Consider the following 115,343-nt stretch of genomic DNA (forward strand, 5'->3'; position numbering starts at 1 on the left):
GTGTTTAAGAGTATGGACAATGCTGATATCAGCTTTGATACCAAGGCTGGCCAAACGTACGTGATCACTGCAATTCCTTAATCGAGATCGTCATTATCGACCCCACGATTAGGGATGCTGAAGCGATTCTTTTGATATTGTTCATCACGGATCTCCAAAGGGGTGTAATGTCTTCGCGTAATAGAGAGGCAATGCACTGGTGAATACGAGTGCCGGCAGGCAAGCTTGGTTGCTCGGTGCATGAATGTGTTACTTCTGGCGATAGATTGTCAATGTGGGAGTTAGGAAGCTCTAGAGCATCCTATTTTTACGCAGGTGCAAATAATTACAATCATCCTGCGACTTGTAGTACGCCTTGTGGCTTCGACTTGAGATAGCGGCTAGGCAATCGGCAATCTTCTCTTCACATTGAACGCCAATTCACTGGCCGCGTAGACACCAGGTTCAAGGAGTCGTGGAGTCTCAAGGCCGAGTTATTGATCATCGGACTCTCGCGGTATCGCGCCGGGTGCGTGTGCAGCAGGAATTTCAAAGCTGCTCTGCGTCCTACCCCATACGAGGAAGCCATCATGGATTGATCTCACGCCGCCTTCAACGCAGCTTATGAAAGAAAGGCAACTAAGTGTTGAGTTTTGTGCTCTCATCGAGGGTATTTATGAGCGTAGAAACAATGCAGGAACTTTTAATCGATGAGCTGAAGGACCTTTATTCCGCCGAGAAGCAGATCATACCTGCCCTTCCGAAGCTGGTCAAAGCCGCCGCCTCCACCGAACTGAAAGAGGCTCATTCAAGCCACTTAGAAGAGACAAAGGGTCAGGTCGCCCGTCTGGAGCAGATTCGGGGCGATTGTCGGCAAGAAAATGACCGGTAAAACCTGTGTCGGCATGAAGGGCGTACGGATCTCCTTCATACCCGAGTGCTCTTGCTTGAGTCTCAGGGTTAATGGTCGAGACAGTCGCCAGCGACAATGAGGCGATGAGTCTGCTGCTAACTACCGATTTAGACTTGGTTCTCCTTGGCAGGACTTCAAGTCTGTTTGGAAGTCATCTTGATGAGCGTATCCGTCACAAATACCCCAAGATGCTCACATTGAAGATCCGGTCCGTTAATGAAGAGCTAAGTATCTATGCCTCTCGAACTGTGGACGCTGTGCCGCAGCATGTCATAGATGCTCTAAGACAGATGCTCAGTGAAGACTAGGGTTTAACAGCGCCTAATTTATAAGCCTGAGGATAAGCCTGTTCTTGTTGAGGATGGAGTTTCGTGCCTGTTTGCTTTGAGTTTTTTTCCTTCTTCGGTTTCGCTGGCTTGGCGGTGTGAGTCTTTTCTGCTGGCTGCGCGGTGTTCTGCGCGAAACAGGCTCCGGGTTGAGAGTATTGCGGTCGTTAAGAGCAGCCGAGCGATTAGCATTGCTGACACCCATTGGCGTAAGTGTGGTGTAAAGTCCCTTCCACTGCGCAAACGCCGCGTCCCGAGTAGAGCGCTGTACGTTCCCAGCCATCTATGGGTTAATGACGTAACGTACCTCGTACCATTCGGGGGGAACACATAAGGAAGGTCGGGCGGGTGAATTGAGTTGATGGTGCATCCAGCCCGATGTGATGCGAACGAACGATGCGGTGCGCGTTTCCTGGAGAGGTCGGTACAGCGTCTGCATTGCTCTTCATTGTCAGCCTCTTGTTGTTTTGTGGTGAGCTGTGTCGGAATACCAAACAATCCGGTCCCTAGGGCCTGCCCGAACAACAACGAGCGTCAGTAGCGTCAAGAGTCCAGTGCATATTTAATAATTCAGCTCGGCGGGTATAAGGCCTTGATCGAGAGATTTGGTTTATGCCCCGGGACATTGAGGGAAGACGTCGCGGCTCGTGAAAAAACATTGCTGTCCTTCGTGGACTTATTGGGATGACCTGGACCTTCCAAACTGAAGGAGTCGCAAGTCTAAACTTGAGGATTTTTACGAGTGTGGGATGTGAGGCCACAGACGCACATCTGCCGGGGTTGGCAGCAACAAGCGGTCTGAGAATAAACACTCACGAGTCAAAGCTATTCTGATACATAACTTCAAGCCAGTTTGACTCATAGGAAATGATATTGCTCAACTGCGAACCGCAGCGTGTGGACAATTGCATCTCTAAGCCAACCATGGCTGGCAGCGTAGAGTTAGCTAAACCGCCCAATCGTAAGGAGTTTGAGATTGCGTAAGCGGGACAGGCACGGGATCCTGTTGGTCTTGGCGTTATGAATGCAATGATGGCTTGTGATATAAAAACTTTACTATGCTGAAACCCAGCCATTATTGTTGTTGTTCTCCGTCACACTAGCGACGTTGAGAATGGCCCCTTTTCTGGTTTCGCCTCAAGCCTACTCCTCACAATTTTAAGACCTCAGGATTCTAGACAAATGTCTGGTCCTTACCGAGGCAATGTTTTTCGAAGACCTCTTGCACTTCGTGTGAGTGTTTCAATGAATCGGCGGCACGTTACTTAAAAATGGACTGTCGTTTGCGACGTCATCGCTGGTTGGGAAGCGCTTATTTGCGCATACGCCTTCGTCTCGTCCGAATGTGTTGCTCTTCATGTCGGACCAGCATAAGCGAAGCTGCATGGGAGCTTATGGGGATACAGTTGCTCATACGCCAAATCTTGACGCGTTTTCTCGGGAAAGCGTTCGTTTTACTGATGCCTATTGTGCTAATCCAGTCTGCACGCCCTCCCGCGCTTCAATGATGACCGGCTTGTACAGCCATCATCACGAGGCACAAGACAACACGCGATCGTATTCGGACAAACATAAAACACTTGCTCACCATTTCAATGCAGCCGGATACAGCACGGCACTAATCGGCAAGATGCACTGGGTGGATGCGCAGACGCACGGCTTCGAGTATCGGCTGGAATTCAACGACTGGTTCCAGTATCTAGGCCCCAAGACCGCGATCTACGCCGATGAACTTGGCCGTCCGAATTCAGGCTCCGGTCAGCCGGAGATCGATGATCTGTGGCGAGATTCAGGCGATCCCTGGAAGAGTGCTCGTCATAAGGACGAACGTGAAGGGTCTGTGCATGTCGGCAAAGTTTCGTTGCTGGATGAGAAGGATCACTTTGACTCCTTTGTTGCGCGAGAATCAATCCGCTTTCTCCATGAGCATCGGCGGGAGGATGGCCCGTTCTTTCTAGTTTCCTCGTTCCTCAAGCCACACGATCCGTTCATGCCAGCGCAACGCTTTGCCAAGATGTACAAGGCAGGGGATATGAAGCTTCCCGAGAGTTGGCATAGGGCGGATCTGGCGTCGCTTCCGCAAGAGGTTGTGCAATCTATTAAGTACAACGGTCCGACGCCCGAGGTGCGGGACGAGGCGAGGGCGAAGCAGCACATGGCTTATTACTATGCGAATCTTGCACAGATGGATGACTGCGTGGGACAGGTCCTGCAGGCCCTGCGAGAGGCTGGCCAAGATCGCGACACAATTGTTATCTACACCTCGGACCATGGAGAGATGCTTGGGGACTTGGGGTTATGGCAAAAGTTTGAATTCTACGAAGGCTCCTGTGGTGTGCCTCTGTTGATCCATGTGCCAGGAGGAGCAAGTGGTGTTGTATCGACTCCACTGAGCCATGTGTCGTTGAGTGCAACTTTGACAGATCTTTGCAATGTGCGGCAGATACAGCCGAATGACGGACAAAGCTTTGCGGCATTAGTTAGAAGCCCACAAACGCCGACTCGCATGGGGCCTGTCTTTGCGGAGTATGCGCTGAATACTCCGCGCGCCAAATATATGGTTCGACTGGGCGACTGGAAGTACACCTTCCGGGAACATGATCGCGAGGAGTTATACAACCTGAAGTTCGACCCCGCCGAGCTGCATAACGTGGCGGCGGGTCCGCGATGTCGTGAAGTAGTGAATCGCCTTAAGACTACGCTCTTTGCCTGGCACCGTCCGGCGAGTGTATAGCAGAGTTCTTGCTCCTACATGCACATCTGTACAAATGGGCTCCCACAAATTGGAGGTTAATCATGTTTTTTCGCCTGCTTCATTTTTTCCTAGTCCTTCTGTTGCTTCCGTATTTCGCTCTTGCTCAGCAGACTTCAACCATCGTTGGAATCGTCTCCGATCCCTCTGGTGCGGTTGTTCCCGAGGCTACAGTCCTGCTGGTAAATACGGCGACTGATTTTCAGCGTACAGCGATAACCAATGCGGAAGGCCAGTACACTGCAGCTTCCATTCCTTCGGGAAGCTATCGCATCGCAGTCGAGAAGAACGGCTTTCAGCGCCTTGAGCGTAGCAACGTCACTCTTGCGAGCGCGGTGACAGCGAATGTGGACCTGACGCTTGTGGTGGGAAGCAATGCGGAGACGGTCACGATCAACGAGGCTGCATCGCTGATTCAATCGCAGAGTGGTGTCGTATCGTCTCTGGTTGACAGCAAGCAGATGGTTGCCCTTCCGCTCGCCACGCGTAACTTCACGGATCTTGTTTTGCTGACTCCTGGAGCTCATACGGGGTCCGCCTCAAATCTAGCTGAAGGCGGGAGTGCGTATTCCATTCGAGGTGGCGCAAACTTCAGCGTGAACGGCTCGATTGCTGCGGCAAACTCTTATCTGATCGATGGAACGTATGACCGCAATCAGTGGCTCAATACTCTGGTTATGGTGCCGGTCGTTGATGCGATTCAGGAGTATCGCGTGATGACCAGCAACTTTAACGCAGAGTATGGGGAAGCGGCCGGAGCCATCACAACGGTTTCGACCAAGTCAGGCAGCAACTCCTTTCATGGATCGGCGTGGGAGTTTCTTCGTAACGACATCATGAACGCCAATAGTTATTTCGCAAATCAGAACGGGATTCGCAGAGCACCGTATCGCCGCAATACCTTTGGCGCTACAGTAGGTGGCCCGATTATCCGCAACCATACCTTCTTCTTTGCGGACTACCAAGGCATCCGACAGTCGGTCCCACAGACCTATACGACGACGATACCTACACTGGCACAGCGTGCAATGGTGCGCACCGGTAACTTTTCGTGCCTTGGTTCGCAGCTTTATAACCCCTATTCGACCACCACTGTAGGTGCAGCTACGACGCGCGCTCCGTTTGATGGAAACCAGATCCCAACCTCACTTCTTGATCCGGCAGCAGGGAAGCTTATCGATCTGCTGCCCACGCCTACAAACGGAAATGCAACGAACAATTACACGATTACACCTGCCCTGACCCAGAATACAAACCAGTTTGATGCGCGCGTCGACCAGAACCTGGGAGCGAGCGATCGGCTGTTCTTCAAATACTCCTTCGATCAGACTGAGCAGGTCTCGCCGGGAACGATTGCTACGGCAGCGTCCGGGTTTGCGACGCTTGGTCCTTACATCGGAACAGGGGGCAATGGAACGCGGACGCCGCTCAGGACGCAGTCCGGAACTCTTGGGTACTCGCATGTGATCTCGCCTACAACTCTATTGGACGCGCATGCCGCCATCGTTCGTTGGCGCGCAGAGGTGACTCCGCTGGGGCAGCCGTTTGCTGCGGCGACGGCTCTGGGAATTCCGGGAATCAACTACAACTCACTGGCGGGCGGATTGCCGGGCTTCACCATCTCGAACTTCTCGGCGCTCGGAGATACCTCAACCTATACAGAGAACAGCTATGTTACGACGTTTCAGTATGACGGCGATTTGATTCATACCGTAGGCAAGCACACTATTAAAGTAGGATTTCTCTTTCTGCGGCATCGTTTCAATGGATTCTCGGCGTTTCCAGTACGTGGAACATACGACTTCAATGGTCAGTTCACTCGCCAGATCGGTTCCACCAGCGCAGCGTCAGCATTGGCTGACTTTGCGTTGGGAGCAACGGATGCCGCAAACCGTAACATCCTTACGGGCGAGTTCGGAATGAGAATCTTCCAGCTTGCGCCGTATCTTCAGGACTCATGGCGCGCGACGGATCGTCTCACCCTGGAGTATGGCGCTCGCTACGAGGTCAGCGCTCCGCCGTATGAGGTAAATAATCGTTGGGCGAACTTTGATATTCCTAGTGGAACCCTGCGCGTTGCGGGCTTGAACCGAAATGGCCGTCGCTTGCGTAACTTTGATCTGAACACTTTCTCGCCTCGCTTCGGATTGGCTTATAGTCTCGAGGCGCAAAAGAAGACGGTGCTTCGCGCAGGCTTTGGCATGTCCTATGTCGATACACTCGCCGGTGGCGGTCAGTTGTACAAAAATCTGCCCTTTTATTTCGCTCAAGTGATAACGAGCGATACTGCTGGTGCTCCGGCGACGCGTTTGAGAGACGGATTCTCGACGCCGGTGCAGCCTGATCCTAACAATACGGCGGCGATCTCCACTGGGAGCCCAACGGCGTGGGATGTGAACACGCGCCAGACTGGTGTCTATCAGTACAGTCTAGGCATTCAACGCGAGATTCGTCAGGATGTCATTGCAGATGTCAGCTATGTCGGTACACGATCGCAGCATCTGCTTATCAATAGCCTCAATCTGAACCAGTCGAGGCCGGGAGCGGGTGGGCAGAATCCGCGTCGCCCTTACTACACCATCAACCCGAGCCTGGTGAACGTGGCGTACCGCACCGGCGCCGGAGATGCGTCGTATAACAGTCTCCAGATTCATGTGGAGAAGCGCACCTCGAAGGGGCTCAATTTTGGCGCCTCGTATACCTATGCCAAATATTTGTCTGATGTGGGCAATCCAAATGGCGGCGGCAACTCCGATATTCAGGATAGTCAGTGCGTTCGCTGCAATTGGGGTTCTACACCAGATGATTTCCGTCATACCTTCGTTTTCAATCACGTCTATGAGTTACCCTTCGGTAAAGACCGCAGATTCCTCGCACACGGCCCGATTGCGTATATTGTTGGACCGTGGAACTTTAGCGGCGTGTGGTCTTTACACTCCGGTTCACCCTTCACCGTCTTCTATGGATCGGTTGTCTCAAACTCGGCCGGCGGGGGCACCCAGCGTCCTAATCGGGTTGGATCGGGAAGCCTCAGCAGGGGACGTACGACGGCCCGGTATTTTGACACCTCGGCCTTCGTCGCTCCAGCAACGTACACGTTCGGTAACTCAGGCACTGGCATCCTGACGGGGCCCGGATACTTCAATGTTGACCTGACTCTCGAGCGCCACTTCGTTCTCACGGAGCGTTTCAGCGCGGATCTACGCGGCGAGACGTTCAACACATTCAACCGAGCGAACTTCAATAATCCAAATGCGACTGTTGGTACGACGACCGCTGGAGTGATCAGCAGCACGCAGTCGCCGCGCGTCATGCAGGTTGCGCTGAAGATTAATTTCTAGGAGATTTGTCGGATGAAAGATAGCTCAGGATCCAACCGTCGCAGCTTTCTGCAGGCAGGCGTGGTTGCTTCTCTGGCCGGCGGTACTCTTACACGTAGGAGCGCCGCAGGGCAGGCAAAAGATGGCAGGTACAACATAATTTATCTGCACTCGCACGATTCGGGCAGGTATCTTCGTCCGTACGGGCATAACGTTCCCACGCCTAACCTGAGCAACTTGGCGAAGCAGGGTGTGCTCTTTCGCAATATGCACACTGCGGCGCCTACTTGCTCGCCGAGCCGCGCCGCCTTCTTAACGGGGCAGTCGCCTCATGCTGCGGGCATGCTGGGACTCGCCCACCTAGGCTGGAGTCTTCATGACTATAAGCAGCACATCCTGTTCACTTTGCGGGAACACGGGTACGTTTCAGTGCTTGCAGGCGTTCAGCATATTGCGGCCGACCCGACAGTGATTGGCTACGACCAGATTCTGCCGCATGCCACGACTAGCGCCAAGGACGTAGCGCCTGCTGCCGCGAAGTTTTTGCGCAGTAAGCCGGACAAACCTTTCTTTCTCGACGTGGGTTTCTTTGAAACGCATCGCGAGTTCCCGGAGCCGGTGGACAATCCGGACTACATTCTGCCTCCTGCACCACTGCCGGACGTACCGGAGACACGGCGTGACATGGCAGGATTTCATGCCAGCGCACGCATCCTGGATAGAGGAATTGGTGAAGTGTTGGATGCTCTGGAGAGAACCGGACTGGCAGATAACACGCTCGTGATCAGCACCACGGATCACGGCATTGCCTTCCCAAATATGAAGTGCAGCCTGCGCGATGCAGGGACAGGAATCTCTCTCATTATGCGTGGCCCAGGAGTCTTTTCCAAGCCACAGGTCAATGATGCACTTCTGTCGAACATAGACGTGTTTCCTACGGTCTGTGACTATCTTGCTATCTCACATCCGACGTGGATAACTGGCAAGTCGTTTCTACCGATTGTGCAAGGAAGCCAAAAAGAGGTGAACGAGACGGTATTTGCCGAGGTCACGTACCACGCGGCCTATGAACCGAAGCGATCTGCCCGCACGGCTCGCTGGAAATATATTCGTCACTTTGATGACAGACGGAAAGTGGTACTTCCCAACTGCGATGACGGCTATAGCAAGACGTTCTGGATGAAGAACGGTTGGAAGTCACTGCCCAGCGTTTCACATGAAGAACTGTACGATTTGGTCTTCGATCCGAACGAGCAGAACAATCTTGCTGATAGCGAGCAGCAAATAGCTCAGGCTGCATTGGCGGATCTACGAAGCCAACTGGATGAGTGGATGAAACGAAGCCGAGACCCTCTGTTGAATGGTCCGGTACCACTGGTGGAGGGCGGACATATTATGCCGCAGGATGCGGATTCGCCGAAGGGACTGAGCGTTTACGTGCCACGCATATTGAAGTAAGCAAACCGAAAGATCCGTGGGGCCGCGGAGCGAGAAGTTTCGTTTCGCTAGCTGATCGATGTGCGGCCCAGACGAAGGTCCCACACGGCTCGGACCAGCCGATCAATATCTTCATGCGTGTTGTAAAGCGCGAAGGAGGCACGAACGGTGCTCTCATAGCCGAAGCGCCGGAGGATCGGTTGAGCGCAGTGGTGACCGGACCGTACAGCAATGCCATTACGGTTCAGGTGTACTCCCACCTCTTCCGTGCGGAATCCCTCAAGGATAAATGAGATCACTCCTGCTTTCTCTCTAGCAGTTCCAATGATGCGTAGACCTGGAATACGTTGCAGCTCCTTGGTAGTGCGAGTGAGCAACTCATGCTCATGACGTGCGATATTGATCATCCCTACGCGGTCGAGGTAGTCAATGGCGGCGCCTAAACCGACAGCATCAGCGATATTGCCGGTGCCCGCTTCAAAGCGCTGCGGGGGGCCATGGAAGGTCGTCTTTTCAAAGGTGACATCCTGGATCATGTTGCCGCCTCCCTGCCAGGCAGGCATCTGCTCCAGGATCTCGGGCTTTCCATAAAAGACACCAATACCAGTTGGACCGAAGACCTTATGGCCCGAGAAGACAAAGAAGTCGCAATTTAACGACTGAACATCGGTCAGCATGTGCGAAACCGACTGGGCACCGTCAAGCAGTACCGTAGCTCCGCAGCGGTGAGCGATCTCGATCATCTGAGCTGCGGGCGTGACGACGCCCAACGCATTCGACACCTGAGTGATGGAGACGAGGCGTGTCCTCGGGCATAGCAGCTTCTCGTATTCGTCGAGAAGTACCTGGCCGCTGTCATCAACGGGGGCTACGCGTAGCTTCGCTCCTGTCTCGGAACAAAGCATCTGCCATGGGACGATATTCGCGTGGTGCTCCAACCATGTGATGACAATCTCATCATCTTTGCGGATGTTGCAGCGTCCCCAGCTTCGCGCGATGAGATTGATGCCTTCTGTAGCGCCTCGCACAAAGATGATTTCGTTTGTGGAAGAGGCATTGAGGAAGCGACGAACTTTCTCTCGTGCGGACTCATAGGCATCTGTCGCGCGAGCGGCAAGTTCATGGGCAGCGCGGTGCACGTTTGAGTTCTCGTGTTCGTAAAAGTATTTCAGTCGATCGATAACACTTTGTGGCTTCTGGGTGGTGGCAGCATTGTCGAGCCACACCAGAGATCGCCCGTTAACACGTTCACGCAGAATCGGAAAGTCTCGCTTGATGGATTCAGGGTCGAAGGGATATGCGGTGAGATCCAGATTGCGCGGTACATCTTCGTCGATGCCGCGAGGCTCGAAGTGTCCGACTACACCTTCGGGCTCCAAGGGGCGCGCTACTTCAAAAAACGCAAATGAACCGCGATCAGCAACCTCTGCGATGTCAGGAAAGCGCCTGAAGTCGTCAACAAGGCCCAGATCGAATGAACCGATCTTCTGCAGTTCGCGATTTGGCGTGGCCGGCACAGAGGTGAGACTCACTGTCGAATCGGAAAAGAGCGGGCGCAGCTCATCGAGAAAGGACAAAACGACTGGCGGCGCTTGCTCGGATGCGGTGTAGAAAGGAATGTCGCTAGCTGCGGGAGACAGAGGTTGTGTCGTGGCTGCGGGCTGGTGAGCATTCAGCGGACTGACCCCGGGTATGCTAGCGGCGGGTGGGAGAACGGACTGTGGAGCAACTGCATTGTTGGCAATAGCTGAGAAATGGGGAGCGGCTGTCGTGGGCAACTGTCCGCTGATGGGAGGACGAGCCTCCTGCAAAAAGGAGAACCCGACAGGCTGATTTGGTAGTTCTTCGGGGCCCGTTGTCAACGCGCCTGGCACTGCTGACGGTGCGGCTTGATAAGGGAATGAAACAGGGGATACCTGTGCTGGACCGATACTGCCTGGCAGAGTCGGAAAGTGTTGGTCGGTCGGTAACTGAACCTCCGGCTGGAACGCTGGAGCCGTAGCTGGGAATGAGGTCGGAGGAGAGAGCTTTCCCGCGTCTACTGGCATCGACGGAACATCAAGAAACTCGGGGAGCGCCGCGAAGAGTTCATTCGCGATACGCGTAATGAACTCCGTGTCTGGTGTCCCATTTGGCAGCGTGCTGTGGCTGGATACCTCCGCAGCTTTCTCGCGCGGGTCTACAGCATTCAGTGCCAGCAGGTTCGGATCACTTGTACTCATGGTAGTTTCCTACCTCAACGTTCTCCAGGGCTGCGATGGCGTCGTCCGTGAGGACAGAGGCGGCGCAATAGAGCGATATGAGATAGGAGGCAAGGCCGCGCTTGTCTATTCCGGTAAAGCGCACAGAGAGCCCTGGGCTTTGTTCACCGGGAAGTCCGGGCTGAAATAGTCCGATCACCCCTTGCTTACGCTCGCCGGAACGGATAAGCAGGATCTGTGTCTTCTGCACCTTACCGGTGACGCGGATCTTGTCGGTTGAAACAATTGGGACGCCCCGCCAGGTGAGGAAGGGATTACCGAAGAGATTCACCGTGGGAGGAGGCACGCCACGCCGCGTACACTCGCGGCCGAAAGCGGCAATAGCACGTGGATGAGCGAGGAAGAATGAGGGCTCCTTCCAGACTTTTGTTAAAAGCTCGTCCAGGTCGTCCGGTGTAGGAGAGCCCTTTCGCGTGGAAATCTTCTGAGAGTCGGCAATGTTGTTGAGCAGGCCGTAGTCGGCGTTGTTTAAAAGCTCATTTTCCTGCCGCTCCTTTACGCCTTCAATCGTGACGCGAAGTTGTTCGCGAACCTGGTCATAGGGCTTACTGAAGAGATCACTGATCCGGGTTTGTACGTTGATCAGCGCATTGATACTGCTTAGTCGATACTCGCGGGGCTTCTCTTCATAGTCAGCGTAGGTCTCTGGAATCTCAGAGTCATCGACATGCCCGCAAAGAACATCAATCGGCTTATCTTCTACAACACGATTTCGGCGAAAGATTCCGGACTCGAGCGGCTTCCAATCCAGCAGCCGAACCAGCCATCTCGGCGTCACCGCGCCATAGATCGGGGCAGTCTTGGTTACATTGGCTAGTTGATATGCTGCCTGTTCGCCGAGAGAAGAGCGGTTCGTCGTGTCAGCCACGTGCTACTCCTTGCACAAGGTGTCTAATGCGTCCAGATTGTAGCGGAAGGGAAGTGGCCGCTGCATGAAAAGTAAACGCTTTTTCAAACCGTGGTGCCCAAACCTAGTATTTACGAACTTTACGGTCCACCCGGTCTGACCAGGCGTGAATCCCGCCTCGCAGGTTTGAGACCTTTTGGAATCCTTGTTTTTGCAGGTATTCGACCGCCTTTACTCCGCGCGGACCGTGCTTGCAAACGGCTACGATCTCTTCGTTTACACTCAACTCGGCTAGGCGTTTTGACAGTTCGGGCAGAGGGATCAGATGTCCGCCGATGTTAGAGATCTCGAATTCATATTCATCGCGAACATCCAACAGGAAAAGTTTGTCGCCAACATCAAGGCGATGTTTCAATTCTTCAGCTTGAATTTCTGGAACACTCACGTTGACTTCTCCTTTTTGCTGCAAAAACAAAACCCACCGGCCAGGTCCTCTGGCGGTGGGTCATAATCGGTTCGATTCCTAAGAAACAATCAATTTTTCAGGAATCTCGCTCAGCCAGAAGACACAGGTATGCATGCACCATACAAGTGCCACAACATACGAGATTCTGGGCGGAGCGATTCATATAGAAAGCTTACTACAACCGCACGAAAACAGCATTGGGAAACAGTCTCAGGCCTTATTCTGCGGACTTGCAGCATATCTGTCCCAGGCCACCGTGAAGGCTTGAATGCCACCAGGATTAATACAAGACACATTTGGACGCATGGGATTAGTCCTTGTTTTTTTGATGGTTTGGGGGAAATGAAAAGCGCGATTAGGAACAGGGAGGAGGAGGGAGACGGCCAGCGTGAAAGGCTCCCCCTGTCCACATTTGTGGGGGCGGCGAGGTCAGCGGCTAGCCGCCGACCTCTGGCTGAGGAGCATCCGAAGGTCGGCAAGGTGCCGCTCCTTCCACGCTCGTTGCGCATTTAGCTGTTGGACTGCGGCGTCGCGCTGTCTGGATGCTTCGCCAAGCGCCGCAACAAGGTCTTCGGCGGTGCTGGCCTTTTGGTGCTTGTCCCTTTATGCTCAGAAAGCATATCTCTAATATTTCGATCCTGATTGCATTTTCTGCACGCGCCCACTAGGTTTTCGATGGTGTTGGTGCCGCCGCGGCCGCGCGGGATAATGTGGTCGACGGTGGTCTGATCGGCGGCGGCGTTATCACAGAGAAGGGTAGGTCGGTTGCACCAGTGACACATTTTGTCTGCCTGGAGCCACAGAATCGTTCGTCGGGGAAGTTGATTTTTTGTTTGGGTTTTTCATTGGGTTCACTTTCAGTCAGGTATTGCGTCAGGTACGCACAGAAATGCCCAGTCTTGGGGACTGGGCTGAGGGGAGGTTTCCTGGCATTCTTCAACCCGCTGCGGGTGAAGGAACAAAGTTCGTTGATTTCTGCAGGACGAATCGTTGGTCACTCAAGCGATGCGTGGGTGATTGGTCTTTGTGGTGACAGCTAATACCCCTACGCGCGTTCTGCATTGCGGTGGACTCATCAGGGCGTTGATAACCAACCCTCGAAGCTATGTACCACTCTTATGGGAGAGATATTCGCGAACGAGCTGTGGTACAACTCATTCATCGATGAGAGTTCTTATTTCCGCATCATTCTCAGCGGTATCCTTGGTCTTGATCTGTATGGGAGATAGTGAGGAAATAGTGCCATCCTCTAAAACGGTATTCGTATCGACTATTTAAATGTTCCTAATCGAGACACGATCGTGAACGCTATGCTTGAGAGGGTCTGGTGAATCACAGTGCATGTAAGCGCGTTCGAAGCCTACAGGTGAGGTCATCCCGGTGCTTTTGGCTGTGTCGATGTTCGGCGCTGCAGTTCTGATGGAACGCAAGTGCCGCGGACCTGCGACCGGCGCAGAATTCTGCTTTATTGCAATCGGTTCAGCAAGGTAGTACAAATTCGAGCAGCTCGTGACCACCAGCAGAGAGGTGCCGGACAGCATTATCAAAGCATGCTGGAGTGGTGGAGTAGGGAAAAGCTGCCCCCCAGCTTTCGCTCGAATGTTTACTCATGGTTAACTTCCGAGTTGGAGACCATACGTTCAAAAACGTGAAAGTCGACGATCAGGTCCATTTGTTTGCTGGCACGTTCATTCTGCGTTACCGGTGACATTATGCGTCTGCGCGTTTTGGGGTGGGTATGGTGATCCCGGTGAGCAAACCGCCGCCTTCACGCAAAGGGTGATGGCCGCTGGTGGGTTGCCGCGCGATCTGATGGCAGCGCCTGTGGCGGGTGAACCCTTCTCCGCGATTTGGACGAACGAAATTGTGAGGACGCTGTCCGATGATGCGCATATTACAAAGCATGGCATCACTTTGTGACGCGGGATTCGGCCGGATGCGAACGCGGGAAAATGCGCCTTCTAACGGCGAAGGCTGGAAAGCCAGAGCAGAACTGGTGGTTGTTATTGACCCGGTCGCGCACACGATCTGGCCATGTGGAGCGCAGGAACGAATGGACCAAAGGTGGCGACCGTGGCGAAGAAGAAAGAGTCGATGGGTCTAGTGCCGGGAGCAAAACAGGAAGAGGACTTCCCGACGTGTCAGCCGAGCAGCTAGGGTCACAGACTATCGACAACGTGGTGGCGATTAGCGAACGGACGACGACGGCAACTCCGGCGGGGCCCATAGGGAACGACGTGCCGATCACAGATACGCACGAGGTGTGGACATCGAACGAGATGAAGTGGTGCTGCTGCAGAAGTGGATGGACCCGCGAAGCCGAATGCGGAACTGTTCAGTCCCCACCCGGCGATGGACGATCTTGATGAGCTTCGCGGCAGAGTTCCGCCGAAAAATCACTCATGGAGAACGAATTAGTACAGGGATGTCGGGCTCGTGGGGAAGTGACCGATTCAATCAGTCAAGGCAAACAACCAGCAGCTGAGATGATGAAAGCATGGCATTGAATATTCAAGAGCAGTTTGGACACATTGACATTTACGTTTTCGATCAAATTCTACGAGGGAATATCGCACCTGGAATGCGTGTTCTTGATGCTGGATGCGGATATGGGCGCAATCTGGTCCATCTACTGCGCGAAGGCTGCGAGATATTTGCACTCGACCAGGACCGCGATGGCGTAGAGCACGTACGACGGCTCTCCGCTTCGCTGGGGACCGGACTCCCAGTAGAAAATTTTCTAATTGCTTCCATTGAGCAGATCCCCTTCCCAGATGCCTTTGTCGATGTTGTGATCTGTAACTCGGTTCTTCACTTTGCTCGAGATGAGGAGCATTTCAGGACGATGCTGGCAGAATTGTGGCGAGTTCTAAGGCCTGGAGGAATGCTGTTCTGCCGCCTGGGTTCGAGGATTGGCATGGAGTTCGAGCGAGTACAGGGAGGTCGGTTTTTGGTGGGAGACGGTTCGGAGTGGTTCCTGGCAGATGAAGAAATGCTTATGGAACTCACGGAGGAGATGGACAGCGTACTTGTGGACCCATTGAAGACCACGGTCGTGCAAGACTACCGCTGCATGACGACTTGGGTTCAAAGGAAAAAGCGCTAGATGTCCCTGCTTCACTTATCAGACGCGTTTGTCAGAACTAACTGAGTCCTGTCTTCGGTGAGTCCATTGGCCTGTTCGCATCAATTGAGAATAGATGGCAACAGGTCAGTTGCCAGAGGTCGCCTTTCCGCTCTCATCCTTGGAGATGATCCAAGCGTGCGAAGCTCGATCCAACCATGCCGTTATGCAATCGCTGTCGTTTATGCAGATCTCTAGCCTTTGGGGCTCCTTCCAACCATGCAGCAGTGGCATTCGCGTGGAAGAATCTGCCTCGTTCCTCGCTTGCATGTGAAGCCGTCCTATCTGTACATCAATGCTTCGCCAGCTGTGTGGTTTGATAGTCCACGAAGGAAGTAACGTCTGAAAGACGCCCGCAACAGCAAGAACATATGCAGCAGTTCGTTCAAGAAACATCGCTTCTCCTTCCTGAAACGCATTTGAAGTCGCCTATTCGTCAACCTTGAAGATCTTGATCTTGATCAGCTTGTCCAGCGTCAGGTCATTCAGGCCTCGCGCCCGCATCCGTTCTACAAATGGCCTGTCGATATGAAAAATACTCATCTGGACCAGCTCGTGTTCCGTAGGCGTAAAGCCCAGTGATTTCGCCTCCTGCACCTTCTCTGGCGTTACCCCCACAGCCTTCATCTCCGTCAGCTTTCCCGCCCGCAGCTCCGGATATCCCGCTGCAGACATCGCACGAATGTACTCCGGCGTTACATGCAGCGCCCTCAGGCCCATCAGCTTGTTCGTCGAGAGCTCTGTCACGCCAAGTCCTTTCATCTCCTTCACCCATGCGGTCGTTACATCCAGCATCAGAAAGCCAAGCTGCTTCCTCGGCGTGATGCCATCGAATCCTATCGATGCCATCTCCTTCACGAACCCCTCGTTCGGCGTGAACTGGTACCGCCCGCTTAGCACTCCGTCGTGGATGCTGCCGTTGCACGTCAACTCGCCCGGCTCAGCGCTCATCCTCGCCGTCAGTGTCGTGCCCACCTTCTGTAGCATCTCCGAGGAGACGCTCGTCCACCGGCTCCACTCGATCGACGAGTTATTCATGTCCGAGCAGCTATCCGAACCCTTGTCGCAGTCGGTCCGCGCCAGCATCAATTGACCCTTGTCAGGCACGTCCGCGCGCTGCGACAGCATACAAAGCCCGGACAGCGTCTGCGCAAACCCCGTCGAGCATCCCAGCAAAAACACCGCGAAAGCAATAACCCTCATGTCATCTCTCCTCAAGAACGTCTGATTTGACGCAAAGATCTCCTGATGCAGTCCATGACTGCATGAAACCCATGCTTCAATAGCGAATTAGTTCAAAAGGCCAGTCATCTTCAGCTTTACGAGCTTGTCCAGATCGGTGTTATTAAAGCTGTGTGCCTTGGCCTTGTTGATGAACTCCTCATCAATGTGAAACACCGCTGCCTTACGTACCTCTTGTAGATCGGCGTTCGGAAACGTCGTCTTGATCCAGCGAACATACTCCGGCGTCACTCCCTGTGCTTTAAGCGAGACCAGGTCATGCGTCGAAAGCCCCTGAAAACCTGTCGATGCCATTCCCTTCGCATACTCCGGTGTCACGCCTACGGACCGAACGGCGATCAGCTCGTGTAAGTCTTTAGGCGCAAGCCCTCCAGCCTTCAGCTGGGCCACATATTCAGGCGTGATGCCCTGCGACTTCATCGCGACGAGATCATGTGTCGTGGGAGTTCCCATCCCCACAGCCGCCATCGCCTTCGCATACTCCGGCGTCACTCCCACAGACCGAAGAGCGATCAACTCATGCAGGTTCTCAGGAGCAAGGCCCCCCGCCTTCATCTGCGCAACGTACTCCGGCGTGATGCCCTGTGACTTCATGGCGATGAGGTCATGCATCGTCGGTGTCCCTAAACCCGTCGCCGCCATTGCCTTTCCATACTCAGGTGTTACTCCGACGGACTTCTCGGAGATCACCTCTCTGACGTTCGTGGGAGCAGCATTGGAACCCTTCAACCCGGCAACATACTCTGGAGTCACCCCAACCGATTTCAGCGCCACCAGCTCCTTCAGCGTAGGAGTTCCCAGCCCGGCCTGCACCATCGCCTTCGCATACTCCGGGGTCACCCCAACGGAGCGAAGGGAGATGATCGTATCCAGATCTTTATTGAGGTCCAGCGGATAGCCCGCGTCACGCATCTTCTGTAGATAATCCTTCCCACTCGCGTTTCCTGCGTCCTGCATCTCTTCGTCACGCGGCATAGGATGCGGCATCGGAGCTGGCATAGCAGCAGGAGCTGGCACAGCTTGGCTCACTTCTGCGCCCGCACTCTCGCTATGAGCTGCTGGAGCCGCCACCGCGGCATTGCCGCTGGCAACCGGTGCCATCGTAACTGGAGCTACCTTCTCTCCCGCAACGATGCGGGTACCAGCCGCCTCCGCCTTCAGGCCTTTCGCCACATGCGGGGCAACCGCAAGGCCCGCCACCACCAAACCCGCAGCCGCAACACGCACAACACTCATCGACCCATACTCCATTGTTCTCTCTCCCATCACTCTCCGAATTCTGTTCATCAGCGTTCCACCGTTCCCATGCAACGCAACCGCCAGTTGCAGATGCTCTGCCCTCAGCTCCTCCATCTGCAGCAGGGCCTCTGCATAAATTCCCGGATCGGCACAGGTCCGCGCCGCAATCTCGTCGCAGCAAACCTCGCGCAACTCTCGCGTCCGCCTGCTCATCCACCACACAGCAGGATGGAAGAAGAACAGACACTCAATCGCCGTCTGCAGCAAATTGCAAAAATAGTCCCACCGGCGAATGTGCGCCAGCTCATGCGCCAGCACCGCCTCCAATTGTTCCGCCGGAAGCGACATAGCCACACTCAGCGGAAGGATCACCGAGGTCCGCCATATCCCCATCGCCATCGGTGAGATCACCTCCCGCGACACCCGCAACACCACCGGCTGTACTAGGCGTAACTGCCGGACCACCTTCGCAAAGCTCAGCTGCACGGCCGGCGGCACCGCAACCTGCGCATTGCGCCGCAACGACCTCAACCGCCACCATCCACCCGCAGCCCTCAACGCCAGAAAGCAAACGCCCGCAAGCCATACACTATCGATCCAGGGCATCAGCCGGTCTGCGTGCCCTGCAATCCAAAGCTCGCTGTCAGCCATCACCGGAGCTACAAACGGAGCCTCCATTGCAATCGTCGTATGCAGACTTCCAATCTGGGATGCCACAAATGTCTGTTCACCCTGATCGAGGTGAACGACAAGCCGCTCCTGCTCGATAAACGTTGCGATCGCCGCAAGGGGCATCAGTCCCAGCATCGTCATCGCCACCCCATAGCGCACGGCAGTCGTTGCACGAAAGAGGCAGCGGTCCACCAGCGCATACAGCAGCGCGATGATCGCGCTCTGCCAGCAGAAATGCAGCAGCATCCACCCCAGTGCCACCACCTCTCCCGAATGCACCCAGTTCAGGACACTCATCGGCCAGCCCCCTGTCTCCGCCGCGCCAGCAGCTTGCGAATCTCGGCCACCTCTTCTTCGCTGGCAGGCTCCATCTCAAGTGCTCGCAAAGCCAGCTGCGCCGCACTTCCGGCAAACAACCTCCGGCTCAGATCGCGCACAAAACGCCGCTCCGTCTCGTCCTTCTCCACCGCGGCGCGATACACATGCGCGCGAGCACTCTCGTCTCGGATCACCAGCCCCTTGTCCGCCATGATCTGCATTAGCTTCAACACGCCGGTGTACACCATCGGTCGCTCGGCGCTGATCGCCTCATACACCTCGCGGACCGTAGCCGATCCGCGCTCCCAAACGACGGAAAGTATCTCCAACTCTCCTTCCGTCGGCCTGATTGTTTCTTTGGTCTTCATCATGGACGAGACAATATACGAACTATTTCGTATATGTCAACGAAAACCTTCGTACTTCTGCTAAATTACTCCTGAATTCAAGAGGGTCGTTTGGGTCGAGAAGACAGGTCTGCGCAAATGTATTCGTCCTTGCTGCCCTGTGCAGACTTCGTTGTAGCGCTTCCAAGCCGAAGGCGTCTTTTCCCGCGTGCGGAAAGGAACACCCTGCATATTGGAAATGTTAAATGATTTGAGCGTAGATCAACAAATTGCAGTAGCTGCCGGATCCCAATAAGAGATGAATCAAGAACTGCAGGATTGAACCGAGGGCGCCAGCAACATAATTGGTGCGGCGAGACAGCCCCTTACGCAGTATCGTCAGGAACGGGCTCCGACCGCCTTCTCATAGCTCAGGCCAGACGCTATGGCTGCCGTCGTCTGTGAGGAACAGGCTGCCGCCCTTCCGTCTCTGACCGCCACCCACTTCTACACCCCACTAGGTTCTGATCGATCGATCTAGGTAACACCTTCGCTCAGGATCAGAGCGGCGGCTGCACGCAAACGAGTGTTGTTACCGTTATCCGTGCAGCGAATAATTGGTATTGTTGCAATCGACTTGCGACGCAATTCCGTTTCGACGATCGGCCCGATAAGATTCCACTGAACAGCTAGGTCACCTACGACAACAATCTCTCGCGGCGCGAGTCCTGAAAGAAGTATTCGTATGCCCCTACCCAACTGGATCGCGCTGCGGGTTAAAGATTCCAAGGCATTGGCCTCCTTTTTGTCGGCACGGTCAAGCAACTGTTCAAATGTCTGCGCAGCATTTCGTCCAGTAAGTTCACGATGATAGCGGAGACTCGCTGTATTTGAGGCTAGCGTCTCCCAGCAGCCACGGTTGCCGCATGCACAAAGCTTTCCACCCTCGGTTTGAAGTTGTATGTGGCCAAATTCTCCGGCCATTCCATGATAGCCCCGCAGAATTTTTCCATTCACAAAGATACTGATTGCAATACCCTCAGAGACATTTACGATGACCAGTCCGTCGTTGGCGTCACTATTGCCTAGCCATATCTCCGCCAGTGCGCAGGCGTTCCCAACGTTATCCATTTGGACCGGCAAACCTGTTGCGGATTCGAGTTCCGCCTGAAGGTTCTCTACGGGCCACTTCAGTCGTGGGGCGAATATAGCACTGCTAGAACGGGGATTAATTCGCCCAGGAAGACAAATGCCTATTCCCACAAATGATTTTTCTTCATGCTCCGCTATAAGCGCATTGATGGAGTTGCATATAGATGCAACAGCTTTGCGCGGATGCCGAGGTGGAACGATTATCTTTTGTGTTCTGATTTTGCCGGAAAGATCGACCACGGCAGCGGTGATTCGCTCAGGATGAATATCGAGCGCAATGACGCTGCGCCGCTCATCGAGTTGAATGAGTATAGGTCGACGCCCCCTTGGGCTTTGACTAGCTGGCCCCTCAAATAACCATCCTTGGCTTATTAAGCCTTCAACAATGAGTGAGACGGTGCTTGCCTGCAAATTACTCTGACGCGCCAGGTCGGCCCGAGATATCGGCTGGGATGTGCGAACGAGATTGAAGATGAAATTCCGATTGATCTCCCTTGGCGTTCGATTTGTAGCGGGCTGCCTCTTCTCTCCGGCTCGATCTGTGGATGCATGTTTTCGCATATTAAGCATACTAACCAGCTGTTTCAATTCAAGACCTTAAAACTCATGGAGCCATGCCGCGACTTCAATGAAGTTCCGATTCCAATTCAGAATCGGGGTATTTTAGCGGGAAACTGGACGGCTTCGGTATCTCCTGACTGGGGAGGTCGGACAATTTCGATGGCACCTTATTTTCTTCTTGCCTTTTCTAGCAACTCCGAATTAAAGTGACCGGCGCTATAAGAACAACGGATTTTTTATCCTGGAGTTCTGAAGAGACCAAAGCGATTATGTCCCACGGAAGCCAGATGTCTGTTCGCAGCAGTACGATTTGGAGGCTAACGGTGAAAATTTTGCGAGGACAAGTACATCGCGCAACGTTGTTTTTGCTAATAATTACGGGGGCTTTACTTCCACAAATCGCTTTCTCGCAGCTATTGCAAGGCACACTCAATGGCACTGTTGCCGATGCTGGGCATGCATCAATTCCAGAGGCGACAGTGACGGTAGTCAACGACGCAACATCCGTCACACGTACTACAACAACGGGGGGAGGCGGAGACTTCTCCATCGTGACGTTGCAACCCGGGACTTACACCCTCACCGTATCGTCCTCAGGCTTTCAAGGCTATAAACAAACCGGCGTGGTGGTGAAGGCGAATGAGGTAGCTCATATTGACGTCGGACTTTCAGTCGGTGGCGTAACTCAGAGCATTACCGTTTCGTCACAGGCGGCAGCCCTTCAGACGGACCGTTCCGATGTGCACACTGATATAAGCGCAAATCAGCTCAGCAGTTTGCCTCTTGCGCTAGGGCGGAACTATCAGTTGGCTCTCGCCGTCGTAACCCCTGGCGTTTCACCGCCCCAAAGCAGCGGCTCGTTTAGTGCGAATCCAAGTCGCGCAGTCGGCTATTCGGTTAATGGCGTCAGCGCTGTTACCAATACAACACGCATCGACGGTACGAGTTCTACAGACTATAACGCTCCGGACAAACCGATGTATAGCCCTGCGTTAGAAGCTATCGAGAACATCAATGTAGTAACAAACTCTCCCGACGCAGAACAAGGGATAGCTGGCGGTGCAGCCGTCAATTTGACAACCAAGACCGGCACGGGGCAGTTACATGGCTCGATCTTCGAATACCATACCGATCAGCATTTGCTGGCTTATTCGTGGATCGGCAACAGCACACAACCCAAGCCAAAGTACATCAATAACCAGTTTGGCGGCACAATCGGCGGCCCTCTTAAAAAGGATAAGCTGTTTTATTTTCTGAGCTACCAGGGGACGTACGTCACTATCGGCACCACTCTCTTTGCACAAAACCCTACAGTGGCAATGAAAGCAGGAGATCTCTCGGCATCACCCACCCCTATTTATGATCCGGCAACGGGTAATCCGGATGGATCAGGTCGAACTCCTTTTCCTGGAAATAAAATCCCTGCGGCGCGTATAGACCCGGGCGTTCTATCTGTTTTGAACTTTGCTCCGTTACCTGATCCAAATACCCCAGGTACAGGAACTCTGGGGCTTGCACAGAACTACCGCAGCACAGGGAATAGCAGCTCTAAACAAGATCAGTTTGACACCAAACTGTTTTATAACGTGAACAACAAACTCAGTACTTTTGTTCGGTTCGGCCTCAATAAAGTGAGCTGGACTAATCCGCAGCAGTACGGCATGCTTGGCGGACCCGCGTATAGCCCTTCGAATACTGCCACCGGCACCGGCGTTGGGATGATTTACAGTGGCACAATTTCGGCAACGTATATCTTCACGCCTCATCTCATTGTCGATGCCAACTACGGCTATACACGCAATAACGCTGATGGAACACAGCAGTTACTCGACCAGAACCTCGGCTACACACTGCTTGGCATCCCGGGACTTCAGAGCAGCAATAAAGCTGAATGGGGACTGCCCGCGCTTGCGATTGATGGTTTCGGAGGGACGGCTGCAAATCTGCCGGAAGCGACAATCGGACCGGCCAACAACTTCCAGCCACAATTTCTTAGAAATGCCGAGAAGGAGTATGTAGGCAATCTAACCTTTGTCAAAGGCTCACATAATATTCGTGGAGGCCTTGATTTTACGCAGCAGCATGAAACCGAAATAGTGGAACAAGCCACGTTCTGCAACTTCTGCGCAGGCTCCGGCGGCTTTCAATTTTCACAGGGAACAACCCAACTTAAAGGTGGCCCTGCAGGCAACGACTACAACGCCTTTGCCTCATTCTTGCTAGGTCTCCCCTCAAATGCCGGTAAGGTCACCCTCATCCCTCCACAATATCGTGAATTTGCCCACATATTGGGAGCCTACGTACGTGATCAATGGCAGGTTAACCGAAAGCTTTCGCTCATCTTTGGAACACGTTGGACTTATTATCCTTTTGCAGATCGAGGTGATCGCGGCATGGAATATTTGGATGCAGCGTCCAATCGCATGATCATCTGCGGACTCAACGGCGTACCTAAAAACTGCGGTATTACAAAGAACAATAAGCGCTTTGAGCCGCGTGTCGGTGCCGCCTACAAAATAAACGATACGACTGTCTTGCGCGGAGGATTCGGATTGAGCACTGATCCTACAAACATCGGCGGAGTTCTAGGAAATCGGCAAAACTATCCAGACATCGTTGCATCAACTCTCACGGCACCAAATAGCTTTTCTTATGCCACGACACTTCGCATAGGACTGCCTCCAGTTGTCGCCCCCGACTATTCGTCGGGCAGCGTGGCAGTACCGAAGACAGCCGGCGTTTTCACCGTCGACAACAACACATTTGTACGCGGCTATATTGAATCGTTCAACGTAACTCTGGAGCAACAGATGAAAGGAGATTGGTTTACTTCTATTGCATATGTCGGCACACGATCGATCAATCCAATTTCAACGATTAATGCAAATTGGTCGCCTATTGGAACAGGTTCTGCTGGCCAGATACTAAACATACTCTCCGGCCGTACAGGCAGCACCAATACGATCGGTACCTTCGGAGATAGCAAGTATGACGCTCTACAGATGCGTGCGTCTCATGCCTTTGGTCGTGGGTATGGGGTAACTGCTACGTATACCTTCGCTAAGGGCATAGGTTACACCTCTCAAGTGGCCATTCCCAGCTTCTATTACTTGAATCGCGGTAATCTCTCCAGTCTTGCAAGACATACTGTGGGAGTTGCGCTAACGCTCTCGAGTCCTTTTGGAAAAAATGGCAAGTTCCTGCATGACGGAATTGGCAATATCCTCCTTCGAGGATGGCAGTTCCAGGCAATTTCTACACTACGTAGCGGCACGCCGTTCACTGTAACTGCCTCAAATACAACCTTAAATGCGATCGGGTCAAATCAATTTGCTGATTGTATAGGGCCACTGCGTAAGCTGCGGAGTGTCAATCAGTGGTACGACAAATCTGCTTTTGCCAATCCAACACCGGGACGATTCGGTACGTGCCCGACAAATAATTTGTGGGGTCCCGGCTTAATCAACGTAGACACCGGCTTGGCACGCACATTTCACCTATATGAGCGATTCAATCTGGAGGCACGGGGCCAACTGTTCAATACCTCTAACACACCTCATCATGCTAACCCGACCAGCAGCCTTACCAGCAGTGCATTCATGCAGGCCAGAGGAATAGCCAACTCCGGAAGAGATGGTATCGATCAAAGAACTGCACAATTCAGTCTAAGGCTAAGTTTCTGACATCGGGGCTGCGCTTTCGCTATTCAGCTCACATCGCTAGTTGATTTGCGTGAACTTTATTACGTAATGCACGCAATTCACCCAGATCAACAACCCGTGAGTTTCTACAAAGGGGTCTACCAATGAAGCAGAGAGATTGCTCGCAGCGAAAAACCATATCGGGCCACACACGCATCTGGATTCTGGTCGCATTCTGCGTGCTAGCGGTTCTAAATGCTCCGATCCGTCTGTTGGGGCAAGACGACAGTGTTCATACTGGAGCCGATGTTCCGCCAGTTCTGAAAATTGGAGCGCATGCTCCAGACTTCACGTTGCCCGGCGTAGATGGTAAGACCCACAGCCTGAAAGATTATTCAGCCAGTAAGGTTCTGGTTGTGATCTTCAGTTGTGATCATTGCCCAGTTGCGCAAATGTACGAGCATCGCATCAAGCAGCTGGTATCCGACTACAAAACTCGCAACGTTGCCGTAGTTGTGATCATGGGTAACGATCCGAAAGCAGTTCACTTCAGTGAAGAGGGATATACGGACGTAGGTGATTCGTTTGCGGACATGAAAATTCGCGCAGCGTACCGTAATTTCAACTACCCCTATCTTTATGACGGTGATACGCAGGCTATTGCTCTAAAGTATGGCCCAACAGCAACACCGCACGCGTTCGTCTTTGATCAGCGGCGAATTCTACAGTATGAGGGGCGACTCGATAATAACGCGCGCGAGCAGCTTGCTACAAAACATGAAGCACGTGACGCCATTGATGCTTTACTCGCGGATACTCCTGTTCACGTGCAAAGTACACCGGCTGTAGGCTGCTCGACAAAGTGGGCTTACAAGGAAAAAGGAGCAGCCAGCGAGATTGCCGCGGGCGACCAGAAACCAGTTACTGTAGAGCCCGTTTCAGTCGATGAGCTGAAAGCCCTACGTACTAATCAGGGCACAGGCAAACTCCTTCTCGTCAATTTCTGGGCAACATGGTGTGCGCCATGCATAGAAGAATTCCCGGAACTTCAGAAGATGGTACGAATGTATGCGAAACGCAAATTGGATATTGTGACGGTGAGCCTGAACAGCCCGGATGAGAAAGGCTTTGTGCTCGATTTTCTCCAGAAGCAACATGCCATCAATCGCAACCTTCAGTTCAGCGGTAACGATTCCGCAGATGCGGTGGCTGCATTTGGCCCTGACTGGAAGGGCGGATTGCCCTATACGGTTGTGATCGACACCAGCGGAAATGTTCTCTTCAAAACGCAGGGAGGGATGGATCCGTTAGCAGTAAAGCGCGCACTTCTGAAGAATCTTCCAGATGATAAATACAACGGCCAGCAAGCCTACTGGCAGAGCAGTTTCTGACCGGCCGACGGGGGCGGATCACAGCCGTGATCTGCTTCCGCATTACGTAACAGGTTTTTTATGGAAAGGAAACGAATGGGTATCTCGAATGTGGCTGCAGCAATGTCAAGATCCGCGCGAACAACCTTGACAGCCTTGCTGGTCGCCGGCGCGCTCTGTGCCAGATCTAACTCCAGCTTCGCACAAAGCACACCCCAGCGTCCCAAAATTCTTGGTCTCGCGCATATTGCTCTCTTCGCGCATGACATGGATCAATCACGTAAGTTCTACTCAGAATTTCTTGGGTTTGAAGAGGTCTACCCTCTGAAGAATCCAGACGGCTCACTTTCCATGTCCTTCTTCAAGGTCAACGATCATCAATACATCGAGCTGTCGCCTGAAAAGCAGCCAGACACTGATCGTCTGAGCCATATCTCATTCGAGACCGACAACATTGAAGCACTTCGCGCCTATCTTGCCTCCAAAGGTGTGAAGGTGCCGGATCAGGCGAAGCCGGTACGAGTAGGCAATCTTGCCTTCAATATCACCGATCCGGCGGGACATACCGTGGAGATGGTTCAGTACATGCCGGAGGGTGAAACAGAAAAAAATTACGGTAAGCATTTGGGGCCAAACCGGATCTCAACTCACATGACCCATGTCGGCATCATCGTGAGCGACTTGGAACCTGAGTACAAATTTTATACCGAGGTGCTTGGCTTCAAGGAGACATGGCGAGGAAGCTCAAATGGAACGGTGCTTTCGTGGATCAATCTGAAGGCGCCGGACAGCGATGATTATGTCGAATTAATGCTGAATAAGCCCGAGCCTGCGCCGACAAAACGCGGCACTGCGCATCACCTGTGTCTCGTAGTCCCGAATGTCAACCAGGCTGTTGCAAAGTTGAAGGCGACCTCCTACATGAAGGGCTACGGCAAGGACATCGACATTCATCTGGGTAAGAACCGTAAGCAGCAGGCTAATCTCTTCGACCCGGATGGAACGAGGACTGAAGTCATGGAGCCCACGACGCTCGATGGCAAGCCCACGCCGCCATCGAGCGCGCCGCCACCGCAGTAGCCATAAATGGTTCTTACAGGAGTGGCCGCGACCCTCGAGGGGAGTAGCGGCTCGCAGCACTTCGTGGTATCAAGCTTCCATATTGGTCAGGGAAACGGGGAAATTCCATTGCCACTCATGACAGATCGCAGACAGTTTCTTCTTCGGCCTGGGGCTGCGTTCGCGCTGCCCGGTTCTGTCGGCATGCCTTCCGCGGCTCAGGCAGTCCCGGCCAATGGGAAGACTGCGCGCCTGATGTCAGGACTTTGTGCTTTTTCATTCGGCCCGCTCTTCGCGGGTGGGGAGCTTAGCCTTGAATCCTTTTTCGACCGCGCAATTGAGCTCAAAGCTCAGGCGGTCGACATTACAACGTATTACCTTAAAAATGTCGATCGCTTGTATCTAACCCACTTACGAAACCTCGCATTTCGCAATGGAGTGCCAATCGCAGGGGCCGCATGCAAAGCCAGCTTGCTTCTTCTAGGGAGTGAAACACAGGAAAGCTCGCTCACAGAGATGAAAAAGTGGATCGATGTTGCAGAGGCGCTGGGGGCGCCTCACCTGCGTGTCTTTCCTGGAAAGGCGCCTGCCGGGGCATCGAAGGCCGAAAGCATCAACACCTTGGTTGAAGCATTTAAGCGGGCAGCAGATTATGCAGGGTCGAAGGGAATCATCCTCGGCATGGAAAATCAAAATGGTCTGGCTGACAACTCAGAGACCTGCTTGGAAATTATCGGGCGGGTAAATTCGCCATTTGCAGGTCTCACGCTGGATATCACTCACTTTGCCCGCACCGCTTCACGCGATTACTACAGTCAGATCGCTGCATGTATTCCTGTCGCGACGCAGACGCATCTTCGAAATGGGAACTTCGACGACGGAAGTCCAATCGACCTGGAACGTATCGGCCGCATCTTCGCTGAAGCGGGATACCGGGGCTATATGTCTGCGGAATATGAAAGTAGCGGGAGAAGTAGAACCCAGATTATGACGGATGTCCCCATTCTCATGGCTGAAATCCGACGCTTGTGCGCTACCTATTCCAACGTGTAAGAAAGTGAGCCAGCGATGGAAACACGCTATAGAAGAAGACAGGTTCTACAGATGTCGGCCAAAGTCATTGCAGGCTGCATGGTAGCTCGCATCGCCGGGGCGGAGGCCTCCGCCCTGAAATCTGATCACGGCTTTACCTCGCTCTTTGACGGAAAAACGCTTAATGGTTGGACGTCTAAGGCGCGCCTCGCCAACCAGCCGTCACTCGGTGTCTGGAGGGTGGAAGACAGCGCCATCGTGGGCGGCCAAGATCGTGCAGGTGTGGGTTTGTGTCTCGTATCTGATCGCACCTTCAGCGATTTCGAGTTGGAGATTGAAGCGCGGCCAGACTGGCCGGCAGAGCGAGACGCGAGCGGGCGCGTGACGCGACTGATATCAGGAAACCGCAACAACCCAATGACGCGGGGCACCTGGTGAAACCTGATTACATGGTTTCCGCCGAAGATCTGCTGAAGGTGTGGAAACTTAACGATTGGAAACCGGTTCCGCATCAGTTCTGTGGGTGCGGTACCCACGCTCACTACATGGGTTATAACGACTTGAAGGTGTCGGAGTTGGTGACGTCAAAGATGGCCGCTTCGGACTGGGATCCCAACAAAGTCGTGGATATGGTAGGACGCGCGGGTCATATCTCGCTTGAAGTGCATAACAACGCCCCCGGAGATTGGCTCGGCAATGATCGATCTCTACTGGTTACCGGGTTTCTTACATGCAAGATTTGGACTCACGCTAACTTCCATGCCGCTGCTGGTCGTCTATAACTTCTGCACGGTTGGCAGTATTGCAGGGAGGGTGGCTGCCAGCGCGCCTCATCGGGAGGGGGTGGACGGTAAATCGTGCACGGAAGACCTCAATATTGCTTTATGCCTTGCTTATCACTCCGATCACTATGATCGGGCACGCCCATTCCGTGGCCTCCGCAGCGGCTCTCATCAGTCTGGCAACAGCAGCACATCAAGCATGGTCTGCCAACCTCTTCACTCTTGTCTCCGATATGTTCCCGCGCAGGGCAGTGGCCTCGGTCGTTGGCATTGGTGCCTGTGGCGGCTCAGTATCGATGATGTTCTGTGGACTTTTCATCGGCTTCATATTTACGTTAACCCGCGGCAACTATGCGCCGGAATTTGCTCTTGCGGGGTCTGGCATACCTGGTGGCGATCGTAGCCATCCACTTACTTGTTCCACGGCTTGAAATCGTTTCGCTGGACGCCCGACTCACCAATATTAGAAATCCCATTGAGTAGAACAATTCACGAAATACACCACGTATAGAGGGGAATAATGAAATGAGTTCAAACCTAACACGTCGTAGCTTTGTCACTGCTGCTGGCGCCTTCACTGCAGCATCCGCTCTTCCAGATATGGCGTCAGGCCAACGTCTGCGGCATCTCCGCTATGGCTACGCAGCTATGACATGGGGAGACAACGAACGTCAAGCAATAGAGGATATTGCTGCGGTCGGTTATCCTGGCATCCAGTTCCGTGCCAACGCCGTGAAGGATTTCACCGTGACCGAGCTGAAAGACCTCTTGGCAAAGCACAACCTTGGGTTTGTGGCGCTTTCAAGCGGCACCATCTCATTGGAGCAACCCGAAGGTCCCCAGATCGAAGCTCACATGGTCAATGCGAAGTTTGCGAAGGCAGCCGGCGCCCAGTATCTGCAGATTCTTGACGTGCTAAAGGGCCATCCGCGCACCGCAACACCAGACGAATGCAAGCGGCTCGGCAAGATGTTGAACAACCTTGGAAAACAGACTGCAGACATCGGTCTCTTACTCGGGTATCACAATCACCTGAACACGCTGAGTGAAATGCCCGGAAATCTTGAACAGATTCTGGACAATAGCGACCCGGCGTACGTGAAGCTTGAGCTTGATACGGCGCATATCACTGCAGGAGGTGGTGATCCGGGCAAAGAGATACGGAAGTATCGTGACCGCTTACTTTTTATGCATCTCAAAGATGTCCGTCCTATTCCGCTGAAGCCGGGCGCGAATTATCCGTTTCAATTCGTCGAACTCGGCAAGGGAACTGTCGACTTCGCAGGAACATTTGCCGCATTGGATGCCATCAACTACAAGGGATGGGCCGTCGTGGAGTTGGATCGAGAACCCGACGACAGCAAGACGCCGAAGCAATCCGCGCAAATCAGTAAGGATTTTTTGGTACAGAAAATGGGCGTGAAGGTCTAGCTATGGCATTTGGTTGTAAGCAAGGAAAGTGCGACGGGAAGCGTCGCGCTTTCCTGCGTATCTGGCCCGCTGCATCTTCCGGTTAGAATTCAGCCCGGATGGTGACGGGCTGTTCCTTTCAGCAGGAATCGCACAGGCCGGTCACTACCTGCAGGGCGCGGAAACCATCCATCCCTGAGCACATGGGTTCTCGCCCTTCGTTACATGCTTGCGCGAAGTCCTGGAATTGGCGCTCGAAAGGGAAAATCGAAATCGCCATCGGGTCCGATGCTCCGGACGAGGCCTTTGACATTAGCGGTGGCGGGTCTCCAACGTCGTTTTCCACGTCCCAGGTCGTGAGCTTGTCGCCAGTGATGATGGCGGTGCCTTTGGTTCCGTGTAGCTCGAGACGTTCCGGATATCCCACAGTGACGTGGAGGCTTCTATCACTCCAATCGCCCCGTTTGCGTACCGGAACGTTCCCACCAGCGCATCTTCCGACTCAATCGAGTGCGTGGCCCCTAATCTCCATTCTCCAAAGACTCGCGCCACAGGTCCGACAAGATGGAGCAGCAGATCCACCTGATGGATCGCTTGATTGATGAGCGCGCCGCCCCCTCTCTTGCCCAGCTTCCTTTAATCGGACGGCTGTAATATTCGTCAGACCGATGCCACTTCACATATGCATCGGCCTGTCGCCTAGAGATAGATCCTTCTCAGGTTGGCGAACCGTCGGCGATCCGGAAGATAGCCCAGATTGCCTCTTCCGCGAAGTTCGGGACGGCACCAAGCTTGCGGCTCTTTCATCTAAGCATCGCTTCGCGGGACCTTACATGGTGCGCTCTCGGCGAAGACGGGTAGCAAATGCGTTGGCCGGGTTTTCTACCGTGAGTTTTCGAATAGTTGCTTCGTTGATACCATCGTTATGCAAAGCGGGCAGGAACACATCGGCCATGTAATTGAAGTCGCGAACATCTCCTCCATTTTGCTGGCCGACCCAGTACCAACCGCTGTCCTGTGAGAGGAGCAGGCGGCTGGCATGTTTCTCCGTCATGGCATGGACCAGCTTGAGGTGCGATTCGAGTGGCTGCCTGCCGATCCCGTCGAAGGAGACCCACGCGCCAAGTGCGGCCACCGCTCGGTTGATCGGCAGCCCATGGCCGTCAGAATGAGCAACGATAAAGCGGCCTGGATCGGCTCTTTCTTCGATGAAGATCTTCGTCGCTGCTAAGCCTGCCGGCCCACCTCCGGTGTGACAGGTCACAGCTAAATTGGTCCGTCGAGACGCACGCGCAGAAGCCCGCACGAGTTTTTCATCAATGGGCGAAAGCCGATCCGCGCTACCTTTGATCTCATCGATACCGATCTTGATGAAGCCAGGCTTCACCCTGGTGTCTTCAATGCCATGTACTACCTCCTCCACCCAGAGGTTAGCGAGCTGATCCGGCGTTGCGCTATAAGCGTGATTCGGCACAAATTTGTCGTCCGCACCACCGTAATAGCCGGTGTTCGTGACGATATGCAGCCCGGTTTCCTGGGCCAAATGCTTCAACACTCGCGGATCGCGTCCGATGTAGGCCGGTGTGCAGTCGACGAATCCCGTCACCCCACGTTCCTTCAACTGCATGAGCAAGGGCAGCATCCGTTTGACCACGGCTTCAACCTCCCAGCGATGTCGGTTGGTTTGCGCTACGCCGATGAAATCACACATGACGTGCTCGTGAACAAGGGTGACCCCTAGTTTGGAGGATGGGATTGGGCCAAGAACCGTCTGAACAAACATGTCCGGAGCTTGGGAGGTCGGGAGCGCATTGGCCGATGCGGCAACAGTCAACAACGCGGCGTCCCGCAGAAATGCCCGCCGCGTCAGAGCCAGGGACTGTGTCATGGTGATCTTGTGCCTCGAAGAAAGACCCTCGCATCGGACTTGTAAGCAGAAAATTGAACCGGTTCCAAATTAAAGCAGGAGCGGTCAATATCAGCAACGAGCGGCGTACGACTCCGCTCGGTATCTACGGTAAAACCTCGACGTAGGAGGAACAATACATTAAAAGAAGAGTCTCCGCTCACCCTGCTTGCACTGAAGCCGTTTACTTCGATCGAGGAGACGGCAAGTCGTCCACTTGTAAATGAGTCTGCGATGTTGGAGGAAAGGACGGTTATACCGGCTACCTAAAATAGGGCGGATCGGTAAGTAGCCCGCAGCTGGGTTTTCGAAGGCGTAACACCATTCCTACCGGATTACCGCCCAACCGGGTATTAGCTTTCGTTAAATGCCGGTTGGCCGACAACACTCTCGCGATCCCGATTTTATCCTCAATAGGTGAGGTCTGCGGCCCCCATGCGCCTTAATCCTGAGCAGCTTGCGGTTCGGTACTATTATGATGATCTATAGTATTGAAAGCTTCCGCGAATTGCCGTCGACGCGCTCGAAGAGGGCTATGACGGCCCTGCATTAAGGTCCTGACGTGCCAGAAGGTTCGAGGTCCAGAGTGATCGGAAAGCGGAGACAACAGAAATCCCGGGTCGGACCTCCAGAAAAATTCGGATAATCTCCTTTTGGGAAGGATACCGATCATGTCGCTACGCAAAGGGTTGCTGTTCGCAATGCTGTTCGCGATCGTTGCCTTGGCGGAGCCCGGAAGGGTCAACGTTTACAAGGCGGAATTTAATGTGCCGAAGCCGAATACGTTGTTGCGCGCTCCTGCGCCTGCCGCTCCTGCATTGTCTTGGTACGGCAGCTGGCCGGCAAACAAGCCAAGTCGATGGCTCAAGGCATTCCGCAGGAAAGGCGGATTGCTGCCGGCGTCACTTCTTCCAATTCAATTCAAGAGCCCCAAAGATTTGGGTACCGGAAAGGTGCTCGTCGCGAGCCGCGGCCTCGGCGACCCGCGTTTCGCGGGAACAGTAATCCTGCTAGTTCACTACGATGATAATGGCGTAGTCGGACTATTTCTCAACCAGCGCACCGATGTGCCACTTTCTCAAGTTCTTGATCTCAAGGCCGCGAAAGACCGCTCCGACCCGGTCTATATCGGGGGTCCTATGAAACCTTCGGCTGCATTTGCACTTATTCAGTCCTCGGCCAAGATCGAAAAAGCTGAGAGCATCTTCGGTGGTGTTTATTTGATCTCCGATAAAGGCCTCTTCGAAAAAACAATTTCGGCCCGGCCTGACCCTAACGTTTTTCACGTTTACCTAGGATATGCCGGATGGACGCAAGACCAATTACGGACCGAGGTGCGATTGGGCGCGTGGTTCGTTTTTCCGCCAGACACCGCCACAATATTTAATTCCGATCCGGATGCTTTGTGGTTGCAGATGATTCGGAAGACAGAGTTGCGATTGGCGAAGACTGAGCCCCTTCGTAGAAATCTCCCAGCTAGTAAAGTTGTTTTGATAAATCCCGAGGTCATTCACCAAGCCGATGGTCGACTACTCGGACAGAACCTCTTTGCAGGCCAATGTCCGGTTATTCGGCCACTTGCCGAAGACATAGATCGAGCCGAATAGCTCGATCAGTGACTCGCCTGCTCTCATCAACTGATGAATCCTGACAGTAATTCATAGGAGGTACCTTAAATGGCCTTTTTCAGGGATGGTCCGCACAAGCGGAAACGCGGCTTCCCCTTCGGGCTCAAGGGAAAGCAGGACCTACTAGTGATAGAAAGGAATGCTTCGGAATATACTTTCGAAGTGTGGATCGCGGCGAATGAAGTCGAACCGTTCGTCCAGCAACTCCACTGCAACATGTGAGTGCTGCCGGTAGGCCTCATCGAGCCAGCGCAATGTCTCTTCGTGGTTCTTCAATCCAGCGTAGATATTTGTGTATGCAGTGGGTGAAACGTACTCGCCCTTCGCACGTTTGTTCTCTAGCTTCAGTAGTTCTCTAAGTAGGTCAACGGGCAGCGCTTCGGCGGCGGCTTTCGTATAGCCGGACAATGGATACTGCTGTTTGAATTTGGCAGCGATATCCGGCTCGCCTCCAACGATATAGGCCTCCCCCAACTCCGTGGCAGCGCGCTCTAATTGACCACTTTTCTCGAGCGCCTCGGCAAGCCTGAACCGCAAGTTCGAACGGGCCGGATCCAACTCAATTGCGGCCTGAAATTGTTCAATTGATTCCTTAAAATTGCCTACACGCAGGAGACGGTCCGCGTAATGTCCGAGAGTATGAAAGGATACCGGGTCCAGCCTGGCCGCAAGCTGGATCTGCCTGAGCGAGTCGGTCTTACGGCCCCTTTGCAGCAGCATGACTGAATACCATCTATAGACAAACGAGTTACTCGGATTACTTGTGATAGCTCGTTGCAGCTCAGCTTCACCTTCAGGCCAGTTCCAGTCGCGCTGGCCCAGCACATAGGCGTGAGCCGCATGAGCCTCCCCGTTCTGTTTATCCAGACTGAACGCCTTTTCCACCGCCTTGCTTGCCTGGGCAAAGGCGACATCGGGAGGCAAAGCCTGCTGAAATTCCAGGAGGCAATAGGTCTTGGCGATGCCAGCATAGGCAGCAGCGTAATCTGGCTCAATGGCTGCGGCGCGTTCAAAGTGTCGCAGGGCCGGCCTAAGCTCGAACCTCCCCCAGAAATACTGCCCTTTCAAATATTCCTCATAGGCTTCGGGGGCGATCGGGCGTGGAGAGCCAATTGGGGTGCGCGTCGTCGCAGGAGCGCGCAGGTGAGCCGCAAGGTCTGCTGCAACCTTTATCACGAGTTGGCGGCCATTACTCATGTCTCCGTCGTAGGACTGTGACCATAAGGATTTGTCGCGGGCGCCGTCGATCAGATGAACGGTCATTCTCAACCGGTCTCCAGTTCGGTTGAGAGCCCCTTCTACGACTGCATCGACTCCCAGTTCGCGAGCTATCACAGGCATGGGTTTTTGTTTGCCTTTGTAGACCATCGCGGAGGTGCGTGAGATAACGGGCACGCCGGTAGCCTGGGCCAGTTCCGTAATGAGTTCGTCGGTAACCCCGTCCGATAGATAGTCCTGCGCACTGTCTCCGGACAGATTCGTGAGCGGCAATAGCACTACTGAATGGAAATCTGCCGGTTTGGACTTGTGCTTGAGTATCAGCAACCCAAAAAAGAACAGAAACAGAGCTACCACAATGGTGAATAGTGAGATCGCCCATGGTCTGAGTCGCTTCCAGCGGCTTATAGGGACTTGTAGGACGTCCTCGTGTATAGGCGTGGTGTCCGCCGTCTCCGACTCCAGTGCCGTACTTTCCAATACGGGGGAAGCGAGAACGCTTCGCGACGGTAAGACGTGACGAGTTTCGGCTATGAAACGGTAGCCCTTCTTGGGCAAAGTTTCGATAAAGCGCGGTGAATCGGAGGGATCTCCGAGTGCGTCACGGATTCGGCGGATGCAGTTGTTGAGACCGTGGTCGAAGTCGACAAAGGTGTCTTCAGGCCAGAGCGCGACTCGTAGTTCTTCTCGGCTGACTAAATGACCACTGCGACGAACCAGCATGACCAGCAGGTCGGCAGGCTGTACGGACAGTCGAATCCTACGACCGTCTCTGAAGAGCTCACCGCTTGCGGTCTCCAGCTCGAACGAGCCAAATGCTATCCGATCCGCGGACGGTGTCTCTGGCAACATGGCGTCCCTGCATGTTGGCTTAGGTTATCACTGTCCAAAGGGTTCCAAAGAGAATCTTCGGTGGTGGAGCGGGCGGAAGATCTTCGACTGATAAAGCGACGGTTGCGACCGCATATTTTTGTGAGGTTTTTTCTATCGCCTGGGGATTGCCCTTGTCCAATAAAACTGCGCATTTATTCGATAGCGGATACGATCCTGGCACCCGAAGGAAACGGCATCGGAGCGAGAAGCATAGAGCTGCGAGGAGTGTTCAAAGGAGGACGGAACTTATTAGCCAACTGTCGGATAGCCAGCAGTTACGAACCTGGCATTCCAAAAGGAAATCAAGTCATGAAAAACACACAGCTTACTTCCATCCATATTTCCAAATTTATCGCTTGTGCACTGACGATCGGTTCGGTTGCGCTGACCCAACCCGTTTCAGCCCAGAGCGGCGTGGCCCTGATCCAAGTGACCATTCCTTTCCCCTTCCAGACGGCACTCCAAACATGGCCCGCCGGGAAGTACCGAATTGCTAAGGAATCAAGGGACTTAATCATGTTGCGAGGACCCGGCAATGCTTCAGGGTTTGTGAGTACGAGTAATGCGATTAAATCACGTGCTGTTGACCACGGAACCATCGTCTTCCATCGCGTGGGAGATAAATTTTTCCTGCGGCAAATTTGGACGACAGGAAGCATCAATGGCCTAGAATGCCCGACTAGCCACGCCGAGAAAGCGAGCCTGTTGGCCGCAAACCAGCAAGCACCAAGCTCGACAGAAGTGGCAATCAACGGCGTACCCGAACACTGAACCTAGGCAGCCGGCTGAGCGCGAACTAAGCCAGCTGCTTAATTTGTTTGGGGCGACCACCCGCGAGATGAAAAGGAGAAGTGTATGCGAGAGTCCTTGGTACAGAGAGGTAGAATGATTTTCCCAATAATCGCTGTACTTAGCATCCTCGCTGGGGCAGCTACACCGGATCTAATTGCCCAAGATAGGGCTGCCGAAGCGCTTCACGAGTATAGCGTGGGAAGTATTCGAGGAGACTATGCCGTCGTCAATAACTACGGAGCCAACTTGGCGCTTGGCGTAGGAACGGTGCACTTCGATGGAATTGGAACGCTTCAAGGAACCCTCCTCCTGAACAGGCCAACATCTACAGGAGCTAGAGAACTCGTGCCACTAACTTTCACAGGAACATACAGCGTGAATGGAGACGGGACGGGAACCATTCTTTTGATAGTGACATTGCCAGACGGTTCGATAAGAACCGCAACAGAAGACTTCGTAGTCACGCGGACCGAGGTGATTCACCGAACTCCTGTCGCGACCGACATCGTCGCCGAACAACGTGAACCCAGTCTTGTACTCGAAAACGGGATATTCGTGACGCAACATTACACGAGACGCGGGGAAGAGCGGAAGGATTAGCACAATTTCATCTGCTCTTTTGGCACCTAGCCAGTTCGCTGCCGAACAATATGTAAGCCCCTCTGGGATTCGTTTCAGAGGGGCTCCGATCTATCATTACTCCCCCTGCCCTCACGTCGAACAGATCGTGGGGACCTCAGTACGTAGAACAGTATCCTTTCGATCTGAGTTGCGTCATGGAACCATGGGAGTGTCTGTCGAATGCCTGATCGGAGATCGTCCCATCTACGTTTGGATCACGGACCACCAAGGAATGATCCTCAGTTGCCGATAGAGGGGCCGGTCTCTCATTGAGCTGTTCAGATCGATCCTTGCCTTCGGCAAGGTGCCAAAGAACCGGCAATTGAATCGATACGGCCTTTCAATGAGCGCTAAATCGCCCAATGCGCTCACCCACCGACAATGGAACGCGAGCCACCTGGCCGAATAGTCGGCTTTCCGGACAAATGACCCTTGGCTCAACTGTTGCCTTCAGGGCTTAGCGCTCATCGAGACGGGGTGAACATCAAAGGCAGAATTGTGAGCCAGAGGTTAGTCCCGAGGCAATTAGGTCTGAATGAAACAAGGCAAGCTCGTCCTGGTGACGACTGAGGCCTACGAACAAGGCATCAATCAGATCATGTGGCTTATGAGGCCGAGCAAGCTCGCTGCGATTTCGACGGCCGGAATAAAGATTGACCCGAAAAGGTTCTGGACAAGTCACCTAGTAGTGGTCTTTCATCATTGCCCGCGAAGATAGAACTCAACGGTTTGGGTCGTCCATGTGGCGACTCCAGTCCCGAAAAAATCCCGATCTTCGGTCCAGATGGGGCAGTCGAACAGCAGGGAAGTCTCGACGATGGGCCAGTCCGCTGGATCTCTCAGGGCAATGCGATTCCGTGCAAACTCTTCGTGTTCTTCGTAGAGAGTTCGATCCACCATTTCCACGACGTTCGCCAACTGATCGAGTACCCGAATTCCAGCACTGGGATCGAAGCCGCGACGGTTGGCCAGATCGGGGATGTACTTCCTCGCATCTTCAAAGCAGATATCGGGGCTGTAAAAAGCAACGATATCTTCGTATCTTTCGAGCAGAGAGAGAACTTTAGTCCCGAGGATGCCCCGCAGCAGAATATTGGCGTCGAGTACCAGACGTTTCCTGGCCGTTACTTCTGTTTCTTCGATCGCCATTCCCGAAAGTCCTTGATCGCCTCGTCTTCGGAGACTCCCTCAGTGGCGAGGACCTCGTGCCACCGCGAAGACGCTTCCTGGAGCGCAGCGCGCTCGGTATCACTGCGCTTGCGACGGGCCGGTATGTAGTATCCGACCGTATCGCCATGTCGCGTAATGGCTACGGGCACGTCGGATTCGAGCAGATAGCTGGCAAGTTTATCGCGGAACTCCCGAATACCGACCTTTTGTGTTTCCATGAAAACTCCTTGCGTACCGTTGTGTACGCAAGTGTACCACTTGCAACTGAATCAGAGCCTTAGCGAAGCGATAAGGAGGAGGGCTCAGTGCTTAGCTCTGTCCACGACCAGGTTTCCAGAGGCGGTTGGGGATAACCTTTCGCGCGCCCGCCGAAGAGTTACCTCGTCTCAAGACTTCACCAAATTCTTCACCGAATTGTGCGCCGAAAGGGCTCCAATAAGCGCTCTAGTCCCCTCGGTTCAGGGGCTGGCGAGAAGGCGGCCTGCGGGACTGATCGATAATTTTTTTGCGTTGAAGTAAGGGGTGCGATACGAACACAATTTCCCGGGCTCACCATTGGTATGGATGGTGGGCCCGAGAATCGATCTTGTGTGCCATGAGACGTCACTCTAGCTTCAGAAGTTTATGGTTTTTTTGGCGTCACGCGGAATAGACCACCGGTCCTGGAATCTTCGAGCATCCACAGTGCGCCATCGGGACCAACTTCGACGTCGCGGATTCGGTGGCCGACATCCCAGCGTTCGGCAGGCTTGGCGCCGCCCTGGCCGTCGAAGGTGATGCGATCGAGTGTCTTCGTCGCCAGGCCGCTTGCGAGGGCAGAGCCTTTCCACTGCGGGAACATCGCGCCGTTATAGAAGATGAGATTGCCTGGAGCGATGACCGGAGTCCAATAGATGACGGGCTTGGTCAGATCAGGTCGCGTATCCGGACTGGGAATAGGCACGCCGTTGTAGTTGGTCGCGTAGGAGACCAGCGGCCAGCCATAGTTCTTGCCGGGTTCGATTAAATTCAACTCATCGCCGCCCTTCGGGCCATGCTCAAGCTCCCACAACCGGCCGTCAGGCGCGAAGGCCAGGCCGTAGGGCGTACGGTGTCCGCTGCTCCAGGTCTCCGCCGGGGTCAGATTGCCTCCCGGGAAGGTATAGGTCTTCACGACTGGCGCAGTCTTCGCAGCTTCAGTATCTGCGGGTGGTTCGATCACAGGAACGCTGGGTGTACCCTTCTTCCCGGCCATCGGATTTCCTTTTGCAGGCTTGCCATCCAACGTGAGGCGCAGAATCTTGCCGAGCGGCTGGTTAGGATCCTGAGCGGGCGTCATACGCTGCCGGTCGCCAACTGCAAGGAACAGATAACGGCCATCCGGGGAAAAAGCTATCTGTGCGCCGAACTGTCCACCATCGCCCCTCTCCCCGTCGCGCCAGATCACCTTGAGTCCTTCGAGGCTCGCTGAATCCTGGCTGACCTTTAGCTGTGCCTTTGCAAGCGCCAGGCTCGAACCGCCTTCGCCCGGCTCCGAATAGGTGAGGTAGACGCTGTGATCCTTGGCATAGTGCGGCGAGAGAAAAACGCCCAGCATGCCGCCTTGTCCTCTATAAAAGGAGGCTGGTACATTCGCGACGGGTGTCTTGGCCCCCTGCGGAGTGACCAATACCATACCGCCAACCTTCTCGGTGATCAGCATACGTCCGTCGGGCAGAAAAGCAATCCGCCAGGGCAGATTGAGAGTTGTTACCTGGACCATGTCGAAAGGCAGGCTAGCCTCGGGCTTCTGCTCGCCTGCATTAATCTGTGCATCTACTTGGGTCGCCGCCAGAGCAAGAAATAGCCCCGCGATCACTAACTGTTTCATCTAGTCTTCCCTCTATCCGTATGAATTGGTCGGGCGTCAGCAAACCTTACATCATCTTTTCTTCGCGGTGTTCTTCGTTACTGCTGCACCCTATCGTGGATCCGATGCTTATACAGTTTTGAACTGACCGCAATCGTTGTTCTGGTTGAATATTGATAGCAACCTACTTAAGCATACGACGAGGAGCCTTTACAGATTCTTGTTGTGCGGTGTGACTTACGCAAAGTATGAATAGATTGTTGATTGACAAAACGCTTTTTTTTCGTGATCTTCCACTCGAAATGAGACGGAGATGAATCGCTTTTCTTGCGAATTGCCGAGGATGTATGGTTAGTCGGAAGAACTTATGCCATCGTGAGGGATCCACCACCCCAATAGAGTCGAGACTACCGCTGCGCGCCGACGCGCTCGAGCGCCTGTTGTGCAGCGGTGGAGATAGCTGGGTTGAGATCCCCGGCCGCCTTGCGAAGATGCTCAGCCGCTCCCGTACGATCACCCCGCGAGTAGAGTAGCAGGCCCAGGTTCAGGTGAACGCGATTCATGTCGGGACGGATGGAGAGGGCCTGCCTGTACTCAGCGATTGCCTGTTCAGACTGATGTTCCCGCACAAGGATTGCTCCGAGAATCTCGTGTGCCTCGGCGTAATGAGGGTCTGCCTGGATAGCGGCCTGTATCTGAGTCTTGGCTTCGTCGTAACGCCCGACCTGCAGAAGGCCCAGCGCGTAGTCGTAGAGATAGGGCGCATAGCCCGATCGCAGCTTTACGGCTTTTTGGAAGCTGTAGAGCGCTCCATCTGTGTTGCGTCGCATCGCCATCACCTGGCCTAAGAGGTCGTAAGCCGCGGCATCGTAGGGATCGAGAGCTAGCGCTTTCGCGAGCAGAGGTTCGGCCTCCTGTGGCCTTCCCGTCTGTAGGAGCAGGTTGGCCACGTTGAAGTAGCCTTCGGGAAGATCGGGGCTTATCGCGAGGGCCTTCTGAAGCTTTGCCAGAGCCTCTTCGCGCTTTCCCCGCTGTGCCTCGAGCAGGCCGTACTGGAACCACGTGCTTGGCTCGAGCGGAGCGAGATGCAGGGCTTGATCGAGCGTTTTTGCACTAAGCGCGTCGTCTCCCTGTTGCTGCCGCGCACGCGCGAGACCCTGCAGCGCGACTAGCGACGTGTTGTTGCGCTCAAGCGCATTCGTATAGGCGCCCGCTGCCTTTTGCGGCTCCTTGCTGCTCATCCAGGCGTCTCCGAGAACGGTGTAGAACTCGGCACGTGAAGGTGGTCGTTGCGCCATCTGGCGGCTGAGATCTGCGACGCCTCTGGCGAGATTATTCTGGAGTACAACCTGCGCTATGCCGCGATATAGATTATTCTCGGCGGTGGCAGGAGGTTGCGCGGGATAGTACGGCAGCACCTCGCCGTGATAGTCCTCGGATTCGGGGAGGTGAATTTCGGTCAGCTCCGCGAGAAGATTGCGATCCGTTAGCTTGCGCTGAATGTAATGGTCGGTGACCACCACATGCACCACATCCTCGGTGCGACGCCTGGGCATATGGCAGGAGACACAGTCCTGGGATGCAGGATGCTTGCCGGCAGCGACTTCCTGCTTCAGTGCTGGCTGATGGCACTTGCCACAGGCGGCAGCGTAAAACGTGACAGCCTCTTGCCCGGAGGGAAGCACACGATGGGGATCATGGCAGTTGAGGCAAGTCATCGCACCCTGGCTCTCGAGGAAACAGCGCGATTTGCGCAGACGATACGCTGCGCTGACGATCTGAAAGCGGTCGTCGTATCCCTTACCCTCAGGGTAATCGAAGTAACGATTGAAATCTTCGAGGGGTTGGCCGGCAATATAGGAGAAGGGGTCGCGGTCAAACTTGCGAATGATGGACGGCAGATGCCCGCTGGTGGGCTCGAGGTGGCATTGCATGCACACCTCAAGCCGGCGCTTCGGCTCGAGTCGCGCGGGGTTGACGATGGTGCGCCGGAATTCGGCCTGCGTGGGGTTGCCGCTCTGTGCGACGGCGATGTGCTGTCCACCGGGGCCGTGGCAGCGTTGACAGTCAATGCCCTCGGCAAGCTTGCCGGTGAAGACGGCGTCGATGGTCTGCGAGCGCGCTTGTTCGGAAAGCTGCGGGTAGCCTGTGTGGCAGAAGGTGCATTCGTAGGAGACCATGCGTCGCGTCTGAGGATGTTTAGAATCGAAGCCAGGACTGAGCGCCCAGTAGCCGCCGCGCTCGGAGTACCAGCCGAGGGGAAGCTCGATGAGCGTGTCGCGTGCGGTGCGGTGCAGGTAGGAGCGCGCCAGATCGCCGGAGCCAAGCACGTAGTCGACTTTCATCTCCTCGACGTTGGTCTCGACGCCGTTGAGGCCAACCTGCCACCGGCGCTGGTAGTAACCGCCATCTCGCATGATCATCGCGTAATGTGTGTCCGAGAGCGCAGAGTAATAGTGATTCTTGTCTTTGTAGTCTTCTATGGTGTTGGAGGGCATGGGGCGGAAAAAGGACTTGCCCATCCCTGTCTGCCTATAGGTGTTGTAGATCTGACGATGGCAGCCTGCGCATGCGTCGGGATCGACGTAAGCGTTTACCTGAGGTGCTGGGGCGTGAGGTGCCTGGCTTGCAATCGCGTTGATCAAACAGCCGGCGAGAGTTAGCAGGCCGAGCGAGGTCGAGGCCTTCGTGATGGTTCTCCACAACATTGCTGTTATTCCCATACGATCGGCGGGCTGCCCGATGTTATAGTGCGTTTGTTCTTGAAGGAGCTAAGAGTGAGACAGTGGCTCGTGGCGATGATAATAGCAGCAGTTCTGAGCATGGCGGTTGCAGCGAACGCGGAGACGCCAACGGCAACGATTGGCAGCGCCGATCTTCATGCAGAGCTCTACCTGCCCGATGTGAAGAACGGCTTCTATCGTGGTACACGCTTCGATTGGTCAGGCATAGTGCGTAACCTTCGCTATAAAAATCTCAGTTTCTTCGGGCCATGGTTCGATCGACAAGATCCTAGCGTGCACGACTTCGTCTACGCTGACGACAAGATCGTTGCCGGGACGTGCAGCGCAACGATGGGGCCGGTCGAGGAGTTCCAGGCCATCGGCTACGATCAGGCGCAGCCGAATGGCACTTTCCTGAAGATAGGCGTAGGAGTGCTGCGCAGGCCCGATGCCGCACCGTACGATCAGTACCGCACTTACGAGGTGGTCGATTCAGGAACATGGACTGTCAAGAAGGGGCGCGACTGGATTCGTTTTACGCAGAGGCTGGTGAATGAAAACGGTTACGGCTATGTGTATACCAAGACGATCAGGCTAATTGCCGGGCAGCCGCGCATGGTCCTCGAGCATAGCTTGAAGAACATCGGGTCCGTGCCTCTCGAGACAAGTGCCTACGACCATAACTTCCTGGTGATGAATGGAAAAGGGCCGCAGAAGGGAACGACTTTGAGTTTTCCTTTTGCTGTGGATGGAGGCACACCCATGCCTCCTGAGATGGCTGAGATCAGCGGTAAGCAGATTGTCTACCGTAAGACACTTGAAGGGAAAGAGACAGTCTCCGCCCAGGTGAAAGGTTTCAGCAGGGATGCGGCGGATTATTCTCTGAGTGTGGAGAGCCCGGGGACGGGCGCAGGGGTCAAAATTCACGGCGACCGTCCGCTCGCAAGCATGTTCCTATGGTCTATCCGCTCAGTTCTGTCGATCGAACCCTTCATCGATATTTCCATCAAGCCCCAGCAGGAGATGACGTGGGCGATAATGTACGACTTCTACACGGTCGGACAACAATGATATCGGGATTGAATAAGTTCAATCTGGAACGAGACGAGTTTCCTAATTCCTTGACACGTTCGCAGTACACAGCGTATCAAGTTGCATTGTTATGGAACTTGGTCGCGAGGCGTTTTCGAATAAGAGTTCTTTCGGGAACTTTAGCGAGACTCTAAAACAGAATACGTTCATTGGAGCAAAGAGGTCATCGCCTATGAGCCAACGCCGGTGTATCGCTTACGCCGTATCTTGTCTCGTGCTCGGTAACCTCAGCGCACTTGCTGTTGCGCAGACCGCGAACGATGCAGTGCTTCGCGGTCCCAGCTTTGCCGCAGGGACAAAGTTTTCCGGTTCAGGAACAGGTGGGTGGCACGCGCTGGGCGGAGCGCAGTGGAGTGCGACCGCCGGAGTGATCACGGGCAAAGCAACTAACGCGCCGGGCTGGCTGGTGTTAGACCAGGCTTACCAGGACCCCGGGCTCTACAGCGCGTTTCGCTGTGATGGCGACTGCGAGACGGGGATACTGTTACGTCTCTCGAAGATCGACGGCGGCATGAGGGGAACGTTTATTTCGATCCGCAACGGTGTGGTGGAGGCCGATAAGGTTGCGCTAAACAGCGACGGTGAGATCACCAGCCGGGATAAATTGCGCAACGCTGGCGGTACTATCCGCTTTGCGCCGGCGCCGTCGGACTCGAACAATGTGCTGCGGCGGCCGCAGCCTGTGCCTCCTCCCATGGGCGTCACCATGCCGATCGTTCGGCCAGAGAATGCGTTTCGCCCGAATGCATGGAACGAGATCGAGGTGCTGCTGGCATCGGACATTGTTCGCGCCTATCTTAACGACAGCTCGTTCGGCCAGCAGGGCACGCTGAATGCGGCGACCGACGATGGCGAGAATGACTTCGGCCCATTCGCGCTATACGTGGGCAAGAATACGAGCGTGACTTTTACGGGAGTCGTTTACAGGGACCTTGCCTTGACGGAGCTGCCGAAGCAGCAGGTGAGCAGCAGATTCCACGTCCAGCGCCTGACGCCGTTCTACTATAACTGGTCGGCGGTAGCCGCGGACTTCAACAAGGACGGCAAGACGGATATAGCTTCAGGACCATATGTCTACTATGGTCCTGACTTCACGGCGAAGCGCGAGATCTACGCACCGCAGACGGTGAACCCATCCGACAACTACGCCACATTTGTGCAGCATGTGGGCGACTTCAATGGTGACGGCTGGCCTGACATCGTTGCGACCAACCTGGGCAAGAGTGGAGGAACGCTCTACATCAATCCGGGAACGGAGAGACGCCGGTGGAAGCAGTACCACGTCGTGCCCTCGGTACAGAGCGAAAACAGTCTGTTGACCGACGTGGATGGCGACGGCGAGCCGGAGCTGGTGTACATCGCGGAGAACTTTGTTCGCTACGCGAAGCCTGATCCTGGCAATCCCACGGGTTTGTGGCAGGTGCACACAGTGTCGGAGAAAGGGCCGTGGTCGGCGCATGGCATCGGTGTAGGTGATGTGAATGGCGACAGGCTCGTCGACATTTTGGGAGCGGATGGATGGTGGGAGCATCCGGCAGAGGGCGGCGATAGTTCTGCGAAGTGGAAGTATCATCCTGTCGCCTTCGGTCGCTGGGGACGGATTGGCGAGGGGGGAGCGACGATCGGCGTCTACGACATCAATGGTGATGGACTGAACGATGTGATCACCTCGCTCGAGGCACACGGCTGGGGACTGGCGTGGTTCGAGCAAAAGCGTACAGCGGACGGAACCATCTCCTTCGTACCACACATGATCATGGACAATCACACTACGAAGAATGCGGGCGATGTGGCGTTCTCCGAGCTGCACGGAACGGCGATTGCCGATGTCGACGGCGATGGTACCCCGGATTTTATCGTGGGCAAGCGGGTGTGGTCGCATAACGACAACAACTTCGATCCTTATGTCTACGGTCCTGCTGTTCTCTATTGGTATCGAACGGTGCGCGACAAGCAGGCTCCGGGCGGGGCTCGCTTCGTGCCGGAGCTGATTGATAACGGCTCAGGCGCAGGCTCGGACGTACTTGCCTACGACATCAACGGAGACGGTGCAATGGATATCGTGACCGCCACCAAGTTGGGGGCGTACATCTACTGGGGCAGTCACAAAAAGATGACGAAGTAGCATGCTGCTGCGCAGCGCGCGTTGAGTATAAGGGCAGCCACAGCTAAACTACAAAGCCTGCGGCGAACTGTAATAGTTCGCCGCAGGCTATTATTTTGCGTCACCCGTTGATCGTCCTTTGAGGGATCAATGGTCTAGACGGGCACTTGGCGATGTGATCAGCTTACCTCGCTCTGATCCGCAGCAATACCACGCCGTGCTTCGCAACGTTCGCGGTGTACTGATCACCCTTGATGGGAACGTCGCTATGCAGCCATAGGTCGCGTGCCTGTAGCTTTTTTCCTGCGAGGCCGGGGACCTTGCTGAGCTGCAGATCGGAAGTGGCGGCATCGTCGCCGCGGTTGTAGATGCCGACGATCACGGAGCCATCAGCCATAGGACGCCACAGCGTTTCGACTTTACCCATTGTAGAGAGCGTTGCGACGGGCTTTGCTGCGGAGTCCTGGTCGACGGCGATGACCTCTTTGTTCATCAGGATCGACTTGGTCTCGTCGCTCATCGTGCGGAGATCGTTTCCGGCGATCAGTGGCGCAGCCAGCATCGACCAGAGGCTCATGTGCGTGCGGTACTCGTCGCCGGTCATGCCGCCGTTGCCGACCTCGAGCATGTCGGGGTCGTTCCAGTGTCCGGGCCGCGTATAGGAGGAGATGGTGATTTGGCTGAAGCCGATGCGGTCCATCGACTCCCAGTGGTCACTGATGTCACCAGTTGTGCGCCAGAGGTTGCCACCAGTCTTTGTACCCCACTTCCAGGGATCATTCTCGCCATATTGGCAGAGGCTGAAGACAACAGGGTGTCCGGCCTGCTGCAGCGCCTCACCCATCTTCTGATAGAGACCGCGATGATTCTCCTCGCTTGAGGGGTAGATTGTTCGTGCGCCGCACAGGTCGTACTTCAGATAATCGATGCCCCAGGAAGCATAGGTCTTCGCGTCTTGCAGCTCATGGCCGAAGCTTCCTTCGTATCCCGCGCATGTAGTCGGCCCGGGCGAGGAATAGATGCCTATCTTCAGTCCTTTGGAGTGCACGTAGTCGGCCAGCGCCTTCATGTCGGGAAACTTGCGGTTCGTAGTGATGTTCCCTTGCGCGTCGCGGCCCTGTTCCCATGTGTCGTCGATATTGACGTATACGTAGCCGAGCTTGTCCATACCCGAGGCGACGAGAGCATCGGCCATGCCTTTGACATCCTCGGCTGTTACCTTGCCCGCGAATTTGTTCCAGCTATTCCAACCCATGGGCGGCGTGCGCACCAGGCCATTGTCGGGAAGATCATGCGGCGCTGGCAGAGGCAGTGGAGCAGGAGGTGTCGCTGCCTCGTTGGTCGTTCGCTCCGCCATTCCCTTCATTTTGCGGTTTACGTTCTCCAAGGCGATTTTCTCGCCGTCAATCTTGCCCTCAAAGACCATGGGACGGTACTGGATGTCGTTGGGCGGAGCACCTGCTGCACGTTCCGGCGGCAGCGTCTCAAAATGCACCATGCCGTCCTTCACCGATCCCTGCAGCGGCGTGCCCTGGATATTACGACCGAAGAGTTTGCCGGTCAGCTTCTCGCCGTCCTGTTCTAGTTGGAAGTAGGTATTGCGGAAGGTGCCGTCCTGGTTGGGAACCTTCATGTTCCAGTAGCCGGTGAGACCGGACTGCGCGAAGACGAAGGGACAGACGACAAAGAGGGTGGAAAATACCACCGCTCGCACAAACATGGTTCCGCGATCCAGCCACACAGAATGTTGCTTCATGGACACCTCAAAAAGACTTTGTACCTGCGTTCTACTTTGTAACACTCGCGGTCTGCGAGGTGAAGGGATTTCCCCTCATGCCTCGCCACTCCAGCGAGAGCTTCTGGATGGTATCGGTGGGCGGAGGGCCGTCGTGCACGACGACGCGGTAGCGCAGGACCTGAGGGGCGTTGGGGTGGATTGTCTGCGGGCCGAAGGTGGTAGTGCAGGGGTTCACCATCCACAGCGTGTTATGCCAGCGCGTCGGCGGATTCATGGGATGGTCGAGAATGGCGACGCCCACCAGCTTGCCGTCGCTCTTAAGCTTGATGGAGTAGTCGTACCACGGCTCGGAGGGCCAATCGGAATCGGGCAGGGAATAGTGCGGTCCGGGAAGATCGGTTACTTTGCCAGAGGCATTGCTGTAATAGGATTCGCCATACTTCTGTGCCTGGAAGACGAAGCCTCCAAAGGCCGTCTGGTCGAGGACAAAGTCAACGACAGGCGCCAATTTGTACACAACATCGATGACGAAGACGCCATCGCGCTCGGCTACCGTGACCTCGTTCGTCTCCTCAAGCATGGTTTTGCCGTCGACCGTCCACTCATTCACAATCTCGAGCTGAGCATGCTTGTCGTCGGCGGCCACAAGGCGTGCGTCCTTGTTCTTGATGACGCGGCCTTCTTTGGGCGCGTACAGCCCCCATGCCCAGAAGTCGGCGCGCTTGATGTTATATGCCCCTACGAGATGGTTCGGTGGAGCCTTCGACATATCGGCCGGAGTCCGAAACTCTGAGGCAAGGATTCCGAGGAAGATGCCGCGATGCCAGGGGTGATCGTCCGGGCCTGCGTTGGAGACGCGCTCGCCAGTGGGCGTATTAACAGGATCGAAGTAAGCCGCGCTTGGCGACTGCACATTCGACGGCACCTTTGTCTTGTACTCGAAGACCACGCGGCCGTCCGGAGTCTTGACCTGCATGCCTTCGTTTGTCTGCGCCAGTGTAAACGTGGAGGCTGCCAGGGCTTGTTTTGCAGAGAGTACGATCGCGAGGGCAATCCCGATTCTACCGACGAAGACCGCAGCGCGCTTTGAATTTTCAGACCAGCTCAAGGAAAGCCTCCATTGTTGCAACCGTCTTTTAGCAGTTCACGCATCCTGCGTGCCATCTCTTTCAGCGTTACTTCGAGGCCTTCAAATCTGGCAGACCGAAGACGTACAAGGAACTGCCCGCGCAGACAGCGACATACTGCTGCCCGTTCACAGAGTAGGTCATCGGGCCGCTGGCGACGGTGCCACCCATGCCCGCCTTCCACAGGCTCTTACCCGTGACGGCGTCGAGCGCAAAGAAGTTGCCCTCTTTGCCACCGGAAAAGACGAGGTCCGATGCCGTGGTCAGCACGCCAGCATCGGTGTAGTCGACCATTTTGAACTCCCACTTTTTATCGCCGGTCTTCGGATCAAGCGCAATCACGGCGCCATAACCCTCCGTGTCCTTCTTGAACAGAGGAGCATTGGGTGGCGGCCTTGTCCAGTCAGGTCTCTTCGGCTTCCCGACGCCGGTGTAGCGTTCGCCTTCCTTCCATGTCGCATCGGCCTTGGCGGAGACGGCTGAGTAGTTCTGCCAGCTCGAGATATAAAACATTCCCGTGCGCGGGCTATACGATGGCGAATACCAGTTGGTGCCGCCCTGCACGCCGGGCTGAATAAATGTGCCCTCGTAAGTGGCGACGTGGCCCGGAGCCTTGGTTGGCCGGCCCTTCGCATCAAAGCCCGTATTCCAGTTCTGCTTGGTGAAAGCGCTGCCGTGGAGGAACTCGCCGGTCGTGCGGTCGAGCACATAGTAGAAGCCGTTGCGGTTTGCCCACAACATTAGCTTGCGTGGCTGTCCCTTCCAGTCCATATTGACGAGCACTGGAACCTGCACGGAGTCCCAGTCGAACTCGTCATTGGGAGTGAACTGATAGAACCACTTCAGCTTGCCGGTGTCAGTATCGAGAGCGACCACGGAGTCGGAATATAGATTGTCTCCCGGGCTGCGTACATCACCATTCCATCCAGGATTGGGATTGCCCGTACCCCAGTAGGTCAGGTTGGTCTCCGGATCGTAGGAACCCGTAACCCAGATGGGTGATCCTCCATGGATCCACGAGCCATTGGACCAGGTATCGCCGTTCGGCTCGCCTGGCTTGGGCACGGTGTCGAAGCGCCACAACTCCTCACCGCTCTCGACATCGTAGGCGGACACCCAGCAGTTGGCACCTTCCTCGTTGGTCGCAGGGCCCAGGATTACCTTGTTCTTGACTATGAGTGGAGCGACATTTAGTTGATAGCCCTTCTGCCAGACCGCTACCACCTTGTCCCAAATGGGGTGGCCATCCCGCGCATCTACGGCGATGAGGTGACCATCGAGCGTCGCCCAAAAGAGGCGATGGCCAGAGATAGCGAGGCCTTTCAACATAGGCAGAACGAAGACACCACGCGGATCGACAGTATGGTTGTATGTCCAGTAGACGCGTCCCGAGACCGCATCGACTGCAGAGATTTGGCTTGTGTCACCGATGTACATGATTCCGTCGACGACCAGTGGCGTGTTCTCCACTTTCTGCAGTGTGCGGAAGGGGTGCACCCACTTTAGCTGCAATGTGCCGACGTTGTTCCTAGTGATCTGGGAGAGTGTGCTGTAGCGATGACTAGCGTAGTCTCCCCCGTAAGTTAACCAGTTCTGCGGCTCCTTGTCGGCGTGCAAGATGCGTTCGTAGGTCACCTGCGCTCCCATCGAACAACTAACCAACAGCAGAAGTGCGAGCATCGATCGTTTCACAGACTTAGTTCCTTTCCCGGTATACGAAACATCTTGTTGAAGCGGGCACGTTCACTGCGAGGCCTCTGAATGGCGGTGAATCACTTTCCTGGCTCCGTCATCGAGCTGAGGTCGCGCACCAGGTCGTCGAGATCCAGCCCTGTGATTTTGCTCGCAAATGAGGGCATTGGGTTTGTGTCGATGATTGCGAACTCGCGCGCACCCGCCTTAGAACGCGTCTCCAGCTGACCAGAGGCGTCGACCATCTGTACGCTGTATCCGTCCTGATTGAGGATTTTTCCTGTAATTGTCTTGCCATCGACCCCCGTCAGGCGTACCTGCCTGTTCTCTGGCGAGACGGTGGGTCGCGGACTTATGATCGCTACGCGAATCTCATCGGCCTTACGACGCGAGCCTATTCCATTGAGGCTGGGCCCGACATATGAGCCTTCGTCGCCGATGCGGTGGCAGGCGGTGCAGCCGTTCGTTGCAAGCGTCTGCTTTGCCCGCCCGATCTCGGACGCGTTGAGCGGCGCCACAGGTACGACAGGAGCGGTGGGAGTTGCCATTGCCTGCGCCGAGTGAGCAGCTCCTTTACCGGGCCCGAAATTGGTCGAGAGATAGAGGACGATGTTATCCATGTCGGACGATGTTCCCTGCGCTCCGCGTGAGATCATGTCGTCGACGACTCCTCGCCACTCTGCTTCGCTCTTGCCGAGTCGCGTGGCCATGGAGGCAGTGTGGCACGTTGTGCAGATACGTTCGAACTCCGTTTTGCCCTTTCCGTCAGGGAGGGTCTGTCCAAAGACAACCGATACGTTCAGGCAGCAAAGCGCTGCGAATCCTGCAATCCTGTATCTTCCATCCATCGGCAATCGCTCTCGTGGGCGTGTTTTCGAGCGGATCTCATGAGGAGTTCCTGTTTGAACCCGCTAGAAGCGAAGCACACACGTCTTTCTCGCAGCTTGGAAACTCAGGCCAACTAGATATATGCGGTGGTAGAGAACTGTCAATGACGAGTTTGAATCAGAGTTCCTATAGGAACTAGCGGGCTTGCTTTCCAATGGTTCTGAATAGCAGTATTGTGGAAAGATCTCAGAGTGTCCGCGCGCGGCCCCTCAAACAGAGAAATGTTCCGCGCCAATCCTCATATAGCATGAGTTCAGATACGAACTCCGCGCAAAGCTAAATTCCTTGACATCCGTTTCTTGTTTGTCATATCTACTTGCTTCGGTACAGATTGAACCTCTTCATGATGGCTTCAACATCTCTTGCGCGAAAAAACAAAGAACTGCCCGCGAGGTTGGCTAACGTGAGGCGCATGCCTGCACGGAACCCTCGCGAATTTGAAGTACAAAGTTACATCGGAGCTTGGCGCTTCCGGTGCCACAGACCGGTGATACCTTATGTCATCGTTTGGAGCGACACACATGGGAATCACTAGACGTTGCTTTCTAGGCCAGGTCTCTGTTGTGGCTGCCGATTTAGTACTTGGCGCAGGCAGCGCTGCGGCAGACCCGCTTTCCATGCCTATCGGGTTTCAAGGGTACGACGCCAGGTTTCTGTTGATTGAGGACTGGGACAAGGGCTGGCAGACGATGCGGGACATGGGCTATCGCTCCGTGGATCTTGTCTCGGTTCGCGGTTACGGCTTTGAGAAGTCAACTGTTGCCAATAAGACAGCGAAAGAAATCCGCACTAAGCTCAACTCGATTGGGATGCTCTATGAGAACTGTCAGTTCAGCTACAACGAGCTTCACGTCGAGTTCGACAGGACGATGGACTTCTGCCATGAACTTAAGCTGAAAAACATTATCTGCGCACCGGAATCGCAGCACACGAAAACAATTGATGGCTGGAAGTGGCAGGCTGACCAACTCAACCAGCTCGCCGTGCGACTCAAGAAGGAGGGTTTCCGTTTGGGATACCACAACCATGATCTTGAGTTCATGGACATCGACGGTGTGACGCCCTACGACGTGCTGATGGAGAACACCGATCCGAAGCTCGTCTGGTTTCAGATCGACGTCGGCAATCTGACCTTCGCTGGTAAGGACGCAATTATGTATTTGAAGAAGTATCCTCAGCGCTACTTCTCGATGCACGCCAAGGATTACAAACCCGGCCTGACGAGCGTTCCGGTGGGGCAGGGCATTCTCGACTGGAAGGCGATCTTCACGCTGGCGAAGAGCATGCCGATCGAGAACTACTTTGCGGAGGTCGCAGCGTATGGCATCGGCAGTCTTCATCACCTGCCCGCGACGGCGTGGCCGACGGATTCTGTCGACCAGCTGCGGCAGAGCTACGTTTATTTGCACAATTTGAAAGATCTGAGTCGACGTTGAGCGTGGGAGTACGCACGGATTGCCGCCGGGCCGCGTGGTTGCGTGATCCCGGCAGCAATCCGTTCAGGTGCCCTTGGGGCACTCCTCTCAGTGTCCTTTCGTTGCGGTCTTTGCCTGTTCCTGTCCCCAGAAGATGAAGAGTCCGCGCTTGGTTGCGGCGACAATGTCCATCATGCCGTCACCGTTCAAGTCAACCGGCAGCAGGTTATCGCCCGCGCCGGAGTTGTTATGGATCAGTTCGGGTTCAAGTCGTGCACCACCTGGAGCCTGCTTGTCGCGCACGGTTCGGTACCAGTAAAGGTACGGCGGTCCATAGACGTCGGGATCGAGAAAATCGTCTTTGTGCGAAAACTGACGTTTGCCGACGATGAAGTCCATAATGCCATCGCCATCGACATCAGCCACCGCGGAGCCGTGCAACTCAGAGAAGATGACCTCTCCCGCATTCTTGGTATTGTAGTTGTCCATAATCATGTGGCGCACAAAAGAGATCTCGCCATTGCTTGAACGCTTCTGTTCAAACCACGCCAAACCGAAACCGTGTGCCTCAAGCTGAGTCACTACATCGTTCAAACCATCGCCGTTCACGTCATAGATACCTATAGTTGCCCCGCCAGGTCCTATCCGGCCCCATCGGCCAAAGGCCTCCGGATGATACTTCCACGGCCCCTGGTCAGAGTTCACGGGCTGCTCCCACCATCCATCGGCACCGACCAGATCCAATCTCCCGTCGCCGTTTATATCTCCCACTCCGATACCGTGTGCTGGCCACATGCCTTTCTCCGAGATGGTGTGAACCTTCCATGGCTCTGTCGCATGCGAAGGATCGAACTTCGCATAACGCATGTAACCGTTGGCGATGTAGATCAGTTCCGGCTTGCCGTCGTGGTCAATGTCGGTCAGCAACGAGTTCTCCGCCTGCATCGTCGGAATCACACGATATTGCTTCCATCGCCGTGAGGAGTTGCCGGGATTGAGATACAGAACAGCGCCGTGGCCCAGATTTGTCGCAACAATGTCTGCCCATCCGTCGCCGTTGAAATCGTACGCGTGCTGGATCCACACCGAATATTCGGTAGACGGGTTGAACGTACGTGCGGGATAGATCTCCCTCGACTTCGTGAAGTCTGGACCATAGTACAGGTATGCGCCCGAGATCAGGTCCGTCTTGCCATCATGGTTAAAGTCCGCCGCGGCGGCGGTCCAGTTGTAATAGAAGGGAGTAATCCGTTGAATGCGGAACCGGCTCCCAACCTCGTCCTTCGGCTGGAAGCGCATTGCGATGTCTTTTATCGAAATTGCCTTGAAGCGGACCTCGCTGCCCTTGCCGACATACAGTGCCACCTTGCCGAACGCCTCGATATCGTCGTCAGCAGTGGCAACGCTCACCTCTTGAGCGGTGTCGTTGAGATAGCCGCGCATTACGTTCTCGTCCAACAGCAACTCCAACTCGTTCCACTGGCCAGGCCTCACCCCGGAACGAACTCGCTTGATCGGCATCTGATCGGGAGAGACCTCGTAGACTGTCGGATCGTTCAGCGCCTGCGGTAATGCCGTCTGCTCTTCGCGCGACGGTGCAAAGCGAAACTGGCCTCGTGCATCGCGCAGCTTCTCACGGGCCACAATGTCGCCATGATCGTCGAGCGTCATCGCATAAGCACCAAAGCCTGCTTTGCTGATGGACAAGTACGTGCCTGTCCACCCGTTGGCTGCCTTCGCCATGCGTACCAATACCCCCGTGTCACAGCTCTCCGAGCAGCGAAAGGCCGCATAGGCGCCCACATCCTGCAACGAGCGGTCGAGGACCAGCCAGCCATCGCCACCGGTCCCTCGACCGACGATCTCGCCGTTCTCGGCCTTCCACTCCGCAGCTCCAAGCCTTTGCCAACCGGTGAGGCTTCCCCCATCCAGCTTTGTATCCGGTACAAAGCTCGGCCCACGTAATTCTGAAGTCTCCTGCCCGGACGCATGCTGTCCAATCGCCACGCATGCTAGTAGAAGGCCTGCAACGAAAACACGTCTCGTATTTTCACTACAAAATTTCTCAATTCGCACTTCGATCACTCCCAGGCTTAGATATCGTCGCTGCGATGCGACGGGCATGCTTTACTCTTTAACCGATTCTCACGTGCGACTGTAGTCTGTACCTAGCAAAAGGCAATCGGCTGCCTCTCATGTCTTCGAGAGGCCGCCGAATTTACCTGTGTTCTTAACGACTGTCAGAAGCTGAGTCGACCGCCGAGTCGGAAGTAGCGTTGATCAATCTGTCTGCCGAGAGGATTCAGCGCAGTGATCGTTCCAAAGCCGGTAGTGGACACATTGTTATTTGGATTGGCGAAGTGTGGAGTGTTCGTCACATTGTACGAATCAAGTCGCAGATTCAAGTTAACACGCTCCCAGATGTGGAACTGGCGCTGAATGCTCGCATCCAGGTTCGTCGCCCCGGGACCGCGAAGTGAGTTGTAGTTCGCACTGCCGAACTTCACTGTATTGACCGGAGCAAAAGCAGACGTATCGAAAAAAGTTGTGCCGAAGACTCCTCGGCCGGCTCGCGCCACCGTGCTTTTCACGCGATCTGCGCGCTGGGTGTTGCCAGGGCAGTTGCACGAAGATCCGTCGGCAAGGATATTGAACGGTATGCCCGACAGATGATAGAAGGTTCCATTCAGAGACCATCCACCCGCCAAAGCAGACCACAGGCCATGCGTAAGGAACTGTTTGTTCTTACCAAACGGTAACTCGTAGGTCGCATTCACAATGAAGTTGTGCGTGCGATCTACAGGTGCTAACGATCGATTCAATTCTTTGTACGCCGGAATCCAGATCTGACCCGACGGAAATCCAGACTGCATATTCTTCGACCACGTGTAGGCCAGCTTCATCGACAGGCCATTCTGAAGTCGCTTGCTCACAGCCATCTGCAAGGAGTTGTACGAACTATCTATGACCGGCTTGAATACGTTCGTTGTACCTGTGATCTTGAGGGCCGGAGTATTCAGTGGCTGCGAAGCCGCGCCCCCACCCAACTGGCCGTAGTTGAAGTTATAGGAGCCTCCCAGGTTCACAACGTGGGTTCCCACATAGCCTCCCGAAGCAATAAACCCTCCTGGGAATTCCTTCTCAAGCATCAGGTTGTAAGACTCCACGTAGCCGCGGCGGAAGTTCTTTTCCGTCGTGTTGGCATTTGCCGTTCCGACCGGAATATTGACTGTACCGTTCGGATTGATGGTCGGCGCATTGAGTATTGGAAAGCCGGTGGAAAGGCTGCCGGCAGCGGTATATGCATTCGCACCCGTTGCCGTGTACTGCACCTCACTCGGGTAGTTTTGAACCAGGGCCTGAGCCATTGCCACCTGCATCGGGGAAATCGACACTCCGGCACGAATGACAAAATTTTGAAATGGACGATAGGAGATGCCGACACTCGGAGCAAACAGCTTCTTCGACACCTTGATGCCACAGTCGCCGGGGTTGCCCCCGACACCGCAGATCTGAATTGTTGGATTGTTCACGTCGGTATACATGTTGTTGTATTCAATTCCGCGATTCTCGCGCGTCGGAACGGGATAGTTCTCCCAGCGCACACCGTAATTGATCGTCAGGTTGCGGCTTGCCTGCCACTGATCGCGAACATAAAACGAGATCTGGTACTGGCGCAAGGTTAGAAAATCGTCAAACTGAACCCACGTCGTCTGGTACTGTGGCAATCCAAGCAGGAAGTCGCCAACCGAGTTGAATTCACGCACCGGAGTGGCGGTGACGCCATTTGCCGGATCCGGGGCGCGTGCTGTGAGGCCACCCGGGAAGTAGAAGAGCGTGTTGCGAATCTCCTTATGATTTACGCGCAGACGTATAATGTCGCCGCCCGCGCGGATGTTATGAGATTTGTGTGTCTTCGTCACATTGGCGACGTACTCAAAGATGGGGTCTTTGTATTCCAGCGGGGGATACGAATAGCCGAACGTCCCATTTCCTGTACTGCCGCCATAGTTCGCGATCGCGAAGTTGGGCATGCCGCCGGCAAGGGGTAGCGTACCCTGATTGGAGCCAGGGATGCCCAGCACGTCAGAGCCATACTTCTGGTCTGCCAGCACGGGCAACAGGATCTGGTGGGCCTGCGTTACACCGAAGGTGCCATCGAAGACAAGTGTTGGCGTAGCCACATAGGTCACCGAGCCGGACACCGCTAGCGTAGCCCCATGCTGCAGGTAGTTGCCGGCGCCTGCCGAACTAAATGCCGGCCATGCACCGCTGCTTCCACCAAGGATGGGACCAAAGAGAGGGTTGGTTACGGCATAGTAGGGCTGATATCCGTAACGTCCGGAGATTCTCAGCTTCTGCGTCGCTACGTAATCGAACTTCGTATCGATCTTGTGTAGGTTGTATGAGGTCCCTTGAATGACAGAGTAGTTATTCACTGTTCCAGGCAGGTTCGGAGAAGGGATATTCGGGATCAGCTTCGCGGTGACCGGGTTAATACGACTCGCAGGAATAATGTTTCCCGGAAACTGGGTCTTTCCAACACCCGTCGTCGGGTTTCCCGTAGCTGGATCATAGATCGGCGTTGTCGATGCCGACAGATTACCGGCCAGCATTGCCTGCGTAGGAACGGAGATAATACCTGCCAGTGACGCTCGCGTAAACGAGCCTTCGTAGCTGCCGTAGTAGAACAGCTTGTCCTTGATCAACGGGCCGCCAATCGAGCCTCCGACCGTGTTGTCCACCAGGTGGGGTGGCTTCTGCCCCGCGGGCTGGAAGAAATTCCGGGCCTCGGTCCAGTTGTTGACGTTCTGTTCATACAACGAGCCGTGAATCGCGTTGGTTCCGCTCTTGAGCTGCACTGTCACCGCAGGACCGCCGGAGAGGCCCTGTTCGGCATCGGGGCTGTTCGTCACAACGTTGACGCTCTCGATCGCCTCGGTCGAAGGCACGAACGTCGTGTATTGCTGCACCCATGGATTGGTTGCGCTTACGCCCTCGATACGTACATTTGGCCCTTGTGTCCCCGTACCGTTCGCCGCAAATTGCATCGACTTTGACGGATTGTTGGTGCCGCCGGCAAGCTGTCCGCCAGGAGGGACCATACCCGGTACCAGGTTCAGCACGCCCTGGTAAGTTCTCGTGGGCTGAGGTGCGTTCTGAAACGTCGTCGACGAGAGCTGTGTGTGAACGTCTGCGCGGTCGGTCTGCAGTAACGTGGTGTCTGTTCGTACTTCGATCTGCTCCGTTACATCACCGACCTTCAACTCGGCATCCACACGTGTTACTACGTTTGCGGTCACTTCCACACGAGGATTTGTATATCCGCCAAACCCCGCCTTGGCGATGCTGAATTTGTAGACGCCTGCCGGCAAGGTGGAAAGGGTATACAGGCCGCCCTCGGTTGTTTCCACGGAACGGTTTGTGTTGGTTTGCACCTCCGTTACCTGCACCGTTGCACCCACGACTGCGGCGCCAGTTGGATCTGTGATCGTGCCCACGATGGATCCGAAAAGCGTCTGCGTCCTTCCACTCAGGGATGCACAAAACATGCAGGCCAGTACAAGCGCAATTCTCGTCCGTTGCTGCCATGGCATCACCGCCACACTCTCCAAAGCAGTCTTTGACAGTACGTTTTCTTGCTTCACTGGTTCACCTCACACAAAATTCCCAAAGTTCCTATCAGAAAATTCAGATAGGCTTTGAAGCATCGAAACAATAGGTATGTAAATCGGATGTGTGGATACATTAGGGAAAATATTGCTGTCAAGCGGGAAAATATCAATTTTCCTTAAGGGAACTTTTCAAGTGAAAACTATACGGTGCGACTAGATTTGGGGCCGCCAACTAGCAACAAAAGCATCCTTGTTTTTTAACGCGCTCTTACAGCCTTGCTGGTTGAAGAGCAAGCGTATGGTGTGTCCTATGAAGGTTTGCTGTGCTGCGACGCGCCTCGCCTGAGTCATATCCGCCTCCGCATGTGACAACGGGACCCGCACGAGAGAGATACGCGCTTGCGTCAGGCTGCAATCCTCGATAGTGTGGCGCGGGGAGCATTAACTGAAACTTCCTCCGACGGGAAACTTCAGTAGTTCGCCCACCCGCGTGTCGGTGACATGGGAGTTACACCTGGAGAGAATTGGATGAAGAGAATCAAAGTAGCCATCTTTGGCACCGGCTTTATGGGGCGCGTGCACACTGAGGCTCTGCGTCGCCTTGGCAATGTAGAGGTCGCCGCCGTCGCAGGCAGTTCCAGCGAGCGGGCGAGCACCTTCGCCGATGACGTCTCCATCGAGCGCTCGACGGGCGACTATCGCGAGCTGCTTACTGATCCGGAGATCGAAGCTGTACACATCTGTTCGCCCAACTCGCTGCATTTCGAACAGGCGATGGCATCGATGAACGCAGGCAAGCATGTACTCTGCGAGAAGCCGCTTGCCAACTCGATCGACGAAGGCAGGGCGATGCTGGCCACAGCGCAGGAGAAGAATCTCGTTCACGGCACGCTGTACAACATGCGAGCATATCCGCAGGTGCAGCAGATGCGGCAGATGCGCCTCGCCGGGCTTTTCGGCGACATCCGTATTGTGCAGGGGACATACTCGCAAGACTGGCTCTTTCTGGATTCGGACTGGAATTGGCGCATCGAAGACGGAAAGTCGCGCACCTTCGCCGACATTGGTACTCACTGGTGCGACATGGCCGAGCACGTTACCGGGCTGAAGATCACATCCCTGTGCGCCGACCTAGAGACCTTCATCAAGACGCGCAAGAAGCCCAAAGGGTCGGTGGAGACCTTCCAGGGTAAGGAGCTGCGTCCCGACGAGTACACTCTCACGCCGATCGCGAGCGAAGATTTCGGTTCGATGATGTTCTCCATGGGGCCGTCGACGCGCGGCTGCATGACGACGAGCCAGGTCTCTGTAGGACGCAAAAACCGCCTCTTCCTCGAGATCTACGGCACAAAGTGTTCTGCTGCGTGGGACGGAGAGCGACCGGACGAGTTGTGGATCGGCCATCGCAACCGCCCAAGCGAGGTATTGCTCAAAGATGCCGTGCTTTTTCAGGAGGAGGCCCGCAGCTTTGCAGACCTTCCCGGCGGCCACAGCGAAGGCTACGATGACACTTTCAAGCAAACCTTCCGGAGGTTCTACAATGTCGTTGCCGATCGCAGCGCACCGGTGGAGTTTCCCACCTTTGCAGACGGGATCCGGCAGTTGCAGCTGGTCGACGCCGTGGTGGAAAGCTCGGCGCAGCGAAGCTGGCAGAACCTAACCTGAGGCGAACTCTTCTTTTTGGAAGAAAAACTGATGGTGGTGAGCGATCTAACAATCGACAAAGCGGCCTAGGTCTTCGGCGCTTGAAGCGCAGCAGAAGGTCATTGGATGGCGAGCGAGTGGCGGCGATAGAACAATCACCGACGGCACGATCAGGTCGCATCTGTCTGCTGCTTTTCCGAGCGTGGCGAGGATGAAGGAGCGCTGTCGACGAACGTGCGTCACAGTCGAAAAGAATCTGCGGTAAGCCGCTCTACGGCAGAAGGCCCATAACTGTAAGTGTAGTCTGCGGCAGCCGAGACAAGAGGAACAGAGGGACGACAGAAATGGCAGGAGGAGTTCCATGAAGAACTCTTATAGAACGAAGCACCTGATTTTTGCCTTGAAACCTATTGGGAGAATGATATTCTCTGCTTCGGTAAATATGAACTATTTTCAAATAGGAATGCCATGGTTTGGGTTCGATCGCTTGTGGCAAATGCACGGAGTGCGCCAAGAGATACCAAGCGAGTCCCTTGGGAAAGCGGCTTGACTTCCGTCGTCTCCACCGTTGAATATCGACGCGCTCCTTACAGAGGATGAGCAAAGTTCCAACCGGAACACTGGGATCCAACGAACAGCAACTCAGTGGAGAATTTCAGAGGGGTTTATGCCGAAGGAAAATAACTACACACCGCCAAACGAGATGCCGCCTGCTCCGATCCATCGCGTGTTAGAGGGGCAGAAGGCTTTGGTGACAGGATCGAGCAAGGGGCTGGGGCAGGCCATGGCGATCGGTTTTGCAAAGGCCGGAGCCGACGTGCTGGTGAACTACAGTTCTGACAGAGCAGGTGCGGAGGACACAGTTCGCGCTATCGAAGCTCTGGGGCAGAAGGCCATGCTCTTTCAGGCCGATGTCTCGGAGGAGGACGAGGTGCAGGCGATGTTTACCGCAATGTTCGAGACCTTTGGCAGGCTCGATATTTGCGTCCCGAATGCCGCCATTCAGTTGAATGCGCCGGTTGATGAGATGAGCATGGACCAGTGGCGACGCGTGATAGACGTCAACCTGACCGGCATGTTTCTGTGTGCGCGTGAGTCAATACGCGCCTTTAAGCGGCAGGGGATTGATCGCAGCATCTCGTTTGCCTGCGGAAAGCTGATCTTCATTAGCTCGGTGCATGATGTGATTCCGTGGGAAGGCCACGCGAACTATGCCGCGGCAAAGGGGGGGCTGATGCTCTTCATGAAGAGTCTAGCGCAAGAGGTCTCGCACCTGCGCATCCGCGTGAATTCGATCGCGCCCGGAGCGATTCGCACGCCGATGAATGTGGAGAAGCTGACAACACCGGAGCAATTCGAACAGCAGCTCTTGAACCTGATCCCGTACAAGCGTATTGGCGAGCCGGAGGACGTGGCGCGGTTGGCTGTGTGGCTCGCATCCGACGAGTCGGACTACGTGCAGGGAACCACGATCTACGTCGACGGCGGCATGCTGCTGTACCCCGGCTTCATCGGCGCAGGCTAGAACGCCGTGAGCGGGCGGGTAAAGATCACACAGGAGACGATCAAGGTGCTTAACGATGAGAGGCGAACGAGGATGAGGCGGGTGATGGAGGCTGAGCGCATCGACGTCCTGGTGCTGCGGTTGCCGGAGAATGTTCTGCTGCTGAGTGGGCATTGGCCCATGATAGGCGCTGCCTTCCTAATCTTTCCGCGCGAAGGACCGGCGACCTGCATTGTGCCCGCATGTTATCAGAGTGAGGTTGCGGGCACACTTGAGGACTGCGCGGCGAGCTTTTACGCCTACGGCAGTGCCGATGCTCCTGCACCAATGGCTACGGTCGCAACGCTGCTCGGGCGGCTTGCCACAGGTCGAGACTGGCGCCGCATCGGCTATGAGGGCAACTTCGAATTTGCCGCCCCGTCGTGGAATGCTGCCGAAGCGATGGTGCCAGCGGCCGCCACACTGTCCATGCTACAGAGTCTCTTCCCAAGCGCAGAGTTGGTCGATGTGACAGCGATGCTCACGATCGAGCGGCTCACCAAGACCACTTATGAGATCGAGCGGCTGGCCATCGCGAGCGAGATCTCGTGCTTCGCCATGGAGGCATTTCAGCAGGCGGTTGCGCCCGGTATCTCCGGCGTGGCGCTGGCGGCTTTGGTCGAGCAGGCTGCGATGGTGAAAGGCACAGGGTACCGCGGCAGCGTGCGCGTGCGCGCCTTTGCGCAAGTGACTACAGGCGACGCGGAGACAGCAGAGGCGCACCGCCCAAACATAATCTCCACGACACGACGGCTTGAAAATGGAGACTTCGCCGTGTTAGAGCTTGGCCTCGTCGCCGACGGCTACTGGGCCGATCGCACGCGTGTCAGCGTTGCGGGCACGCCGCGCGATGAGCAGGTGCGCATCTTCGAGACGGTCTGCCGAGCGCAAGAGGCGGGAGTCTCTGCAATGCGTCCCGGTGCGTTGGCCCGCGATGTCGACGAGGCAGCGCGCAGCATCATCCGCGACGCGGGTTACGGTGCGGAGTTTCCGCACATCACAGGGCATGGTCTCGGCTTCGGCTATCACGAGGCTGCACCGATCCTCGGGCCGCGCTCCTCTGATGTACTGCAGGAGGGCATGCTCTCTTCGGTAGAACCGGGAATCTACACTCGCGGGTTTGGTGGGTGCCGTATCGAAGATGACGTAGTTGTGATCGCAGACGGCCCGCTGGTGCTGGGGCCATTTCGCAAGGCGCTGCAGTGACGGACAGGCAGCGAAGATCGAGTTTAATGAGGAGCAGAGAGATGACAGCAACGGAGAGCGCCGTAATGGCCTACAAGAGCCATCTGCACGAGATGACGCAGACGACACCAACCGTTTTGTGGAACGACTCGGCCACGCTGTCGGAGCTTGAGTACGCCATCGAGCACGGAGGTGTAGGCGCGACGTGCAATCCTGTGATCGTTCTGGATGCGCTCAAGAAGGAGCCAAGCATTTGGAACGTGCGCGTGAAGGAGCTGGCGAAGGAGAACCCTACAGCCACGGAAGACGAGATAGGCTGGCTATTGATCGAAGTTATCTGCCGCACGCGCGCGAAGCTGCTTGAGACGGTCTTCCATCAGCACAAGGGGCGCAACGGACGGCTCTCTATCCAGACGGACCCGCACCTCTATCGCGACCCGAAGCGCCTTGAGGCACAGGCCATCCGCTTCAGCGGACTCGCGCCGAACATGATCGTCAAGCTGCCGGTCACCGAGGCGGGCGTGGCCGCCATCGAAGAGGTCACTTATCATGGCGTCAGTGTCAACGCCACGGCATGCTTCACGTTGCCCCAGTGCGTTGCCGTCGCCGAGGCGGTCGAGCGAGGACTGAAACGCCGTGAGAGCCAAGGTAAAGATATTTCCACGATGGGTCCCGTCTGCACCATCATGGTTGGCCGGCTCGATGACTGGCTCAAGGTCATTGCCGAGAAGAAGGACATCACAGTGGGCGAGCCCGGCTACCTGGAGTGGGCCGGCGTCGCTGTCTTCAAGAAAACCTACAGGTTGTACCAGCAGCGTGGCTATCGCCTGCGTCTGCTCTCAGCGGCCTTCCGTAACCATATGCACTGGAGCGAGCTGATCGGTGGCGATGTCGTCATCTCGCCACCGCATAAGTGGCAGGTGCGTTTCAACGCGAGCGATGTTTCTTGTATGAACCGCATTGACACGCCGGTTGACCCGAAGATCGTAGCCGACCTCGAAGCTCGTTTTCCTGATTTCGTGCGCGCGTATGAGGAGGGCGGACTCGCAATCGAAGAGTTCGACAGCTACGGCGCCATGGCGCGAACGATGCGAGGCTTCCTCGAGGCCACGCATGAACTGGCAAATATCGTGCGCAATATCACTCTGCCCAACCCCGACGTTTCGTTGTAGCGTCGTGTCGCTCCGGGGAGAAAATACGCCCCTTCTAGGTCCGGCCTTCGTGCTCATTTCAAGAGACGCTATGGATTTCTACCCCAGCGTGGGCATAGTCGTATCCACTCCGGCCCGGATGCTCTGTGACCAACGCGCAGTCATCGTCTTGATGCGCGTATAGAAGCGCATCGCTTACCTGCCGAATCGTAGGCCGCACCCATTAGAGCATCGGGCTTGGTCTAGATCGGCCTCTGGCATCACCACCATGTGGTTCTTAGCGCCGCTTCGACCTTCTGGCCGTCGATCCAGTGCTGATTGTGCGTGGAGATTCCTCTGAAGAAGAGAGCAGATCGGGTGTGGGAATCGTGTTTGCCACTGTTCCTTTCTTGTCCTGGGCCGTCTCAGTGGTGTGGTGAATGAATCGTTGTTTACGAGACACTTGAGCTCAGGCGAGAGGCAACCAGCGCATTACGTTCTGGTTGGCGATGGGATCATTACCATCGCGATACTTCACAAAGCCCTGGAAATGCGGTGTTGCGAGGTGCGCATCCAGGGCGGCCTGGTTGGTAAACTTCTCGTAGAAGAGAAATGTTCCCGGGTTCTCCGGTGACCGGTGCAGTTTGTACTGCATACATCCCGCCTCAGATTGCGTGGGAGCCACCAAAGCATGCAACTGTGCGGCAAGGTCTTCTTCACGCCCAGGAACCGCCTCGATCAATACACTCAATACCACCGGACCATCTACCATCTGTTCACTCTCCTAGTTGTTTTCTCACCGCTAATTTGAACGCTGGTTTATGTCGGCTGCATCCAGGCTTCGAGGATTATAGGATCACCAGCGGTCGTGAGCTGCTGCATCTGCTCGTGGCTCAACATTAGATCGAGCGCTTCTATGTTCTCCTTCAACTGCTCAATTCGGCTTCCAGCGATGATGGGCAGCACCGTCGGATGACTCTGGCGCATCCATGCGATGATGACTTGATTCAGACTTGCGTCGACCTCCGCAGCGACGGAATGAAGCGCGGCGAGCCGCTCGTCGGAGTCTGCTCCCGCGAACTGTGCTGGAAGCGGGCGTTCTGGACGCGTGTAGGCTCCTTGCAGCAACACTGAGTAGGCGATCAGCCCGATATCGTGCGCCTTCGCAAAGGCTTTCATGTCTTCGCTGATAAATATCTGCGGGCCGAAGTCCGAACCGTGCCTCGGCCTGAGGTAGGTGTAGCGTTGCTGCACAACGGAGTACTCCACCCAGCCATTGGTGCGGGCTATCAGGTTGGCCTCGGCCACGCGCCACACCGTGAGATTGCTGGCGCCGAGCAGGCGCACTTTGCCCGCCTTCACCAGCCGATTGAAGGCCGCCATCGTCTCCTCGAGCGGCGTGTCGTGATCGTCGCGGTGCGAGTAGTAGATGTCGAGCCTGTCGGTGCCAAGCCGCTTCAGGCTGCGCTCGCATTCGCGCTCGATCTCACTGGCGGTCAGGCCGCCTGCACTCTCGGGATAGTCGAAGCCTAGCTTCGAGGAGACCAGCAATCGGTCGCGGTTGCCGCGGTCCTTCAGCCAGGCACCGATCACCATCTCGCTCTCACCGCCTTTAAAGCCAGGAATCCAGCTCGCGTAGAAATTAGCAGTGTCGATCAGGGTGCCGCCACTCTCAAAGTAAAAATCCAGCAGTCGGAACGTCGTTTCGCGGTCGATTTTGCTGCCGAGGACGTCGCCTCCCATCGCCAGCGCACTGACTTCAACGCCGCTGTTTCCCAGTTGAACCTTCTCCATGTCGGCCTCTTAGCCCTAGTAGGACAGTTTGATGTACGTGGCGAGATAGACGCCGCCCAGCATCAGCAGGGCTCCCAACCCGTTGATCAGAGATATTCGCTGCACCGGTGAGCCAAGCCATCCGTAGTGTGACAGGATCATGCCTCCCAGCACCTGACCCGCGATGAGCGTCATAAACATGCCACGCGCTCCTACCTGCGGCTGCATCCATGCAATCGCAAAGACGAGGCACGCCCCGATAGCGCCTGCCGTCAGCAGCAACGGGTGCACTTGTCTCAGGCCGGAGAGTGCGCCGGACTGCCACCCGCTTGTACCGATCAGGATGGCCATTGCCGCACCGATCGTCCAAAAGACTGCGTTGGCGACGCGAGGATTTCCGATGCTTGCTCCAACCTTGCCATTCATGGAAAGATGCAGCGCCAAGACAATGCCAAGAAACAACCCAAAGACGTAAAAGATAGCCTTCAACGTGCTGCTCCCATCGATCGAAGTTTGGGCAGATGTGTTCAGTAAAGAAGGCGATTCTGGAATTCCGCGGAAGCCATTAAGTTCCTTCTTGAACTTGTTTCAAATGCTATTAGAACGAGCAAGTGTATACATGGCGCTGGAAACGGATGTCAAGAAGTTAAGCGTTGTTTTTTACGATCTCGTAGAGGCGGAACTTATACCCCATTCGTCAGGGCGCACTGCGCCCTGCAGACATACTTGTGCGCGGCCTGCTTACCGAAAGCTCGTCTTGCCGACGAACTCATGCGAGATGTAGTGAAGGGTTGGCGCCGATTTGCCCTGAAGGATTGGAAGCGAGAAGTTGAGCAGTTCCGGCCCGTAACGCTCCGCGTGGAACGAGACGGTGCCGATGCAGACGCTCTTCCTGTCGGCGATCACATCAAGGATCTCCCCGCTTCCTCCGTGCCCAACGACGGCGGCGTCGATCGAGCCGCGCGACGAGGCGATCGCCTCCACCGCGCCCAGTGCGCTCTCGTCGTTGATGCCCATCACCAATACCTTGCGTCCACGCCGCGAGCCGCGCAGGAAGGCCGCTGTTGCGGTGCGGGACATGTTCTCTTCGCCACCACCGTCGACTTGGTGAACGATGTTCTTTGGCAGTGCGCCCAGGCGTTCTTCCAGGCCGCGAATGACTCCGACAGTGCGGCTGTGCGTTGTACGTCCGGCAAGGGGAGATTCGAGTATAAGTACGGCGTCAGGTTTTCCCTTCCACATGCGTGTGGCGTAGTCGGCTAGCGCGACGCCCGCAGTAACCCCAGCGCGGAAGTTGTTCACTCCGAAGTAGACGGTGCCGTGGTGAGGATTGACGATGGAGAGCAGTGGAATTCCCGCGCGTGCAAATGTGTCGGAAATGATCGGTGCGGCCTGCTCGGAGAGCTGAAATTCGATAGCAAGGTCGATCTTCTGCCGCGCCATCTCCTCTGCGTTGCGGATCGCCGTGTCGGGATTGCGGTCATTGTCCCATAACATAAGGTTGATCCCGGCCGCTGCTGCCTCCTTCTCGATGCTCGCTTGAATCTCCGTCGCAATGGAGATGTGTCGGGAGAGGTTTGCGAAGCCGAAGGTCAGCTTTTTGCGCATACGGCTGAGACGGTACTGGCGGCCCGTCTGCGATAGATAGTCGCGCAACACGAGCGTGTGCAGAATGCGGTACGCTGTTGTGTGGGCGATGCCTGTCCGACGAACAATCTCTTCCAGCGTAAGGCTTTCGTTGGCGGTGTTGAAGCAGTCCAGAAGATCGATGGTTTTCCCAATAATGGGTACCCAGTACTTATCGACCCGACGTGACTTCTCCTCATTCAGGCTCTCTGCATGGTTCTTCATCGATCGGCGTTGATCCTCTGCGGAATGGTAACAAACGAAAAGAGCTGAGTCTCCTCAGAAGAAGAAGGCGCGGGCCATCCGCCAACGGGGGGAACCTCTGCCTATATGAGGCGAAATCGGTGGGGCAACGGTTCAGTCTCCCAGTGGATACATCAGTACCTTCACCGCCTTCTTCGTCAGACAGAGGTCAAAGGCCTGCTCCCACTCAGTGATGGGAAGCTTTGCCGAGATCATGTCATCGAAGCGGATGCGCTCCGTAGCATAAATCTCCATCATGCGTCGCCACGTGTTGGCGGTGTAGCAAACGGAGCCAGCCATCTTTAGTTGCTTATAGAAAATCATGTCGATGGGGAATTGGATCTCCTTCCCGCAGATGGCAACCTGCGTATAGTGACCCATCGGCCGTAGCGATTCGAGGCAGCCACGCACTGAGGCGGCAACGCCCGCGCACTCGAGCGCGACATCAGCGCCACGTCCTTTGGTAAGCTCTTTCACTGCGGTGGCAAGGTGCTGCCCGCCCACGTTGACCACGGCATGCGCGCCATAGCGCAATGCGGCAGCAAGACGTTCATCGTCTCCCGTGGCTCCAGCGACGATCGTCTTGACCCCTGCCGCTACCAGCAGCTTCAGGCAGAGCAGCCCGATCGGCCCCGGCCCCGAGACAAGTGCCGTGTCGCCGAGCCGCACCGGCGTCATCTCTTCCACCGCCTGCACCGCAGCGGCAAAGGGCTCGCTCATCGCGGCCTCTGCTAGGCTGAACGAAGGCGGGACCTTGTAGATTTGGTCCGGTCGCAGCAGAACATAGCGCGTAAACGCTCCATTCACACCGTGGCCCATGCCGCGCCGTCGCGAGCAGAAGATGAAGTATCCCATGCGGCAGTACTCGCATTCCCCGCACGTGACGGCAGTCGCACCCAGTCCGGCGATGCGGTCCCCCACGGAGACCGTCTCCACCTCGCTGCCCACCTCGATGACAGTCCCCGAAAACTCATGACCTAAGATCACTGGAGGATAGTTCTTGAATGTATCGTGCAACACGTGAAGGTCAGTCCCACACACTCCACAGTATGCAATCTCAACCTTCACCTGCCGGCTTCCGCACTGTGGTTCCTCAACGTCGATCACTTCGACGTTACCATTGCCCGCAGCGTACTTAACTAAGGCTTTCATTGACTCTCCAAGCCAGCAGATGTCAAAAGGACATCTACCGGAAACATGATGTTGCTGAAACTGCAGCTTTTCAAGCGAACTAGACGAGCGCGGCGTTTCAAGCAGGGCTTAGATATGGCTCTCAATGTCAAAGGCTTGATTGATGCCCGATGAGACCTCAGACGAATAGATAACGCGATGTCTAACTCACTGTTCTCTAATACCTTCGTCACTCGCACCTCGTTGCTATTGATCTCGACATCGCAATCTTGCCTTTCAGGAATTCAACCGACGCTCGCTGAAGCCGTTATTTGCCACAATGCCATTCATGAACTAGGCCTTCTAAGCGACAACTGATTAGAAGGCCATGCCATAGCTTGTCAAGAAGTTTGAAAAGTCTAATTTTCCAGTTTGAACTTTAAGCAATATCCACCAAAAGGATACGGTAGACCAAGAAAGTTTATAGCTTTTTCGGTTCAATAGAAGACTTTCTAAGTTCATATCGGAACTATCAATAACCTTGTTTAGCAAACCATTTCTTCGCTGGGACGAATGCACGGTGATATGCAGACCGAGAACATCCACTTGAAACAGGAGCGTATCGTGGTTCGAAAAGGAAGACAGATTCGTGCCGATAAGCGAGCGCATGAAGGCTATGTTGCTGGCTGGTGCGGATAGAAAAAAGAGGTTGTCTTCCCATCCTCGCTTTCGGAGTCTGGGTATCTCACGACGATTGTCCAAGCTTTTAAGCTGCTCTAGGAAAGAGGATGGCTGGGTAAGAAACGGTGTCCGTTATTCAGCGTCGCACATCTGTGACACCCTACACGATGGAGAAGAGGCGCAAACCCTCGTAGTAAGAAGGTCGATGGGGCATTCCGATCTGAAGCCGATGGAGCTGTATCAGCACCAGGAATCGAAACCTTTTGCGGAGGGGGACCAATCCACGCAGTCGAGGAAAAAATTTTGTCAGGTTTTTGAGAAACGCATGAAGCAAGCGATTCGGAATCTATATCTGGCTGACCATTAAGGAGATAAGTGGTGGACGCGGTAGGGATCGAACCTACGACCAGTCGATTAAGAGTCGAATGCTCTACCAGCTGAGCTACGCGTCCAGGTGTGTTTCTTTCCTCGGGGAGAGGATCGTCAGGCGAGAACCGGTTCCGGCTGCAACCACTCGACTTATTTAGGATAACACAGCCTGCAGGATTGTGAATGTCCTGCAGGCTGTTCTTCAGCCGACAAAATCGACATGGGCGCGATGTGGAATGATGCCGCGATCGTAGCCCATCTCAAGCAGCTTACGAATGGCTTCGCGGCCATCCTCGCCGTAGTTCAGCGTGCGTTCGTTGACGTACATCCCGACGAAACGGTTTGCGAGTGACGGATCGAGATCGCGGGCAAATTGCATGGCATAGGCAAGGGCCTCTTCGCGGTGATCGAGAGCGTGCTGAATGCTGTTGCGCAGAGCATGGGTGGCCATTTCCATGATTTCCTGACCGAGCGAACGACGGATGGCATTGCCTCCCAGGGGGAGAGGGAGGTTGGTCTGTTCGCGCCACCACTGTCCGAGGTCTAGGAGCTTCACGAGGCCATCCTTCGCGTAGGTCAACTGGCCTTCGTGGATGATGAGACCGGCGTCGAATTCGCCTGCGGTGACGGAGGGAATGATTTTGTCGAAAGGAACGACGGCATATTCGATGTCAGGCGCAAAGAGGCGGAGAGCGAGGAAAGCTGTGGTCAGGGTGCCAGGAACAGCGATGCGAGTTTTTTTAGCCTCGGCGAGGTTGAGCTTGGGGTTGGCTACGATCATGGGACCGTAACCTTCGCCTACGCTGCCGCCACAGGCCATCAAGGTATAGCTGTCCTGAAGGTAGGGATAGGCGTGGAAGGAGATCGCGGTTACGTCGTAAAAGGTCTCGTTGATGGCCTTGTGATTGAGGGTCTCGATGTCAGTGAGCACATGAGAGAACTTGTAGCCGGGAACCCGGACCTTGTTCGTGGCAAGGCCGTAGAACATAAATGCGTCGTCGGAGTCCGGGCTATGGGCGATGCTGATCTCTTGAACTGCAGTTTGCGGGGAAGTCATGATGCAGCGTTCCTCTGGGAGTAATGGGACAGGGTGAGGGATGTGCCAACAACGCCCATCCCGAGGGAGACGGGGTATTTCAGGCGCGGCGCCAGTGTTCGATGGAGGCTGCGAGTCCTGCAGCCGCAGCGATCTTTACGGCTTCACCCGGAAGGAATGGAGCTATGGACATGGTCCACACACCGGATGCGCCGAGGTGAAGAATCTGCGCGATCCACAGGGAGCCGCAGGCAAAGAGGACGAAAGTAGCAAGTGCACAGGCAATCGCGGCACGGGTGTATGTCGAGCCCAGGCGAAGCGAGCGAAAGACCGACCCTGCAGTTGCGGCAACGAAGGGATAGGAGAGAAGGTAGCCGCCGGTGGGGCCGAGCAGCTGGACGATGCCGCCTGTGGAGTGCGGATTGAACATCGGCAGCCCCAGGACTCCTTCCGCTAGGTAGAGGGCCATGGCGGAGAAGCCTGCCGCAGGGCCTAGAAGGAGGCCAACGAGCAGCACGCCGAAATTCTGAAGCGTCAGTGGCACGGGAGTGAAGGGAAGCGGAATGGAGACGTGCGCACAGGCTGCCACGAAGAGAGTCGCGGCAAAGGAGATCGTGATACGGCCGAGGCCGGTTTCTGAGAGCGCGCGGGAAGGGTGGTGTGTGAGACCGGATGAATCGGGAAGAGCGGATTGCATAGAGGCGGATCCTTTCGCTAGAAGCGCTTCGATAAAGCTTTGGAGGTGCCGGCTACCGGATGCAGAGGATAAGGGACTGCTGCCTGTACCTGGTTCGAGCTGGCCCGTTGGTTGGATTCAGCGGCTCTATAAACCATCCGGGGAGACCGGCGACGGCTCATGGAACCGTCTCGTTCGTTTGTGGAGGGATCTGCAGCAGCGGGTGAGGACGGGATCCAGTCTTTCTTCGCGGTAATGGACTTTACGTTTTGATGGGAGACGAGACGCGACGAACGTGGTGTGCCATATTGAGCCGCTGCATACAGATGTTCGGAGAATTCCGGTTCAGGAGGAGCTTGCGGACGATTTCGGCGACTGTCTCGCACATGATGAACGATTGCGGCCCCGGCCCCAATAAGGACAAGGAGAGACGCGATCGAGATCATGAATAGAATATGCACCTCCACAAGGATACCAAGCGGGGAAGCGTTCGTGCACCTTATTCGTCTATCCGGGGCGATAGGAATAAGGGGTGTTCGGAAAGGGAACCAGGCTCGTTTTGAAATGAGATGAAATGACAGTACGAACTAGGTACATCGAGAAGAGATAGTCATTTTCCACTTGACGGTGTTCCTTGCGGAAATTTGTACTTTCTTATAGATGAGCCACGCAAACGCAAACCGGAACGGACGAACAGATCACGGAATTGTGATCCGCCTGTTTCTGGCTGCTGCCGGCGGATGGAGGCGGTGGGCAACCGTGGCGGCGGCGGTGCTTGCGATCGGGCTTGCTTATCACGTCGTCTTCGGGCAAAACGGTTTGACCGCTTATGAAAAGAAGAACCGGGATGCCCGGATGCTAGATGGCCGTCTGAAGGATCTTCAACACGAAAACGAAATGCTCAAGGGACATGTCGATCGGCTGAAGGATGATCCCAACGCAATTGAGCATCAGGCGCGTGAGGAGCTTCACTATACGCGGCCCGGAGAGGTGATCTATACGCTCCCTGCAACTTCGAGCGCATCCTCAACGCCTTCACCGAAGGGCGCTCGGTAGATTTTCTACCCCGCATCACAGGATTTTGCCAAGAGCCGGCTGCGTGTTTCGCACCAGCATCGATTGACACACATCGGCCTTCCCTCCTATGCTTTACGAAGTTGACCTCATCATGATCACCCGCGATACACATAATGTGACGGATCTACTCTGTCCTACGCTGGCTGCTCTCTGCGCCTTCTGTTCCTGTTGTCGCTGATCCCTGTGTTGCGTTTCGAATCTCTCTAAAATCAGCTCCGAACAATGAGTTTCACCTGCGTACCTGTCGGTATCGCGCGAAAAAACCATATGTTCGCTCCCACCACATACGGAGACATCTGTGTCCTTTGGTAAGGTATTTCTTCTTTTAGCGTTCATTCTGGTCATCTCACCATTTTCAGTACTTGCCCAGGTCGATACGGGAGCGATTGTTGGAACCGTTGTAGACAGTCAGCAGCAGAGACTTGCCGACGCTACGGTCATTCTTAAACGAGAATCGACCGGCGTCGAGCGAACGACGAAGTCGGATCAGGATGGCAACTTCAGCTTTTCTCCTGTTGGTCTCGGGTCCTATTCCGTGGCCGTGGAGCATGAGGGCTTTGAGCGCTATGTGCGGACGGGAATTTCGATCAGCGCGCAGACGACGGCACAGGTGGATGCAACGCTGCGTATTGGCGAGGTGACGCAATCGGTAGAGGTTGCGGCGGGCGCTCTCCTGCTGGAGACTCAGACCTCGTCGCTACAGCAGGTAGTCAATGCGCGGAGTGTTACGGACCTTCCTTTGAGCGGACGAAATGTGGCGTTTCTTGCTCAGACCGCTCCAGGGGTCACCTTCGCGCAGGCGGATTCACGCGGGCTTTCTGCGAGCGGATCTTTCAGCGCGAATGGTGCGCGTCGAGGGCAGAACGACTATCTGCTGGATGGCATCGACAACAATGCGGCGATTGCCGATTACGTGAATCAAACTCAATACGTCATCATGCCACCGCCGGATGCCCTGCAGGAATTCGTGGTGCAGACGAACAATTATTCGGCGGAGTTTGGTCACTCTGCCGGGGCGGTCCTCAACGTCTCCACAAAATCTGGAGGCGATGCATTCCACGGATCTGCATGGGAGTTCCTTCGGAATGAAGTGCTCGATGCGCGCAATTACTTTGCCACGGCTCCGAAAAAACCGGCTTACCGGCAGAACCAGTTCGGCTTTGCGGTGAATGGTCCGGTTATTATTCCGAAGATTTATAACGGTCGCGGCAAGACATTTTTCTTCTTCGATTATCAAGGGACGCGCATTGCACAGGGTAGCAGCAAGGTCGTGACCGTTCCTACTGCAGCACAGAGATCGTCAGGTTACACAAACTTCGCTGACCTAATCGCCCTACAGGGTGGGACGCGGACGGACGCTCTTGGAAGAGTATTTCCGGTGGGAACCATCTTCGATCCAGCAACAAGCCGCGCTGTGACGTCCGGCGACGTTGATCCTACGACCGGTCTTGCGGCCACCTCCAGTGGTTTTGTCCGCGATCCCTTCTATCAAGGGCCGATTGTGGGGCAAAGAAACTTTACCGGCGATGCGCAGAAGGTTTTGCTGAACCAATTGCCCGCGAACCGGCTCAATGCTTCGGCCATCGCATTGTTGAATCTTTATCCGTCGCCGACGGGGACGGCGCTGATCAACAACTACAGTTCATTTCCTTCTGTCACGACCAATAGCGACGGATTGGACCTCCGCATCGACCAGCACTTCGGCGAGCAGGACTCCGCATTTGCGCGTTACAGCTATCTCAATACGGATCAACTTAATCCGGGACCGTTTACAGGAGTTGCCGATGGTCAGTCCAGTCGTCCTGGCAACGGTGCGACGCAGGCCCAGAACGTTGCTCTGAGTGAGACCCACATCTTTACCTCCCGCCTGGTCAACGAAGCGCGGTTTGGATATAGCCGGGTGGTGGATATTCGCCGTCAACCTTTTGCCGGGGAGTCTGGCCTCCCTGAACAGTATGGTATAGGAGGGATTCCGCAATTTGCAGGCAATGGCGGCCTTCCTTCGCTTTCATTCGGGAATCTGGCGAACCTCGGTCAATCCGGCTCTTTGCCGAGCAACAAGGCGAGTAATATCGTTCAACTCTCCGACAATGTCACGATCTCACGCAACCGCCATGTACTCCGCACGGGAGTTCTCTATCAGGACATCTCCTATCCGACGTCGACACCTTCGTCGTCGCGAGGCTCTTTCGGATTCAACGGAATTTATACCTCTGTCGTCAATCAGACGGATAGCTCGACCGACCGGGCGCAGTTCCTTCTGGATCCGAAGGCCAGCACGGTCGCAGGAGGAATCAATAACGTAGGTGGAGCGAATAGCGTGAGTGCGTCGAACTTTCCGCTCATCAGCAATCTGCACCGATGGTACATGGGACTCTATGTGCAGGATGACTGGCGCGTGACGCCAAAGCTCAGCGTAAACCTTGGTCTGCGCTGGGAGTACTATGGCGTCCCCAAAGAGCGCGACGGGCGCCAGGCGAACTTTATTCCTGGACCCTCGAGCGATCCCAGAGTGGGGGCAACTTTCTTGATACCGGCATCCCAGGCGGCGAATGTGCCTCAGCAATTCCAGACTTTGCTGGCGAAAGACAATATCGCTTTTGTGACAACCAACAATGAAAACCTGGGAACGACACAGAAAAAGAACTTCGCGCCTCGCTTTGGCCTTGCGTACCAGGCGAACACTCGGACTGTGGTTCATGCAGGATTCGGCCTGTTTTATGGCGGGTATGAGAACTATGGACTCAGCGCCAGCCCGCCGGCGAATTTTCCCTTCAATATTGCGACGAGCTACTCCTCGGCAAACTCCGTGACGCCGTTGACTCCGGACAACTCCGTTGGAAGCATCGCCAATGGATTGCTGAATGTTCCATTGACTGCAGCGAATGCGAACCTGACCAATATCAGTCTGCTTGGGCGCCAGTATGACTGGAAGAGCGCCTACAGCGAGGCCTACAATCTCCAGGTGCAATATCAATTGAGTGCGACGACAGTGTTCAAGGTCGCCTATGCGGGCTCGGTATCCAGACATCTCCAGACGCCGATCAACACGAATACCCTAAACGCTGTACTTTCTCCGACGGCAAATGCGCAGACCAACAGCTTCTTTCCTGACTTCGCACGCGGAGGCGCTTTTATTACCCCTTCAGGGGCCACGAACTACAACGGCCTTCAGCTCGACATCACCCGCCGATGGGGCCACGACCTCACTCTTGATGCGAATTACACGCGATCGAAGTGCCTGGGGAATGCGCGCGATCAGCTGGATAACACGATCGGCAGCTATCGTGCTCCTTATGTTCCCGGTGCCGGAATCGGCTTCGATTATGCGCTCTGCGATACGGATGTCCGCAACATCTTCCATACCAGCGGCGTGTATGAGTTGCCTCTCGGACGCAATCAAATGTTTCTGACTCAGGGACTTGCCTCTGCAGTTGCAGGAGGATGGTCGCTGCAATGGATCGCGACAGTGCAGGATGGACAGCCGTTTACCGTTGCGTGCAGCGCAACGACCGCGGCGGGGCTTGGATGCAACGCACTCAAAGTTTCAGGACAGAGCCCGTATACGGATTCGAATAAAGTGGCTCATTTTTTGAATGCGTCGGCATTTGCCAACCCTTCTTCTGCAGCGACGGGTCTTGCCGCTCTGGGTGGTTCGCCGACGCAAGTGGCGGGCCCTGCTTATCGAAGACTGGATCTCTCACTCTTTCGTAAGATTGCCCTTGCCGAACAGGTTCGGCTGGAGCTTCGCGTTGAGGCATTCAACATCACCAACACCCCGAATTTCTCTGCACCGGATACCTCTAAAGCGGGAAATTTGAACTTCACCTCACCCTCAACCTTTGCCTCAATTACGAGTACCCGCGATAACTCAAGGCAATTGCAGTTTGCTGGAAAAATTTACTGGTAGGAGCATGGGATGTCAGAAAACACACAAAGTCGCCGGTCGTTCTTCAAGGGAACGATGGCGGCGGCGATGGCCGCAGCGGTTCCGGCCTCAGCAGAGGCGCAGCGGAAAGCAGCTGCGCATCTACCGGCGAAGAAGCCGAACATTATTCTTTACCTTGCGGATCAGTTTCGCTGGGACTTTGTGGGAGCGAATGGGCGCAATGGATCGACCCGTACTCCGAACATCGACGCGCTTGCTGCGAGGGGAAAGAATTTTACCCACACGGTGACGAATCAACCTGTCTGCGCACCTGCCCGCTCGGTGTTGTTTACAAGTCGGTATGCGACGGAGACGGGGGTTTGGCATAACGGGCTGGAGCTGGATAAGTCTCTGCCAACGCTCGCGGGAGAGCTACGCAAGGCCGGTTATACCTCGAACCTGATTGGGAAGTGGCACCTGGCTCTCGAGAATCCAAAACAGGGAGGCGATCCAGGTCCGGTGAAGGCAGAGGATCGCGGAGGCTTCCTGGATCTGTGGGAAGGTGCGAATGCACTGGAGCATACTTCGCATCCTTACGAGGGAACGATCTGGGATCAGAACAATCAGCCGATCACATACAAAGATGAATACCGTGTCGATTTCCTCACGGATCGAGCGGAGCGCTTCCTCCGACAGAAGCAAGAGAAGCCTTTCTTTCTTTTCATCTCGCAGCTTGAACCTCATCAGCAGAACGATATGCAGAGGCCGGTTGCGCCCAAGGGAGCCGCGGCGCGGTTCGTCAACTCTACTGCTCCTGAAGATCTGCGCGCGCTGCCTGGAACCTGGCAGGATCAGCTGCCGGATTATTATGGATGCATTGAAGCCATCGATTCTTCCGTAGGCAGACTTCGCCGTGTTCTGGAGGAAGAGCATCTCGCCGAAGATACAATCTTCGTCTTCATCAGCGATCATGGCTGCCACTTCATGACGCGAAACCAGGAGTATAAGCGGAGCACGCATAACAGCTCCATCCGGGTTCCGCTGATCATCGACGGCCCTGGATTCCATGGAGCGCAACAAATCCCTGAACTCGTAGGGCTGATCGACCTTGCGCCGACGCTATTGGAAGCGGCAGGAGTTTCTGTGCCGCCCACGTGGAAGGGGCACAGCTTTCTTTCGTTGGTTAATGATTTCGAGGCACGGCAGAAGTGGCCGAATCAACAGCTGATTCAGATCAGCGAGTCGATGACAGGTCGCGCGATCCGGACCCCGGACTGGACCTACTGCGTTGCCGATTTATCAGGCAGTACCAAGGAAGCGGCAGCGAAGACGTATCACGAGTACCAGTTCTACGATCAACGAGCTGACCCGCACGAGCTGGTCAATCTTGCGGGAAGAAAAGAGTATCGCGAGAAGGCGGGTGAGCTACGGGAGCAGTTGAAGAAGCTATTGGCGGACGCCGGTGAAGCGGAACCAGAGATTGTGCCGGCCAAGCTATATCCTTGATCGATTGGATACGGAGGCGGGTTGCAAGGCATTCAAGCGCTTGCAACTCGCCTTCGTGAAATCTATTTCTTGTACTCGTAAGGCTTGGTATTGACGGGCTGGTTATAGCGAATATTGGCGTACGTCGCGGTGCGGTAGTCCCCTGATGGCGTAAAGAACTGCTGCTTGAGCGAGATGCCGCGATTGAGATCGACCCAGATGACGACGTGACTGAACATGTTGCGAACATTTGAATCTTTGGAGACGAGGTCGAGTTTGGTAGTAGAAATCGTTGCGCTGCCGTCGGGAAGTGGCTCAACGCCGAGATCGGTAATGGTCCAGGCTTTCGCAAGATCGGAGCCGCTTCCTCCAAAGCCGAGAGTCAGGAAGCTCTCGTATTGAGCTTTATTCTGTCCAGCGGTATAGATCTTGAGGTCTTTCGTGCCGGGGTCGAAGAGGGCGAGCTTGCCGTCTTTATAGGATAGGAATTTCGCGGCTGGCGGGAGAATCTTCGCTCCCATCTCGAGCTTCACGCCGTTCTTCTTGAAAAAGATATTCCCATGCTGGGTTGTGGTTTCCTTGACCACAAGTTCATAGAAATCCCATTGGAAGTCGGCCTCAGCGGATTTGAAACGGGCGCTGGCGGTATCCATCTGGCGCAACGCCTGGTCAAGCTCACCGGGTTTGACCTGTGCGGGCAGGGTGAGGGGAGAGGCGAGAAGAACGAGAACGGCCAATCGGCGAATGGTCATGCGATATAAGTTCTCCGAGAAATTAGATGCAGAGCGCGCATGTCTTCTAGCTGGGACTCGTGCAATTTTTGCATCTGCATGGGAAGACTAACGAGTAATCCAGGCGTCATAGGCGATGATTTTGCCCTGAGCATCGCGAACTGCCTCGTAATGCTCCAACGTGACTTCGCCAGCGATCGGTTCTATGACGCGCAGGATCGCGGAACGGATGGCGGAATCGCTCTTATCGCCGTCGAGGGATTGCTGGATATCATCGGCGCGAATCTGATAAAGGAAGCGGCTGGCATCACCGACATTTCCAGCCTCCTTGACTAGCACCTCGGAGGAGTGGAGAGCAACTGTCTCAACGGGGCGATCCTTGAAGTCGATGAACCGAGGGCCGAGGAAGAGAAAGAGAAGGATGAGCGTGACCATGACGTCATAATGAAAGCTGCCGCGTTCATAGGTCCACCAGAAATAGGATCGCAAGGTTTTGAGCATCGGCTAACGTTCCTCAAGGGGGAAAGCCCCTTTGGTCAAGTTGCAAGGCGAGGCTAAGACGGTACTCATGATAAAACACGCAAAGCTCATCCAATTCGCTCCTGCTTCGTAATGACGGTCTGGCCGTTCATATACGGAATGAGCGCTTCAGGTACGCGGATCGAACCATCGGACTGCTGATAATTTTCCAGAATAGCGAGATAGGTGCGTCCGACGGCGAGACCGGAGCCATTCAAGGTGTGCAGGTACTCGGATTTTTTTGCCCCGGCTGGCCGGAACCGAATGTTGGCGCGCCGCGCCTGAAAGTCTCCGAAGTTAGAGCAGGAGCTGATCTCGCGATAGAGATCCTGCCCGGGAAGCCAGACCTCCAGGTCGTAGGTCTTCGAGGAGGCAAAGCCCATATCACCGGTAGAGAGCAGCATGCGGCGGTAGGGAAGTCCGAGACGTTCAAGGACCGTCTCAGCGTGACGGGTTAAAGCTTCGTGCTCTTCATTTGATTTTGCAGGCGTGGTGAACTTGACCAGCTCGACCTTTTGAAACTGGTGCTGCCGGATCATCCCACGAACGTCTTTGCCGTAGCTTCCAGCTTCACTACGGAAGCAGGGGGTGTAAGCACAGAAAGAGACGGAGAGTTGAGACTCGTCGAGGGTCTCGTCGCGAAACAGGTTCGTCACGGGCACTTCGGCGGTCGGAATGAGCCAATGGTCGCCATCCTGAAGCTCGCCGGGAGCGTAGGCGCCTTTGTCGTCGCAGTGGAAGAGGTCCTCTGCAAACTTGGGGAGCTGGCCGGTGCCGAAGAGCGAGCGGGAGTTGACCATGTACGGCGGAAGAATCTCGGTATAGCCGTGCTCGCGGGTATGGAGGTCGAGCATGAAGTTGGCTAGGGCGCGCTCGAGGCGGGCGCCGGCGCCAAAGTGGACGACGAAGCGGGAGCCGGAGATCTTGGCAGCGCGATTGAAGTCCAGAATGTTAAGGGCTTCGCCGAGCTCCCAGTGCGGTTTGGGAGTGAAATCGAATGACGGCTTTGTGCCCCACAGTTTTTCTTCGCGGTTCGCGTGCTCGTCGGCCCCTACAGGAACGTCGTCCTGGGGGAGATTGGGGATCGTCTGGAGGATGGCTTGAAGACGCTCGTCGGCAGCGGAGGCCCGGGATTCAAGCGATTCGACCTCGACCTTGAGTGTGCGAGTCTCTTCGGTCTGTGCTGAGGCGTCTTCGCCGGCCTTGCGAAGGCGGGCAATCTCCTCGGTAAGCTTATTGCGCCGGGCCTTGAGGGTTTCGACCTGAGTGATGGCTTCGCGGCGTTCGCGGTCGATGGCGGTAAAGTCGCCGAGGGCAGCAGCAGGGTCCATGCCACGGGCGCGCAGTTTTTCCTCTATAACGGACAAGTTTGCCCGGACAAATGCAAGGTCAATCATTTGAGTCTTATTTTAGCGGGTTTGTATGAGGCAGGCGGGATTCCATCATGTCAGTGAAATGTAGGGTCTTGTAGGACTACAAAGCGTTACTCTAAAACAATGCGTACTTTTGCCTCCGTTCTTCTGATTCTTGCCCTTCTTTTGCCGGGTGCGGCCCCCATGTATGGCGATGCATATCATGCAACACCGAAGCTGGTGGTAGTTCTGGTAATCGACCAGTTTCGGGGAGATTATCTGGATCGCTACCGCGATGACTTCAAGACGCCGAATGGCTTCAACCTGTTTTTGAAAAAGGGCGTTCACTTTACGGATTGCTACTACGACTACGCCAACCTGGTAACGGCGGCAGGGCACTCCACGATTGGAACGGGAAGCTATACCGATGGGCACAAAATTCCGGTCAACGAATGGTGGGAGCCGGATACGGATGGGAAACTCCGTTTCGTTACATCTGTGAGCGACGACCGGTACAAGCTGGTAGGCATGCCGGAGGGTGAGGCGACCTTTCCGGGAGCCTCGCCACACAGGGAAGCGGCTTCGACACTTGGCGATGAATTGGAACTGGCGACACAGGGACGGGCCAAGGTGTTCGGCGTCTCTTTCAAGGACCGCGCGGCGATCCTGACTTCAGGCCATGCGACCAAGGGCGCTTTCTGGACGGATCACGATTCCGGGGCGTTTATCACATCGAGCTACTGGATGCCGGAGTTGCCGGCTTGGGCGAAGACGTTCAACGCGAGTGATGAGCGAGCGAAGGCGCGGCAGGCGGCGGGAGTTCCAACGGGAAACTTCTACGAAGAAGTAGGCCAGAAACCGGCCGCGGTCCAGTACATGATGGATTTCGCGAAAGAACTGGTGAAGAACGAGAACCTGGGCAAAAACGGCGTGACCGACATGTTGACGGTATCGATCAGCAATACCGACATTCTGGGACACAAAGTTGGGCCGGATTCGCCGAAGCAGCGCGAGATGATCGATGCCGTGGATGTCTCCCTCAACGATTTCTTCACGTTCCTGGACAAGGAGGTGGGGCTTCAGAATGTAATTGTGGCCCTATCTGGCGACCATGGGGTGGCTCCTACAGTACGAGCAGCGAACGATGCTCAGATGCCATCGACGGCGGTGAAAGGTGCTGCGCTCCTGAAGGGACTGGAAGCAAGCCTCGACAAGAAGTGGCCGGTGAAGAAAGGCGAAAAATACGTTCTTGGCGGCCAGTATCCCTATATCCAGCTGAACCAGAAGGCATTCGAGGCAGCCCACCTGAGTGAGCTGGAGGCAGAGACAGCAACCGCGGAGATGCTGGAAAAGCTACTAACTGAGGACGGCGAGAAGCTGGCGGTGCAGAGTTCCAGGCAGTCTACCCCTGTTGGCCGCGAGGCCGATCCCCTGAGCCTGGGAAGCGTGTATCCGGTCGCGAAGATGAGGTCTGGAGAGATCCCCGATACGGAGTTGGGGCGGAGGATCCTCCATAGCTACTCCCCCTACGTGGGATGGGCCGTCTTCCTGAATTTCAGCGCCTTTCAGTTTCCGGGCAACGAGGACGGGGCGACCCATTACTCCTCCTTTGCATATGATCGTCATGTGCCCTTGGATTTCTACGGGGCGATGTTCATTCCCGGGACGTATCACGATCGCGTTGCCCCAGTGGATATCGCGGCGACATTTGCCTCGATTCTGCGCGTGAACCAACCCTCAAGCATCGAAGGCCGTGTGCTGACGCAGGTCATGAAGCAGGACACGGGGAACGGTACGCCAATGCATGGCCTTTCCCACACGGCGCATAAGGAGCAATCCAGGTGAGCACGCACGAGCCGGATATGAAGGTGAGCGTAGCGGGAGTGGAGCTGCGCTCTCCGGTTATTGCGGCCAGCGGGACATTCGGATACGGGGTTGAGTTTGAAGAGATCGTCTCTCTCGACCGTATCGGCGCGTTTGTGACCAAGGGGCTCTCGAAGGAGCCGATGCCGGGAAATCCCACGCCGAGGATCATCGAAACATCGGCGGGAATGATCAACGCAATCGGGCTCCAGAATATGGGTGTACGCCCATTTTTAGAGGAAAAGCTGCCGAAACTGCGCCAGATAAAAGGCGCGGTTGTGATTGCGAACATCTTCGGCTATACGGTGGAGGACTGCCTTGAGGTCATCCGGACCCTGAATGACGCCGAAGGCATAGCGATGTACGAGCTGAACGCGAGCTGCCCGAATACAAGTCATGGAGGGATGGTCTTTGGGACCGATCCGGAGCTGCTGAAGGAGCTGGTATCCCGGACCAAAGAGGCTGCCAAGCGTCCCTTGATGGTGAAGCTGTCGCCGAATGTCACCAGCATCGCGCAGATGGCACGTGTGGCGGAGGCGGCGGGGGCAGATGCCATCTCCCTCGTCAATACGTTTGTTTCTCTTGCGATTGATATAGAGACGAAGCGGCCCAGGATTGCGAATGTGACAGGCGGGCTTTCTGGTCCTGCGATCAAGCCGATTGCCGTACGGATGGTCCACGAGGCCTTCAAGGCGGTGAAGATTCCAGTAGTTGGTATGGGCGGGATCGTTCGTGCCGAAGATGCGGTGGAGTTCATGATGGCTGGCTCTAGTGCGGTACAGGTCGGAACGGCTAGTTATGCGGATCCGCGGGCTGTGGAAAACATCGCAAATGGGATGAAGAAGTGGTGTGCCTCCCACCAGGTGGAGCAAGTGCGGTTACTGACAGGGGCGGCGGAGCTTTAGGAATTCCGCGCTGTGCGATGGACGGCGCGGTTAAAGACAGGACATAAAATAGAAGGTGATGACTTCACATAGTGCTCCTTCCGCTGTTTCGGTAGATCTTCGTCCTGTTCGCCGCGCTCTTCTTTCCGTTACCGATAAGACCGGCCTTGTTGAGTTCGCCCGCGCATTGGCTGACCATGGAGTCGAGCTGGTTTCGACTGGTGGAACCGCGAAAGCGCTGCGTGATGCTGGCCTGAAAGTCAAAGACATCAGCGAGTTGACTGGATTTCCCGAGATGCTGGACGGTCGAGTGAAGACGCTGCATCCCAAGGTGCACGGCGGAATCCTGCATATGCGCGGAAATCCAGAGCATGTTGCGGCGGTTGAGTCGCATGGGATCGAGCCGATCGATATGGTGGTGGTGAACCTGTACGCCTTCGAGAAGACGGCGCAGAAACCCGGAGTAGCTTTTGCCGATGTGATCGAGAACATCGATATCGGTGGGCCGTCCATGGTGCGGTCGGCGGCGAAGAACTTCGAGGATGTAGCGATTGTGACCTCGACTGTAGATTATGGGGTTCTCTCCGAAGAACTCTCGACAAATAAAGGGGCTCTCAGCCGCGCGACTCGGTGGCGTCTGGCGAAGCAGGCCTTCGCGGTGACGGCGGCTTATGACGCAGGGATTGCCACAGCTCTGGAGAGCATCGAGGCACCATCGGGAGGAGCACAGTTCTCCAAAGATCTGCCGCAGACCCTGCGAATCATCGACCCTCTATCCCAGACGCTGCGGTATGGCGAGAATCCGCACCAGAAGGCCGCGTTGTATGTAGATGGGAATGGCAAAGGGGTTGCCGCCGCCGAGCAGCTTCAAGGTAAGGAACTTAGCTACAACAACCTGGTAGACCTGGATGCCTGTTGGGAGCTGGTGAGCGAATTCGATGCGGCTGCCGAGGCTGCAGTGGCGATCATCAAACACACCAATCCCTGCGGAGCTTCGACGGGAAAGACGATCCTGGAGGCGTACAGGCGCGCTCTCGAAGCCGATCCCATCTCTGCTTTCGGAGGAGTGATTGGGATTAACCGCGAGGTGGACGGCGAGGCCGCAGAGGAGATCGCGAAGCTGTTTGTGGAGGCAATCGTGGCTCCTGGCTTCACGCGGGAGGCCCTGGAGCGGTTTGCGGCGAAGAAGAATCTGAGGCTGGTCAAGATTACTCCGGCTGACACGGCGCAGGTGATCAAGCAGGTCTCGGGCGGGTTTCTGGTGCAGGACGCCGACCGGGTACGGGTTACCGAGGCTGAGCTGAAGATTGTCACCGATCGCAAGCCGACGGCCGAAGAGATGCGCGCCCTTTTGTTTGCATGGAGGGTATGCAAGCACGTCAAGTCCAATGCGATCGTGTATGCCCGATATTCGGAGGGCCACGGCCAGACGGTGGGAATAGGAGCCGGTCAAATGAGCCGTGTGGATGCGGCCCGGTTTGGGGCTATGAAGGCCGTTCTGCCGCTGAAGGGGACAGTCGCGGCGTCAGACGCCTTTTTCCCGTTCCCCGACGGGCTGGAAACTATTGCAGAGGCAGGCGCTACGGCGGTGATTCAGCCGGGAGGATCGGTGAAAGATGCCGATGTCATTGCTGCTGCGAACCGGTTGGGCGTGGCCATGGCCCTTACGGGAGTCCGGCATTTCCGGCACGGTTAATGAAAGGGCGAATATAATCACGGCCAAGCCCCCTGTGAGCGTCTATCGGGGGGACTTTGCAGCCAATCTGCCACAGCCGTCGTCTAAATGGGGAGTGAGTTTTCCGGTTATACTGCGAAGTTGATTTTTGAATCGCATTTTTATTTCGGCGGCACAGGAATTTATTGATGACGAAACCCCTTTCACGTGCCTCCATCCTTCAGCTGCTTTCGGCGGCTGCCGTTCTTGCTGTGGTTCCAGCCACATTGGCGCAGACTGCTGCTCCGAATCCCGCGCCAGCCCAGCAGGGGGATCGCGGTTCAGCCTACTACCACTATGGCCTTGCCCATATGTATGAGGACATGGCTGTGAGCGCCGGACGGCCTGATTTCGCTACCCAGGCGATCGAAGAATACAAGCTTGCGATGGACGCCGACCCAACCTCCAATACATTGAAAGACGGTTTGGCGGAACTCTATTTCAAGCTTGGAAGAATTCGCGAGGCCGTGACCTCGGCGCAGGAGCAAGTTAAAGGAAATCCAAATGACGTAGCTGCCCATGAGTTGCTGGGCAAGGTATACCTGCGATCGTTGGGAGATATGCAGGGCCAGCAGTCGGGACAGATGCTCAAGCTGGCAATCGCAGAGTACGAGAAGCTGGCCGAGTTGAAGCCTCAGGATATAGAGACCCGGCTATTGCTGGGACAGCTGTACGGCCTGAACCACGACTCCGCCAAAGCGGAGTCGGAGTTTAAGGCTGCGCAGAAGATCGATAACGACTCTGAAGAGGTCGTTCTGAATCTTTATCGCCTCTACACGGAGCAGGGGGACTATTCGCGTGCGGTCGACATTCTCAAGTCCATTCCCGAGGACGATCGCAGCGCGCGAATCGACTTTGCGCTGGGTGCGACCTACGACCAGCTGAGAAAACCCAAGGAAGCGATTACCTCGTATCGCAAGGCGCTTGAGGACGACCCGGATAACGTCGACAGCGAACGCGGCCTAGCAACGGCTCTGCTTCGCGACGGCCAGTTGGATGAGGCCTTGAAGGTCTTCAACAGTGTTGTAGCCGCCGAACCGCAGGACGCACAGTCGCAGATCAAAATAGCCGATATCCAGCGACAGCAGGGCCACTATGACCAGGCTTTAGCAACGCTCGAAAAAGCCAAACCTCTGGCTCAGGACAATGTAGAGCTGAGCTATAACGAAGCCCTGGTCTATGATTCGCTGGGCCGATACGACGATGCCACCCGTGCTTTGAAGGCGCTGGTAGACTCAACCGCGCATACAGATGGCGCTTATACGGATCAGGAGAAGAGCAACAGGGCAGTCTTCCTGGATCGGCTGGGAATCATCTATCGCGAGCAGAATAAGACTGTCGACGCGGTGGAAGCCTATAAGCAGATGATTCCTCTGGGTGGCGACTTCGCCAAGAATGGCTACCAGGGACAGGTGGATGCATACCGTGATGCGCATCAATGGAAGGAAGCGACGGCAGTAGCTGCTGAGGCCGCCAAGGCTTTGCCGAAAGATCAGTCTGTCCAGTTGATGTACGCCGGACAGCTTGCAGATACGGGAAAGATCGAAGAGGGAGTCGCGCTGGCGAAGGCGCAGATCTCTGCCGCCGGCGATCAGAAGGACGACCGTGAGGCGCATCTTGCCTTGGCGAATGTATATATACGCCTCAAGCGGTGGTCTGACGCAAACAAGGAGCTAAGCGCGGGCGAGGCGCTTTCGAACGCGCCCGCGGAGAAGCTCTATGTCTACTTCATGCGCGGAATCCTTGCAGACCGGCAGAAGCAGTACGACTTGGCGGAAGCCCAGTTCCGCAAGGCGCTTGCCATTGATTCCCAGAATGCGACCATTCTGAATTACCTGGGTTATATGCTGGCCGATCGTGGAGTTCGACTCAGTGAAGCCATGGCGATGATCCGCAAGGCGGTGGAGTTGGATCCGCAGAATTATGCGTACCTGGATTCACTCGGCTGGGCCTATTACAAGACAGGTCAATATGCGCTGGCCGAAGAAAATATTCGCAAGGCCAACGAGCGCAATAGCGGAGATCCGACGATCCACGATCATCTTGGCGAGGTCTATGAGAGGACCGGAAAGCTGAAGCAGGCCGTAGAGCAGTGGGAGCGCTCATTGAACGAATACGGTCGCTCTCTTCCGGCGGATGCCGATCCTGAGGATGTAGCCAAGGTGCAGCATAAGCTGGACAATGCCAGGGTGAAACTGTCGAAGTTGAGCACGACTTCCGTCAAATAACGTTTTTATGCTGTGGGGCGTGCCTTTCAAGAAAAGGGCACTCCCGTTCTCGTTTATGAGGCGTGATCGCCAATCCGGTAAACTGATGTTTGGATATGGCGAAGAATCTCAGGTTTTGCGCGGTTGTCGGAGATGGCTCCGACACACTTACGGCGCGTGTCTTTCCGGCTCCCGCGCGTTCGGGGCGAGAGGCTTTTCAGCGTGATCGTGAGCGCGTTGTGCAATCCCGAGCGTTTCGCAGGCTGGCCGGAAAGACGCAGGTCTTTACCAGCAGATCGTCCGACCATTTTCGCAGCCGATTAACCCATACGATCGAAGTGGCGGAGATTGCACGTGCCGCCGCGGTTGCCTTAGGCCTGAATGAAGATCTCGCCGAGACCCTGGCGCTGGTTCACGATATCGGGCATCCCCCTTTTGGACATGCCGGAGAACGTGCGCTTGATCGGTGCCTGCGCCGGCACGGATCGAGCTTCGATCATAATCTCCATGCATTGCGCATCGTGGAGCACTTCGAACAACGGTATGCTGCTCATCGCGGACTGAATCTTACGCTGGGGGTGCGAGAGGGCATCATCAAGCATTCACGCGATTACAGCGCTGCTGATCATCCCGAACTGGCAGAGCATTTTTTGGATCAAAGGCCTCCTCTCGAAGCTCAGTTGATCGATCTGGCCGACGAGATTGCCTACCTTACGGCAGACCTGGATGACGGCGTAGAGTCAGGTCTCCTGGAGATTGGCCATATCTGCGAGCACGTCGCAATTGTGGGTCGCTGCTACCGTACCGTTGAAGAGTCGCACTCCGGAATTGAAGAGAAATACCTCTTTCATGAGGCGCTGCAGTTGATGCAGAATCTGTTGACGGACGACTTGATTGCGACGACCCTCTTGAATGTGGAGGCAATCGGGGCCACTTCACTCGAAGATATTCGGCGATATCCAGAACGGCTGTCCCTGTTTTCCGCGCAGGCAGAATCGGAAAGGCTGGAGGAAAAACGCTACCTCTACGACACGCTTTACACGTGTCATTCGTTGGAGCGGGAGCATGACAAGGCCGAAGAAGTGGTGACGGCCCTCTTCGATTTCTGGATTAAGGATCCTGAAGAGCTTCCGCCCGGTCACTTTCAGGAGATCGAAACGCAAGGATTGGCGAGGGTAGTCGCGGACTACATTGCTGGTATGACCGACAGTTTTATCCTGGAGCAGTATGCCCAGGTTAAACGCGCCATCCGGCGTTGATTTTCAGCGTTTGCCTGATTGCTCTGAAGTGAGAGTAAAATTCCCCCACTATGGAGTTTTCGGCGGCGAACATCACGGCGCTGATCGTAGCGGCGAGCTTCGCAGGCGGGCTGAACATCTATGCGACTGTCCTGACGCTCGGAGTTCTGGCACGAACCCACTGGGTTTCGCTGCCCCCAGGTCTGGATGGTGTCGGCAACACGTGGGTGATGCTAACCTGCGGCCTGCTGTTCGTAATTGAGTTCTTTGCGGACAAGATTCCGGGATTCGATGTCATCTGGAATGGCCTCCAGACGGTGGTCCGGGTTCCAGTAGCCGGTCTGATCGCCTACCATGCCAGCTCGCAACTCTCGCCTTCCATGCAGCTGCTGGCTACGGCGATTGGAGCGGGAATCGCATTAGCCGCTCACAGTTCGAAGACGCTTGTTAGAACGGCGGTTACGCCGAGTCCTGAGCCGGTTTCCAATATCGCACTGAGCTCCGTGGAAGATGTGCTGGCCGTCGGGATCACGTGGTTTGCGACCCATCATCCCATCTTCGCAGCTTCGTTAGCGGCTTGCATTCTGATTGCAGGATTTCTCGTGGCTTGGGCATTGTTACGGGCAATTCAAAAGCCTCTGAGAAAAGTTTTTCGGACCGGCGCGAAGGCGGAACTTCCTTCAGAGCAGAGGCCTCCAGGCTAGTTTGCTTTTGATGCATGTCTCGGCGTCGGCAGTTCGAGGGAGAAGAGTTTTGCGGGATCGAGATATTCGCCCTGCCAACGAACGCTGAGATGTAGATGCGGCCCTGTTGCGCGCCCGGTTTGGCCGCTAAGAGCAATCAGTTGGCCACGCCTTACCCGCTGACCTATTTTTACATCGAATTTCGACAGATGCATATAGATGGTCATCAATCCCAGGCCGTGATCGATGATGACGCAATTACCTTCGTAATAGAGGAGCCGAGCAAGCACAATACGTCCCGAGTTGGACGCCCGCACTGAAGTTCCAGGCTTTGCTCGATAATCCAGACCGCGATGAATACTGGCCAACGATCCATTGAAGACTCGTCGAGTGCCGAAGGAGTCGGTGCTCGGTGCGCTCTCGAGCGGCGATAAGAAATCTCCGCTCCATAGTGGGGCATCCACGGAATCTGCGAAAACCCTGCGTTTGATCTTTTGATCCGCGGCGATGGCCTTCAGTGCCTTCGGACCTGGTTGGACAAACTTCTCTGGAACGGTAAGCGGAATTTCTTTGTAGGCAGATGGAGAGATGCCCACCGTGCGATGGAGGGTTTGTATCTTGCCGTCGCGCTCCACTTCGAGATTGAGTTCGTAATCTCCAGGTTTAACCGCAACATCTACGCCGGCGAGGGCATACCACGAGCTACGATCGTTCGCTGGGCGGAAGAAGCTGAGTTTGTGGCCTTGCCAGCTCCCGCTTACGATGGCAGCATCGGTTGATTCGACACGAAAAAGGCATGGAGAGCCACTCGCCAGATCCTGAGGCAGCCAGGTAATGGAGACTGGTTGCTGGGCCTTGGCGCAAGGTGTCAACAAGGCAAGGAGAGCGAAAGAGCAGACTGTCCGAAAGAAGTTCTTCATGCTGAACTCCGATGAATGCGATGATGCAATCTATTTGCGCTTGAAGACTAAAGAATACTTCACTTGATTTTGCGATTCATGGGCGATGCAGTTATTCGGCAACACTCAGGATGCGTTGCCACAGTGCAGCAGTTCCCCCTTTCGTTTTCGAAGAGACGGGAAGAATTTCGTCCACACCATGTTCTTGCTTCAACGCCGCCAGGCTTTTCGCGAGCACGTTTTTTGAGAGTCGATCTGCCTTCGTTCCCACAACGACAAACGGTCTCTGCGTCTGCTTGAGATAGGTGATCAATTGGCCGTCGCTCGCCTGCGGGGGGATATTGGTGTCGACCAGACAAACGCAAAGCGCGAGCGTCTCCCGCTCTCCAAGGTATGGCTCAATAAACTGCGGCCACTCCGCCGAGATCGACTTCGAGATCTTCGCGTATCCGTAACCCGGCAGGTCAGCGAAGATGATCGATGGAACCGCCTTCTGTTTTCCTCCAGTGGCGACCTCATGCAGCGCGAAGAAGTTGATCGCGCGTGTTCTCCCGGGAGTCGAAGAGACCCTCGCTTCTTTGGATCCCAGCAACGCATTGATCAACGATGACTTGCCCACATTCGAACGTCCTAGAAACGCAACCTCAGGAGCACCGTTCGTCTTCGAGTCGGTGGGAAAGTGTGCCGCATCGGTAGCGGATAGAAGGAAGACAGGGTTCAGGCGCATACATCCAGTCTATCGGGCCATGCATGTTGGAGAGCATAAAAGAGGCGTCCTTCGAAGGACGCCTCTTGAAAGGGAAGTCGTGAAATTTATTTGGTTACGGTTAGCGGAGTCTGCAGGGTGAACGAGACGATGGATTCGGCAGGGATGACGATGTCCTTGTTCCCCGTCAGTGCAGCACCGGCTGTGCCGGCTCCTGCCCCGACGAGTCCGCCGATCAGAGCGCCTTTTCCGCCGCCTGCCAGGCCACCGATCAGGGCGCCGGCACCACCGCCGCCACCGATCATGCCGGCAGTTCGCTTACCCTTACCTTTTTCCTGCTTCAGGTAGGAGCTGGTTGTGACCGAGTGGCCACCGATAGAGGTCACTTGGATAGCCAGGTCGCCCTCGCCCTTGAATTTGCCCCGGCCCTTGGCCGCAGTTACAGTTCCCTCAACAGGAGTTCCTCTGGGCAGCAAAACCTTGCCACTCGATGAGGTCAACGCAGAGGACAGTTCACCGCTGAATGAATCACCCACGTTATTGCTTTTTGCGCTGATCTGCTGTGACATCACTACGGAAACATGTGCTCCGGCGGGAGCGGTGAGCCGAACAGGCGCTGGTGGGGGCGCAGGTGCCGGTGCAGCAGCGGGTGCCGGGGCGGCGGCAGCAGGCGCTGGTTCAGGGGCCGGTGCGGGTGCGGGGGAGGTTGCCGGAGTTGCGGCGGGGGCAGCCGCATTCGAAGCCGACTGATCCGCTGGAGGCGGAGCTGCCGGAGCGGCCTGCGATGTCGCATCGTTGGCCGGGGCCGCTGGAGTCGAGCTCTTGCATCCTCCCAGGACAAGAACAGTAGTCAGAGCAAATGTTGTTGCGATGTTCCGTTGCATTGCGCGCATGAAAGTCTTCTCCCTGATACTGCAAATCTCGATAGCAATATACTCCGGATAGAGTACATCCGTTGGCGATAAAGTTGTATGTGACTCTTTTTGCAGCTACTTTTCACTCTATTGTCGCCTCTTCGTAGGTAAACATCCGTTACGCTTTGTTGCCCTCGAAGTATTGTTCGATCTCCTCGAGAGTCTTGCCCTTCGTCTCGGGAAGGAAGAATGTGACGACGACAAAGTAAATCACCGTAAATCCGGCGAAGAGAAAGAACATAAAAGAGTATCCATACTTGCTGACGACCGGTAAGAAGATGCCGGCCAACGTAGTTGAGACCAGCTGATTGATGACCAGAGCGATGCTCATCCCGTTGGAACGGATTCGCGTCGGCATCAGTTCGGAGAGGGCCAGCCATACCCCAACCCCGGGCCCGATCGCATAAAACGACATAAAGAGATACAGCCCGATTGCGACCAGCCAGCCGTGTCTCGAATCCGGAACCCTGCCTACCAATGCCCGATCGATTTTGAGCGGTGCCGTACGGGCGGCGTCGAGATCGGCAAAAGGATTCTTGAAGAACGCTTCAACTTTATTGGAAGGAACAGCGCTCTCCCGTGTGATCTGGATAGGTGCCGCTCCGGCGTCATCGGTTCGCACAAAGCTTGTCGCCGCGGTGAAGTCACCGTAGGAGTATATGACCGCCAGGGAGGCACGCTGGCTGTCGATCGCACTTGCTTTGTCGCCGGTACCCAGCAGACGCTTCGCCTCGGCTGGATTAAACGTAAGGTTGAGAGTCTGATCCGGAGCAACCATCGCCTGTACCGCATCCCGGCAGTCCTGATTCAGCTTCTCCGTGCCGAGAAACAGCAGGCCCACACCAATCAACGAAACGATGATCCCCGAGGTTCCGAGAATGAACAGGAACTTGCGTCCCTTGCGGTCGATTAGGGTCATGCCACCGATCGTCATCACGAAGTTGACAACGGTAAACAACACATATCCCCAATGGGCATGGAGGTCGGACAGACCGCTTTGCAACAGAATGGCCGTGTTGTAGCCGATGATCGAGTTCACGCCGGTAGCGGTATTGCAGAACAGGATGATGCAGGCAAGAAGAAAGGGGATTACATACTTCCGTCGCAGGAGCGAATCTTTAACCGCACCTCCCGTGGTTGACGGCTCCTTCGTCGCTGCTGCAATGCGCTCCATCTCGGCCATCTCCATCCTGGCCTGCGGCATCTCACGCGAACGTTGCAACGCAGCTAAAGCTTTTTCCCGTCGCCCGCGGAGGAACAGCCAGCGAGGCGATTCCGCGACAAACAGACTACCAAGGACAAAGAGAATTCCAGGCGGCAAAGATACCCAGAAGATCCGCCTCCAGGCCTGATCTTTAAAGGCGAACAGAGTTGCCGCGTCGGAGACTTTGGCCACGGCTTCCACCCGATAGCTGTAATAGATCCCGATCAACGCGGCCGAGACAATGCCAAGCGTAAGCAACCATTGAAAGACCGCGGTGCCTTTGCCCCGATTGCTCGCCGGGAGACATTCCGCGAGATAAAGCGGAACCACCACACCGATCAAGCCGCCGCTAACGCCCTGCAACAGCCGTCCAAAGAACAGGGGGCCATAGCCGTGTGCCACCGCAATCATGGGGATACTCAGAACGAACGTCAAGCCACTGATGACCATCAGGGGCTTACGACCCAACCAATCGGCGAGCAGGCCGGCAAACAGCGTCGAGATGACGCTTCCAAGCAGCACTGCGGCCACGATGACGGAGAGTTGGCCGGCGTTCAGCCGCGAAGTTGCCTCCAGATAGGGAAGCGCGCCGCCGATAATACCGACGTCCACTCCATAAAGCAGGCCTCCAAGTCCTGCTACCAGGAGCAGAAAGCGGTTGTAATTGGACTTCATCCCGGCATCGGATGGGGCGGAGGAAGAACTTGACGCGTTATAGGTCATAGGCCATCTGGATTTGAACTTGTCGTTGATGCAGCAATGATTCGGTCCACGAAAAAAATGCAACAGAGGTGCGGTATCTCAAGGGTTAATAAGGCCCGATATTTGCAACTTCCCCGGCATAAGTCGGTTCGCCTGTTACCTGTGGGTACCACCCCATCCATATTGTCTTTGCAACACCATATCAGTCCACGAAAAGATAGGGAACGTTTGGTCTCCTGCTCCGGCAGAACGTGGCACGCTGGCGTGTTATTAATCCTTTTGTTCCTGCAGGCTGAATATGCGCTCCATTCGCACCCAGCGTTGGCCGGGACGAGACTGGGGGAGTGGCTGTTGGAAGCGGCCCATCAAGGCCTCCCACTCCTGAACCTTGGGATTCGCTGCATCGGCAGTGGCTTTGGCCGAGAGAGAAAAGGTTTCGTCGACATCCATGATCATGAAGAGCCGCGTGCCTAGAAGATAAATTTCCATGTCCACAATGCCGGCTCCGCTGATGCTGTCCCTGATCTCAGGCCATATTTTCTGGTGATATCGCTTATATTCCGCAATAGCGGTGGCATCGTCCTTAAGGTCAAGAGCTAAACAATAACGAGGCATAGCTTCCTCCACAGTTCTGCGGCATTCTATCGGAAAGAGGGGTCGGGATTTGCCGAAATGCATTTGGCAGGCGAGCGCATGCTGCCAGGAAGTATTCTTGTCATTTTCAGTTGCCTGCTCAGGTTGATAGCGCCACAAATCGAAAAACGAGGTATCCTTCTGGAGGATATTATTTCAATATATGAGTGAATCCTTTTACCTGAAAAACAAGGTGGCCCTCATCACCGGCGGCGCCAGCGGAATTGGAGCAGCAACGGCGCGCGAGCTTGCACGTGCCGGGGCTCAGGTGATCATCGCAGATATTCACCTTCCAGCAGCCGAATCTCTCGCCAGCGAGCTTTCCGGCTCCCGCGCGGTTGGCATGGACGTGAGCGATTCGGCTTCTATACGTCTGGCTTTTGACAGTATTTCCCAGCTCGATATCCTCGTGAACAACGCCGGCATCGGCCTGGTGGGCGACATCTCGGCCACTTCGGAGGAGGACTTCGAGCGAGTCATGCGCGTCAACGTCAACAGCGTCTTTCTAGTGACGAAGGCGGCTTTGCCTTTACTGCTGGCTTCTCGAGGATCGATCGTTAACATCGGTTCGGTGGCAGGCTCTGTCGGCGTGAAACAACGATTCGCTTACTGCGCCAGCAAGGGCGCGGTGCAGGCAATCACACGGCAGATTGCGGTGGACTATCCCAAAGAGCTTCGCGTCAACTGTATTGCCCCGGGAACCGTCCAGTCCCCGTTCGTTGAAGGCTATCTCGAGAAATACCATGCTCACGAGAAAGAGAAGGTCCGCGCCGAGTTAGTGGCGCGACAGCCGATCGGAAGACTCGGTACTCCCGAGGACATCGCGTCTCTTGTTCGCTATCTGTGCTCCAAAGAGGCGGAATTTATAAACGGCGCCGTCATTCCCATTGATGGCGGGTGGACGGCCGCGTGAACGATACCTATAGCTTGTTAGACCTGAACTCCTTATCTTTAGAAGAAGGGAAAGCCTGAGCCTTGAACGAGATTTTGATTACCGGTGTTCGTGTTATCGATCTGCGCTTCCCAACCTCGCGCGAGCACATCGGCTCTGATGCTGTTAATAAAGATCCCGATTATTCCGCGGCGTACTGCATCCTTGAAACCAACGCAGGACTTGCCGGTCATGGTCTTACCTTTACGCTGGGGAGAGGCACGGACCTCGTTGTTCAGGCGGTGACCTATCTTTCCCGCTACGTTGTCAATCGCTCCTTGAGCTCGATTACAGATGATCTCTGCGCCTTCTCGCGCCAACTCACCGAAGATACGCAGTTCCGTTGGCTGGGCCCGGAAAAGGGAGTCATTCATCTCGCGACCGGCGCTCTTATTAACGCGGTATGGGATCTGTATGCGCGCGTAGAAAAGAAGCCTCTGTGGCAGCTTCTCGCCGATTTAGAACCATGTCAGGTGCTCAAAGCCGTTGACTTCCGCTATATCGACGACGCCCTCACACCCGCTGAAGCCAGGGAAATCCTGGAAAAGGCTCGCAGTGGAAAAGACGAACGCCTTGCGTTTCTGAAAGAAAAAGGCTATCCGGCCTACACCACCTCAGTCGGATGGTTTGGCTACTCCGAAGAAAAGATTCGCCGCCTCTGCCATGAGGCGCTTGCCGAAGGCTGGACGCACTTCAAGCTTAAGGTTGGCGGCGACCCTGCCGAGGACCTTCGTCGTGGCCGCATCGTTCGGGAAGAGATCGGATGGAGCAATAAGCTGATGGTGGATGCCAATCAGAAATGGGGCGTGCTCGAGGCCATCGATCGTACCAGCCAGCTCGCCGAGCTCAAGCCCTGGTGGATGGAAGAGCCGACCAACCCCGACGATATTCTTGGTCATGCCCGCATTCGGCGCGAAGTCCCGGACGTCCGCATCGCCACAGGCGAGCACTGCCACAACCGGGTTATGTTCAAGCAGTTTCTTCAGGCCCAGGCGCTCGACGTAGTACAACTGGATAGCTGCCGTGTCGGTGGGGTTAACGAGAACATCGCTATACTTTTGTTGGCGGCAAAGTTCAACGTTCCCGTCTGCCCGCACGCTGGCGGCGTTGGGCTTTGCGAGTACGTCCAGCATCTCTCGATGTTCGATCTCCTATCTGTCTCCACGAAGATTGAGAATCGGGTCATCGAGTTTGTCGATCATCTGCACGAACACTTTGTAACGCCGGTCCACATCCGTGACGGTCACTATCAGGTACCTACCGAACCGGGATACAGTATTGAGATTCGCGAAGAATCTCTCAACCGCTTTGCTTATCCGCAGGGCGAGGCATGGAGCGCGAAGGCATGAAGTTTGTTACGTTCTCTGGCAAGACATCGTCCACGCAAAATCCATCGGCAATCCTCAGCCGCGATGTTCCCACTCCCGGCGTGTTGATTGGCGATGAGGTTGTCGATTTGACTGGGCTTGCCTATCCCAGTGTTCTCGCAATTATTGAAGGTGGCAGTCTTGCCCTCTCCGAGGTCATAGCTAAGCTCGACAAGGCTCCGCGGGTCGCCCTGTCCGAAGTTACTCTGCATGCCCCCATCCGTCCTCCTCGCGTCTTTGGCGTCGGACTGAACTACGCCAGCCATGCCGCCGAATCGAAGATGGCAGTTCAGAAGGTGCCAACTGTCTTTATGAAGCTGTCAAGTTCTGTCGTGGGCCCGGATACCCCCGTCATTCTTCCAAAGATCAGCACCCAACCCGATTATGAGGCTGAGCTTGGCGTCGTCATCGGCAAGTCCGGCTACCAGATTTCCGCCTCCGACTGGCAGCAGTACGTCTACGGATACACCATTGTCAACGACGTCAGCGCGCGCGATATTCAGCTTGCGACCTCGCAGTGGACGCTGGGAAAATCGTTTCCGACCTTTACGCCAATTGGCCCATCTGTCGTTACGGCAGATGAGGTCGCCGATCCCCATGCTCTTGATATCTCGCTAACGATCGATGGCGAGACGTTGCAGTCGGCGAATACGCGCGACCTCATCTTCAAGATTCCCGCGCTCATCGAGTACATCTCCAGCACCACGATGCTTGAAGCCGGCGACGTCATCAGCACGGGGACCCCCGAGGGAGTTGGTCTTGGACGGACGCCGCAGCGTTGGCTTAAGCCCGGCGAGGAAATGGTGATCACGATCGAAAAACTGGGAAGCCTTCGAAACCGAACTGTGGCTGAATAAATTTCCGCCGTCGTGTATCTCCCTCCGAGATACACGACGACGGAGCCCATATAACGCCCAAAGGGGATATGAGTCTCAGGCAGTCTCGTGTAACCTCGGCGTGACTACCCATGGGTTCGCTGAGCATCCTCTTCCCGCATCGTCGCCTGAAAGCCTGCCTCCAGATATCGCTCTGGTTGATGCTGCTGGTGCCGGTTGTCGTGGAAGCCCAGACCCTTGCCACTAAGGTTCCGATTCTGCTTCCTTCGTCGATAGCCTTCGACTCGAAGGGGAACCTCTATATCGCGGAGACGGCCAATCACGTTATTCGGAAGGTCGACACTACCGGTCACATCACAACCGTGGTGGGAACAGGAACTCAGGGCTACGACGGCGATAACTCCCTGGCCACTTCAGCGCTGTTGGACTCTCCACAGGGTCTCGCGGTTGACACGAGCAGCCTCTACATCGCCGATACTCACAACCACCGCATCCGGAAGGTTGATCTAGCCAGCGGAACCATCATCACGATCGCCGGAAGTTCTGTGTCCGGCTCGGCAGGTGACAATGGTCCTGCTGCTGCTGCGACACTCGATAGGCCGGTTTCCGTCGCACTCGACGGCGGGGGTAATCTCTTCTTTGCAGATGCCGGAAGCCATCGCATCCGTCGCATCGACGCCAATACCCTTGTGATTACAACCGTTGCGGGCGCGGGGACCCAGGGATACGACCGCGATAACATCAACGCCCTATCCGCCCCGCTGGATTCCCCGCAGGGCATCGCCTTGGACGAGGAGGGAAATCTCTACCTTGCCGACACGCACAATCATCGGATCCGCCGCATCGATGCTTCGACAGGCGTTATCACCACCATCGCGGGCACCGGCGCATTTGGATTTTCGGGGGACTCTGCATCTTCCGATGCAGCGAGACTTGCACTCCCGCAAGGTCTCTCGATCGACCCCCAGGGGAACATCTATCTCGCAGATACCGCGAACCACCGTGTTCGACGCATCGATAGTGGAAGCGGAGTCATCACCACCATCGCGGGGGATGGCACGCAGGGGTTCGCCGGAACCGGAGAACTACCGACAGCCGCCTCTCTGAGCAGCCCGCGTTCTGTATCTCTTTCAGCGTCGGGCCTCGTCACCATCGTAGATACCGGGAACCAGAGAGTCCGCCAGATCTCCCGAGATTCAATCCAGACGATTGCAGGTCTGGGGTCCACGATTCCCGCAAGTCTATCTCTCTCTGGCGATGGAGTTGTTTCCTATGGATCTGGTCAGGTTATAGCGACTCTCGAATCTGCGACGGAAGCCTCAGGTGAGATCACTTTCTTCGACCAGTATGCAGGAGCGTCCAACAGCATCGGTGTACTGCCGCTCGCTTCGAACGCTGCCATATTGGACGCGTCTAACCTTTCGGCAGGCGTGCACACAATCACAGCATCCTACAGCGGCGATTCTTCTCACGGCGGTGCCCAAAGCTTGACGTTTTCGCTCACGGTGACTCCACTTCCCCTTACAGCCGTCGTTGCACCCGCCTCAATCAGCTATGGAGAAACCGTCCCAGTGATGGCGGGCAGCCTCGAAGGAGTTCTCGCCCGGGATCGATCCACTGTAGCGGCAACTTACTCGACCGACCTTCCGATACGCCCCACCGTCGGGGTCTATCCTGTGGCTGTAACGCTCACGGGCTTGGCGGCAGGGAACTACACACTTGCAACAGTTCCAACTTTGACGATCACGAAGGCCGCTACCATCACGACGCTTGCGTTGACCACCGGATCTCTCGTGTCCGCCACCAGTGTCGACGCGAACCAGCCTCTACTGCTGAGCGTTCACGTGGCCAGCAAGACCACAGGAATTCCAGCAGGAACCATCATTCTTGCCGATGGTGGAACCTTGATCGCTGCCGGCAGCGCGACATCGTCGGGCGATTTCACCTTTGCCACATCGGCTCTCACCGCTGGTCCTCATAGTGTCACCGCGGCATATTCTGGCGATACAAATTTTCTGTCCAGCAGCTCACCCTCGACGCTGTTCACCGTGACCTCACCACAGTCCGGCCCAGCGGATTTCACCCTTGCTCCGAGCAGTGCGACGACGCAGACGATCGTTTCGGGAAGCTCGGCCAACTTCTCCTTTGTCGTCAATACGCAGGGTACCCTCTCAAGTCCCGTAACTCTTTCCGCGTCGGGACTACCAAATCTTGGAACTGCCTCCTTCAATCCCGGCAGCATTCCACCCGGAACGGCCTCCGGAGCGTTCACGATGACCATTGCAACGCCAAAGACGGCGCAATTGGAACGCCTAAGGAATCCGATAGCCTTTGCGCTCTTACTTCTGCCTCTTTCCAAGTTCTTTGCCCGGGCTTCCAGAAGCTCTCTCTCGCGGATGCTTGCCGTTCTTCTACTCTCTGCTCCGTTGTTGTTCTCTACGGGCTGCGGCGACCGGATTCGTGCGGGAGCAGACACCGCGACGCCGGTGAAATCCTACACAATCACTGTTACCGGAACAGCTCTTAACAATGAGGGAACGCCTCTTCAACACACAGCCGTCGTAACTCTTGTGCTTCAGGCAGCGAGTTAGGCGGGAGCGAGGAGCTTCAGCAGAAAGAAGATTGCGACGCCCGCGAAGAAGACCAGGGCCATCCGAATGCCCGGCTCACGATTCACCTCTGGCACCAGGTCGGTCGCAGCTACATAGATGGTCACACCCGCTGACAGCGGTAAGCCAGCTTCCACCCATACTGGTTTTAGATTGATGACGAGCACTCCGACCACCGTCATCGCCCCCAGGATCATCGCGGAGTTCAGGGCCGCCCGCTTTCCCCGTCCGCTTGCCAGCATGACGCTGGCGACAGTGAAGCCCTCGGGCAGCTTATGTAAAAACACAGCGATGAAGATGATCCAACCCAGCCAGTGGGAAAGTACAAAGCCCGATCCAATCGCGATGCCGTCAAAGAAGGTATGTGCGGCAAGTCCCAGCAACACCGAGTAACTCGTCTTCGCCGAGAGAAACTCATGATGATGGGTCTCTTCGCCAAAGTGAAAGTGGGGGACCAGCGTGTGCTCAAGCAGATGAACGCCGCAATAACCGGCCAGAATCAGGATAGGAGCCCACCGGGGATTAAGTGACAGCCCCTCCGGCACCATCTCCAGGACTGCGGCGGCAAGCATAAAGCCTGCTCCGAGAGCGACAAAGTAACGCAGAGCGCGCGCAGAAGGGGAACGCCGTACGAGCAACACCCCGCCGAGATAGTCCGCAAGCCCTGCCGCTGCTCCCAGGGTTAGGCTCAACCAAAGCGATGACATCGTCTATCCGTTCCGGGCGGGACAAGCCTCTCCGCCGCCTTCCATGGGACAGCGTTCGAGACCAAAGTCTCGCATCGCGATGAGTCCAAGGTTCATATCCTATTGATTTTACCCGTCTCGGGCCACTGCGACTCACGCGCCAGCACAAGGATTACCCCGATCCCACAGAATAGAACCAGGCCCTCGAGCCGCTCAGACCATGCGTGAAGGCGTTCAAAGTCGACTCGCGATGGCGAAGAGATGTCCGCTGTCTCGATCGCGCCGCCAGCCTGAACCCTATCCCGTTCCATCGAAGGAAGTATCTGGAACTGGGAATACGCCGTGACCGCAAGCATGACGATAGCCAGGACCATCTCAAGGGCGAAGCCGACCCGTGCAGGCACTTCGGCACGAAACCACAACGTCGCCGTGGCAAGGCAGAAGAGGGTGCCGCCGATCAGGCCAATCCAATGCAGAATGTTAAGGGTGCCGCCAACGACCAGCCCCGCATCATGCGCGCTGGGCAGACGGCCAAAGGCCACCGGCGCCACCACAAACGCGAAGAAAGCCAGTCCGCCAACCCAGGCTGTCATCGTCAATAATCGCAAGGCCCGAAGAACTCTTTCGAACACTAGACCAGATCCCTCCCAATAAGGCGCTGTATCCGATCCTTGATCGGAGGGTGCGTGGAGAAAAGATTGCCGAATCCCCCGCTTCCCAGCAGTGGAGCCACAATAAACAAATGCGCGGTCGTTGGTGAAGCCTGCATCGGAATCCTTCGCGAATAGTTATCCAGCTTCTGCAGAGCGCGCGCCAGCGCATAAGGATTCCCCGTCTCTTTTGCTCCCGTGGCGTCTGCTTCGTACTCTCGCGACCGAGAGATCGCAAGCTGAATCAACGTTGCCGCGATCGGAGCCAGAATAATCATCAACAGGCCGGTCATACCTCCGCCTCCGCGATCCCGGTCGTCTCGCCCGCCCCCAAACAACGAGGCCCAGAAGCCCATGCGAGCCACCATCGTGATGGCGCCAGCCAGGGTCGCCGCAATGGAACTGGTGAGGATATCCCGGTTCTTCACATGTCCCAACTCGTGCGCCAGAACCCCTTCGAGCTCCTCGTCGTCCAGGAGATTCAGGATGCCATGGGTTACCGCAACCGAGGCATGCTTCGGATTTCGTCCCGTGGCGAATGCATTTGGGCTCTCGCTCGGAATGACGTAAACCTTCGGCATCGGCAGCCCCTGCTTCGCCGCCATCCGTTCTACAACGTTATAAACTCGCGGCAACTCTTCTCGTGTGGCGGGTTGCGCCCGATACATGGAAAGGGCCAGCTTGTCTGAAAAGAAATAAGTGCCGAAGTTGAACACGACTGACAGAATAAAGGCCAGCACCATCCCGTTCCGGCCGCCGAAGTGAGCTCCAATGAAGATCAGAAACACGGTCAGCAACACCAGCAGGAGTGTCGACTTGAAGGTATTCATCTCAGCCTCGCAGAGGGTTTGCCTCTGTCGGTTTAGATGCAACCGGGCCCGGTTCTCTCCGTTGCAGCGCCCGCTTCAACACGACTTCGAGCGCCGCCTTTTGTTCAGCATACTCCGCCTCGCCCAATCGACCTTCCAGCCTATCCGTCTCCAGGGCGAACAGCTCTTCCTTCATGCTTGCCAGAAGCGCACTTGGACCTGCCGGAACCGCCGGGCCAGAAGCTGTAACTGGAACTGAATGCGTGACCGCTGCTCCATTCGCTCCCTGCGGATTGTTCTTCAGCATGAAGCCAGCGCCAGCCGCCATCGCCAGTCCTAGGCCGCCGAGAATCCACCACTTGTACTTCGACCAGGGATCGTTGGTCCCTTCCGGATCGAGCGGGGTACCGAGCCCTCCGCCGGGTCGGGTATCGGCTGCAGCCGAGCCGCCTGCGCCCTGCGGTTGCGCGCCTTCAGGGCCGGCCTGCCCACCATTTCCAGGGGTTGCCGCGCTGTCACGCGGGAGCTGCCCCGTGCCTGTGACTGTAAATTCCAACGCTTGTGAAGGAGAGACGTTACGCGCCACATAGGTCTGCGCTGTCGTCTCCTCGGTCACCGGCGTATAGGCGGCGGACGCGCCCGCCTTGAAGCCCATGCTCTTCGGCATCATGATGGCAATTGTGTCCGTTGCCATCATCGGCCTGGGATTCAGCTTCAGGCTGCCATCGTAGGGAAGCTTGTACGTGATCTGAAAGCGGGTCTCCCCGGGTCGAATCGGAAAGATAAAGGTGTAGTGATTCGCATCGCTCAGAGGTGTCGGCGAAGCCTGCACCGGCATTCCTCCCGGAGCCAAGGCTGCCGAGCCTTCCACAACTGCGCCGGCCGGAAGATAAAACTCGAAAGGACGGTCGCCGAACTGGGTCTTCGGTGGCGTCGAATCGTTCTTCACGAAGAAGTTCTCTGTGATGCGCAGCGATTTGCCACTCTCATCCGTCTGGATGCGCATTACATCGGCCTCGCTGCTTACGCCTGCAACCTTCGCGGCCGCGTCGTACACATCGACGTCCACGGACTGCGTTCCAGGAGGCGCTGGCCGAAAGTAGTTCGCCTTATCGTGTGTCACACGGATCAAGTGCATGCCCGGATCGGGAAGCTCGAGCGTAAAGTTTCCCTTCGCATCGGTCTTGGTGCGGGTGGACTCCTGCATCCCCTGGGCCAGGCGGATCAGCACGACATCATCGCCTGCTGCAGGTTTGTTGTTGGTCTTATTGGTTACGGTGCCGGTGATGGACTCGGCGAAGGCGAAACCGGAGAAAGCTGCGGCCACGGCGGCAATCGCCGTCAGGCGTCGAAGGCTGGAAGATGAGCAGATCACACATCAAGTCTACGTCAAACAAGGAACATCGCGGTTGCCGCTAAGCGTGGCTGCCGCGAGCGCCCATGCCCCTCTGCTCCAGGGCATCCATCTCCGCAATCACCTGCGCGGCCTCATCCTCGAGAGCAGTGCGCTGCTCCGCGTAGTCCTGCTCCGGATACTTGCCGGCCATGTACTCAAAGTTCAGATCGCGCAGATTCTCGTAGATTACGTCCTTGCGCTCGAGGAGATAATCGACACGAGTCTTGTCGGCCTGGAAAAACGGATTCTTTTCCGGCCAGAAGATGAACGCGAACAGCACAAGGGCGAGGACAACTCCAGCAATAGCTCCCATCAGTACTCCGTCTCCCGCCGAATGCGAGCTCGCAGTGCGTCGTCTCCGGCGGTAAGGTCAGCAGGCAGCCCCGCTGCGATGGAACGCGTCGCCGTCCGCTTCCGCCACATCGCAATCAGAACGCCAGTGCCCGCCGTAGCGAACACAAACATCGCCATAGGAGCAATCCACGCAGCGTTATCGAAGCCTCCCCGGATCGGAGCGGCCAACACCGTTGGCCCGTACTTCGCTGCAAACCAGTTCAGAATGGCAGTGTCCCCACCCCCCGAGCCGACCTGCTGCCGAAGCTCTCCGATCATACGGTCCGAGTCCGGGCAGCCCACGTGATTGCACTCCAGCAGAATCTGTCCGCAGCCGCAGACGCACATCATCTCGTGGCCCAGCCTGCCGAAGCGCGTGCTCGAATCCGCCGCACCCAACATCACGATGGCGAGCAGGCATACAGCAGCGCTCTGCCACCATCGCCGGACAGGCAAATACCTAAGCATGGTTCACCTCAACCTCGCGCACAGGAGAGGGAACAGTGACTCTTGCCTGTGCCGGAACCCGGGTCATATTGGGAACAAGTGCTAGGAAGGTTCCCATCACTACAATCAGCACACCGATCCAGATCCAGTTCATCAGCGGATTGATGAATACCTTGATGATCGGCTTGCCGGTGTCGGGGTTCTTACCTTCATAGATGACATAGAGATCTTCAGTCAGCGTCGAGCGCAGCGCGACCATGGTCGAGGTCGTCTGGCTCGCGTTATAGAAGCGGCGCTCAGGAGCGAGCTGTGTGATCTTCTTCGACCCCTTGAAGACGTCCAGCAGGGCATACTCTGTGTCGTAGTTCCGATTGGAATCCTGCGTAAAGCTCTGGCACACCAGCCGGTACCGTCCTATGCTCATGGAATCGCCAAAGCCCATCTCCTGCTCACGTGCCTGGTTGAACGCTCCGCCGGCAATGCCGATAAACATCACCACGATGCCGAAGTGAACGATATAGCCGCCGTAGCGCCGCGTGTTCCGCCGCACCAGCAGGATCGTTGACGCCGCAAGGTTCTTTCCCGTCTGTGTGCTGACGACACCGGCTCCACGCAGAAACTCCGCGCCGATCGCTGTAATCACACCAGCAGCTAGCGTGAACGTAATCAGAGAGAAGAGCTCCGCCTGCATATCGTCGCCGGCGCTCCAGGGCCGTACGCCGGAGGCGATCACGACCACAAAGGCCACCGCCATGGCAATCGAAGGCAACACGAAGTTCCGCCGGATCGATCGCAGTGAGGTCGACCGCCACGCCAGCAAAGGGCCGATGCCAGTCAGGAAGAGCAAGAAAAGCCCGATCGGGAGGTTCACGCGGTTGTAGAAGGGAGCACCTACCGTAACCTTCGATCCCTGGACATATTCACTGAGAACAGGGAAGAGCGTCCCCCACAGCACAGTAAAGCAGGCAGTCAGCAGAATAAGGTTATTGAATAGAAAACTTGATTCGCGGCTGACAATCGATTCCAGCCGGTTCTCGCTCTTGAGATGATCCTTCTGCTTGAAAAACGTAAACAGGCAAACGGCAAAGACGATAAGGATGAACCCGTAAAACCAGTCGCCGATAGAAGACTGCGCGAAGGCATGCACACTGCTTACAATTCCCGAGCGGGTCAGCAGGGTGCCGAGGATCGTCAGCAGAAACGTCGAGAAGATCAACCAGACGTTCCATGTCTTCATCATCCCGCGTTTCTCCTGCATCATCACTGAGTGCAGAAAGGCCGTGCCTGTGAGCCACGGCATCAAGCTGGCATTTTCGACCGGATCCCAACCCCAGTAGCCGCCCCATCCCAGCACGCTGTAAGCCCAGTGCGCTCCCAGGAAGATGCCGCAGGTCAGGAAGAGCCAGGTCACCATCGTCCATCTGCGTGTGATGTGGATCCACTTCTCGCCCGGATACCGCATCATCAGCGCGCCCAATGCGAAGGCGAACGGAACGGAGAATCCCACATATCCGAGATACAGCATCGGCGGATGAATCACCATCTCCGGGTATTGCAGCAGGGGATTGAGTCCGAATCCGTCCAGTGCCACCGGTCCCGGCTGAATCGCGAAAGGGGGTGCGGCAAAGTTCAGAAGCAGCAGAAAGAAGACCTGCACCCCGGCAAGGATCGTCGATGCAAACGCCGAGAGCCGCACATCCACTTTGTGGCGAATACGAAGCACAAATCCATAGGCGCTCAGCAGCCACGCCCAAAGCAGGAGCGATCCTTCCTGCCCGCTCCAAAGTGCCGAAAACTTATAGGCAGTGCTCAGGTCGCGGTTGGTGTGGTGGAGGATGTAGCTGACCGAGTAGTCGTTGGTGAAGGCTGCCCATACCAGCGCAAAAGCAGCAGAAGTCAATGCGAAGAAGCTGGCAATTCCTGCCCGGCGGGCGGTCTCGCCCAATCGCCCTGCTCCACTGCCACCGGCGACAATGCCTGATTCCGATCGGGACCGCCATAGGGCGACGGCGCCCATAACCAACGTATATGCACTCAGCGCAAGGGCCAGGAGCAGGGCAAAGCTCCCGAACTCAGGCATGGGATGGGTTCGCATGAATTCCTCTCCCTATTCTCTCAAGGGGTTGCCAATCAAGCAATGAAAGGGAGAGGATACGGCGTTTATCGCGCAGGGCTACACGGGAGCCGGGGCAACAAACGGCTCCGTTGGGACGTCCGCCTCTGAAACTCCAATCATCCCCTGGACGCACTCCAGGAGGCGCTCCGGTTGCAGCGGCTTTACACGGAATTCCACGTTCAGCCCCTCATATTCCTCGATGGCGTCTTCAAGACCACTGATGACGAGCACAGGAATCTGTGGCCGGAGGTTGCGAATCTCCCGCACAAAGGTATTTCCAGCCATGCCAGGCATGATGTGATCGGTGATAACGAGATCGATCTCCGTCATGAAATCGCCTTTGCGAAGCTGCTCGAGAACGCGAGTAGGGTTCAGGGCGGCTATCACAAAGTAATCATTGCGTTTCAAAACCGCTTGACGCACCGCAGCTTGAATCGCGTTATCGTCTACAAGAAGAATCGTCTTAGTTTGCATTTACAACTCCAGGGAGAAACTCTGCAGGCGTGCATCGGATCACACTCTCCCCAATAGATAAAATTTGAAAACGGAGAAAATGATCCGTAAAAGGAAAACCTATGACCTAGTTCATACTTGTAAGAAAACTCATCCCGCTTTATTGGCGTGTCTAAAACAAAGCAAATATGAAGCGGCTTATTGTAAATCGATGCGGAGTGTGGCATACGGGTTTTCCGCCTCCATCAGTAAAATCGGTTTTCCTGGCAAATGTTTGCAACCAATCTCAGAAAATGGCCTTCCCCGCCTACACAGCTCTCGAATTCAAGCGGTGTTCGTCCGCTAGACGCGCACAGCTAAACGATTTACAGTTGCCGCAAGCAACAAAGCCTCTGCAATCAAAAGGGAAGCCGTGACCTTGTCCATCATCGACTGGCTGATTATGCTGGTCTACTTCGTATTCGTTCTCGGTATCGGGTTCGCCCTCAAGCGCTACATGCGTACCTCGAACGACTTCTTCCTGGCCGGCCGTTCCATCCCCGCCTGGGTCTGCGGCCTGGCCTTCATCTCGGCGAACCTGGGCGCGCAGGAGGTCATCGGCATGGGGGCCTCCGGCGCTAAATATGGCATCAACACCAGTCACTTCTACTGGATCGGCGCCATCCCCGCCATGATTTTTGTAGGCATCTTCATGATGCCGTTCTATTACGGATCAAAGGCCCGTTCCGTCCCCGAATACCTCCGCATGCGTTTCGACGAGAAGACCCGCGCCGTCAACGCCTTCTCCTTCGCCATCATGACCGTGCTCTCCTCCGGCATCTCGATGTATGCGATGGCGCTGCTGATCCAGACCCTGGGGCTCTTTCGCGGGATCATCCCAGAGCACTACATCTTCCACGTCTCCGTCTTCCTGTCGGCCATCATCGTCCTCGCCTACATCTTTCTCGGCGGACTCACCAGCGCCATCTACAACGAAGTGCTGCAGTTTTTCCTCATCGTCGCCGGATTTGCTCCGCTGGTCTGGATCGGCTTGCGCAATGTGGGTGGATGGCAGGGAATCAAACACACGCTTCCGGCCTCCATGACCCACTCCTGGCGTGGCATGGCCCACGCCAATACCAACACCCTCGGCGTGGAGTGGATCGGCCTCTCCATGGGCCTTGGCTTCGTGCTCAGTTTTGGGTATTGGTGCACCGACTTCCTCGTCATTCAGCGCGCCATGGCAGCGGATTCTGAAGTCTCTGCCCGCCGCGTCCCCCTTATTGCCGCGATACCCAAGATGTTCTTTCCCTTCCTGGTCATCCTTCCGGGACTGATCGCTGTCAGCATAAGCTCAAAGGTCGTAACGCCTGAACAGAAAGTTCTCTATGGGGCCCAGAGCGCAGGTGTCCGTGCGACTGCACCGTCTGCGGCAGCGGCATCTTCCACTAACACGAGCACGGCTCTCGACGACTCTCATCCCCACGGTATCGTTCCGCAGAAGACCAATCCCCTTACCGGCCAGCCTGTGCTCGACAGCAAGGGTGAGCCCGTCTACAACTATGACCTCGCAATTCCTGTGCTGCTGTTGCACTACTTCCCGACAGGAATCCTTGGCCTCGGACTCACCGCTCTGCTTGCCAGCTTCATGTCCGGCATGGCCGGAAATGTGACCGCCTTCAATACCGTCTGGACGTACGACATCTATCAGGCCTACATCAACAAGAAGGCAACCGACGCACATTACCTCTGGATGGGCCGCACGGCCACCGTCGGAGGTATCCTGCTCTCCATTGCTGCCGCTTACGCCGCGACCAGCTTCAACAACATCATGGACGCGCTGCAGCTGGTCTTCTCTTTCGTCAACGCGCCTCTCTTCGCAACCTTCCTGCTGGGCATGTTCTGGAAGCGCACCACCGGCCACGCCGCCTTTACCGGCTTGCTCTCCGGTACTGCCGCTGCGCTTTTGCATCACGGCCTGACCATCCCTGCCGACACTGCGCCGGGAATTCATGGTGGGTGGATCACCATCGTTCACCACTATCCGAGCGATATGGCGCAGAACTTCTGGACTGCAATCTTTGCCTTCTCGGTCAACCTCGTCGTGACGATTGCGGTGAGCCTCATCACCAAGCCACGCGAAGACCAGGAGCTGGTGGGCCTCGTTTACTCCCTCACGCCCAAACCGGTCGACCACCACCTGAACTGGTATCAGAAACCTTCCACACTGGCTTTTGCCGTTCTCGCGATGCTCATCGTTCTAAACCTGGTCTTCGCATAACCGTGAAAACAGCTGTATCTTCCTAGCAGGAGCAAGCACCATGGGACTCGACATCCGCCTTCCTCTCGGCCTTATCTTTCTGGTCCTCGGCGGCATTATGACTGTTTATGGATTCTTCACCCGCCATTCAGCCATCTATGGACGCTCGCTCGATGTGAACCTTAATCTCGGCTGGGGCCTCATCCTGTTTCTCTTCGGCCTGGTGATGTACCTCGTAGGCCGTCGTCAGAAATGGCAGGACGATCCCGTCAATCCTCGTCCTTGGGAGCGCAAGGAATCTGCTCCCCGTCCTTGAATCTCTGGTGTCCTGATCCGGGAAGCCATACAGATATCGAACGCGTAATTCTCGTGTTCTTATCTTTCCCACGCATCTGCTTGCAATAATGGAAGTATGAAGCGGCGCATCATCCGGCAGTACGAGCTTATCCGCAAGATTGGCGCAGGCGGCAGCGGAGTCGTGTTTCTTGCCAACGATACTCTCCTGCAACGCCCTGTCGTCATCAAGCTGCTCAAACGAGGCATTCTCACCATCGAGCAGATGCGCGCCACCCAGCTCCGTGAGGCCCGTCTTGCCTCTGCCATCGATCACCCCAACGTCTGCGCCATCTACGACGTTGGCGAAGCCCCGGCCGAATCGGGCAGCGCCGAAGAGGCGTACATCGTCATGCAGTTCATCCCCGGCAAATCGCTCGACAAGATCATCGCCGAGGGAGCCTCCAGCATTCAACTCGTTCTCTCCGCGGGAATCCAGATCGCCGATGGACTCTCTGCCGCCCATTCGCTGGGCATCTTTCATCGCGACCTCAAACCAGCCAACGTGATGCTCACCGATGGTGGTCTGATCAAGATTCTCGACTTCGGTCTCGCACGCCGCCTCTCGCTCGACAAGACCGACTTCGACCCCTCCGGCCCCTCCGACCCTCAGTCGCTCCCTCCTCTCGGTGCCACTTACACGGCGCGCGGGGGGACCATCGCCTATATGGCGCCGGAGCAGTTCGTCACCGGCCAGTCTTCTGTTCAATCGGATCTCTTCGCCCTCGGCCTCATCCTCTACGAGCTCGCCACAGGGCGTCATCCCTTCCATCGCCCCGATGCGCCCGACTTTCAGACCATCCGCGCCACTCAGTTCGCCGATCCGCCCCCGCTGCGCGAGATCAACCCCACGCTTCCGATCGAGCTCGAGAGTGTCATCCTGCGTTGCCTCGAAAAGCAGCCTGCGGCGCGCTTTGCCTCTGCGGCCGATATCCGCGAATCGCTTAAGACGGTCATGCGCTCCATGCAGCTCGACACCGTACTGATGCCCGGCGGAGAGTCCCTGTCCCTCCACTCGCAGGGGCATCGGGCCCTCGAATCCCCCGAGGAAGAGAAGCGAACCACCGGCATTCTCTCCATGCTTGCCGAACGCTTCCGGGAATCGGGTTCCTCCTCCAGCAACAAAGAGACCAACAGCATCGTCGTGCTTCCATTCATCAACTACGGGCCAGTCGATGTCGCTCCCCTTTACGGTCATGCTTTGTCGGATGCGATTGGCACACGTCTCGCCCGCGTAACCTCGCTGGTCGTTCGACCCTCCAGTGCGCTTACTTCCATCCCCACCCAGCAACTCGATCCCCTCAGCATCGGCAAAAAGCTGTTGGTCGATTTCGTGCTCGCGGGAAACTTTCTCCGCTCGGAAAAGGGCTTCGACCTCAACTGGCAGCTCCTCGATGTCTCACGTCAGAGCGTGCGGGCAGGCGGGTCTATCAACGTTGCCTCCTTCGACCTCGTCAGTGTCCAGACCGAGATCTGCAACGAGGTCTTCAGCACGCTTCAGGGAGTCGGTGGTCTCAGTGGTTCGCAGGAAGGCTACCGCGCACCCTCGCTCTCCGAAGACCTCTCCGAGGAGTATCTCCAGGCCCGCGCCTTGCTCTCCTCCTTCATGACCCGTACCGGCAGCCGAGACGACCTCGATCGAGCTCGGGAGCTCTTCGACTCCGTCATCCGGAGCAACGAAAGCTATGCTCCTGCCTGGTCCGGCCTCGGCATCACGCACCTGCAATACACGCGTCACGGACTCGGAGGGCAGATGCACCTCCTGGAGGCCCGCCGCGCCTTCGATCGCGCTCTGCAACTCGACCCCGGATCCGTCGAAGCCAATCTCTATCGCGTTTACATGCTGCTCTCGCGCGGCGAAAAGGAGTCTGCCCGGCACGGTATCGAGCATCTCCTTCACACAGCCGGTAACGACTGGAACGTCCGCATGGTGGCCGGCATCACGCTTCGGCTCGACGGCATGTACGAAGAGGCGCTCGAGCAGTTCAACGCCTCTCTGCAAATGAACCCATCCAATGCTGCGATGATCTACAACCATCGCGCGCGCGTCTACCAGTATCAGAACCAGCTTGAGCTTGCCGCCGACGAGATCGAAAAGGGGCTGACCCTTGAGCCCCGTCAACCGCTTCTGCGCATCTCTCGTGGCTATCAGCAGATGCGTACAGGCGATCTTCCCGCTGCGATCGAGACCCTGGAAACTGTCATTCGTGACGAAAAGTCCCTGCGAATCGTCTTTCCTACGATCGCGTTGTGCTACGTGCAACTCGGCGACCGCGAAAAGGCCGCAACCTTCATCATCGATGAGACCCTGGCCGCCGCCGAAGCCGACAGTGAGATGGCCTATCGCCTGGCCACTTACTTCGCCGTCGACGGCGACGAGAGCGAAGCCCTCCACTGGCTGCGCCGAGCCATCTATCTCGGAAACGAGAACTATCCCTGGTTCTCCAAAAACCCAGCCTGGAAGCGTCTATCCGGCCACGCGGACTTCGAACGCATCCTCGAAGACCTCAAGAAAAGCTACCGCCGCAATCAGAAGAACTGGAAACGACTGTTGGCTCAGGTCTAACGCAGACGATCCATTGCAGATGTTCACGCAAGCTGACTAATAAGTCGTCATTAAGAAATCCTGCAAAAAAATAGAGCGAGCCGAAGCTCGCTCTATTTTCAAATCTCAACAACCGTTACTCGGTAGCGGCTCGTAGCGCAGGACCAGCCCCAGTGCTCATCGTCGAACCTTGAGCCATAGCCGACTTCAGCATCAAGGGCGTCGTAAGGCTGAACACCAACCGTGAGTCCTTGTCGAGCGTCGCCTGTCGTTCCTGCTTGAGCCACATCACCGTGCTTGCGCCGGCGCCAACTCCCGCTCCAACTACGGCTCCTACGCCGCCGCCAATCAACGCTCCGGCAACAGCTCCACCACCAGTCGCCAGCGCCGAGACCGCCAGGGTCTCCTTCACCCGGTCACGTCGCTTCAGCGTGCCTTCGCGATCGATGTTGAAGTTCCCAAGAGTCGTATCGATCAATTGAGCGTGAATGGGATACACAGTTCCGTCAGGCAAAGTCACATTCTCAGGCTCCAGGTGCAGTGAGGCTGCGCCCGAGATGCGACGGCCGGCATGGACCGCCGTCACATGTCCCTCAAGAATCGACCCGATCGGAATAATCACGCGCCCATGATTGGTAATCGACTCCATCACCTCGGCGGTGAACTTCGTGCCTGGCTCTGTTGTGGCGGTCGAGAGTCGCTCACGCATCCGCACTCGAAGCAAGGTGCCTTCATTAATCTCACCCTCGCGTTCGGGCACGCTGGTCACGATCTGTGCGTCGATATCCTCTGCGGGAACCGCGGTCGCCTTTGCCGCGGCGGCATCTTTATTGGGGACATAGGGGCCATAGGTTTCCTCGGCCGCCTCTGGTTTTGCCGCCGAAGGCTTTGCCGGTGTCAACGCGTGCCGAGGCGTCTCGGTCTTGGGGGAAGCCGCTGCCTCTCCATTATCCGCATCAATTGTCACGGCATCGGGGTTCGAAACCCCGGTTCGTCCGTTTTGTGCCGCCAGCGGAAGCGCCGCTACAACAAGGACGGCTGCAGGAATCATCCAAATCTTCATGGGCTAACATCCTTCCGGTCATGGCTCGGCATCTCGCACAAGCCTTCCATAACTGAGTTTAAGGCTTCGAACTGAGCTATCGCCAAAATCCCGGAGAGGGAATCGACCCTGCTACTACATCCCTGAACACCCGGCGGACGCCGAAAAACACATTCATGCGTCGTCCATGCGAGCCGTCAAGGCCCTTTGCTAAAATTCAACAGGTGACGTTCCCAGACACAAAGCCAGGCGCAAAGATCGTGGAGACAATCGGTTTAGCAGGCGGTCATCGCATTCCCGTAGACCGTCGTCCGAAGCTCAACGAGCGTCTCGTCCATCGCATCATCCCCCAAACTTTCGATTTACCCAACGACAGGAGCAACATGACTGAGATCGTCTCGATTCACGCGCGCGAAATTCTCGACTCCCGCGGCAACCCCACCGTTGAAGCCGACGTCGTCCTCGATGGCGGAGCACGAGGTCGCGCCGCCGTCCCCAGCGGAGCCTCCACCGGCGAGCACGAGGCCGTCGAGCTGCGTGATGGCGACAAGGAGCACTACCTCGGCAAGGGCGTTCTTCAGGCCGTCGAAAACGTTGAATCGATCCTCGCCCCCGAGCTTACCGGCATGGATGCCTCCAACCAGCGCCTCATCGACGCGACCATGATCGCCATCGACGGAACGGAAAACAAATCCAAACTCGGCGCCAATGCCATCCTGGCCGTATCCATGGCCGCTGCCCGCGCGTCCGCCGAAGCCCTTAAGCTTCCTCTCTACCGCTATCTCGGCGGTGTCAACGCCTGCATCCTTCCCACGCCCATGATGAACATCATCAATGGAGGTTCTCACGCCGACTCCAACGTCGATTTTCAGGAGTTTATGGTTATGCCCGTTGGCGCTGAGACCTTCTCCGATGCGCTCCGATGGGGAACCGAGACCTTCCATACCCTCAAAAGCGTCCTCAAAAAGAAGGGATACAACACCGCCGTCGGCGACGAAGGCGGCTTCGCTCCGAATCTCAAGTCCAACGAAGAAGCCGTAGACCTTATCCTCGAAGCCATCCAGCTTGCCGGATATCAGCCCGGCGAAGACATCGCCATCGCACTCGATCCTGCCTCCAGCGAGTTTTACAACAAGGAGAGCGGAAAATATGTCTTCAAGAAATCCGACAAGCGCGAGCTCTCCTCCGCCGAGATGGCCGCCTTCTGGCAGGACTGGACCCAGCGTTATCCCATCATCTCCATCGAAGACGGCTTGGCCGAAGACGACTGGGAGGGCTGGCAGTTCCTTACCGAAGCCATCGGCGACAAGGTTCAGCTTGTAGGCGACGATCTCTTCGTCACCAACACCAAGCGCCTGCAGCAGGGGATTGAGCAAAAGATTGCAAACTCCATCCTGATCAAGGTCAACCAGATCGGTACCATCTCCGAGACGCTCGATGCCATCGAGCTCGCCCGGCGCTATGGTTATACCTCCATCATCAGCCATCGCTCCGGCGAGACGGAAGACGTCTTCATCGCCGATCTCGCTGTCGGCACGGGTGCCGGCCAGATCAAGACCGGATCTGCCTCCCGTACCGATCGCATCGCTAAATACAACCAGCTCCTTCGCATCGAAGAAGAGCTCGGCCAGGCTGCGGAGTTCCTCGGCATCGAGTCCGTCAACTTCGGCGAATAACGCCCTCCTAACCTCCATGCGCTGGTGCCTTCCGGCATCGGCGCATTGGTTTTTAACGAATCCTTCCAATTCAAAAATAGGAGATACTGTTTCTGGTTTCACTTGCTCGCTGCCTGCCAGGGCCATACGGCGATTCCGTAGCATCGGTCATCCTATCCAAATGAAGTTTTCATAAGTTTCTGTAACCGATTGGAATAACCTGCGGTCAAACTCTAGCGAAGTCGCAAACGAAGGAGAAGCCGATGCAGCTTGGAATGGTAGGTCTTGGAAGAATGGGTGCGAACATGGTTCGCAGACTCGCGGCGCACGGACATGAATGTGTCGTTTATGACCGCTCGCCGGAGGTCGTCTCCGAGCTCGCGAAGGTAAAAGGCGTCATCGGAGCCTCCTCCCCGGAAGATCTTGTCGCCAAACTTACGCCTCCGCGACCCATCTGGCTGATGATTCCCGCCGGCTTCGTCGATCACTCCCTCGCGGAGTTTGTTCCCCACCTCAAATCCGGCGACATCATGATCGACGGC

Annotated in this window: 88 protein-coding genes and 1 tRNA gene (1 of these 89 running past the window's edge); 42 read left to right on the forward strand and 47 right to left on the reverse strand. The window is 55.8% G+C overall.

The window, feature by feature from the left end; translation table 11 throughout:
• Positions 1 to 655 precede the first annotated feature (655 nt).
• From AC5S26_RS22435 to AC5S26_RS22450, 4 genes are all read left to right on the forward strand, one after another.
• Positions 656 to 871 (forward strand): YciE/YciF ferroxidase family protein, encoded by a 216-nt coding sequence (locus AC5S26_RS22435; protein WP_494187183.1) that lies wholly within the window; start codon positions 656 to 658, stop codon positions 869 to 871.
• 1,692 nt (positions 872 to 2,563) lie between these two features.
• The gene (locus AC5S26_RS22440) at positions 2,564 to 3,952 is read left to right on the forward strand and encodes a sulfatase family protein (protein ID WP_494187184.1); all 1,389 of its coding nucleotides are present in this window, start codon (positions 2,564 to 2,566) and stop codon (positions 3,950 to 3,952) included.
• A 62-nt stretch (positions 3,953 to 4,014) separates the two neighbouring features.
• Positions 4,015 to 7,311, forward strand: a complete 3,297-nt coding sequence (locus tag AC5S26_RS22445; RefSeq protein WP_494187185.1) for an outer membrane beta-barrel protein — start codon at positions 4,015 to 4,017, stop codon at positions 7,309 to 7,311.
• A gap of 12 nt (positions 7,312 to 7,323) precedes the next feature.
• The gene (locus tag AC5S26_RS22450; protein ID WP_494187186.1) at positions 7,324 to 8,748 is read left to right on the forward strand and encodes a sulfatase family protein; all 1,425 of its coding nucleotides are present in this window, start codon (positions 7,324 to 7,326) and stop codon (positions 8,746 to 8,748) included.
• Positions 8,749 to 8,795: 47 nt separating this feature from the next.
• On the opposite strand, the gene AC5S26_RS22455 is transcribed toward AC5S26_RS22450, so the two are convergent.
• The 4 genes from AC5S26_RS22455 to AC5S26_RS22470 form a co-directional block, all read right to left on the reverse strand.
• The gene (locus AC5S26_RS22455) at positions 8,796 to 10,949 is read right to left on the reverse strand and encodes a family 2A encapsulin nanocompartment cargo protein cysteine desulfurase (RefSeq protein WP_494187187.1); all 2,154 of its coding nucleotides are present in this window, start codon (positions 10,947 to 10,949) and stop codon (positions 8,796 to 8,798) included.
• A complete protein-coding gene (locus tag AC5S26_RS22460) occupies positions 10,936 to 11,856 on the reverse strand; it encodes a family 2A encapsulin nanocompartment shell protein (protein ID WP_494187188.1) in 921 nt (306 codons plus the stop codon). Before AC5S26_RS22460 ends, AC5S26_RS22455 begins: the two co-directional genes overlap by 14 nt.
• Before the next feature lie 103 nt (positions 11,857 to 11,959).
• Positions 11,960 to 12,280 carry a rhodanese-like domain-containing protein gene (locus tag AC5S26_RS22465; RefSeq protein WP_494187189.1) on the reverse strand — a complete coding sequence of 107 codons (321 nt, stop codon included), beginning with the start codon at positions 12,278 to 12,280 and terminating at the stop codon, positions 11,960 to 11,962.
• Between the two features lie 530 nt (positions 12,281 to 12,810).
• The gene (locus tag AC5S26_RS22470) at positions 12,811 to 13,083 is read right to left on the reverse strand and encodes an HNH endonuclease (protein ID WP_494187190.1); all 273 of its coding nucleotides are present in this window, start codon (positions 13,081 to 13,083) and stop codon (positions 12,811 to 12,813) included.
• 1,170 nt (positions 13,084 to 14,253) lie between these two features.
• Between AC5S26_RS22470 and AC5S26_RS22475 the strand changes: the two genes are divergently transcribed.
• Together AC5S26_RS22475 and AC5S26_RS22480 are read left to right on the forward strand one after the other, a co-directional pair.
• Positions 14,254 to 14,667, forward strand: coding sequence for a hypothetical protein (locus AC5S26_RS22475; RefSeq protein ID WP_494187191.1), 414 nt, complete (start codon positions 14,254 to 14,256; stop codon positions 14,665 to 14,667).
• A 131-nt stretch (positions 14,668 to 14,798) separates the two neighbouring features.
• The gene (locus tag AC5S26_RS22480; RefSeq protein ID WP_494187192.1) at positions 14,799 to 15,407 is read left to right on the forward strand and encodes a class I SAM-dependent methyltransferase; all 609 of its coding nucleotides are present in this window, start codon (positions 14,799 to 14,801) and stop codon (positions 15,405 to 15,407) included.
• Positions 15,408 to 15,854: 447 nt separating this feature from the next.
• On the opposite strand, the gene AC5S26_RS22485 is transcribed toward AC5S26_RS22480, so the two are convergent.
• The 4 genes from AC5S26_RS22485 to AC5S26_RS22500 form a co-directional block, all read right to left on the reverse strand.
• Complete coding sequence (locus tag AC5S26_RS22485) at positions 15,855 to 16,628, reverse strand: hypothetical protein (protein ID WP_494187193.1); 774 nt, start codon at positions 16,626 to 16,628, stop codon at positions 15,855 to 15,857.
• Between the two features lie 87 nt (positions 16,629 to 16,715).
• Positions 16,716 to 18,875 carry a M56 family metallopeptidase gene (locus tag AC5S26_RS22490; protein ID WP_494187194.1) on the reverse strand — a complete coding sequence of 720 codons (2,160 nt, stop codon included), beginning with the start codon at positions 18,873 to 18,875 and terminating at the stop codon, positions 16,716 to 16,718.
• Positions 18,872 to 19,225, reverse strand: a complete 354-nt coding sequence (locus AC5S26_RS22495) for a BlaI/MecI/CopY family transcriptional regulator (RefSeq protein WP_494187195.1) — start codon at positions 19,223 to 19,225, stop codon at positions 18,872 to 18,874. The genes AC5S26_RS22490 and AC5S26_RS22495 overlap by 4 nt, the downstream gene beginning before the upstream one ends.
• Before the next feature lie 534 nt (positions 19,226 to 19,759).
• On the reverse strand, positions 19,760 to 20,935 hold the full coding sequence (locus tag AC5S26_RS22500) for an ROK family transcriptional regulator (RefSeq protein WP_494187196.1): 1,176 nt from the start codon (positions 20,933 to 20,935) through the stop codon (positions 19,760 to 19,762).
• Positions 20,936 to 21,258: 323 nt separating this feature from the next.
• On the opposite strand from AC5S26_RS22500, the gene AC5S26_RS22505 reads away from it, so the two are divergent.
• From AC5S26_RS22505 to AC5S26_RS22535, 7 genes are all read left to right on the forward strand, one after another.
• The gene (locus AC5S26_RS22505) at positions 21,259 to 24,618 is read left to right on the forward strand and encodes a TonB-dependent receptor (RefSeq protein ID WP_494187197.1); all 3,360 of its coding nucleotides are present in this window, start codon (positions 21,259 to 21,261) and stop codon (positions 24,616 to 24,618) included.
• A gap of 122 nt (positions 24,619 to 24,740) precedes the next feature.
• Positions 24,741 to 25,967, forward strand: a complete 1,227-nt coding sequence (locus AC5S26_RS22510; RefSeq protein ID WP_494187198.1) for a redoxin domain-containing protein — start codon at positions 24,741 to 24,743, stop codon at positions 25,965 to 25,967.
• A gap of 102 nt (positions 25,968 to 26,069) precedes the next feature.
• Complete coding sequence (locus AC5S26_RS22515) at positions 26,070 to 27,026, forward strand: VOC family protein (protein WP_494187199.1); 957 nt, start codon at positions 26,070 to 26,072, stop codon at positions 27,024 to 27,026.
• 117 nt (positions 27,027 to 27,143) lie between these two features.
• Complete coding sequence (locus AC5S26_RS22520; protein WP_494187200.1) at positions 27,144 to 28,058, forward strand: sugar phosphate isomerase/epimerase family protein; 915 nt, start codon at positions 27,144 to 27,146, stop codon at positions 28,056 to 28,058.
• A 51-nt stretch (positions 28,059 to 28,109) separates the two neighbouring features.
• Entirely contained in the window at positions 28,110 to 28,475 is a 366-nt protein-coding gene (locus AC5S26_RS22525) for a 3-keto-disaccharide hydrolase (protein WP_494187201.1), read from the forward strand.
• Positions 28,472 to 28,819, forward strand: a complete 348-nt coding sequence (locus tag AC5S26_RS22530; RefSeq protein WP_494187202.1) for a hypothetical protein — start codon at positions 28,472 to 28,474, stop codon at positions 28,817 to 28,819. Before AC5S26_RS22525 ends, AC5S26_RS22530 begins: the two co-directional genes overlap by 4 nt.
• Before the next feature lie 525 nt (positions 28,820 to 29,344).
• Complete coding sequence (locus AC5S26_RS22535) at positions 29,345 to 30,250, forward strand: sugar phosphate isomerase/epimerase family protein (RefSeq protein ID WP_494187203.1); 906 nt, start codon at positions 29,345 to 29,347, stop codon at positions 30,248 to 30,250.
• Positions 30,251 to 30,541: 291 nt separating this feature from the next.
• Here AC5S26_RS22535 and AC5S26_RS22540 read toward each other — a convergent pair whose 3' ends face one another.
• Together AC5S26_RS22540 and AC5S26_RS22545 are read right to left on the reverse strand one after the other, a co-directional pair.
• Positions 30,542 to 30,859: a Gfo/Idh/MocA family protein gene (locus tag AC5S26_RS22540; protein ID WP_494187596.1), complete on the reverse strand. Its 318-nt coding sequence runs from the start codon at positions 30,857 to 30,859 to the stop codon at positions 30,542 to 30,544.
• Between the two features lie 199 nt (positions 30,860 to 31,058).
• Positions 31,059 to 32,117: a phosphotriesterase family protein gene (locus AC5S26_RS22545; protein ID WP_494187204.1), complete on the reverse strand. Its 1,059-nt coding sequence runs from the start codon at positions 32,115 to 32,117 to the stop codon at positions 31,059 to 31,061.
• 689 nt (positions 32,118 to 32,806) lie between these two features.
• On the opposite strand from AC5S26_RS22545, the gene AC5S26_RS22550 reads away from it, so the two are divergent.
• Entirely contained in the window at positions 32,807 to 33,742 is a 936-nt protein-coding gene (locus AC5S26_RS22550; RefSeq protein WP_494187205.1) for a YqgE/AlgH family protein, read from the forward strand.
• 144 nt (positions 33,743 to 33,886) lie between these two features.
• Here AC5S26_RS22550 and AC5S26_RS22555 read toward each other — a convergent pair whose 3' ends face one another.
• Positions 33,887 to 35,833, reverse strand: coding sequence for a winged helix-turn-helix domain-containing tetratricopeptide repeat protein (locus AC5S26_RS22555; RefSeq protein ID WP_494187206.1), 1,947 nt, complete (start codon positions 35,831 to 35,833; stop codon positions 33,887 to 33,889).
• A 330-nt stretch (positions 35,834 to 36,163) separates the two neighbouring features.
• On the opposite strand from AC5S26_RS22555, the gene AC5S26_RS22560 reads away from it, so the two are divergent.
• Together AC5S26_RS22560 and AC5S26_RS22565 are read left to right on the forward strand one after the other, a co-directional pair.
• Positions 36,164 to 36,625: a hypothetical protein gene (locus AC5S26_RS22560; RefSeq protein ID WP_494187207.1), complete on the forward strand. Its 462-nt coding sequence runs from the start codon at positions 36,164 to 36,166 to the stop codon at positions 36,623 to 36,625.
• A gap of 216 nt (positions 36,626 to 36,841) precedes the next feature.
• Entirely contained in the window at positions 36,842 to 37,246 is a 405-nt protein-coding gene (locus tag AC5S26_RS22565) for a hypothetical protein (RefSeq protein ID WP_494187208.1), read from the forward strand.
• A 720-nt stretch (positions 37,247 to 37,966) separates the two neighbouring features.
• Here AC5S26_RS22565 and AC5S26_RS22570 read toward each other — a convergent pair.
• From AC5S26_RS22570 to AC5S26_RS22585, 4 genes are all read right to left on the reverse strand, one after another.
• Entirely contained in the window at positions 37,967 to 38,416 is a 450-nt protein-coding gene (locus tag AC5S26_RS22570; protein ID WP_494187209.1) for a PIN domain-containing protein, read from the reverse strand.
• Positions 38,392 to 38,655 (reverse strand): prevent-host-death protein, encoded by a 264-nt coding sequence (locus tag AC5S26_RS22575; RefSeq protein WP_494187210.1) that lies wholly within the window; start codon positions 38,653 to 38,655, stop codon positions 38,392 to 38,394. Before AC5S26_RS22575 ends, AC5S26_RS22570 begins: the two co-directional genes overlap by 25 nt.
• A gap of 404 nt (positions 38,656 to 39,059) precedes the next feature.
• Positions 39,060 to 40,286, reverse strand: coding sequence for a PQQ-dependent sugar dehydrogenase (locus AC5S26_RS22580; protein WP_494187211.1), 1,227 nt, complete (start codon positions 40,284 to 40,286; stop codon positions 39,060 to 39,062).
• A 386-nt stretch (positions 40,287 to 40,672) separates the two neighbouring features.
• A complete protein-coding gene (locus AC5S26_RS22585; RefSeq protein WP_494187212.1) occupies positions 40,673 to 42,973 on the reverse strand; it encodes a tetratricopeptide repeat protein in 2,301 nt (766 codons plus the stop codon).
• Positions 42,974 to 43,042: 69 nt separating this feature from the next.
• Here AC5S26_RS22585 and AC5S26_RS22590 point away from each other — a divergent pair, with 69 nt between their 5' ends.
• Both AC5S26_RS22590 and AC5S26_RS22595 read left to right on the forward strand, forming a co-directional pair.
• Positions 43,043 to 44,059 carry a hypothetical protein gene (locus AC5S26_RS22590; protein ID WP_494187213.1) on the forward strand — a complete coding sequence of 339 codons (1,017 nt, stop codon included), beginning with the start codon at positions 43,043 to 43,045 and terminating at the stop codon, positions 44,057 to 44,059.
• Between the two features lie 193 nt (positions 44,060 to 44,252).
• Positions 44,253 to 46,205, forward strand: coding sequence for an FG-GAP repeat domain-containing protein (locus AC5S26_RS22595; RefSeq protein ID WP_494187214.1), 1,953 nt, complete (start codon positions 44,253 to 44,255; stop codon positions 46,203 to 46,205).
• Between the two features lie 163 nt (positions 46,206 to 46,368).
• Here the strand turns inward: AC5S26_RS22595 and AC5S26_RS22600 are convergent, their stop codons facing one another.
• From AC5S26_RS22600 to AC5S26_RS22615, 4 genes are all read right to left on the reverse strand, one after another.
• Positions 46,369 to 47,940 carry a glycoside hydrolase family 27 protein gene (locus AC5S26_RS22600; protein ID WP_494187215.1) on the reverse strand — a complete coding sequence of 524 codons (1,572 nt, stop codon included), beginning with the start codon at positions 47,938 to 47,940 and terminating at the stop codon, positions 46,369 to 46,371.
• Positions 47,941 to 47,971: 31 nt separating this feature from the next.
• Complete coding sequence (locus tag AC5S26_RS22605; RefSeq protein WP_494187216.1) at positions 47,972 to 49,030, reverse strand: DUF6807 family protein; 1,059 nt, start codon at positions 49,028 to 49,030, stop codon at positions 47,972 to 47,974.
• A gap of 67 nt (positions 49,031 to 49,097) precedes the next feature.
• On the reverse strand, positions 49,098 to 50,741 hold the full coding sequence (locus AC5S26_RS22610) for a pyrroloquinoline quinone-dependent dehydrogenase (RefSeq protein WP_494187217.1): 1,644 nt from the start codon (positions 50,739 to 50,741) through the stop codon (positions 49,098 to 49,100).
• An 80-nt stretch (positions 50,742 to 50,821) separates the two neighbouring features.
• Positions 50,822 to 51,589: a c-type cytochrome gene (locus AC5S26_RS22615; RefSeq protein WP_494187218.1), complete on the reverse strand. Its 768-nt coding sequence runs from the start codon at positions 51,587 to 51,589 to the stop codon at positions 50,822 to 50,824.
• A 561-nt stretch (positions 51,590 to 52,150) separates the two neighbouring features.
• On the opposite strand from AC5S26_RS22615, the gene AC5S26_RS22620 reads away from it, so the two are divergent.
• Complete coding sequence (locus AC5S26_RS22620; protein WP_494187219.1) at positions 52,151 to 53,065, forward strand: sugar phosphate isomerase/epimerase family protein; 915 nt, start codon at positions 52,151 to 52,153, stop codon at positions 53,063 to 53,065.
• Positions 53,066 to 53,152: 87 nt separating this feature from the next.
• Here AC5S26_RS22620 and AC5S26_RS22625 read toward each other — a convergent pair whose 3' ends face one another.
• Positions 53,153 to 55,051, reverse strand: a complete 1,899-nt coding sequence (locus AC5S26_RS22625) for an FG-GAP-like repeat-containing protein (protein ID WP_494187220.1) — start codon at positions 55,049 to 55,051, stop codon at positions 53,153 to 53,155.
• Between the two features lie 233 nt (positions 55,052 to 55,284).
• The gene (locus tag AC5S26_RS22630) at positions 55,285 to 58,545 is read right to left on the reverse strand and encodes an outer membrane beta-barrel protein (RefSeq protein ID WP_494187221.1); all 3,261 of its coding nucleotides are present in this window, start codon (positions 58,543 to 58,545) and stop codon (positions 55,285 to 55,287) included.
• Positions 58,546 to 59,187: 642 nt separating this feature from the next.
• Here AC5S26_RS22630 and AC5S26_RS22635 point away from each other — a divergent pair.
• The 5 genes from AC5S26_RS22635 (at position 59,188) to AC5S26_RS22655 (ending at position 64,203) form a co-directional block, all read left to right on the forward strand.
• The gene (locus AC5S26_RS22635) at positions 59,188 to 60,324 is read left to right on the forward strand and encodes a Gfo/Idh/MocA family protein (RefSeq protein ID WP_494187222.1); all 1,137 of its coding nucleotides are present in this window, start codon (positions 59,188 to 59,190) and stop codon (positions 60,322 to 60,324) included.
• 340 nt (positions 60,325 to 60,664) lie between these two features.
• Positions 60,665 to 60,853, forward strand: a complete 189-nt coding sequence (locus tag AC5S26_RS22640; RefSeq protein ID WP_494187223.1) for a hypothetical protein — start codon at positions 60,665 to 60,667, stop codon at positions 60,851 to 60,853.
• Positions 60,854 to 60,970: 117 nt separating this feature from the next.
• Positions 60,971 to 61,828, forward strand: a complete 858-nt coding sequence (locus AC5S26_RS22645) for an SDR family oxidoreductase (RefSeq protein WP_494187224.1) — start codon at positions 60,971 to 60,973, stop codon at positions 61,826 to 61,828.
• Positions 61,829 to 61,834: 6 nt separating this feature from the next.
• Complete coding sequence (locus tag AC5S26_RS22650; protein ID WP_494187225.1) at positions 61,835 to 63,052, forward strand: M24 family metallopeptidase; 1,218 nt, start codon at positions 61,835 to 61,837, stop codon at positions 63,050 to 63,052.
• A gap of 41 nt (positions 63,053 to 63,093) precedes the next feature.
• The gene (locus tag AC5S26_RS22655; protein WP_494187226.1) at positions 63,094 to 64,203 is read left to right on the forward strand and encodes a transaldolase family protein; all 1,110 of its coding nucleotides are present in this window, start codon (positions 63,094 to 63,096) and stop codon (positions 64,201 to 64,203) included.
• Between the two features lie 427 nt (positions 64,204 to 64,630).
• Here AC5S26_RS22655 and AC5S26_RS22660 read toward each other — a convergent pair whose 3' ends face one another.
• The 9 genes from AC5S26_RS22660 to AC5S26_RS22700 all read right to left on the reverse strand — a co-directional run bounded on the left by AC5S26_RS22660 (position 64,631) and on the right by AC5S26_RS22700 (position 72,121).
• Positions 64,631 to 64,933 (reverse strand): putative quinol monooxygenase, encoded by a 303-nt coding sequence (locus AC5S26_RS22660; protein ID WP_494187227.1) that lies wholly within the window; start codon positions 64,931 to 64,933, stop codon positions 64,631 to 64,633.
• Positions 64,934 to 64,980: 47 nt separating this feature from the next.
• A complete protein-coding gene (locus AC5S26_RS22665; protein WP_494187228.1) occupies positions 64,981 to 65,955 on the reverse strand; it encodes an aldo/keto reductase in 975 nt (324 codons plus the stop codon).
• A gap of 15 nt (positions 65,956 to 65,970) precedes the next feature.
• The gene (locus AC5S26_RS22670) at positions 65,971 to 66,423 is read right to left on the reverse strand and encodes a DMT family transporter (RefSeq protein WP_494187229.1); all 453 of its coding nucleotides are present in this window, start codon (positions 66,421 to 66,423) and stop codon (positions 65,971 to 65,973) included.
• A gap of 252 nt (positions 66,424 to 66,675) precedes the next feature.
• The gene (locus AC5S26_RS22675) at positions 66,676 to 67,785 is read right to left on the reverse strand and encodes a substrate-binding domain-containing protein (protein ID WP_494187230.1); all 1,110 of its coding nucleotides are present in this window, start codon (positions 67,783 to 67,785) and stop codon (positions 66,676 to 66,678) included.
• 132 nt (positions 67,786 to 67,917) lie between these two features.
• A complete protein-coding gene (locus AC5S26_RS22680) occupies positions 67,918 to 68,955 on the reverse strand; it encodes a zinc-dependent alcohol dehydrogenase (RefSeq protein WP_494187231.1) in 1,038 nt (345 codons plus the stop codon).
• Between the two features lie 1,015 nt (positions 68,956 to 69,970).
• Positions 69,971 to 70,046 (reverse strand) — tRNA-Lys (locus AC5S26_RS22685).
• 119 nt (positions 70,047 to 70,165) lie between these two features.
• Positions 70,166 to 71,020, reverse strand: a complete 855-nt coding sequence (locus tag AC5S26_RS22690) for an MqnA/MqnD/SBP family protein (RefSeq protein WP_494187232.1) — start codon at positions 71,018 to 71,020, stop codon at positions 70,166 to 70,168.
• Positions 71,021 to 71,099: 79 nt separating this feature from the next.
• The gene (locus AC5S26_RS22695; protein ID WP_494187233.1) at positions 71,100 to 71,696 is read right to left on the reverse strand and encodes a biotin transporter BioY; all 597 of its coding nucleotides are present in this window, start codon (positions 71,694 to 71,696) and stop codon (positions 71,100 to 71,102) included.
• Positions 71,697 to 71,713: 17 nt separating this feature from the next.
• Positions 71,714 to 72,121 carry a hypothetical protein gene (locus AC5S26_RS22700; protein ID WP_494187234.1) on the reverse strand — a complete coding sequence of 136 codons (408 nt, stop codon included), beginning with the start codon at positions 72,119 to 72,121 and terminating at the stop codon, positions 71,714 to 71,716.
• Positions 72,122 to 72,383: 262 nt separating this feature from the next.
• Here AC5S26_RS22700 and AC5S26_RS22705 point away from each other — a divergent pair, with 262 nt between their 5' ends.
• The 3 genes from AC5S26_RS22705 to AC5S26_RS22715 all read left to right on the forward strand — a co-directional run bounded on the left by AC5S26_RS22705 (position 72,384) and on the right by AC5S26_RS22715 (position 78,126).
• The gene (locus AC5S26_RS22705; protein ID WP_494187235.1) at positions 72,384 to 72,731 is read left to right on the forward strand and encodes an FtsB family cell division protein; all 348 of its coding nucleotides are present in this window, start codon (positions 72,384 to 72,386) and stop codon (positions 72,729 to 72,731) included.
• 319 nt (positions 72,732 to 73,050) lie between these two features.
• Positions 73,051 to 76,662: a TonB-dependent receptor gene (locus AC5S26_RS22710; protein WP_494187236.1), complete on the forward strand. Its 3,612-nt coding sequence runs from the start codon at positions 73,051 to 73,053 to the stop codon at positions 76,660 to 76,662.
• A 9-nt stretch (positions 76,663 to 76,671) separates the two neighbouring features.
• Positions 76,672 to 78,126: a sulfatase family protein gene (locus AC5S26_RS22715; RefSeq protein WP_494187237.1), complete on the forward strand. Its 1,455-nt coding sequence runs from the start codon at positions 76,672 to 76,674 to the stop codon at positions 78,124 to 78,126.
• A gap of 62 nt (positions 78,127 to 78,188) precedes the next feature.
• On the opposite strand, the gene AC5S26_RS22720 is transcribed toward AC5S26_RS22715, so the two are convergent.
• The 3 genes from AC5S26_RS22720 to serS all read right to left on the reverse strand — a co-directional run bounded on the left by AC5S26_RS22720 (position 78,189) and on the right by serS (position 80,752).
• Complete coding sequence (locus AC5S26_RS22720; RefSeq protein ID WP_494187238.1) at positions 78,189 to 78,857, reverse strand: LolA family protein; 669 nt, start codon at positions 78,855 to 78,857, stop codon at positions 78,189 to 78,191.
• 87 nt (positions 78,858 to 78,944) lie between these two features.
• The gene (locus AC5S26_RS22725; protein ID WP_494187239.1) at positions 78,945 to 79,337 is read right to left on the reverse strand and encodes a hypothetical protein; all 393 of its coding nucleotides are present in this window, start codon (positions 79,335 to 79,337) and stop codon (positions 78,945 to 78,947) included.
• A gap of 86 nt (positions 79,338 to 79,423) precedes the next feature.
• A complete protein-coding gene (serS, locus tag AC5S26_RS22730; protein ID WP_494187240.1) occupies positions 79,424 to 80,752 on the reverse strand; it encodes a serine--tRNA ligase in 1,329 nt (442 codons plus the stop codon).
• A 99-nt stretch (positions 80,753 to 80,851) separates the two neighbouring features.
• Between serS and AC5S26_RS22735 the strand changes: the two genes are divergently transcribed.
• The 6 genes from AC5S26_RS22735 to AC5S26_RS22760 all read left to right on the forward strand — a co-directional run bounded on the left by AC5S26_RS22735 (position 80,852) and on the right by AC5S26_RS22760 (position 89,317).
• Positions 80,852 to 82,552, forward strand: a complete 1,701-nt coding sequence (locus AC5S26_RS22735; protein WP_494187241.1) for an alkaline phosphatase family protein — start codon at positions 80,852 to 80,854, stop codon at positions 82,550 to 82,552.
• 17 nt (positions 82,553 to 82,569) lie between these two features.
• Positions 82,570 to 83,475, forward strand: coding sequence for a dihydroorotate dehydrogenase (locus tag AC5S26_RS22740; protein WP_494187597.1), 906 nt, complete (start codon positions 82,570 to 82,572; stop codon positions 83,473 to 83,475).
• A 58-nt stretch (positions 83,476 to 83,533) separates the two neighbouring features.
• Positions 83,534 to 85,150: a bifunctional phosphoribosylaminoimidazolecarboxamide formyltransferase/IMP cyclohydrolase gene (purH, locus tag AC5S26_RS22745; RefSeq protein WP_494187242.1), complete on the forward strand. Its 1,617-nt coding sequence runs from the start codon at positions 83,534 to 83,536 to the stop codon at positions 85,148 to 85,150.
• A 167-nt stretch (positions 85,151 to 85,317) separates the two neighbouring features.
• Complete coding sequence (locus tag AC5S26_RS22750) at positions 85,318 to 87,396, forward strand: tetratricopeptide repeat protein (protein WP_494187243.1); 2,079 nt, start codon at positions 85,318 to 85,320, stop codon at positions 87,394 to 87,396.
• A 95-nt stretch (positions 87,397 to 87,491) separates the two neighbouring features.
• Positions 87,492 to 88,634: a dGTP triphosphohydrolase gene (dgt, locus tag AC5S26_RS22755; RefSeq protein WP_494187244.1), complete on the forward strand. Its 1,143-nt coding sequence runs from the start codon at positions 87,492 to 87,494 to the stop codon at positions 88,632 to 88,634.
• 50 nt (positions 88,635 to 88,684) lie between these two features.
• Entirely contained in the window at positions 88,685 to 89,317 is a 633-nt protein-coding gene (locus tag AC5S26_RS22760; protein ID WP_494187245.1) for a DUF4126 domain-containing protein, read from the forward strand.
• Here the strand turns inward: AC5S26_RS22760 and AC5S26_RS22765 are convergent.
• The 5 genes from AC5S26_RS22765 to AC5S26_RS22785 all read right to left on the reverse strand — a co-directional run bounded on the left by AC5S26_RS22765 (position 89,314) and on the right by AC5S26_RS22785 (position 94,336).
• Entirely contained in the window at positions 89,314 to 90,216 is a 903-nt protein-coding gene (locus tag AC5S26_RS22765) for a M23 family metallopeptidase (RefSeq protein WP_494187246.1), read from the reverse strand. The two genes, AC5S26_RS22760 and AC5S26_RS22765, sit on opposite strands and share 4 nt — an antisense overlap.
• A gap of 91 nt (positions 90,217 to 90,307) precedes the next feature.
• Positions 90,308 to 90,922 carry a ribosome biogenesis GTP-binding protein YihA/YsxC gene (gene yihA / locus AC5S26_RS22770; protein ID WP_494187247.1) on the reverse strand — a complete coding sequence of 205 codons (615 nt, stop codon included), beginning with the start codon at positions 90,920 to 90,922 and terminating at the stop codon, positions 90,308 to 90,310.
• Between the two features lie 86 nt (positions 90,923 to 91,008).
• Positions 91,009 to 91,794, reverse strand: coding sequence for a hypothetical protein (locus tag AC5S26_RS22775; protein ID WP_494187248.1), 786 nt, complete (start codon positions 91,792 to 91,794; stop codon positions 91,009 to 91,011).
• A 139-nt stretch (positions 91,795 to 91,933) separates the two neighbouring features.
• The gene (locus AC5S26_RS22780; RefSeq protein ID WP_494187249.1) at positions 91,934 to 93,742 is read right to left on the reverse strand and encodes an MFS transporter; all 1,809 of its coding nucleotides are present in this window, start codon (positions 93,740 to 93,742) and stop codon (positions 91,934 to 91,936) included.
• Positions 93,743 to 93,991: 249 nt separating this feature from the next.
• Positions 93,992 to 94,336 (reverse strand): L-rhamnose mutarotase, encoded by a 345-nt coding sequence (locus AC5S26_RS22785; protein ID WP_494187250.1) that lies wholly within the window; start codon positions 94,334 to 94,336, stop codon positions 93,992 to 93,994.
• Between the two features lie 181 nt (positions 94,337 to 94,517).
• On the opposite strand from AC5S26_RS22785, the gene AC5S26_RS22790 reads away from it, so the two are divergent.
• From AC5S26_RS22790 to AC5S26_RS22805, 4 genes are all read left to right on the forward strand, one after another.
• Positions 94,518 to 95,267: an SDR family NAD(P)-dependent oxidoreductase gene (locus AC5S26_RS22790; protein ID WP_494187251.1), complete on the forward strand. Its 750-nt coding sequence runs from the start codon at positions 94,518 to 94,520 to the stop codon at positions 95,265 to 95,267.
• Between the two features lie 62 nt (positions 95,268 to 95,329).
• On the forward strand, positions 95,330 to 96,634 hold the full coding sequence (locus tag AC5S26_RS22795; protein ID WP_494187252.1) for an enolase C-terminal domain-like protein: 1,305 nt from the start codon (positions 95,330 to 95,332) through the stop codon (positions 96,632 to 96,634).
• Positions 96,631 to 97,509, forward strand: a complete 879-nt coding sequence (locus tag AC5S26_RS22800; protein ID WP_494187253.1) for a fumarylacetoacetate hydrolase family protein — start codon at positions 96,631 to 96,633, stop codon at positions 97,507 to 97,509. Before AC5S26_RS22795 ends, AC5S26_RS22800 begins: the two co-directional genes overlap by 4 nt.
• 110 nt (positions 97,510 to 97,619) lie before the next feature.
• Positions 97,620 to 100,079 (forward strand): Ig-like domain repeat protein, encoded by a 2,460-nt coding sequence (locus AC5S26_RS22805; protein ID WP_494187254.1) that lies wholly within the window; start codon positions 97,620 to 97,622, stop codon positions 100,077 to 100,079.
• Here AC5S26_RS22805 and AC5S26_RS22810 read toward each other — a convergent pair.
• The 8 genes from AC5S26_RS22810 to AC5S26_RS22845 all read right to left on the reverse strand — a co-directional run bounded on the left by AC5S26_RS22810 (position 100,076) and on the right by AC5S26_RS22845 (position 107,008).
• Positions 100,076 to 100,804, reverse strand: a complete 729-nt coding sequence (locus AC5S26_RS22810) for a ZIP family metal transporter (protein ID WP_494187255.1) — start codon at positions 100,802 to 100,804, stop codon at positions 100,076 to 100,078. The two genes, AC5S26_RS22805 and AC5S26_RS22810, sit on opposite strands and share 4 nt — an antisense overlap.
• Before the next feature lie 92 nt (positions 100,805 to 100,896).
• Entirely contained in the window at positions 100,897 to 101,376 is a 480-nt protein-coding gene (locus AC5S26_RS22815; RefSeq protein ID WP_494187256.1) for a DUF4149 domain-containing protein, read from the reverse strand.
• 38 nt (positions 101,377 to 101,414) lie between these two features.
• The gene (locus tag AC5S26_RS22820) at positions 101,415 to 102,263 is read right to left on the reverse strand and encodes a zinc metalloprotease HtpX (RefSeq protein ID WP_494187257.1); all 849 of its coding nucleotides are present in this window, start codon (positions 102,261 to 102,263) and stop codon (positions 101,415 to 101,417) included.
• 1 nt (position 102,264) lies between these two features.
• Positions 102,265 to 103,617, reverse strand: a complete 1,353-nt coding sequence (locus AC5S26_RS22825) for a carboxypeptidase regulatory-like domain-containing protein (RefSeq protein WP_494187258.1) — start codon at positions 103,615 to 103,617, stop codon at positions 102,265 to 102,267.
• Between the two features lie 40 nt (positions 103,618 to 103,657).
• Positions 103,658 to 103,951, reverse strand: a complete 294-nt coding sequence (locus tag AC5S26_RS22830; protein WP_494187259.1) for a hypothetical protein — start codon at positions 103,949 to 103,951, stop codon at positions 103,658 to 103,660.
• Positions 103,951 to 104,439, reverse strand: a complete 489-nt coding sequence (locus AC5S26_RS22835) for a cytochrome c-type biogenesis protein (RefSeq protein WP_494187260.1) — start codon at positions 104,437 to 104,439, stop codon at positions 103,951 to 103,953. The genes AC5S26_RS22830 and AC5S26_RS22835 overlap by 1 nt, the downstream gene beginning before the upstream one ends.
• Positions 104,432 to 106,513 (reverse strand): heme lyase CcmF/NrfE family subunit, encoded by a 2,082-nt coding sequence (locus tag AC5S26_RS22840; protein WP_494187261.1) that lies wholly within the window; start codon positions 106,511 to 106,513, stop codon positions 104,432 to 104,434. Before AC5S26_RS22840 ends, AC5S26_RS22835 begins: the two co-directional genes overlap by 8 nt.
• Positions 106,514 to 106,591: 78 nt before the next feature.
• The gene (locus AC5S26_RS22845; RefSeq protein ID WP_494187262.1) at positions 106,592 to 107,008 is read right to left on the reverse strand and encodes a response regulator; all 417 of its coding nucleotides are present in this window, start codon (positions 107,006 to 107,008) and stop codon (positions 106,592 to 106,594) included.
• Positions 107,009 to 107,399: 391 nt separating this feature from the next.
• Between AC5S26_RS22845 and AC5S26_RS22850 the strand changes: the two genes are divergently transcribed.
• From AC5S26_RS22850 to AC5S26_RS22860, 3 genes are all read left to right on the forward strand, one after another.
• Positions 107,400 to 109,247, forward strand: a complete 1,848-nt coding sequence (locus AC5S26_RS22850; protein WP_494187263.1) for a sodium:solute symporter family protein — start codon at positions 107,400 to 107,402, stop codon at positions 109,245 to 109,247.
• Positions 109,248 to 109,287: 40 nt separating this feature from the next.
• Entirely contained in the window at positions 109,288 to 109,542 is a 255-nt protein-coding gene (locus tag AC5S26_RS22855; protein WP_494187264.1) for a hypothetical protein, read from the forward strand.
• A gap of 96 nt (positions 109,543 to 109,638) precedes the next feature.
• The gene (locus AC5S26_RS22860; RefSeq protein WP_494187265.1) at positions 109,639 to 112,125 is read left to right on the forward strand and encodes a protein kinase domain-containing protein; all 2,487 of its coding nucleotides are present in this window, start codon (positions 109,639 to 109,641) and stop codon (positions 112,123 to 112,125) included.
• A gap of 115 nt (positions 112,126 to 112,240) precedes the next feature.
• Here the strand turns inward: AC5S26_RS22860 and AC5S26_RS22865 are convergent, their stop codons facing one another.
• Positions 112,241 to 113,167, reverse strand: a complete 927-nt coding sequence (locus AC5S26_RS22865) for a hypothetical protein (RefSeq protein WP_494187266.1) — start codon at positions 113,165 to 113,167, stop codon at positions 112,241 to 112,243.
• 239 nt (positions 113,168 to 113,406) lie between these two features.
• On the opposite strand from AC5S26_RS22865, the gene eno reads away from it, so the two are divergent.
• Positions 113,407 to 114,822 carry a phosphopyruvate hydratase gene (gene eno, locus AC5S26_RS22870; RefSeq protein WP_494187267.1) on the forward strand — a complete coding sequence of 472 codons (1,416 nt, stop codon included), beginning with the start codon at positions 113,407 to 113,409 and terminating at the stop codon, positions 114,820 to 114,822.
• Positions 114,823 to 115,064: 242 nt separating this feature from the next.
• Positions 115,065 to 115,343 carry the beginning of a phosphogluconate dehydrogenase (NAD(+)-dependent, decarboxylating) gene (gene gnd, locus AC5S26_RS22875; RefSeq protein ID WP_494187268.1) on the forward strand. The gene runs 744 nt beyond the window's last position, so 279 of the gene's 1,023 nt are visible here — the first part of the coding sequence; its start codon is at positions 115,065 to 115,067; the stop codon falls past the right edge of the window.

This window comes from Edaphobacter sp. FHG110511_03 (genome assembly GCF_059115365.1).

Excerpts from the sequence above, each read along its gene's own strand:
- AC5S26_RS22435 (WP_494187183.1), top strand. The coding sequence starts at position 656 with ATGAGCGTAGAAACAATGCAGGAACTTTTAATCGATGAGCTGAAGGAC.
- AC5S26_RS22445 (WP_494187185.1), top strand. The coding sequence starts at position 4,015 with ATGTTTTTTCGCCTGCTTCATTTTTTCCTAGTCCTTCTGTTGCTTCCG.
- AC5S26_RS22450 (WP_494187186.1), top strand. The coding sequence starts at position 7,324 with ATGAAAGATAGCTCAGGATCCAACCGTCGCAGCTTTCTGCAGGCAGGC.
- AC5S26_RS22455 (WP_494187187.1), bottom strand. The coding sequence starts at position 10,949 with ATGAGTACAAGTGATCCGAACCTGCTGGCACTGAATGCTGTAGACCCG.
- AC5S26_RS22470 (WP_494187190.1), bottom strand. The coding sequence starts at position 13,083 with ATGTGTCACTGGTGCAACCGACCTACCCTTCTCTGTGATAACGCCGCC.
- AC5S26_RS22475 (WP_494187191.1), top strand. The coding sequence starts at position 14,254 with ATGCGCCTTCTAACGGCGAAGGCTGGAAAGCCAGAGCAGAACTGGTGG.
- AC5S26_RS22480 (WP_494187192.1), top strand. The coding sequence starts at position 14,799 with ATGGCATTGAATATTCAAGAGCAGTTTGGACACATTGACATTTACGTT.
- AC5S26_RS22485 (WP_494187193.1), bottom strand. The coding sequence starts at position 16,628 with ATGAGGGTTATTGCTTTCGCGGTGTTTTTGCTGGGATGCTCGACGGGG.
- AC5S26_RS22490 (WP_494187194.1), bottom strand. The coding sequence starts at position 18,875 with ATGAGTGTCCTGAACTGGGTGCATTCGGGAGAGGTGGTGGCACTGGGG.
- AC5S26_RS22500 (WP_494187196.1), bottom strand. The coding sequence starts at position 20,935 with ATGCGAAAACATGCATCCACAGATCGAGCCGGAGAGAAGAGGCAGCCC.
- AC5S26_RS22510 (WP_494187198.1), top strand. The coding sequence starts at position 24,741 with ATGAAGCAGAGAGATTGCTCGCAGCGAAAAACCATATCGGGCCACACA.
- AC5S26_RS22515 (WP_494187199.1), top strand. The coding sequence starts at position 26,070 with ATGTCAAGATCCGCGCGAACAACCTTGACAGCCTTGCTGGTCGCCGGC.
- AC5S26_RS22520 (WP_494187200.1), top strand. The coding sequence starts at position 27,144 with ATGACAGATCGCAGACAGTTTCTTCTTCGGCCTGGGGCTGCGTTCGCG.
- AC5S26_RS22525 (WP_494187201.1), top strand. The coding sequence starts at position 28,110 with ATGTCGGCCAAAGTCATTGCAGGCTGCATGGTAGCTCGCATCGCCGGG.
- AC5S26_RS22535 (WP_494187203.1), top strand. The coding sequence starts at position 29,345 with ATGAGTTCAAACCTAACACGTCGTAGCTTTGTCACTGCTGCTGGCGCC.
- AC5S26_RS22545 (WP_494187204.1), bottom strand. The coding sequence starts at position 32,117 with ATGACACAGTCCCTGGCTCTGACGCGGCGGGCATTTCTGCGGGACGCC.
- AC5S26_RS22550 (WP_494187205.1), top strand. The coding sequence starts at position 32,807 with ATGTCGCTACGCAAAGGGTTGCTGTTCGCAATGCTGTTCGCGATCGTT.
- AC5S26_RS22555 (WP_494187206.1), bottom strand. The coding sequence starts at position 35,833 with ATGTTGCCAGAGACACCGTCCGCGGATCGGATAGCATTTGGCTCGTTC.
- AC5S26_RS22560 (WP_494187207.1), top strand. The coding sequence starts at position 36,164 with ATGAAAAACACACAGCTTACTTCCATCCATATTTCCAAATTTATCGCT.
- AC5S26_RS22570 (WP_494187209.1), bottom strand. The coding sequence starts at position 38,416 with ATGGCGATCGAAGAAACAGAAGTAACGGCCAGGAAACGTCTGGTACTC.
- AC5S26_RS22575 (WP_494187210.1), bottom strand. The coding sequence starts at position 38,655 with ATGGAAACACAAAAGGTCGGTATTCGGGAGTTCCGCGATAAACTTGCC.
- AC5S26_RS22580 (WP_494187211.1), bottom strand. The coding sequence starts at position 40,286 with ATGAAACAGTTAGTGATCGCGGGGCTATTTCTTGCTCTGGCGGCGACC.
- AC5S26_RS22585 (WP_494187212.1), bottom strand. The coding sequence starts at position 42,973 with ATGTTGTGGAGAACCATCACGAAGGCCTCGACCTCGCTCGGCCTGCTA.
- AC5S26_RS22595 (WP_494187214.1), top strand. The coding sequence starts at position 44,253 with ATGAGCCAACGCCGGTGTATCGCTTACGCCGTATCTTGTCTCGTGCTC.
- AC5S26_RS22600 (WP_494187215.1), bottom strand. The coding sequence starts at position 47,940 with ATGAAGCAACATTCTGTGTGGCTGGATCGCGGAACCATGTTTGTGCGA.
- AC5S26_RS22615 (WP_494187218.1), bottom strand. The coding sequence starts at position 51,589 with ATGGATGGAAGATACAGGATTGCAGGATTCGCAGCGCTTTGCTGCCTG.
- AC5S26_RS22620 (WP_494187219.1), top strand. The coding sequence starts at position 52,151 with ATGGGAATCACTAGACGTTGCTTTCTAGGCCAGGTCTCTGTTGTGGCT.
- AC5S26_RS22635 (WP_494187222.1), top strand. The coding sequence starts at position 59,188 with ATGAAGAGAATCAAAGTAGCCATCTTTGGCACCGGCTTTATGGGGCGC.
- AC5S26_RS22640 (WP_494187223.1), top strand. The coding sequence starts at position 60,665 with ATGAAGAACTCTTATAGAACGAAGCACCTGATTTTTGCCTTGAAACCT.
- AC5S26_RS22645 (WP_494187224.1), top strand. The coding sequence starts at position 60,971 with ATGCCGAAGGAAAATAACTACACACCGCCAAACGAGATGCCGCCTGCT.
- AC5S26_RS22655 (WP_494187226.1), top strand. The coding sequence starts at position 63,094 with ATGACAGCAACGGAGAGCGCCGTAATGGCCTACAAGAGCCATCTGCAC.
- AC5S26_RS22660 (WP_494187227.1), bottom strand. The coding sequence starts at position 64,933 with ATGGTAGATGGTCCGGTGGTATTGAGTGTATTGATCGAGGCGGTTCCT.
- AC5S26_RS22665 (WP_494187228.1), bottom strand. The coding sequence starts at position 65,955 with ATGGAGAAGGTTCAACTGGGAAACAGCGGCGTTGAAGTCAGTGCGCTG.
- AC5S26_RS22675 (WP_494187230.1), bottom strand. The coding sequence starts at position 67,785 with ATGAAGAACCATGCAGAGAGCCTGAATGAGGAGAAGTCACGTCGGGTC.
- AC5S26_RS22680 (WP_494187231.1), bottom strand. The coding sequence starts at position 68,955 with ATGAAAGCCTTAGTTAAGTACGCTGCGGGCAATGGTAACGTCGAAGTG.
- AC5S26_RS22690 (WP_494187232.1), bottom strand. The coding sequence starts at position 71,020 with ATGACTTCCCCGCAAACTGCAGTTCAAGAGATCAGCATCGCCCATAGC.
- AC5S26_RS22695 (WP_494187233.1), bottom strand. The coding sequence starts at position 71,696 with ATGCAATCCGCTCTTCCCGATTCATCCGGTCTCACACACCACCCTTCC.
- AC5S26_RS22700 (WP_494187234.1), bottom strand. The coding sequence starts at position 72,121 with ATGATCTCGATCGCGTCTCTCCTTGTCCTTATTGGGGCCGGGGCCGCA.
- AC5S26_RS22715 (WP_494187237.1), top strand. The coding sequence starts at position 76,672 with ATGTCAGAAAACACACAAAGTCGCCGGTCGTTCTTCAAGGGAACGATG.
- AC5S26_RS22720 (WP_494187238.1), bottom strand. The coding sequence starts at position 78,857 with ATGACCATTCGCCGATTGGCCGTTCTCGTTCTTCTCGCCTCTCCCCTC.
- AC5S26_RS22725 (WP_494187239.1), bottom strand. The coding sequence starts at position 79,337 with ATGCTCAAAACCTTGCGATCCTATTTCTGGTGGACCTATGAACGCGGC.
- serS (WP_494187240.1), bottom strand. The coding sequence starts at position 80,752 with ATGATTGACCTTGCATTTGTCCGGGCAAACTTGTCCGTTATAGAGGAA.
- AC5S26_RS22735 (WP_494187241.1), top strand. The coding sequence starts at position 80,852 with ATGCGTACTTTTGCCTCCGTTCTTCTGATTCTTGCCCTTCTTTTGCCG.
- AC5S26_RS22740 (WP_494187597.1), top strand. The coding sequence starts at position 82,570 with ATGAAGGTGAGCGTAGCGGGAGTGGAGCTGCGCTCTCCGGTTATTGCG.
- purH (WP_494187242.1), top strand. The coding sequence starts at position 83,534 with ATGACTTCACATAGTGCTCCTTCCGCTGTTTCGGTAGATCTTCGTCCT.
- AC5S26_RS22750 (WP_494187243.1), top strand. The coding sequence starts at position 85,318 with ATGACGAAACCCCTTTCACGTGCCTCCATCCTTCAGCTGCTTTCGGCG.
- dgt (WP_494187244.1), top strand. The coding sequence starts at position 87,492 with ATGGCGAAGAATCTCAGGTTTTGCGCGGTTGTCGGAGATGGCTCCGAC.
- AC5S26_RS22760 (WP_494187245.1), top strand. The coding sequence starts at position 88,685 with ATGGAGTTTTCGGCGGCGAACATCACGGCGCTGATCGTAGCGGCGAGC.
- AC5S26_RS22765 (WP_494187246.1), bottom strand. The coding sequence starts at position 90,216 with ATGAAGAACTTCTTTCGGACAGTCTGCTCTTTCGCTCTCCTTGCCTTG.
- yihA (WP_494187247.1), bottom strand. The coding sequence starts at position 90,922 with ATGCGCCTGAACCCTGTCTTCCTTCTATCCGCTACCGATGCGGCACAC.
- AC5S26_RS22775 (WP_494187248.1), bottom strand. The coding sequence starts at position 91,794 with ATGCGCGCAATGCAACGGAACATCGCAACAACATTTGCTCTGACTACT.
- AC5S26_RS22780 (WP_494187249.1), bottom strand. The coding sequence starts at position 93,742 with ATGACCTATAACGCGTCAAGTTCTTCCTCCGCCCCATCCGATGCCGGG.
- AC5S26_RS22785 (WP_494187250.1), bottom strand. The coding sequence starts at position 94,336 with ATGCCTCGTTATTGTTTAGCTCTTGACCTTAAGGACGATGCCACCGCT.
- AC5S26_RS22790 (WP_494187251.1), top strand. The coding sequence starts at position 94,518 with ATGAGTGAATCCTTTTACCTGAAAAACAAGGTGGCCCTCATCACCGGC.
- AC5S26_RS22800 (WP_494187253.1), top strand. The coding sequence starts at position 96,631 with ATGAAGTTTGTTACGTTCTCTGGCAAGACATCGTCCACGCAAAATCCA.
- AC5S26_RS22805 (WP_494187254.1), top strand. The coding sequence starts at position 97,620 with ATGGGTTCGCTGAGCATCCTCTTCCCGCATCGTCGCCTGAAAGCCTGC.
- AC5S26_RS22810 (WP_494187255.1), bottom strand. The coding sequence starts at position 100,804 with ATGTCATCGCTTTGGTTGAGCCTAACCCTGGGAGCAGCGGCAGGGCTT.
- AC5S26_RS22815 (WP_494187256.1), bottom strand. The coding sequence starts at position 101,376 with ATGACAGCCTGGGTTGGCGGACTGGCTTTCTTCGCGTTTGTGGTGGCG.
- AC5S26_RS22820 (WP_494187257.1), bottom strand. The coding sequence starts at position 102,263 with ATGAATACCTTCAAGTCGACACTCCTGCTGGTGTTGCTGACCGTGTTT.
- AC5S26_RS22830 (WP_494187259.1), bottom strand. The coding sequence starts at position 103,951 with ATGGGAGCTATTGCTGGAGTTGTCCTCGCCCTTGTGCTGTTCGCGTTC.
- AC5S26_RS22835 (WP_494187260.1), bottom strand. The coding sequence starts at position 104,439 with ATGCTTAGGTATTTGCCTGTCCGGCGATGGTGGCAGAGCGCTGCTGTA.
- AC5S26_RS22840 (WP_494187261.1), bottom strand. The coding sequence starts at position 106,513 with ATGCGAACCCATCCCATGCCTGAGTTCGGGAGCTTTGCCCTGCTCCTG.
- AC5S26_RS22845 (WP_494187262.1), bottom strand. The coding sequence starts at position 107,008 with ATGCAAACTAAGACGATTCTTCTTGTAGACGATAACGCGATTCAAGCT.
- AC5S26_RS22855 (WP_494187264.1), top strand. The coding sequence starts at position 109,288 with ATGGGACTCGACATCCGCCTTCCTCTCGGCCTTATCTTTCTGGTCCTC.
- AC5S26_RS22860 (WP_494187265.1), top strand. The coding sequence starts at position 109,639 with ATGAAGCGGCGCATCATCCGGCAGTACGAGCTTATCCGCAAGATTGGC.
- AC5S26_RS22865 (WP_494187266.1), bottom strand. The coding sequence starts at position 113,167 with ATGAAGATTTGGATGATTCCTGCAGCCGTCCTTGTTGTAGCGGCGCTT.